The sequence below is a fragment of the Tersicoccus mangrovi genome (genome assembly GCF_036881825.1).
Taxonomy (GTDB): domain Bacteria; phylum Actinomycetota; class Actinomycetes; order Actinomycetales; family Micrococcaceae; genus Tersicoccus; species Tersicoccus mangrovi.
The window spans coordinates 230,687-346,029 of the sequence record NZ_JBAJMW010000005.1; the positions used below are offsets into that span (position 1 = coordinate 230,687).

The 115,343-nt window shown below is 71.3% G+C and carries 95 protein-coding genes, 1 tRNA gene and 1 riboswitch; of the genes, 27 read left to right on the forward strand and 69 right to left on the reverse strand.

What is annotated here, in order from left to right; all coding sequences use genetic code 11:
- Positions 1-142 precede the first annotated feature (142 nt).
- From V6N00_RS11660 to V6N00_RS11670, 3 genes are read right to left on the reverse strand one after another with little or no spacing between them, the layout of a single operon-like run.
- On the reverse strand, positions 143-736 hold the full coding sequence (locus V6N00_RS11660; protein ID WP_334232531.1) for a hypothetical protein: 594 nt from the start codon (positions 734-736) through the stop codon (positions 143-145).
- 31 nt (positions 737-767) lie between these two features.
- A complete protein-coding gene (locus tag V6N00_RS11665) occupies positions 768-5,573 on the reverse strand; it encodes a DEAD/DEAH box helicase (protein ID WP_334232533.1) in 4,806 nt (1,601 codons plus the stop codon).
- 54 nt (positions 5,574-5,627) lie between these two features.
- The gene (locus tag V6N00_RS11670; protein WP_334232535.1) at positions 5,628-6,230 is read right to left on the reverse strand and encodes a TetR/AcrR family transcriptional regulator; all 603 of its coding nucleotides are present in this window, start codon (positions 6,228-6,230) and stop codon (positions 5,628-5,630) included.
- Between the two features lie 112 nt (positions 6,231-6,342).
- On the opposite strand from V6N00_RS11670, the gene V6N00_RS11675 reads away from it, so the two are divergent.
- The gene (locus V6N00_RS11675) at positions 6,343-6,795 is read left to right on the forward strand and encodes a DUF6069 family protein (RefSeq protein ID WP_334232536.1); all 453 of its coding nucleotides are present in this window, start codon (positions 6,343-6,345) and stop codon (positions 6,793-6,795) included.
- Positions 6,796-6,812: 17 nt separating this feature from the next.
- Here V6N00_RS11675 and V6N00_RS11680 read toward each other — a convergent pair.
- The 19 genes from V6N00_RS11680 to V6N00_RS11770 form a co-directional block, all read right to left on the reverse strand.
- Positions 6,813-6,886: transfer RNA gene (locus tag V6N00_RS11680), tRNA-Leu, on the reverse strand.
- A 260-nt stretch (positions 6,887-7,146) separates the two neighbouring features.
- Positions 7,147-8,661 (reverse strand): NAD(P)/FAD-dependent oxidoreductase, encoded by a 1,515-nt coding sequence (locus V6N00_RS11685; protein WP_334232537.1) that lies wholly within the window; start codon positions 8,659-8,661, stop codon positions 7,147-7,149.
- A 114-nt stretch (positions 8,662-8,775) separates the two neighbouring features.
- Positions 8,776-10,275: a S8 family serine peptidase gene (locus V6N00_RS11690; RefSeq protein ID WP_334232539.1), complete on the reverse strand. Its 1,500-nt coding sequence runs from the start codon at positions 10,273-10,275 to the stop codon at positions 8,776-8,778.
- A gap of 2 nt (positions 10,276-10,277) precedes the next feature.
- Positions 10,278-11,279: a Ppx/GppA phosphatase family protein gene (locus V6N00_RS11695; RefSeq protein WP_334232740.1), complete on the reverse strand. Its 1,002-nt coding sequence runs from the start codon at positions 11,277-11,279 to the stop codon at positions 10,278-10,280.
- A gap of 64 nt (positions 11,280-11,343) precedes the next feature.
- The gene (locus tag V6N00_RS11700) at positions 11,344-11,928 is read right to left on the reverse strand and encodes a DUF501 domain-containing protein (RefSeq protein WP_334232741.1); all 585 of its coding nucleotides are present in this window, start codon (positions 11,926-11,928) and stop codon (positions 11,344-11,346) included.
- 109 nt (positions 11,929-12,037) lie between these two features.
- The gene (locus tag V6N00_RS11705; protein ID WP_334232540.1) at positions 12,038-12,976 is read right to left on the reverse strand and encodes a septum formation initiator family protein; all 939 of its coding nucleotides are present in this window, start codon (positions 12,974-12,976) and stop codon (positions 12,038-12,040) included.
- A 139-nt stretch (positions 12,977-13,115) separates the two neighbouring features.
- Positions 13,116-14,396, reverse strand: coding sequence for a phosphopyruvate hydratase (eno, locus tag V6N00_RS11710; protein ID WP_334232542.1), 1,281 nt, complete (start codon positions 14,394-14,396; stop codon positions 13,116-13,118).
- Positions 14,397-14,516: 120 nt separating this feature from the next.
- Complete coding sequence (locus tag V6N00_RS11715) at positions 14,517-15,467, reverse strand: MazG family protein (protein ID WP_334232543.1); 951 nt, start codon at positions 15,465-15,467, stop codon at positions 14,517-14,519.
- Positions 15,448-16,578: an adenosine deaminase gene (locus V6N00_RS11720; RefSeq protein ID WP_334232545.1), complete on the reverse strand. Its 1,131-nt coding sequence runs from the start codon at positions 16,576-16,578 to the stop codon at positions 15,448-15,450. Before V6N00_RS11720 ends, V6N00_RS11715 begins: the two co-directional genes overlap by 20 nt.
- A 56-nt stretch (positions 16,579-16,634) precedes the next feature.
- Positions 16,635-17,369: a DedA family protein gene (locus V6N00_RS11725; protein WP_334232547.1), complete on the reverse strand. Its 735-nt coding sequence runs from the start codon at positions 17,367-17,369 to the stop codon at positions 16,635-16,637.
- Between the two features lie 3 nt (positions 17,370-17,372).
- Complete coding sequence (locus V6N00_RS11730) at positions 17,373-18,074, reverse strand: DedA family protein (protein ID WP_334232549.1); 702 nt, start codon at positions 18,072-18,074, stop codon at positions 17,373-17,375.
- An 82-nt stretch (positions 18,075-18,156) separates the two neighbouring features.
- A complete protein-coding gene (locus V6N00_RS11735; RefSeq protein WP_334232550.1) occupies positions 18,157-19,506 on the reverse strand; it encodes a thymidine phosphorylase in 1,350 nt (449 codons plus the stop codon).
- Between the two features lie 3 nt (positions 19,507-19,509).
- Complete coding sequence (locus tag V6N00_RS11740; RefSeq protein WP_334232551.1) at positions 19,510-19,929, reverse strand: cytidine deaminase; 420 nt, start codon at positions 19,927-19,929, stop codon at positions 19,510-19,512.
- Between the two features lie 2 nt (positions 19,930-19,931).
- A complete protein-coding gene (locus V6N00_RS11745) occupies positions 19,932-21,227 on the reverse strand; it encodes an ABC transporter permease (protein ID WP_334232552.1) in 1,296 nt (431 codons plus the stop codon).
- The gene (locus V6N00_RS11750; RefSeq protein WP_416385080.1) at positions 21,224-22,744 is read right to left on the reverse strand and encodes an ABC transporter permease; all 1,521 of its coding nucleotides are present in this window, start codon (positions 22,742-22,744) and stop codon (positions 21,224-21,226) included. The genes V6N00_RS11745 and V6N00_RS11750 overlap by 4 nt, the downstream gene beginning before the upstream one ends.
- Positions 22,741-24,312: an ABC transporter ATP-binding protein gene (locus tag V6N00_RS11755; protein ID WP_334232553.1), complete on the reverse strand. Its 1,572-nt coding sequence runs from the start codon at positions 24,310-24,312 to the stop codon at positions 22,741-22,743. Before V6N00_RS11755 ends, V6N00_RS11750 begins: the two co-directional genes overlap by 4 nt.
- A 198-nt stretch (positions 24,313-24,510) precedes the next feature.
- On the reverse strand, positions 24,511-25,626 hold the full coding sequence (locus V6N00_RS11760; RefSeq protein ID WP_334232743.1) for a BMP family lipoprotein: 1,116 nt from the start codon (positions 25,624-25,626) through the stop codon (positions 24,511-24,513).
- A 221-nt stretch (positions 25,627-25,847) separates the two neighbouring features.
- Positions 25,848-27,176, reverse strand: coding sequence for an amidohydrolase (locus V6N00_RS11765; protein ID WP_334232554.1), 1,329 nt, complete (start codon positions 27,174-27,176; stop codon positions 25,848-25,850).
- Between the two features lie 66 nt (positions 27,177-27,242).
- Positions 27,243-28,376, reverse strand: coding sequence for a mannose-1-phosphate guanylyltransferase (locus tag V6N00_RS11770; RefSeq protein ID WP_334232555.1), 1,134 nt, complete (start codon positions 28,374-28,376; stop codon positions 27,243-27,245).
- Positions 28,377-28,731: 355 nt separating this feature from the next.
- Between V6N00_RS11770 and sdhC the strand changes: the two genes are divergently transcribed.
- The 4 genes from sdhC (at position 28,732) to V6N00_RS11790 (ending at position 32,254) form a co-directional block, all read left to right on the forward strand.
- Positions 28,732-29,124, forward strand: a complete 393-nt coding sequence (gene sdhC, locus V6N00_RS11775) for a succinate dehydrogenase, cytochrome b556 subunit (RefSeq protein WP_416385081.1) — start codon at positions 28,732-28,734, stop codon at positions 29,122-29,124.
- A gap of 1 nt (position 29,125) precedes the next feature.
- Positions 29,126-29,605, forward strand: a complete 480-nt coding sequence (locus V6N00_RS11780; protein ID WP_334232557.1) for a succinate dehydrogenase hydrophobic membrane anchor subunit — start codon at positions 29,126-29,128, stop codon at positions 29,603-29,605.
- Between the two features lie 88 nt (positions 29,606-29,693).
- Positions 29,694-31,472 (forward strand): succinate dehydrogenase flavoprotein subunit, encoded by a 1,779-nt coding sequence (gene sdhA / locus V6N00_RS11785; protein ID WP_334232559.1) that lies wholly within the window; start codon positions 29,694-29,696, stop codon positions 31,470-31,472.
- Positions 31,472-32,254: a succinate dehydrogenase iron-sulfur subunit gene (locus V6N00_RS11790; protein WP_334232561.1), complete on the forward strand. Its 783-nt coding sequence runs from the start codon at positions 31,472-31,474 to the stop codon at positions 32,252-32,254. The genes sdhA and V6N00_RS11790 overlap by 1 nt, the downstream gene beginning before the upstream one ends.
- 110 nt (positions 32,255-32,364) lie before the next feature.
- Here V6N00_RS11790 and V6N00_RS11795 read toward each other — a convergent pair whose 3' ends face one another.
- The 7 genes from V6N00_RS11795 to V6N00_RS11825 all read right to left on the reverse strand — a co-directional run bounded on the left by V6N00_RS11795 (position 32,365) and on the right by V6N00_RS11825 (position 38,428).
- Positions 32,365-32,883, reverse strand: a complete 519-nt coding sequence (locus V6N00_RS11795; RefSeq protein WP_334232562.1) for a 2'-5' RNA ligase family protein — start codon at positions 32,881-32,883, stop codon at positions 32,365-32,367.
- A gap of 2 nt (positions 32,884-32,885) precedes the next feature.
- On the reverse strand, positions 32,886-33,938 hold the full coding sequence (gene trpS, locus V6N00_RS11800; protein ID WP_334232563.1) for a tryptophan--tRNA ligase: 1,053 nt from the start codon (positions 33,936-33,938) through the stop codon (positions 32,886-32,888).
- Between the two features lie 38 nt (positions 33,939-33,976).
- Positions 33,977-34,831 carry an exodeoxyribonuclease III gene (locus V6N00_RS11805; RefSeq protein WP_334232744.1) on the reverse strand — a complete coding sequence of 285 codons (855 nt, stop codon included), beginning with the start codon at positions 34,829-34,831 and terminating at the stop codon, positions 33,977-33,979.
- Positions 34,832-34,979: 148 nt separating this feature from the next.
- Positions 34,980-35,669 (reverse strand): hypothetical protein, encoded by a 690-nt coding sequence (locus V6N00_RS11810; protein WP_334232565.1) that lies wholly within the window; start codon positions 35,667-35,669, stop codon positions 34,980-34,982.
- Between the two features lie 76 nt (positions 35,670-35,745).
- Complete coding sequence (locus V6N00_RS11815) at positions 35,746-36,576, reverse strand: ABC transporter permease (protein ID WP_334232567.1); 831 nt, start codon at positions 36,574-36,576, stop codon at positions 35,746-35,748.
- The gene (locus V6N00_RS11820; protein WP_334232569.1) at positions 36,573-37,421 is read right to left on the reverse strand and encodes an ABC transporter permease; all 849 of its coding nucleotides are present in this window, start codon (positions 37,419-37,421) and stop codon (positions 36,573-36,575) included. The genes V6N00_RS11815 and V6N00_RS11820 overlap by 4 nt, the downstream gene beginning before the upstream one ends.
- Positions 37,422-37,453: 32 nt before the next feature.
- On the reverse strand, positions 37,454-38,428 hold the full coding sequence (locus tag V6N00_RS11825; RefSeq protein ID WP_416385085.1) for an ABC transporter ATP-binding protein: 975 nt from the start codon (positions 38,426-38,428) through the stop codon (positions 37,454-37,456).
- Between the two features lie 174 nt (positions 38,429-38,602).
- Between V6N00_RS11825 and V6N00_RS11830 the strand changes: the two genes are divergently transcribed.
- On the forward strand, positions 38,603-40,141 hold the full coding sequence (locus V6N00_RS11830; RefSeq protein ID WP_334232570.1) for an FAD-binding oxidoreductase: 1,539 nt from the start codon (positions 38,603-38,605) through the stop codon (positions 40,139-40,141).
- Between the two features lie 30 nt (positions 40,142-40,171).
- Here the strand turns inward: V6N00_RS11830 and glyA (V6N00_RS11835) are convergent, their stop codons facing one another.
- Positions 40,172-41,458, reverse strand: coding sequence for a serine hydroxymethyltransferase (glyA, locus tag V6N00_RS11835; RefSeq protein WP_334232571.1), 1,287 nt, complete (start codon positions 41,456-41,458; stop codon positions 40,172-40,174).
- Between the two features lie 58 nt (positions 41,459-41,516).
- Positions 41,517-41,604: riboswitch (ZMP/ZTP riboswitch) on the reverse strand.
- A gap of 102 nt (positions 41,605-41,706) precedes the next feature.
- Here glyA (V6N00_RS11835) and purU (V6N00_RS11840) point away from each other — a divergent pair.
- Complete coding sequence (gene purU, locus V6N00_RS11840; protein WP_334232746.1) at positions 41,707-42,567, forward strand: formyltetrahydrofolate deformylase; 861 nt, start codon at positions 41,707-41,709, stop codon at positions 42,565-42,567.
- A gap of 46 nt (positions 42,568-42,613) precedes the next feature.
- On the opposite strand, the gene V6N00_RS11845 is transcribed toward purU (V6N00_RS11840), so the two are convergent.
- A complete protein-coding gene (locus V6N00_RS11845) occupies positions 42,614-44,311 on the reverse strand; it encodes a flavin monoamine oxidase family protein (RefSeq protein ID WP_334232572.1) in 1,698 nt (565 codons plus the stop codon).
- 134 nt (positions 44,312-44,445) lie between these two features.
- Positions 44,446-45,339, reverse strand: a complete 894-nt coding sequence (locus V6N00_RS11850; RefSeq protein ID WP_334232573.1) for a nitrilase-related carbon-nitrogen hydrolase — start codon at positions 45,337-45,339, stop codon at positions 44,446-44,448.
- A gap of 156 nt (positions 45,340-45,495) precedes the next feature.
- Here V6N00_RS11850 and V6N00_RS11855 point away from each other — a divergent pair, with 156 nt between their 5' ends.
- The 6 genes from V6N00_RS11855 to V6N00_RS11880 all read left to right on the forward strand — a co-directional run bounded on the left by V6N00_RS11855 (position 45,496) and on the right by V6N00_RS11880 (position 52,798).
- On the forward strand, positions 45,496-46,011 hold the full coding sequence (locus V6N00_RS11855) for a gamma carbonic anhydrase family protein (protein ID WP_334232575.1): 516 nt from the start codon (positions 45,496-45,498) through the stop codon (positions 46,009-46,011).
- A 93-nt stretch (positions 46,012-46,104) separates the two neighbouring features.
- Positions 46,105-47,364 carry an ROK family transcriptional regulator gene (locus tag V6N00_RS11860; RefSeq protein ID WP_334232577.1) on the forward strand — a complete coding sequence of 420 codons (1,260 nt, stop codon included), beginning with the start codon at positions 46,105-46,107 and terminating at the stop codon, positions 47,362-47,364.
- Between the two features lie 173 nt (positions 47,365-47,537).
- On the forward strand, positions 47,538-49,085 hold the full coding sequence (mmsA, locus tag V6N00_RS11865) for a multiple monosaccharide ABC transporter ATP-binding protein (protein WP_334232579.1): 1,548 nt from the start codon (positions 47,538-47,540) through the stop codon (positions 49,083-49,085).
- Between the two features lie 47 nt (positions 49,086-49,132).
- Positions 49,133-50,407: a multiple monosaccharide ABC transporter permease gene (gene mmsB, locus V6N00_RS11870; protein ID WP_334232580.1), complete on the forward strand. Its 1,275-nt coding sequence runs from the start codon at positions 49,133-49,135 to the stop codon at positions 50,405-50,407.
- A 43-nt stretch (positions 50,408-50,450) separates the two neighbouring features.
- The gene (locus V6N00_RS11875) at positions 50,451-51,554 is read left to right on the forward strand and encodes a sugar-binding protein (RefSeq protein ID WP_334232582.1); all 1,104 of its coding nucleotides are present in this window, start codon (positions 50,451-50,453) and stop codon (positions 51,552-51,554) included.
- Between the two features lie 146 nt (positions 51,555-51,700).
- The gene (locus V6N00_RS11880) at positions 51,701-52,798 is read left to right on the forward strand and encodes a Gfo/Idh/MocA family protein (RefSeq protein WP_334232584.1); all 1,098 of its coding nucleotides are present in this window, start codon (positions 51,701-51,703) and stop codon (positions 52,796-52,798) included.
- Positions 52,799-53,511: 713 nt separating this feature from the next.
- On the opposite strand, the gene V6N00_RS11885 is transcribed toward V6N00_RS11880, so the two are convergent.
- The 8 genes from V6N00_RS11885 to purH form a co-directional block, all read right to left on the reverse strand.
- Positions 53,512-54,225 carry an ABC transporter ATP-binding protein gene (locus V6N00_RS11885; protein WP_334232586.1) on the reverse strand — a complete coding sequence of 238 codons (714 nt, stop codon included), beginning with the start codon at positions 54,223-54,225 and terminating at the stop codon, positions 53,512-53,514.
- Complete coding sequence (locus V6N00_RS11890; RefSeq protein ID WP_416385086.1) at positions 54,212-55,045, reverse strand: ABC transporter ATP-binding protein; 834 nt, start codon at positions 55,043-55,045, stop codon at positions 54,212-54,214. Before V6N00_RS11890 ends, V6N00_RS11885 begins: the two co-directional genes overlap by 14 nt.
- 317 nt (positions 55,046-55,362) lie before the next feature.
- Positions 55,363-56,592 carry a branched-chain amino acid ABC transporter permease gene (locus V6N00_RS11895; protein ID WP_334232589.1) on the reverse strand — a complete coding sequence of 410 codons (1,230 nt, stop codon included), beginning with the start codon at positions 56,590-56,592 and terminating at the stop codon, positions 55,363-55,365.
- Positions 56,589-57,599, reverse strand: coding sequence for a branched-chain amino acid ABC transporter permease (locus tag V6N00_RS11900; RefSeq protein WP_334232591.1), 1,011 nt, complete (start codon positions 57,597-57,599; stop codon positions 56,589-56,591). The genes V6N00_RS11895 and V6N00_RS11900 overlap by 4 nt, the downstream gene beginning before the upstream one ends.
- 160 nt (positions 57,600-57,759) lie before the next feature.
- A complete protein-coding gene (locus V6N00_RS11905) occupies positions 57,760-58,989 on the reverse strand; it encodes a branched-chain amino acid ABC transporter substrate-binding protein (protein WP_334232593.1) in 1,230 nt (409 codons plus the stop codon).
- Positions 58,990-59,177: 188 nt separating this feature from the next.
- The gene (locus V6N00_RS11910) at positions 59,178-59,804 is read right to left on the reverse strand and encodes a histidine phosphatase family protein (RefSeq protein ID WP_334232595.1); all 627 of its coding nucleotides are present in this window, start codon (positions 59,802-59,804) and stop codon (positions 59,178-59,180) included.
- 116 nt (positions 59,805-59,920) lie between these two features.
- On the reverse strand, positions 59,921-62,143 hold the full coding sequence (locus V6N00_RS11915; protein ID WP_334232596.1) for an NADP-dependent isocitrate dehydrogenase: 2,223 nt from the start codon (positions 62,141-62,143) through the stop codon (positions 59,921-59,923).
- Positions 62,144-62,257: 114 nt separating this feature from the next.
- Positions 62,258-63,889 carry a bifunctional phosphoribosylaminoimidazolecarboxamide formyltransferase/IMP cyclohydrolase gene (gene purH / locus V6N00_RS11920; protein WP_334232597.1) on the reverse strand — a complete coding sequence of 544 codons (1,632 nt, stop codon included), beginning with the start codon at positions 63,887-63,889 and terminating at the stop codon, positions 62,258-62,260.
- 270 nt (positions 63,890-64,159) lie between these two features.
- Between purH and V6N00_RS11925 the strand changes: the two genes are divergently transcribed.
- Entirely contained in the window at positions 64,160-65,065 is a 906-nt protein-coding gene (locus V6N00_RS11925; protein ID WP_334232598.1) for a hypothetical protein, read from the forward strand.
- A gap of 9 nt (positions 65,066-65,074) precedes the next feature.
- On the opposite strand, the gene V6N00_RS11930 is transcribed toward V6N00_RS11925, so the two are convergent.
- A complete protein-coding gene (locus V6N00_RS11930; protein WP_334232600.1) occupies positions 65,075-65,779 on the reverse strand; it encodes a hypothetical protein in 705 nt (234 codons plus the stop codon).
- A gap of 147 nt (positions 65,780-65,926) precedes the next feature.
- Between V6N00_RS11930 and V6N00_RS11935 the strand changes: the two genes are divergently transcribed.
- A complete protein-coding gene (locus tag V6N00_RS11935; RefSeq protein ID WP_334232602.1) occupies positions 65,927-67,312 on the forward strand; it encodes an MFS transporter in 1,386 nt (461 codons plus the stop codon).
- A gap of 58 nt (positions 67,313-67,370) precedes the next feature.
- Here V6N00_RS11935 and V6N00_RS11940 read toward each other — a convergent pair whose 3' ends face one another.
- The 4 genes from V6N00_RS11940 to V6N00_RS11955 form a co-directional block, all read right to left on the reverse strand.
- On the reverse strand, positions 67,371-67,916 hold the full coding sequence (locus tag V6N00_RS11940) for a gluconokinase (RefSeq protein WP_334232604.1): 546 nt from the start codon (positions 67,914-67,916) through the stop codon (positions 67,371-67,373).
- A complete protein-coding gene (gene manD, locus V6N00_RS11945; RefSeq protein ID WP_334232606.1) occupies positions 67,913-69,142 on the reverse strand; it encodes a D-mannonate dehydratase ManD in 1,230 nt (409 codons plus the stop codon). The genes V6N00_RS11940 and manD overlap by 4 nt, the downstream gene beginning before the upstream one ends.
- A 102-nt stretch (positions 69,143-69,244) precedes the next feature.
- Complete coding sequence (gene purN, locus V6N00_RS11950; protein WP_334232609.1) at positions 69,245-69,850, reverse strand: phosphoribosylglycinamide formyltransferase; 606 nt, start codon at positions 69,848-69,850, stop codon at positions 69,245-69,247.
- A 72-nt stretch (positions 69,851-69,922) separates the two neighbouring features.
- Positions 69,923-71,254 carry a cell division protein PerM gene (locus tag V6N00_RS11955; RefSeq protein WP_334232611.1) on the reverse strand — a complete coding sequence of 444 codons (1,332 nt, stop codon included), beginning with the start codon at positions 71,252-71,254 and terminating at the stop codon, positions 69,923-69,925.
- 194 nt (positions 71,255-71,448) lie between these two features.
- On the opposite strand from V6N00_RS11955, the gene V6N00_RS11960 reads away from it, so the two are divergent.
- Positions 71,449-72,681 (forward strand): glycosyltransferase family 4 protein, encoded by a 1,233-nt coding sequence (locus V6N00_RS11960; protein WP_334232613.1) that lies wholly within the window; start codon positions 71,449-71,451, stop codon positions 72,679-72,681.
- A gap of 72 nt (positions 72,682-72,753) precedes the next feature.
- Here V6N00_RS11960 and V6N00_RS11965 read toward each other — a convergent pair whose 3' ends face one another.
- From V6N00_RS11965 to V6N00_RS12005, 9 genes are all read right to left on the reverse strand, one after another.
- Positions 72,754-72,996: a hypothetical protein gene (locus V6N00_RS11965; RefSeq protein ID WP_334232614.1), complete on the reverse strand. Its 243-nt coding sequence runs from the start codon at positions 72,994-72,996 to the stop codon at positions 72,754-72,756.
- Between the two features lie 229 nt (positions 72,997-73,225).
- Positions 73,226-74,317 carry a hypothetical protein gene (locus tag V6N00_RS11970; RefSeq protein WP_334232616.1) on the reverse strand — a complete coding sequence of 364 codons (1,092 nt, stop codon included), beginning with the start codon at positions 74,315-74,317 and terminating at the stop codon, positions 73,226-73,228.
- Positions 74,314-74,880: a hypothetical protein gene (locus V6N00_RS11975; protein WP_334232617.1), complete on the reverse strand. Its 567-nt coding sequence runs from the start codon at positions 74,878-74,880 to the stop codon at positions 74,314-74,316. The genes V6N00_RS11970 and V6N00_RS11975 overlap by 4 nt, the downstream gene beginning before the upstream one ends.
- Before the next feature lie 226 nt (positions 74,881-75,106).
- A complete protein-coding gene (locus V6N00_RS11980; RefSeq protein WP_334232618.1) occupies positions 75,107-77,152 on the reverse strand; it encodes a hypothetical protein in 2,046 nt (681 codons plus the stop codon).
- 122 nt (positions 77,153-77,274) lie between these two features.
- Positions 77,275-78,384, reverse strand: coding sequence for a glycoside hydrolase family 130 protein (locus V6N00_RS11985; protein WP_334232620.1), 1,110 nt, complete (start codon positions 78,382-78,384; stop codon positions 77,275-77,277).
- Positions 78,385-78,388: 4 nt separating this feature from the next.
- Positions 78,389-79,144, reverse strand: coding sequence for a carbohydrate ABC transporter permease (locus V6N00_RS11990; protein ID WP_334232748.1), 756 nt, complete (start codon positions 79,142-79,144; stop codon positions 78,389-78,391).
- A 179-nt stretch (positions 79,145-79,323) separates the two neighbouring features.
- Positions 79,324-80,238 carry a carbohydrate ABC transporter permease gene (locus V6N00_RS11995; protein ID WP_334232749.1) on the reverse strand — a complete coding sequence of 305 codons (915 nt, stop codon included), beginning with the start codon at positions 80,236-80,238 and terminating at the stop codon, positions 79,324-79,326.
- Positions 80,239-80,321: 83 nt separating this feature from the next.
- The gene (locus V6N00_RS12000; protein WP_334232622.1) at positions 80,322-81,647 is read right to left on the reverse strand and encodes an extracellular solute-binding protein; all 1,326 of its coding nucleotides are present in this window, start codon (positions 81,645-81,647) and stop codon (positions 80,322-80,324) included.
- Positions 81,648-81,656: 9 nt separating this feature from the next.
- Positions 81,657-82,772, reverse strand: coding sequence for a LacI family DNA-binding transcriptional regulator (locus V6N00_RS12005; RefSeq protein WP_334232624.1), 1,116 nt, complete (start codon positions 82,770-82,772; stop codon positions 81,657-81,659).
- A 230-nt stretch (positions 82,773-83,002) separates the two neighbouring features.
- Between V6N00_RS12005 and V6N00_RS12010 the strand changes: the two genes are divergently transcribed.
- Positions 83,003-83,410 (forward strand): hypothetical protein, encoded by a 408-nt coding sequence (locus V6N00_RS12010; RefSeq protein ID WP_334232626.1) that lies wholly within the window; start codon positions 83,003-83,005, stop codon positions 83,408-83,410.
- Positions 83,411-83,492: 82 nt separating this feature from the next.
- Here V6N00_RS12010 and purU (V6N00_RS12015) read toward each other — a convergent pair whose 3' ends face one another.
- The 7 genes from purU (V6N00_RS12015) to glyA (V6N00_RS12045) are packed head-to-tail and all read right to left on the reverse strand — an operon-like array spanning position 83,493 to position 92,451.
- Entirely contained in the window at positions 83,493-84,404 is a 912-nt protein-coding gene (gene purU / locus V6N00_RS12015; RefSeq protein ID WP_334232627.1) for a formyltetrahydrofolate deformylase, read from the reverse strand.
- Positions 84,405-84,444: 40 nt separating this feature from the next.
- Complete coding sequence (locus V6N00_RS12020) at positions 84,445-85,818, reverse strand: L-serine ammonia-lyase (protein ID WP_334232628.1); 1,374 nt, start codon at positions 85,816-85,818, stop codon at positions 84,445-84,447.
- A gap of 16 nt (positions 85,819-85,834) precedes the next feature.
- Complete coding sequence (locus tag V6N00_RS12025; protein ID WP_334232630.1) at positions 85,835-86,479, reverse strand: sarcosine oxidase subunit gamma; 645 nt, start codon at positions 86,477-86,479, stop codon at positions 85,835-85,837.
- A complete protein-coding gene (locus V6N00_RS12030) occupies positions 86,472-89,426 on the reverse strand; it encodes a 2Fe-2S iron-sulfur cluster-binding protein (RefSeq protein WP_334232632.1) in 2,955 nt (984 codons plus the stop codon). Before V6N00_RS12030 ends, V6N00_RS12025 begins: the two co-directional genes overlap by 8 nt.
- A gap of 3 nt (positions 89,427-89,429) precedes the next feature.
- Complete coding sequence (locus V6N00_RS12035) at positions 89,430-89,816, reverse strand: sarcosine oxidase subunit delta (protein ID WP_334232633.1); 387 nt, start codon at positions 89,814-89,816, stop codon at positions 89,430-89,432.
- A gap of 44 nt (positions 89,817-89,860) precedes the next feature.
- A complete protein-coding gene (locus V6N00_RS12040) occupies positions 89,861-91,081 on the reverse strand; it encodes a sarcosine oxidase subunit beta family protein (RefSeq protein WP_334232635.1) in 1,221 nt (406 codons plus the stop codon).
- Complete coding sequence (gene glyA, locus V6N00_RS12045) at positions 91,078-92,451, reverse strand: serine hydroxymethyltransferase (RefSeq protein WP_334232637.1); 1,374 nt, start codon at positions 92,449-92,451, stop codon at positions 91,078-91,080. The genes V6N00_RS12040 and glyA (V6N00_RS12045) overlap by 4 nt, the downstream gene beginning before the upstream one ends.
- Positions 92,452-92,691: 240 nt before the next feature.
- Here glyA (V6N00_RS12045) and V6N00_RS12050 point away from each other — a divergent pair, with 240 nt between their 5' ends.
- Positions 92,692-93,372: a GntR family transcriptional regulator gene (locus tag V6N00_RS12050; protein WP_334232638.1), complete on the forward strand. Its 681-nt coding sequence runs from the start codon at positions 92,692-92,694 to the stop codon at positions 93,370-93,372.
- Positions 93,373-93,382: 10 nt separating this feature from the next.
- Here the strand turns inward: V6N00_RS12050 and V6N00_RS12055 are convergent, their stop codons facing one another.
- Positions 93,383-95,092, reverse strand: coding sequence for an HNH endonuclease signature motif containing protein (locus tag V6N00_RS12055; RefSeq protein WP_334232640.1), 1,710 nt, complete (start codon positions 95,090-95,092; stop codon positions 93,383-93,385).
- 649 nt (positions 95,093-95,741) lie between these two features.
- On the opposite strand from V6N00_RS12055, the gene V6N00_RS12060 reads away from it, so the two are divergent.
- The 4 genes from V6N00_RS12060 (at position 95,742) to V6N00_RS12075 (ending at position 100,991) form a co-directional block, all read left to right on the forward strand.
- Positions 95,742-97,097 carry an MFS transporter gene (locus V6N00_RS12060; RefSeq protein ID WP_416385082.1) on the forward strand — a complete coding sequence of 452 codons (1,356 nt, stop codon included), beginning with the start codon at positions 95,742-95,744 and terminating at the stop codon, positions 97,095-97,097.
- A gap of 72 nt (positions 97,098-97,169) precedes the next feature.
- Positions 97,170-98,765: a purine-cytosine permease family protein gene (locus V6N00_RS12065; RefSeq protein ID WP_334232642.1), complete on the forward strand. Its 1,596-nt coding sequence runs from the start codon at positions 97,170-97,172 to the stop codon at positions 98,763-98,765.
- A complete protein-coding gene (locus V6N00_RS12070) occupies positions 98,746-99,732 on the forward strand; it encodes a polysaccharide deacetylase family protein (RefSeq protein ID WP_334232644.1) in 987 nt (328 codons plus the stop codon). Before V6N00_RS12065 ends, V6N00_RS12070 begins: the two co-directional genes overlap by 20 nt.
- Positions 99,729-100,991: an aminopeptidase P family protein gene (locus tag V6N00_RS12075; protein WP_334232646.1), complete on the forward strand. Its 1,263-nt coding sequence runs from the start codon at positions 99,729-99,731 to the stop codon at positions 100,989-100,991. The genes V6N00_RS12070 and V6N00_RS12075 overlap by 4 nt, the downstream gene beginning before the upstream one ends.
- A 134-nt stretch (positions 100,992-101,125) precedes the next feature.
- Here the strand turns inward: V6N00_RS12075 and V6N00_RS12080 are convergent, their stop codons facing one another.
- Entirely contained in the window at positions 101,126-102,733 is a 1,608-nt protein-coding gene (locus V6N00_RS12080; protein ID WP_334232647.1) for a phospholipase D family protein, read from the reverse strand.
- A 61-nt stretch (positions 102,734-102,794) separates the two neighbouring features.
- On the opposite strand from V6N00_RS12080, the gene V6N00_RS12085 reads away from it, so the two are divergent.
- Positions 102,795-103,589: an IclR family transcriptional regulator gene (locus V6N00_RS12085; RefSeq protein WP_334232649.1), complete on the forward strand. Its 795-nt coding sequence runs from the start codon at positions 102,795-102,797 to the stop codon at positions 103,587-103,589.
- A gap of 226 nt (positions 103,590-103,815) precedes the next feature.
- On the opposite strand, the gene V6N00_RS12090 is transcribed toward V6N00_RS12085, so the two are convergent.
- The 3 genes from V6N00_RS12090 to V6N00_RS12100 are packed head-to-tail and all read right to left on the reverse strand — an operon-like array spanning position 103,816 to position 106,502.
- A complete protein-coding gene (locus V6N00_RS12090) occupies positions 103,816-104,526 on the reverse strand; it encodes a hypothetical protein (RefSeq protein WP_334232651.1) in 711 nt (236 codons plus the stop codon).
- Positions 104,527-104,586: 60 nt separating this feature from the next.
- Positions 104,587-105,216 (reverse strand): response regulator transcription factor, encoded by a 630-nt coding sequence (locus V6N00_RS12095; protein WP_334232653.1) that lies wholly within the window; start codon positions 105,214-105,216, stop codon positions 104,587-104,589.
- On the reverse strand, positions 105,213-106,502 hold the full coding sequence (locus tag V6N00_RS12100; protein ID WP_334232655.1) for a sensor histidine kinase: 1,290 nt from the start codon (positions 106,500-106,502) through the stop codon (positions 105,213-105,215). The genes V6N00_RS12095 and V6N00_RS12100 overlap by 4 nt, the downstream gene beginning before the upstream one ends.
- Positions 106,503-106,730: 228 nt before the next feature.
- Between V6N00_RS12100 and V6N00_RS12105 the strand changes: the two genes are divergently transcribed.
- The gene (locus V6N00_RS12105) at positions 106,731-107,807 is read left to right on the forward strand and encodes an ABC transporter permease (protein ID WP_334232657.1); all 1,077 of its coding nucleotides are present in this window, start codon (positions 106,731-106,733) and stop codon (positions 107,805-107,807) included.
- On the forward strand, positions 107,804-108,517 hold the full coding sequence (locus V6N00_RS12110; protein ID WP_334232659.1) for an ABC transporter ATP-binding protein: 714 nt from the start codon (positions 107,804-107,806) through the stop codon (positions 108,515-108,517). Before V6N00_RS12105 ends, V6N00_RS12110 begins: the two co-directional genes overlap by 4 nt.
- Positions 108,518-108,552: 35 nt before the next feature.
- Here the strand turns inward: V6N00_RS12110 and V6N00_RS12115 are convergent, their stop codons facing one another.
- Positions 108,553-110,217 (reverse strand): thiamine pyrophosphate-binding protein, encoded by a 1,665-nt coding sequence (locus V6N00_RS12115; RefSeq protein ID WP_334232661.1) that lies wholly within the window; start codon positions 110,215-110,217, stop codon positions 108,553-108,555.
- A complete protein-coding gene (speB, locus tag V6N00_RS12120) occupies positions 110,207-111,235 on the reverse strand; it encodes an agmatinase (protein ID WP_334232663.1) in 1,029 nt (342 codons plus the stop codon). The genes V6N00_RS12115 and speB overlap by 11 nt, the downstream gene beginning before the upstream one ends.
- A gap of 251 nt (positions 111,236-111,486) precedes the next feature.
- Between speB and V6N00_RS12125 the strand changes: the two genes are divergently transcribed.
- On the forward strand, positions 111,487-113,088 hold the full coding sequence (locus V6N00_RS12125; protein ID WP_334232664.1) for a sodium:solute symporter family protein: 1,602 nt from the start codon (positions 111,487-111,489) through the stop codon (positions 113,086-113,088).
- 142 nt (positions 113,089-113,230) lie between these two features.
- On the opposite strand, the gene V6N00_RS12130 is transcribed toward V6N00_RS12125, so the two are convergent.
- The gene (locus V6N00_RS12130) at positions 113,231-113,803 is read right to left on the reverse strand and encodes a helix-turn-helix domain-containing protein (protein WP_334232665.1); all 573 of its coding nucleotides are present in this window, start codon (positions 113,801-113,803) and stop codon (positions 113,231-113,233) included.
- Positions 113,804-113,966: 163 nt separating this feature from the next.
- Here V6N00_RS12130 and V6N00_RS12135 point away from each other — a divergent pair, with 163 nt between their 5' ends.
- Positions 113,967-115,106, forward strand: coding sequence for a VIT1/CCC1 transporter family protein (locus V6N00_RS12135; protein ID WP_416385083.1), 1,140 nt, complete (start codon positions 113,967-113,969; stop codon positions 115,104-115,106).
- The last annotated feature ends 237 nt before the right edge of the window (positions 115,107-115,343 follow it).

The window sequence follows — 115,343 nt, forward strand, 5'->3', positions numbered from 1 at the left end:
GCCGCCTCCGACAGAACTCACGTGCCTTCCTGCCGGATGACTCGATCGACGAAAGGCAGATGTGCACTGCTTGGGTTGCCGGAGAAGCAAGCGAGATGAACTCGTTCCTCACCGTCTCATCCTGCCCAGGTCCGCCTCCGCTTCAGGATCGCCGCCTGAGGCTTCGGAGCCGACTCGCGTTATCCGTGGTCCGCCGTGGCAGAACCCCAGACACTCGCGCCGCATCAGTGGCCAGTGCCGCGACGGTGTCCGCGAAGGACCCGATGGGCGCCTCCCATTGCGATGCAAATTGTGCGTTGCCGATCAGCCGTCCCGTGCGGATGTGGATGCGGATCAGGATCTGCTCCACCTCCCCGACGGTCGGAGCCTCGCCACGCGCCAAGCGCTCGACGACCCCGTCGATCGCCGGTCCGGACCAGCTCTCGGCGATGACGTGATCACGCAGCACAGACGGTTTGAACGCCGCCGGATCGTTTGACAGCGGTTCCTGTTCGGCCTCGTTTTCAGCGACGAGCGCCACGAATCCGCTGACGATGTCCTGCTCGTGGTCAAGCCCGGCAAAACGCTCTTCGTCCCGGTACCTCTTGACTGAGGCGGCTGTGCCGACGTACAAGTCGTGACCTTGCTGGTCGACCCAGACGTACAGATTGGCGCTCTCCCGCGGTGCCCTCACGAGTGTGATCCCTGCGCCGGAAGCGATCGCGACCAACTCATCGATCGTCATCAGCTTGGCCATGTCCGAACCTCTTCCTCGTCTTGCCGCGCCGTCACACCCCGAGGTCCGGCAGGCCGTCCACGATCCGGTTGGTCTCCACGCTGACCGTGACGATCCGCTTGAGCAGGTCGATGATGTAGCGCGGCTGGTGGTGCTCGCGGGACCAGTCGTTGGGGTCGTTGACGATGCCGGACGCCTTGTCCGTCTTGACCTGATACCGCTCGAGGATCCAGTCGATGGCCGACCGCGAGCCGAGCAGGTACCGATGGGCGTCCTCGGGGATGCCCTCGACGGTCAGGTGGCCGTTGTAGATCACACGGGTCCTGTCCCACGCGCCCGACTTGCCTCCGTACTTCATCTTCGTCACGGCGTACTTCGCGTAGGCGTCGGTCTCCAGCCCGAGCCCGGTCTCCCGCTCGGTCAGCGGGTAGGGCTCGACGTCCTCGTAGCCGATGTGCAACTCGGAGAGCGCCCGGCCGGCCTCGGCGAACGCGCGGAAGCGCTCGACACCGTGGACCTGCGGGATCCGCGGCAGCATCTTCTTCAGGTCCGCGGCGAAGCGCTCCCGGTATTCCGGGGAGTGCAGCAGCCCGTAGACGAAGAAGAAGATGTCGTCCTTGGTGACCTGCGGCCCGTAGGCGGCGCGATGGTCGGCCAGGGCGGCGTCGGTGATGTTATCGACCCGGCGGAAGCCTGACGACGACGGCGCGTCGTGGGTGAGCAGGTCGTCGCCGGAGGCCTCGGTGACGTAGGTGTAGCGCGAGAAGAACTGGCCCGTGTCCAGAGCGTGCAAATCGGGGACACTGTCGGTCATGATCGTCGCAAACGTTGGGTAATGCGTCGCTGGCGATGTGAGGTAGAAGCCGGAATTCTCCGCATCTGGCTTGGGAAACAGAGACGGAAGCTTATAGACCGTATTGTTGAGTGCTCGATCGAACAGCACGAGCTGTTTTTGAAACGGGCGGTAGGTCGACGAAAATACCCGCGACGGGTCGACAACGTACGTAAGTCCGCGCGGAAGCCGGTGTCGGTCTGCCCGGTCCCAGCTAAATTTCGAGGGATCGGTATCGATGAAAGTTTCGACGCGACTCGGCTTTCCTGCCGACTCGTAACGACCTACCTCGGCGTTGTAGAAGTCAACCATGCGGTCGACGTTCGCGCGCAGCCGCGTTTCGGAGGAGTTGTACACCCACGCGTCGCGATTCGTCTTGAGACCACCGGAGTGCAGGGCGAAGATGCCGCGGCCGCCGTCCTTGCCACTGATCGGCGTGTACCCCTCGAATGCGTCGTTGCGCTGGTTGATCCAGTCGCCGTCGCGATTCGGGGTGATGATCTTCCAGTCGAGCGTGGCCAGGTTCGCCTGCTCGACGAGGTCCAGCTTGGCTCGGCGGTCGAGATAATCGCCGATGTCCTTGTAATGCAGCACGCACTCATCTACCGGTCCGGGCTTCTTGACGAGGATGAGGATGGCGACCGTGGCCCGGCTGCCCGCATCGAAGATCTTGCCGCCCTCCTTGCGGCTCTGCTCACCGGCCGTGCGCTGGTTTCCCCGAAGGTTGAACACGTAGATGTCGTGGAATTCGTCGCCCAGCGACTTGCGCAGCCCGTCCGCGGTGTTGCCGTCGATGTAGCCGCCGTTGGAGACGTAGCCAACCACACCGCCGCCGTCGGAGGCGAGGATGCGGTTCGAGGCCCACCGGATCGCTCGGATGTACGAGTCGTAGAGGCTGTTCTTCAGCGTCGCCGTCGATCGCGCGGCATAGGTGTCCCGGATCGACGCGTCCAGGTGGGGGTACTTGAGGTTGGCGTTGTTGTCGTTGCCGCTGGTCTGGCCCACCGAGTACGGCGGGTTGCCGATGATCACCCGGATGTCCAGCGCGTTCTGGGCGAGGACCCGCTCGTTGTTGGCGGTGAAGACCCGCTCGTCCAGGGCATCCCCGTGCTCGGACGACTGGAACGTGTCGGTGAGCACGATGCCGTCGAACGGCCGATAATCCCCGGTGCTGTGCCCTGACGTCGCGTCCTGCAGCCCGTGGAACGTGGCTTCGATGTTGATCGCCGCGATGTAGTACGGCAGCAGCAGGATCTCGTTGGCGTGCAGCTCCTGCGTGTACTTGCGCAGCAGGTCCTCCGGCTTTATCCGCCCGGACTGCAGCAACCTCGCGATGAAGGTACCGGTGCCCGTGAACGGGTCGAGCACGTGCACGCCCTCCCCCGACAGGGAGGTGCCGAAGTGCTCGACCAGGACGTCGTCGACGGCGCGGATGATGAAGTCGACGACCTCGGTGGGCGTGTAGACGATGCCGAGCGACTCGGCCACCCGCGGGAACGCCAGCTTGAAGAACCGCTCGTACAGCTCGGTGATGATCTTCTGCTTGCCCGCCGCCGAGTCGATGCCCTCCGCGCGGATCCGCACCGAGCGGTAGAAGTCCTCCAGCGGCGCGATCTCGGCGCCGAGGTGGTAGCCCTCGAGCACCGCGAGCATGCCGTCCATCACCTGGCTCACCGGGTTGTGGGCGGCGAACGAGTAGTCGGCGAACAGTGCCTCGAAGACCGGCTTGGTGATGAGGTGCTGGGACAGCATGTCGATGGCGTTGGCCTCGGTGATGCCGTCGTTGAGGTTGCCCCGCAGACCGGCCAGGAAGTCCGCGAACTCGGCGCGCGCCGCGTCCGACCCGTCGAGGATGGTGCGGATCCGGGTGGTGTGCCGGTCGGCGATGTCCTTGACGTCGGAGGCCCACTGCTCCCAGTACCGCCGGTCGCCGACCTTGCGCACCATGCGGGCGAAGATGGCGTTGCGCCACTCGTCGGCATTGGCGAGGTGGAACATCGACAGCTGATCGCCGTGCCCGGGAGCACCCTCGCCGGCACCGCTCGAGCCACCGTCGTCGCCGTCCCCTGCGCCTCCCCCGCCGACGCCGATCACGTCCACGGTCCGGTTGGCCGCCGGGTCGAGGTCGATCTTGTTGACCATCGCCTCGAACCGGTCGTCGTGCGCGCGCAGCGCCTGCAACACGTCCCAGACGACCTTGTACCGCTTGTTGTCGTCCAGTGCCGTCTCCGGGGTCTCCGACGCGGGCACCGCGATGGGCAGGATGATGTAGCCGTACTCCTTGCCCTCAGCCTTGCGCATCACCCGCCCGACGGACTGGACCACGTCCACCTGGGAGTTGCGCGGGTTGAGGAACAGCACGGCGTCGAGGGTCGGCACGTCGACACCCTCGGAGAGGCACCGCGCGTTGGAGAGGATCCGCACGCGGTTGCCCTCGGTGTCGGCCTTCAGCCAGTCCAGCTTCGCCTGCCGTTCCAGCACGTTGAAGGTGCCGTCGACGTGGGCGCCCTCCATCCGCAGCGCGGTGTCGTCCTCGACCGCCAGCTGGGTGCCGATCAGCGCGAAGTCCTCGGCGAGCTTCTTCGACTCCTTGATGTTCCGGGCGAACGCCACGGCGCGACGCATCGGCGAGTGATCGCTGATGTCCAGGCGCTCCCCGTTGACGCCCCGCTTGGACAGCCCGCTCCAGCAGCCGACGATTCTGGCGGCGTCGTCGAGGCGCAGGTCGTGGGACTCGTCGGCGAGCAGGCCCTGGAAGGAGCGGCTCACCGCGTCCTCGTCGACCGCGAGGACGAGCACCTTGTAGTCGGAGAGGTGGCCCATCTCCACGGCACGGCCGAAGCCGAGCTGGTGGAACTCGGGCCCGTAGGTCGCCTCGTCGTCCATCGAGTAGACGGCGACATCCTCGGCCGCGGCCTTCGCCTTCGACTCCTGGATGTAGATCCGCGGCGTCGCGGTCATGTAGAGCCGTTTCGTGCCGGTCAGGTACGCGTCGTCATGCACCTTCGTGAAGGCCGAGTCGTCGGTCCCGGGCTCGGTGATGCCGGTGGTGCGGTGGGCCTCGTCGCACAGGATGAGGTCGAAATCGGGTAGACCGGCCCGCTGCGCCTGGGCGATGACGTCGATGGACTGGTAGGTGCTGAAGACGACGGTGACGTGGTTCTCGCCGGTCGAGATGCGGGCACGGTTGACCAGCAGCTGCGGGTCGGTGGTGGCGGGGAACCCGAGGTCGTGGACGGAGACGTCCTCGTTCTGCTTGCGCCCGACCTTGGTGTCGGAGCAGACCGCGAGCGGCCGCAGCGGGACCTGCGCCTGCGCCGTCCATTCGTTGAGGGTCTGCTGGAGCAGCGCGATGGACGGGACGAGGAACAGCACGGTCCCGCCGACCGGGACCATCTCCTCGACGATCTTCAGCGAGGTGAAGGTCTTGCCGGTACCGCAGGCCATGATGAGCTTGCCCCGGTCGTGGGTGTCGAACCCGCCGACGACGTCGGCGATCGCCTCGCGCTGGTACTTCCGCGGCTCCTTCGCCGGCGACTTGCGCATCTGCTCGGGCTGCTCGACGTCGAACGCCGACCAGTCGATGGTCGAGTCGGCCAGGTCCTGCAGCCGGAGGCGGCTCATCTGCTTGGACTGGTTCTCGAGGGCGTCCTCGGCGTGCTTGGACCAGTGGTCCGTCGTCGAGACGACCATGCCGTAGGAGAAATCGACCTTGCCGGTGGCGGTGAAGAACGAGTCGATCTGACCCTTCTGCAGCGTGGCGGCAGGATCGTAGAACTTCGCCTGGATCGCCGTCAGCTCGCCCGAGTACCGATCCTTGGCCACGAGGTCGATGCCGGTGTCGACCTGGCCGTTGCGGCCGGGCCACTCATTCCAGAGCCAGACGTCGGAGAACTGGTCCGCGTACTTCGGCTCGAGCTGCAGGTACCGCTTCACCAACCGTTCGAACCTGGTGCCCTTGTCCCGCTCACTCGTGGCGGTGAAGTAGAGCCGATCCAGAACGCTCTCGAACGTGGTTGTCCCCATGGCAGCATTCTGCCGGACGTTCGAAGGTCCATGAGACGAGTACCGGCCCGCGCCTCACCGCTCCGTCGTCGTCGACGCCCCCAGCGCCGGGAGCAGCACGTGGTCCACGAGATCGACGACCGTGGCCTCGTCCAGCGCCCGTCGCTGCAGCGTCACCTGGCCAAAGGCGACCGCCGGGACGATGCCGGCCAGGAGCGGGATCGGGGCCGTGGTCGTCACCGCTCCCCGCTCGACCCAGCGCGTCAGCACCGCCGCGAGCGCCGCCACCGGCGGCTCCCCGATCGACACGCGTGCCGCCTCGTAGAGCTCCGCGTCGCGCCCCAGCTCCCCGAGCAGGCTGGCCAGTACCCGCGCCCCCCGGGCGTCCGGCCGGGCGTAGTGCATCGCGCAGGCGAGCAGGTCGCCCCGGAGCGTCCCCGTGTCCGGGACCTCCCCGGGGGTCGACAGGACGCGGACGGCGGCGACGACGAGGTCCACCTTGCTGGCCCAGCGCCGGTAGACCGCCGCCTTGCCGGTACCCGCGGCACGGGCCACGTCCTCGACCGTCGTGCCGGCGTATCCGCGTTCGATCAGCAGGTCCTGCGTGGCGGTGAGGATCCGGTCGCCGAGGTCGGCATCCCGCGGGCGTCCGACCGAGGCCACCGATGAGTCCGTCATCCGGCCATTGTAAGTTCCGGGACCGGCGAGTACCGTTTCGTATTACGAGACCGCATGGACCCGTAACCAGACCGGCGTCACTCAGAGACGCCGACGACCACGAGGAGTCGTCATGCCCACCACCGCCACCGTCACCGCTCCCCGGCGCACCCATTGCGCCGGTCTGCGATCCGCCGCAGTCCTCGCCGCTGCGGCGGTCGTCGCCGTCACCCTCAACAGCCTCGTCGCCCTGGTGGCGCGGGCTGCTGGCGCTCCGGCCGACTACGGCCCGTTGACGTTGCCCGCGCAGGCCATGCTCACCGTGATCGGGCTGGTCGTCGGCTGGATCGGGTGGCGCCTCGTGCAGCGCCGTGCGCGCGACCCCCGCCGCACCCTGCGGGTGCTGGTCCCGGCCGTCGTGCTGGTCTCGTTCGTGCCGGACGTGCTGCTGCTGGCCCTGCGCTTCATCCCGGGGACGACGACGGTCGGCGTGCTCGCCCTCATGGTGATGCACCTCGTGGTCGCCGCCGTCGCCATCACCGCGTACCGGCTGGCTGCCGGGGACGGCCGCCCGCGCAGCGTCTGACGCGCGGTGAGACGGTGTGCCCCAGGTGGGACTCGAACCCACACTGCGCGGATTTTAAGTCCGCCGCCTCTGCCGATTGGGCTACTGGGGCGCGGGCGCGGGGCCCGGACGCCCCTACGCTACCGGGACGACGACCGACGATCCGACGACGCGAACGGGACCGTTCGTGCTGTTGCGCCGGGAACAACCGCACCAACGGCAAGAACAGTCCCGCGCACAGCCGGCAGGCGCCGGGAGCGTGGCGCAGTCGTGGCCGACGTCGGGCTCGGGCCCCACGCCCGGAGGACCCCGGCACGACGAACGGGCCCGGTCGAGACCGGGCCCGTTCGGTGCCGCAGAAGGGGACGAGCGTCAGCGCGTGGTCGGCGTCTGCTCCGGGGTGGTCTCCCTCGGCCCGGTCTCCAGCGGCATGATCTTCCGGCGGGAGTCGATGCCCTTGCGCTCGCGGCTGGGGTCCGTGCCGACCGGCACCGTCGACGGCGAGGCCATCTTCGGCGTCGGGGACGTGGCCTCGCGGAACGTCCGGGTCGGGTCGTTGAGGTTGAGCACCTGGGTGGTGTCCCGGCCCGCGAGCAGGGAGATCGCCCAGTTGCCGACCACGCGGGCCTTGCGCTCGACCGTCGGCATCGCCATGCCGTGGTACCCGCGGTGCGCGAGCCAGGCGAGGGGGCCGTCCATCTTGATGGTCTTGCCGCCGAGCACGATCTTGGCGACACCCTTCCAGGTGCCGAAGCCGGCCACCGCGCCGAGCGAGGCGTGCTTGTAGTCGACCAGCGGCTGGCCCTCCCGCGCGAGCAGGATGTTCTTCGCCAGGCGCTTGGCCTGACGCAGCGCGTGCTGGGCGTTGGGGACGCAGAATCCTCCGGGGCCCTCGCCGGTCAGGTCCGGCACCGCAGCGACGTCACCGGCGGACCAGGCGCCCGCGATCGGGCCGTCGTCGGTCGTGATCCGCAGGTCCGCCTTGACGCGGACGCGGCCGCGCTCGTCGAGCGGGAACCCGGTGTTCTTGACCATCGGGTTGGCCTGCACTCCGGCCGTCCAGATCAGGGTGTCGGCGTCGAACTCGTCCTTCGGCGCCTTGTCCGGCATTGAGATGAGCTTGAGGTGGCCGCCCTCGGCCGAGGCCAGCGACGTGTTCAGGTGAACCTCGATGCCGCGGCTGCGCAGGTGCTCGACGACCTTGACCGCCTGCTCCTCGGTGACCTCGGGCATGATCCGGCCCATCGCCTCGACCAGGACGAACCGCAGGTCGGACGGCTTCAGGCGCGGGTTGCGCTCGGTGGCGACGCGGGCCATGTCCTCGAGCTCGGCGAGGATCTCGATGCCGGCGAAGCCGCCGCCGACCACGACGAAGGTCAGCGAGCGACGCTTGACCTCCTCGTCCGCGGTCAGGGACGCGGTCTCGATCAGCTCGAGGGTCTGGTTGCGGATGCCGTTGGCCTCCTCGATGGCCTTCAGCCCGACGGCGGCCTCGTCCAGGCCGGGGATCGGGAACGTGCGGGTGATGGAGCCCGCCGCGATCACGATCTCGTCGTAGGAGATCTGGAACGGATCCTCGTTGTCCACCGACTGGATGGTCGCCGTCCTGGCGTCGTGGTCCACCTTGATCACCTTGCCGTTGATCAGCTCGGTGTCCTTCAGGTGCATCCGGTGCGAGACCACGGCGTGCCGCGACTCGATGTTGCCCGCGGCGACCTCCGGCAGGAACGGCTGGTAGGTCATGTAGGGCAGCGGATCGACGAGGGTGACGATGCCGCCCTGTTCCTTGATCTTCTTCTGCAGGCCGAGGGCCGTGTAGAGGCCGACGTAGCCTCCGCCGACGATCAGGATGCGCGGACGGTTCACGACTTGGGGTGTAGGCGCCATAGGGGCCATGCTACCCACTCCCCCGAGCCGTCCACGAGCCCGGGCCCGCGCCGATCTGCGCGGACGCGGTACGGCTCGCGGTAGCCGTCGAGACGCCGGCGCGGGGAGCCTCCGTCAGCGCCGTCGGCGCAGGGCGTTCAGGTGGACGGCCGCGGCACCGGCGATGACGACGAGCAGGGCACCGAAGCCGACGACGATCAGCCCGGGCACGATGCCGCCGTCCCAGACGGGTCGCCGCGGGGTCGGCGCCGCGGGCACGGGCACCGCCTGGGCGGACCGTCGGGTCGCCGCGGCGGCGGGCGCGGTGACCTGCGGATCGCTCGCCCGCCGGTGCACGCGGATCCACTCGCTGATCGAGCCGAGGGGGTCGCCGGAGGACTGCGGCACGTCCGCCGTCAGGGCCTTCGCCGCGTCGACGGCGCCGAAGCCGTAGATCGGGTCGCGGCCCGGAGCGCCCTCGTCGTGCGCGGTGCTGACGATCCGGTTCGCGACCTCGCCCGCGCTCAGTTCGGGCCAGCGGGAGCGGATCAGCGCCGCGAGCCCGGAGATCAGCGGGGTGGCCGCCGACGTGCCGGCCCACGTGCGGTAGCCGCCGCCGGGCAGGCCGCCGACGAGGTTCTCGGACGGCGCGCTGACGCCGATCGAGATGCCCTGCGCGGAGGCGTCCCAGCTGGCCTTTCCCTGCCGGTCCAGCCCGCCGACGGCGAGGACGCCGGGCATCGTGGCGGGAGCGCCCACCTGGGTGATGCCGCCGGCCCGGTTGCCCGCGGCCGCGACGACGAGCACGTCCTTCTGCTCGGCGTAGGCGAACGCCTCGTCCCAGCTGCGGGGCCACGAGGTGCTCGTGCTCGTCAGGGACATGCTGATGACCCTGGCGCCGTGATCCACCGACCACCGCACCGCCGCCGGGATCTGGTCCATGATGTCCCGGCCGCCTGGGTTGCCGTCGCCGACCCAGGCGGAGACGTTGAGCAGCTGCGCCTCGGGTGCGACGCCGAGCATCCCGGCCGTCCTGCCGGAAGCATCGGTGCTGCCGGACCCCGTCGGGGAGCTCTTCGACGACGAGGACGTCGACGAGGCCGCCGACGCCGGCACGTGACCGCGCCCGGCGAGCAGCGTCGCGACCATGGTGGCGTGCTCGGACTCGAAGCCGATCGGCCGGGACCCGTCGGCCGCACCGGTGCCGGAGACGTCGGTGCCCCCGACGACGGCTCCCGCGAGGTCCGGGTGGTCGGTGGCGATACCGGTGTCGATCACGGCGACCTTGACGCCGGCGCCGCGGGAGACCTTCTGCGCCTCGTCGAAGCCGTACTCGTGCATCCAGTACTCGGGCGTGCGCGTGTCGGCCGTCGCGGTGGCGCTCGGAGCGGCCGGCGTCGTCGTGCGGGTCGCGGCCGGCGTGGGGCGCGGCTCGGTCGGCACGGGACCGCCGGCCGCCGCGGCCGGGGTCACGGGCAGCAGCCAGCCGGTGCCCCCGAGGACGGCGGTGAGGAGGCCGGTGACGGCGCCGCGGGCGATGCGGGTGCCCCTGGCTCGGCTCCGACCGGCTCCGGAGAGGCGGGTGTCGGGTGTCTGCGGGCGCGCGGGAGCCACGGTCGGGTTGCGTTCGGTCATGCTCAGCGCTGCTCCGCGCTCTCGGCTGCGCCTCCCGGCACGGGGGCGGCCGCCGGCACGCTCAGGGCGATCCCGTCGAGGATGTCGTGCTCGCTGGTCACGGCGGTGCGGACCGGCTGCGGGCTCGTCCCATCCGCGGACGCGGTGGCCTGTGCGACCCGGTCGAGGATCCGAGACCAGATCAGTGAGCCGCCTCCGATCACGTCGACGCGGCCGGGGTGCATGAAGGGCATCGCCGCCCGCTCGTCCCGCGTCGCGTGCAGCAGCGCGTCCGCGCTCGCGTGGAGCGTCTCGACGGGCAGCTCGGTCCCGTGGATGGTGTCCGCGTCGTAGGCCGTCAGGCCGAGGGCGTGGGCGGTGATGGTCGTGACGGTGCCGGCGACGCCGATCACGGTGGCGGTCCGCTCGAGCGGGACGGCGGAGGCGGCCGCGTCGATCGCCGCGTCGATGTCCGCGGTCGCCGCGGCGATCTGCTCCTCCGACGGCGGGTCGTCGGTCAGGTGGCGCTCGGTCATCCGGACGCAGCCGATGTCGGTGCTCAGGCTCGCCGTCACGCCGTTCCGGTCCCCGAGGACGAACTCGGTGCTCCCGCCGCCGAGGTCGACGACGAGGGCCGGCAGCGGCTGCGCGGGGTCGAGCACGCTCAGGGCGCCGGCGAAGGAGAGAGCGGCCTCCTCGTGCCCGCTGATGACCTCCGGCTCGACGCCGAGGATGTCCCGGACGCCGTCGACGAAGTCCTGGCGGTTCTCGGCGTCCCGGGTGGCCGAGGTGGCGACGAAGCGCACCGCCGTCGCGCCGTGCTCGCGGCACTGCGCGGCGTAGTCGCGGCAGGCGTCGAAGGTGCGCGCGAGGGCATCGTCGGCGAGACGACCGGTCCGGTCCACGCCCTGGCCGAGCCGGACGACGCGCATCGTGCGCACGACGTCGGTGAGGCCGGTGCCGTCCGCCGAGACGTCGGCGATCAGCAGGCGGATCGAGTTGGTGCCGCAGTCGATCGCGGCCACCCGGCGTGAAGCAGAGCCGGCGGATGCAGCGGAGGGGGAAGAGGCAGCGGTGTCGGCGGGGCGGTCAGCGGGTGAGGCGTCGGACATGTCGGCTCAGATCCTTCGTCGGTACGGGGGCGTCGGGGTCCCAGGCGCCGGTACAGGTGCAGCGGTCGGGGGTCCAGTCGTCGGCGACGGCCGCCAGCGTCTCGTCACCGAGGACGTCGACCCCCGGGCCGGCCGCGAGGGCGTGACCGGCCAGGGCGTGCAGGCACTTGACCCGGTCCGGCATGCCGCCGGCCGAGATGCCGGCGATCTCGGGCACCTCCCCCGTGCCGGCCCGCGCCCCGATCCGGTTCCGCTCGGCCAGGTAGTGCTCATGGGCGGCGCGGTGCCGGGCGGCCAGCTCGGGGTCCGCGGCGAGACGCTCGTTCATGGCGGTCATGGTGCCCGTGGCCTCGAGCCGCGAGACGGCGGCCGTGAGGACGGGGTGGGTCAGGTAGAACGTCGTGGGGAACGGGATGCCGTTGCCCAGGCGCGGTGCGGTCGCCGCGACCAGCGGATTGCCGCACACGCAGCGGGCACTGATCTCGACGACGTCGCGCGCGGGACGCCCGAGCTGCAGGCTGATGGTGTCGAGGTCCGCGGGGGTCGGCTCACGGGGATCGATGCCGTCCTGGCCGGTGCCCTCGACGTCGGGGGCGCCCTCGCCGGTGCGCGGTCTCACGAACGTGTCCTCTCCGATCACCGGGGTTCGAGGCCTCCGGTGCCCGGACCCGTCAGTGCCTGGTCTGCTGTTGCTGCTGCGCAGCGGAGCCCTTCACCGAGGTCCACAGGGCGTCCAGCCACGGCTGCGGTCCACTGTCGGACTCGGCCGAGGTGGCGACCGGCGGGACCTCGTCGGTGTTGCCCGCTCCGATCACCAAGTATCCCGTTTCTCCCGGCATGACGTAAAACAGCCGGTCACGGGCCTGCTGCTTGACGTACGCGGGGTCGTTCCAGCGGGCCAGCTGATCCTTCAGCTGCGCCTGCTGGGCCTGCTCCGAGCTGATGCTCTGCTTCAGGTCGTTGATCTCGGCGCGCTGGCCGAGGTAGGTGCGCACCGTGGGCGCCAGCAGGATCGTGATGGTCACCAGGACGAGGGCGAGGGCCAGCAGCCGGCCCGAGAAGGCCTTGGCCGGGACGGGCCGCACGGCGGTCGAGCCCGCGGCGGCCGGGCGGGGACCCGCGTCGGTGAAGGCGTAGTTGACGCGCCCGTCCTCACGGCGGACGGTGTAGCGCGTCGGGGTGGTCGACGTCGCGGACGCCTCCTTGCGGCCCCGTCCGGGGCGGTGCTGGCCGGGCTCGCGCCGGCCGGAGCCCTGGCTCGCGTCACGGTCGCCGCGCAGCCCCCACAGCAGGCGGGCGCCGCCGCGCTCGTGGGCCGGCGCCGGCGCCGCGCTCGAGCCGTGAGGCGCGGGACCGTCGGTCGACGCGGGGTTCGACGCGGGGCGCGTCGACCCGGCGTGCGACGACGGACGGGTGGTGCGGGAGGACGAGGCGCGCGGCGTGACGGGCAGCGCCGACGTCACCGACCGCGGCGGCCGGGCCGCCGTGGACCCGGCACCGGACGCCGCTGCGGACGACCCCGTGCCGGAGGACACGCCGTCGACGTCGCCCGTGCGGCGGGGCTCGGCGGCCGGGCCGGTCCGGGGCACGTTGGGGCGTCGCGTCGACATGGTTCTCCTGCAGCTGGTCCGTTGCGGTCCACCCCGGCGGCGTCGGATCGGTCCCGCAGGACCGGGGACGTCACCGGTGGAGGGACGGCGACCGCGGGTGCGGTGCCGTCCCTCCTACCGTAGCCAGCGCAGCGCCTGATCAGGCCGAGAAACGCGGGAAGGCGCTCGCACCGGCGTACCGGGCCGCGTCGTCCAGCTCCTCCTCGATGCGCAGCAGCTGGTTGTACTTGGCCACGCGCTCGGACCGGGCCGGGGCGCCGGTCTTGATCTGGCCGGCGTTGGTGGCGACCGCGATGTCGGCGATCGTCGTGTCCTCGGTCTCGCCGGAGCGGTGCGACGTGATGGTCGTGAAGCCGGCGCGCTGGGCGAGGCTGACCGCGTCGAGCGTCTCCGTCAGGGAGCCGATCTGGTTGACCTTGACCAGCAGCGAGTTCGCGGCCTTCTCGTCGATGCCGCGCTGCAGCCGCTCGACGTTGGTGACGAACAGGTCGTCGCCCACCAGCTGGACCTTCTCGCCGAGGTTGGCGGCGAGGGTCTGCCAGCCGGACCAGTCGTTCTCGTCCAGCGGGTCCTCGATGGAGACCAGCGGGTAGTTCGCGACGAGGTCCTCGTAGTAGGCGCTCATGTCCTCGGCGGACCGGGACTGCTTCTCGAACTGGTAGGAGCCGTTCTCGAAGAACTCGCTCGAGGCGACGTCGAGGGCGAGGGCGATCTGGCTGCCCGGGGTGTAGCCGGCCTTCTCGATCGCGGTGGTGATGATGTCGAGGGCGTGCCGGTTCGAGGGCAGGTTCGGGGCGAAGCCGCCCTCGTCGCCCAGGCCCGTGCTCAGGCCCTCCTTCTTCAGCACGCTCTTGAGGTTGTGGTAGACCTCCACGCCCCAGCGCAGGCCCTCGGAGAACGTCGACGCGCCCAGCGGCACGATCATGAACTCCTGGATGTCGACGTCGGAGTCGGCGTGCGAACCACCGTTGAGGATGTTCATCAGCGGCACGGGCAGCACGTGCGCGTTCGGGCCGCCGAGGTAGCGGTAGAGCGGCAGGGCGGCCGACTCGGAGGCGGCGCGCGCGACGGCGAGGGAGACGCCGAGGATGGCGTTCGCGCCGAGCTTGCTCTTGTTCTCGGTGCCGTCCAGGTCGATCATCGTCGCGTCGATGAGACGCTGGTCGGTCGCGTCGAAGCCGAGCAGGGCCGGCTGGATGGTCTCGACGACGGCGTTGACGGCCGAGCTGACGCCCTTGCCCTGGTAGATGCCGGCGTCGCCGTCGCGCTTCTCGACGGCCTCGAACTCACCGGTGGACGCGCCCGAGGGCACTGCGGCGCGGCCGAACGAGTCGTCATCGAGCAGCACCTCGACCTCGACGGTCGGGTTGCCGCGGGAGTCGAGGATCTCCCGCGCGTGGATGGCATCGATGCTGGCCATGTGAGCACTCCTGTTCTTCGGGTTGATGCGTGGACTCACGCCGGTTCTCGGGCTCTTCTCGGCGACCCGGGCCGTCTGCGGACACACGCCGTGGGGCGGTCCCGCACATGCGCTCCCAGCCTAGTGCGCGGCCGTCCCGCCCGGGGCGGCGGAGTCGCGCGTGACGGGAGCGACGGGGTCGTCGGTGAGAGTGTCGCGGTACCGGCGCACCGCGCCGCGCAGGGCGGCCTCCGCGTCCAGCCCGGCCGCCTGGCCGCGCCGGACGAGGCCGAGCAGCGCGTCCCCGAGGTCGGCCTCGGTCAACCTGCCGCCTTCGGGGGCCGCACCGTCGCCCGGTGTGGGGTCGGGTGTCGTCGCCTCGTGGGCGGACGCCTCCGCCGGCGCCGACTCGAGGCCGGCCCGCTGGGCGCGGCCGAGCGTCTTCGCCGCGAGCGCGAGGGCCGGCAGGGCGGGCGGGATGCCGTCGAACGGACCCGTGCGCTCGGGCTTCTCGACCCGCTTGATCTCGTCCCACCGCCGGTGCAGGTCGGCGAGCCCGGGCGCGGCGTCCTGCGGTGCGGCCTCGGCGGCCTCCGCGGCAAAGACGTGCGGATGGCGGCGACGGAGTTTCTCCACGAGCGTGCCGATCACGTCGGCGACGTCGAAGGCCGCGCCAGCACCGGACTCCTCGGCCAGCCGGGCGTGGAAGACGACCTGCAGGAGCACGTCGCCCAGTTCCTCGCGCACGTCGGCGGGGCCGCCCGTCTCGACGGCCTCGACCAGCTCGTAGGCCTCCTCGACCAGGTACGGCAGCAGGCTCTCGTGCGTCTGCGCCGCGTCCCACGGGCAGCCGCCGGGCGAGCGCAACCGGTCCATCACGACCACGAGCTCGGCGAATGCCTCCCCCGCGTCCGGCCGGAGACCGTCCGCGGACCCGGCGTCGTCCGCCGGCCCAGTGTCGTCCGCCGGCGCGGTGTCGTCCGCCGGCCCAGTGTCGTCCGCCGGCCCAGTGTCGTCCGCCGGCCCGGTGTCGTCCGCCGGCGCGGTGTCGTCCGCCGGCCCGGCGGGTCGGTCAGTCGGTGAAGCCGTCATAGCTCTCGGTGATGGCCTCCGCCAGCGCCGTGCGCACGCTCAGCGGGGCGAACGCGGCGTCGACGGCGTTGAGCGTGATCGCGAGCAGGTCGTCCAGGTCGTAGCCGAAGGCGTCGACCAGGAGGGCCATCTCGTCGCTGAGCGTCGTGTTGCTCATCAGCCGGTTGTCGGTGTTGACGGTGACCTTGAACCCGGTCTGGAACAGCAGGTCGAAGGGGTGCTGGTCTAGCCGGGTCCCGAACGCGGCCACGGCGCCGGTCTGCAGGTTGGACGACGGGCACAGCTCGAGCGGGATCTGCCGGTCCAGCACCCAGCTGGCGACCGGCCCGCACGTGACGAGGGCGGCACCGTCCTCGAGCCCGGCGTCCCAGTCGACGGTCAGGTCCTCGGCGATGCGCACGCCGTGGCCCAGGCGCAGGGCGTGCCCGGCGGACAGGGCCTCGGTGATGCTCTCCAGGCCGGCCGCCTCCCCCGCGTGCACGGTGGCCGGGAAGAGGTTCTTCGCGAGGAGGTCGAAGGCGTCGGCCAGCCGCGCCGGACCGAAGCCGTCCTCCGGGCCGGCGATGTCGAAGCCGACCACGCCGCGGTCCCGGTGCCGCAGGGCGAGCTCGGCGATCTCCACACCGTTGTCGGCCTGCCGCATCGCGGAGACGAGCTGGCCGACGAGGATGTCACTGCCGTTCGCGCGGGCCGCGGCGGTCGCCTCCTCGATGCCCGCCTGCACGGCCTCGACGGTCTCGTCGAGGGTCAGGCCGCCGCGCAGGTGCTGCTCGGGCGCCCAGCGCACCTCGCCGTAGACGACGCCGTCGGCGACGAGGTCCTCCACGAACTCCCGGGCGACGCGGGCGAGCCCGTCGCGGCTCTGCATCACGGCGATGGTGTGGTCGAACGTCTCTAGATAGCGCACGAGGGAGCCGGAGTCGGCGGACTCGACGAACCAGGCGCGCAGCGCGGTCGGGTCCGTCGTGGGCAGGGTGTGCCCGGCGGCCTCGGCGAGTTCGATGATCGTGGCGGGGCGCAACCCCCCGTCGAGATGGTCGTGGAGGGAGATCTTGGGCAGCACGCGGTAGTCGACCTCGGCTGCGGCGGCGGGGCTCAGGTTCTCGGTCACGGTCTCACTGTAGCGACCGGCCGCGGGCTCGCCGTGCCGTCGGTCACCCCGCGTCCTCAGCCGCGGCGCGGACCGTCCTGCGCCTCGGGCGGGTCCTGCCGCCGCCACCCCTCGGAGACGTGGGGTTCGGGCGCGCGGTCGCGCCGGGCCAGGCGGTGCGTGAGCCGGTCGACGACGATGCCCACCGTCACGGCGATCGCGATGGCGATGGCGGCGGCGAGCACGTGGTTGTTCCGCGCCCACGCACCGGCCAACGCCCCGATGCCCACGGAGTAGACGGACCAGCTGACGCCGGCGATCACGGTGAGCAGCACGAACCGGGGCCGCGCGAACCCTGTGGCGCCGGCGGTCATGTTCACCGCGACGCGGCCGACCGGGATGTAGCGGGCGGTGAGGATGAGCAGGGCGCCCCGCCGGTCCAGCTCACCGCGGGCCCACCGGAACGCCTGCTGCACGCGGCGGCGACGCATCCACCGGAACCGGGTCACGCCCACGGAGCGGCCGATCAGCCAGGCGATGTTGTCCCCGATCACCGCGCCGACGGCGGCGGCGCCGATGATGCCCACCAGCGCCGGAGTGCCGGTCGACACGGCGATCGCCGTCAGGGCGACGACGACGGACTCGCTCGGCAGCGGCGGGAAGAACCCGTCGCACACGCACAGCACGAACAGCACGGGCAGCACCCACGCGGTGCCGGCGAGTGCCGCCACGGCGTCGTTGACGGCCTGCATCGGCCCGACCGCGGCCGGGACCGCCGCGGTCAGTGCCGTGACGAGGGGGGCACCGGCCACCGGTCAGGCGTTCTCGCTGCGCGCGTTCTGCCGCACCGGCTCCGGCGACGGGATCTCCAGTTTCGCCGCCGTCGTGGCCGTGGTCGCGGTCGCGCCGTGGTGACGCTCGGCGCGACGGGCCTTGACCCGGGAGACCCACTGCATCGCGTGGTCGATGACGAAGCCGATGACGATGGCGATCACGATGGCCAGTCCCGCACCGAGCAGCGGGTGCTCGTGCACCCAGGCGCCGGCCACGATGCCGATGCCGATCCCGTAGCCGATCCAGGTGGCGCACGCGACCATGTCGATCACGGTGAACCGCCGCAGCGGGAACCGGGTGGCGCCGGCGGTGAAGTTGACGGCGACACGGCCCACCGGGATGTAGCGGGCCGTCAGGATGAGCATGGCGCCGCGCTTGTCCAGCTCGCGGCGGGCCCACTGCAGCGTCGCCTGCGCCCGGGCGCCCTGCATCCAGCGGAACCCACTGGACCCGGCGGCCCGGCCCATCCGGTACGCCACCTGGTCGCCGGCGACGGCGCCGAGGAACCCGGCGATGGCGACGAAGCCGAGATTGGGCTGGCCCGAGGAGACCGACAGGGCGGAGAGCGCCACGATGAGGGTCTCGGACGGCAGGATGGGCAGGAATCCGTCGATGAAGCAGAACAGCAACAGCAGCGGATGGATCCACCACATCGAGGCGGCGTGCATCACCAGATCACTCACGATGTGCACGTCGTCGTCCCTCTCTCTGCCCCCACGCCCACATCATAGGGTCATCACCGGGGAGGAAACAGGGCGGGTCGCATCACGGCCGCGCCACCCGCTCGAGCACGATGGACCGGTCCAGGCCCGGTTCCCGGTCACCCGACGTCGGGCCGTCGCCGGCCTCGATCGCGACGGCGTCGGCGAGCGCCTCACGGGCCCGGCCGAAGGCGTCCGGCGTGTCGGTGTGCAGGGTCAGCAGCGGCTGCCCCGCCGTGACACGGTCGCCCGGCTTGGCGTGCAGCGTGACGCCCGCCCCGGCCTGCACGGGGTCCTCCTTGCGGGCGCGGCCGGCGCCGAGCCGCCACGCGGCGACGCCGACGGCGAGGGCGTCGAGCCCGGTGAGCACCCCCGTGGCCGGCGCGAGCACGGTGTCGGTCTCGGCCGCGACGGGCAGCGGGGCGTCCGGGTCCCCGCCCTGGCCGGCGATCATGCGCCGCCACACGTCCATGGCCCGCCCGTCGGCCAGGGCCGCCGCGGGGTCCGCGTCGGGCAGGCCGGCCGCGTCGAGCATCTCGCGGGCGAGCGCCAGGGTCAGCTCGACGACGTCGGACGGGCCGCCGCCGGCGAGCACTTCGACCGCCTCGGCCACCTCGAGGGCGTTGCCCGCGGTCAGCCCGAGCGGGGTGTCCATGTCGGTCAGCAGGGCGACGGTCCTCGTGCCGGCGTCGGCGCCGAGGTCGACCATGGTCCGCGCGAGCTCCCGCGCGTCGTCGACGGTCTTCATGAAGGCGCCGGAGCCGACCTTGACGTCGAGCACGAGCGCACCGGTGCCCTCGGCGATCTTCTTGCTCATGATCGAGGAGGCGATCAGCGGGATGGCCTCGACGGTGCCGGTGACGTCCCGCAGCGCGTAGAGCTTCGCGTCGGCCGGGGCGAGGCCCGAGCCCGCGGCGGCGACGACGGCGCCGACGTCGCGCAGCTGGGCCCGCAGCGCGTCGTTGCTCATGCCGGCCCGCCATCCGGGGATGGCCTCGAGCTTGTCCAGGGTGCCGCCGGTGTGGCCGAGCCCGCGACCGGACAGCTGCGGGACGGCGACGCCGAACGCGGCGACCAGCGGGCCGAGCGGCAGGGTGATCTTGTCCCCCACCCCGCCGGTGGAGTGCTTGTCGACGGTGGGCAGCGGCCGCCCGTCGCGGCGCAGATCGGAGAAGTCCAGGCGCTCCCCCGAGGCGACCATCGCGGCCGTCCAGCGGGCGATCTCGGCGCGGTCCATCCCGTTGAGCAGGATGGCCATGGCGAGCGCGGACATCTGCTCGTCCGCCACCGTGCCCCGGGTGTAGGCGTCGATCACCCAGTCGATCGCGGCGTCGGAGAGCCGGCCGCCGTCGCGCTTGGTGCGGATGACGTCGACGGCGTCGAACCCGCCGGTCGTGCTCGTCGTGTCGGCCATGCCTCAGGCCAGGTTCTCGGGACCGAACGCGTCCGGCAGCACCTGGTCCATGGTCCGCAGCCCGCTGACCGTCAGCAGCGTCAGGCCGGGAGCGCGGTGTTCGTACAGCAGCTGCCGGCACCGCCCGCACGGCATCAGCACGGCGCCGTGGCCGTCGACGCACACGAAGGCGCGCAGCCGGCCGCCGCCGGAGGCGATCAGGGCGGAGATCAGGGAGCACTCCGCGCACAGGGTCACCCCGTACGAGGCGTTCTCGACGTTCATCCCGGTCACGGTGCGGCCGTCCTCGGTGAGGGCGGCGGCACCGACGGGGTAGCGCGAGTACGGCGCGTACGCCCGGCCCATCGCCTCGGTCGCGGCGGCGGTGAGGGCGTCCCAGTCGACGTCCTCGGTGGACCGGGGCGCGGTGCCGGTGGTGCTCATGCTCAGCTCTTCAGGTAGGGCACGCCGCTGGCGGCGGGCGACTGGGACCGGCCGACGAGCCCGGCGACGGCGAGGATCGTGACGAGGTACGGCAGCATCGCCAGGAACTGGCTGGGCACCGGGGTGCCGAGGAACGAGAGCACGTACTGCAGGTTGGTGGCGAACCCGAAGAGCAGGGCCGCGAAGAAGGCGCCGATCGGGTTCCAGCGCCCGAAGATCAGCGCGGCGAGGGCGATGAAGCCCTGCCCGCCCGTCATGTCCTTCGTGAACTGGCTGACCGAGACGAGGGTGAAGAACGCCCCGCCGAGGCCCGCGACGACGCCGCCGAGCAGCACGTTGGTGAACCGGGTCCGGTTGACCTTGATGCCCACGGTGTCCGCGGCCTTCGGGTGCTCGCCGACCGCGCGGACACGCAGGCCCCACTTCGTGTGGAACAGGCCGATGTAGACGGCGATCACCGCGACGTACATGAGGTAGCCGACGATGGTCTGCCGGAACAGGATCGGCCCGATCACGGGGATGTCCGCGAGCAGCGGGATGTTCCAGTGCGGCAGCTGAGGCGGCGAGTTGAACAGCTCGGCGTCCCGCGTCAGCACGGTGGAGAACAGGAAGCCGGTCAGCCCGGAGACGAGCACGTTGAGCACGACGCCGACGATGATCTGGTTGACGTAGTACTTGATCGAGAACACCGCGAGCACGAGGGCCACGAGCGCGCCGGCGACGCACGCGGCGAACAGCCCGGCGTAGGAGTTCTGGGTCACCGAGGCGACGACGGCGGCGCTGAACGCCCCGAACAGCAGCTGGCCCTCGATGGCGATGTTGACGACACCGGCCCGCTCGCACAGCACCCCGGAGAGGGAGCCGAAGATCAGCGGCACGGCCAGCGTCACCGAGCCGGCGAGCAGGCCGGCCAGGGACACGTTCGGCGTCTTCGCGCTGCCGACCACCCAGGTGAGGAAGCCGACGAGGAAGGCGACCCAGAACAGGGCGGTGAGCCACCGGTTCAGCGAGCGCCCGCCGCGCACGGCGAGGAACGCGGCGACGGCGACGGCGATGCACGCGAGCGCGCTCACCCAACCGAGCGCGACGGCGGAGAGGGCGAGGTCGGGCAGGCCGACCGCGTCCCCCGTCTCGGAGAAGCGGAACGTGGCGGTCGCGTGCGGGGCACCGATCGCGAAGACGATCAGCGCGATCAGGGCGCCGACCGCGAACACGATGACGGGGCGCCACGAGCGGACGGCACTCGGCTCGGTGGCCTGCGGCGCCTCGGGGGCCGGAGCGGTGACGGTCGTGCTCATGCTGCACCTCCGGTGCTGGCGGTGGCGGCGGCGCGGCGCGTCCGGCGCCGGCTCTTTCCGGGCGAGCCCGGGTCGGGGATCCGGAACAGCGCCCGCACGAGCGGCGGCGCGGCCAGGAACAGGACGATGAGGGACTGGACCACGAGGACGATGTCGATCGGGGTGCCGGTCTGGGTCTGCATCGCGACGCCGCCGGCCCGGAAGGCACCGAACAGCAGGCCCGCGAAGAAGGTGCCCCACGGGGTGGAGCGGCCGAGCAGGGCGACGGTGATCGCGTCGAAGCCGAAGCTCGCGGCGATGTCGCTGGTCAGCGCCCGCTCGGTACCGGAGACCTGCGCGACACCGGCGAGGCCGGCGAGCGCGCCCGCGATGACCATGACGAGGACGGTGGCCCGGGTGGTGTTGATGCCGGCCGTGCGGGCGGCGTGGAGGTTGGCGCCGACGGCGCGGAACTCGAAGCCGATGGTCGAGCGGCTGAGCAGCCACCACACGACGACGACGGCGGCGACGGCGACGAGGAACCCGGCGTGCAGCCGCAGGTCCGGCCCGAGCAGCTGCGGGAACATCGCGGAATCGTCGACGAGCGGGCTGATGGGATTGGAGGACCCGGGCCGCTGGAACGCCGGCTGCGTGAGGAGGTACTGCACGAGGTAGATGGCGACGTAGTTGAGCATGATCGTCACGATCACCTCGTGCGCCCCGGTGCGGGACTTGAGGAACCCGGGGATGCCGCCCCAGATGGCCCCGCCGACGATGGCCGCGAGCACGGCGACGACGATGTGCAGCCCGACGGGCAGGTGCCACGTGAAGCCGACCCACGCGGCGAAGGTCGCGCCGAGGAGGATCTGGCCCTGGGCGCCGATGTTGAACAGCCCGGCGCGGAACGCCAGGGTGACGCCGAGGCCCGCGAGGATCAGCGGCGTCGCCACGGTCAGCGTCTCGCTGATCGGGTAGAGCATGCCGGTCAGGTCCTCGGCCTGCGGGTTGACGATCGCCCCGGTGAACAGCGCCGCGTAGGCGTTCATCGCGGCCGTGAACCCGGCGGAGATCGTGTCCATGGGCCGGGCGAAGAAGTACCCCGCGGCGGTCACGGTGGGCTCGTCGGTCGCGGCGATGAGGATGCCGCCGAGGATGACGGCGAGGACGACGGAGAGGACCGCGACGAGCCCGTTGCCCGAGAAGATGCGGTGCAGCACGGTCGCGGAGGACTCGTCCTTGACCAGTCCCCCGCCCGCGGGTGCGGCTATCGGCGGTGGGGCCGCGCCCTCGCCGCCCTCGGCGGCGGCGACCGGAGCGGTCGCCGTCGTGGCTCCCGTCGCCGTCGACTGGTCACTCGTTGCCCGTTCCGCGCCCGATTCCGGGTGCGAACCGTCGTCTTCCGACCAGTCGGCGCGCGTGGCCGACCGCGCACCGGTGGCGCTGTCGCCGGTCCGGTCGCCGGTCCGGTGGTCGCCGGTCCGGTCGTCGGCCGGGGCGGTCGGCTCCGGGGTGGGATCCGTGGGGTCGTGCGAGGTCACTGCCGGGTTCCTTCGTCGGGGGCGGGAGTGGACGGTGCTGGGGCGTGCGGGCCGACCTGCTCGAGTGCCTCCTCGGCGGTCGAGCCGGCCATCATCAGACCGAGCACGTCGCGCGGGGTGTCGGCGTCGACGATGCCCATGAGCCGCCCGTGGAACAGCACCGCGATCCGGTCGGCCAGCTGGATCACCTCGTCGAGCTCGGTCGAGACGATCAGCACGGGCGTGCCCTGGTCCCGCTCGGCGATGATGCGCCGGTGGACGAACTCGATCGAGCCGACGTCGAGCCCGCGGGTGGGCTGCGAGGCGATGAAGAGTTTGAGCGGCCGGGACAGCTCGCGGGCGAGCACGACCTTCTGCTGGTTGCCGCCCGACAGCGTCGAGACGGCGGCCCCGATGCTGGGCGTGCGCACGTCGAACTCGTCGACCTTCTGCTCGGCCTGGCGGCGGATCGCGGCGGGCTTCATCCCGATGCCGCGGGCGAACGGCGCCCGGTCGTAGAGGTCCAGGACCATGTTCTCGGCGATCGAGAAGGGCCCCACCAGCCCGTCGACGGTGCGGTCCTCGGGCACGAAGCCCACGCCGGCGGCGAGCACGTCCTTCACGGAGCGGCCGAGCAGCTCGGTGCCGTCGAGGGTGACGGCCCCGCTCACGTGCTCCTGGAGGCCGAGGATCGCCTCGGTCAGCTCGGTCTGCCCGTTGCCCTGCACACCGGCGACGGCGAGCACCTCGCCCTGCGCGATGCCGAAGCTCACCCCGTCGAGGGGGCGGGTGCCGTTGGGGGCGGTGACGGTCAGGTCCCGCACGGTGAAGGTGGTCGCTCCCCGCTGCGGGGCGTCCTTCGTCAGGGTCAGCGACACGGAGCGGCCCACCATGAGGGACGCCAGCTCGGTGGTCGAGGCCGAGGGGTCGGCGCTGCCGACGACCCGGCCGCGGCGGATCACGGTGATCCGGTCCGCGACCTCCTTGACCTCGCGCAGCTTGTGGCTGATGAAGACGACGGACGTGCCGTCGGCGGTGAGCTGGTCGATGATGGCGAGCAGCTCGTCGGTCTCCTGCGGGGTGAGCACCGCGGTGGGCTCGTCGAGGATGAGCACCTGCGCGTCGCGCACGAGGGCCTTGATGATCTCGACGCGCTGCTGGACGCCGACGGGCAGGTCCTCGACCTTCGCGTCGGGGTCGACGTCGAAGCCGTACTGCTCGGAGATCGCGCGGATCCGGGTGCGGGTGGCGGCCAGGTCCAGCAGGCCGCCGCGCGTGGACTCGTTGCCCAGGGCCACGTTCTCCGCGACGGTGAACACCGGGATGAGCATGAAGTGCTGGTGCACCATGCCGATGCCGGCGGCCATCGCGTCACCGGGCCCGGAGAAGGTCACGGGCCTGCCGTCGACGAGGATCTGGCCCTCGGTCGGCTCGTAGAGCCCGTAGAGCACGTTCATCAGGGTCGACTTGCCGGCGCCGTTCTCACCGAGCAGGCAGTGCACCTGGCCGGGCTCGACCGTCAGGTCGATGGCGTCGTTGGCGGTGAACGTGCCGAAGCGTTTGGTGATGCCCTTCAGCTCGAGCCTCATGCCTCATCCTGTCCTGCGTCGTCCCGCGTGCGGCGTCGTCGGTCTCTGCCTCGTCGCGGCTCGGGGGTGACGACGTCTCGCGTCGTTCGAGTGCTGCGCTCACGGGTGAGTCTGCCACCGTGAGGGGGCCGGACGCACAGCACCGCCGGTCCGGGTGGGACCGGCGGTGCTCGTGCGGCCGGGTCGGTCGGGACGGACTCAGCTCTGCGGGCTGCCCTTCGAGGTCACCTTGATGGCCCCGGAGACGATGTCCTTCTTGATCTGGTCCAGCTCGGACTTGGTGTCCGCCGAGACGTTCTTGTCCTGGTCGTGGAACGGGGCCAGGGCCACGCCGCCGTTGTCCAGGGTGCCGACGTACGGGGTCTTGCTGAACTTGCCGTCCAGGTCGTCCTTGACCACGGTCTCCACGGCGTCGCCCATCAGCTTCATCACCGAGGAGAGCATCTGGTCCTTGCCCTTGGTGTTCGTCTCGAAGCCGTCCGAGTCGACCCAGATGAGCTTGACGTCCTTGCCCGCGTTCTTCGCGTCCACGGCGGCGTCGATGGTGCCCGCGCCGACGGGACCGGCGACCGGCATGATGACGTCGGCGCCCTCGTTGATGAAGTTGACGGTGTTCTGCTTGCCCTTGCCGGAGTCCTCGAAGTTGCCGACGAAGGTGCCGTTCTGGCTGTCCTTGTTCCAGCCGAGCAGCTGCACGTTCTTGGACTTCTTCTGGTTGTAGTACTTCACGCCGTCCGAGAAGCCGTCCATGAAGATGGTGACGGTCGGGATGTTCATGCCGCCGTAGGTCGCGACCTTCCCGGTCTTCGTCGTCGCGGCGGCCAGGTAGCCGGCCATGAACGCGGCCTGCGCCGTGTCGTAGACGATCGGCTTGACGTTGTCGGTGAACTTCGGGTCCGAGTAGTCGATGATCGCGAAGTGCTTCTTCGGGTTCTTCGCGGCGACGGCCTTGGTGGTGTCGCCGAGGTTGAAGCCGACGGTGACGGTCAGGTTGCAGTTGCCCTGCATCATCGAGTTCAGGTTCGGCCCGAAGTCGGTGGCGGCCTGGGACTCGGCCTGCTTGGTGTTGATGCCGAGGTCCTTCTTGGTCTTCATCAGCCCGTCGTAGGAGGACTGGTTGAAGGACCGGTCATCGAATCCGCCGGAGTCGGAGACGATGCAGCCGGTGTAGCTCTTGGCGGCGGCGTTCTGCGAGCCGCCCGAGGCGGCCGCTCCGCTCGAGCCCGACGACGGGGCCGCGCCGCAGCCGGCGAGCAGCAGGGCCGCGGCACTGAGGGCGGCGGTGCCGGCGGCGAGGCGACGGCCCTTGAGCATGGCGGTGCCCAGATGACGAGTGGTGTTCAACGGTTCCTCCCAGAAGAGTTGCCCCCGCTCTCGCGACCGGCCGGTGAGGGGTCGTCGTGGCGGTCCGTCCGCGATGCCGGACGGATGGGTGCTCGCCGCTGCGCGACGGGCTGTACGCCCCATACGATAACCCGCCGCGCGGGGTGATCTGAGCCACGTCGGGCCGCCACGCCGACGCCGTACCACGATTGTTACCTGCCGGTAGCCTCCGCGGCACGTGACGCCGGTGTGCGGGCGTCGGGACGGTCCGGCGACCGGCGTCCGGGGCCCCCGTTCGACGTACGCGGCGGGAAGTCGGGCAGCTGCTGGCCGGCCTCGGCGAGGGCGTGCAGGGCGGTGGCCGCCATCACCCGGACGCCGACGGCGAGGGCGTCCTCGTCGATCACGTAGTCGCCGCGGTGCAGGTCGTAGGTCTCGCCGCCCGGGGTGCGCGTGCCGAGCCGGAACATCGAGCCGGGCACCTCCTGGAGGAACCAGGCGAAGTCCTCCCCGCCCATGGACTGCGGGGTCAGCACGACGACGTCCTCCCCGAGCTCGGCGCGGGCCGCGGCCTCGATCATCGCCGTCTCCGCCTCGGTGTTGACCACGGGCGGCACGCCGCGGACGTGCTCGAGCTCGACGGCGACGCCGAAGGGCGCGGCGACCTGGTTGACGACGTCGTCGAGCAGCTCGCCGGCGGCCAGCCACGCGTCGCCGTCCAGGCACCGCATCGTGCCGGACATGAACCCGGTGGCCGGGATGGCGTTCGGCGCGGCCCCGGCGTGGATCTGGCCCCACACGACGGAGACGGCGCTGCGCACGTCGATCCGGCGGGACAGCACCGCGGGGACACCGACGGCGATCTCGGCGAGCGCGAAGACGAGGTCCTCGGTCAGGTGCGGGCGGGAGGTGTGCCCGCCGCGGCCGGTCAGCTCGATCCGCACGGTGTCCGAGGCCGAGGTGATGGCCCCGATCCGGGTGCCGATCTGGCCGACGTCGATGCGCGGGTCGCAGTGGAGGGCGAAGATGCGCGGCACGTCCTCGAGCACGCCCTGCTCGATGCAGGACAGGGCGCCTCCGGGCATGGTCTCCTCGGCGGGCTGGAAGACGATGCGGACCGTCCCGGCCAGCGGGCTGGACCGGTTCAGGTCGGCGAGGACGAGCGCGACGCCGACCATGACGGTCGTGTGCATGTCGTGCCCGCATGCGTGGCAGGCGCCCTTGACCGTCGAGGTCCACGGCAGCCCGGTCTCCTCCTGCACGGGCAGCGCGTCGATGTCCCCGCGCAGCGCGGCCGCGATGGGGCCGTGCCCGATGTCGACGTACAGGCCGGTGCCCTCGAAGCGGTGGACGGTCAGCCCGGCGGCGGTCAGCCGGTCGGCGATGCGTTCGGTGGTGCGCACCTCGCGGGTGGACAGCTCGGGGTGGGCGTGCAGGTCACGGCGGAACACGGTCAGTTCGGCCAGGAGCGGTCGCAGGAACGGCCCGACGACGGGCAACTGGTCGGAGTCGGACGAGAAACCGAAGGGAGCGCGATCCACCCCATCCACTCTAGCCAGCCCGGCGGTCCCCGGCGCCGGTTGCTCGCCGGCCGACACGGAGGCGCCTCAGAGCACGTCCTCGGCGCCGGACGCCTTGAGCTGCTCGACGGTCTTCTTGACCGCCTGGGCGTTGTCGGCGGTGGTCACGAGCAGCGCGTCCGGGGTGTCGACGACGACGATGTCCTGCACGCCGATCAGGGCGATCAGCCGGTTGGTGCCCGTGACGACGACGCCGGTCGCGTTGTCGGTCACGACCCGGGCGTGCTCGCCGAGGACCGTGACGCCGGAGCCGGCCGGGTTGAGGCGGCCGATCGCGGCGAAGTCCCCGACGTCGTCCCAGCGGAAGTCGGCGGGGACAACGGCGACGTCCCCGGCCGCGGCGGCGGGCTCGGCGACGGCGTAGTCGATGGCGATCTTCGGCAGTCCCGGCCACACGCGGGCGACGACCGCGTCACGGTCCGGTGTATCCCACGCCCGGGCGATCTCCGTCAGGCCGGCGTACAGCTCGGGCTGGGCCCGCTCGAGGTGGTGGAGCATCAGCGACGTGGGCGCCACGAACATGCCGGCGTTCCAGCAGTACTCCCCCGACGCGACGTACTCGGTGGCGACCTCCTCCGACGGCTTCTCGACGAAGGTGCGCACGGTCAGGGCGTGCGGGGCGCCCTCGACGGTCAGCGGCTCGCCGAGCTGGATGTACCCGAACCCGGTCGAGGGGTAGGTGGGCTTGATGCCGATCGTGACGATCCGGCCGGTGGCCGCGGTGTGCACGGCCTCTCGCACGACGTCCCGGAACAGGGAGTCGGGGCTGATCGCGTGGTCCGCGGCGAACGACCCCATGATCGTCTCCGGGTTGCGCAGGTGCAGGATGGCCGCGGCCAGGCCGATCGCGGCGCCCGAGTCCTTCGGCTCCGTCTCGATCACGACGTCGCTCTCGTCCACCTCGGGCAGCTGGCTGACCACGGCGTCGCGGTGCGCCTGGCCGGTCACGACCATGACGCGGCCCGGTGCGAGCGGCGCCAGCCGGTCGTAGGTGGCACGGATCAGGGTGTGGCCACTGCCGGTGAGGTCGTGCAGGAACTTCGGCGTCGCCGCACGTGAGAGCGGCCAGAGCCGGGTGCCGACGCCGCCGGCGGGGATCACGGCGTGGAACCGGGCCAGCGCGTCACCGGGCACGGAGGAAGGACGGTCCTGCTCACTCATTGTCCCCACGTTAGTGCAGGGGCACCGGACGGGGACGGGATACGGCGCCCCGTGTGGCGTCGGCCACACCCGGCGGTCGCCCGGGCTGTCGCTACCGCGCCGCGGTGCGGGACGAGCCCGTCGTCGCACTGTCACGCGCCCGGGCGCGGTCACGGACGGGCGGGCAAGAGGACTATGGTGGACACGACGGGCCCGGGGTCTGCGACCGCCCGTCGACGCTGCCGCCGCTCGCCCACCCGGACGTCCATGCGCACCGGCAGTTGCTGGGAAAGACGATCGGGTTCGCAGTGCCCGGCCGAGTCGGACGCGACACCGCTGACAGCGTCCGCGCTCGGACCTGCAGGGAGGTTCTTCAGTGCCGAAAACATCCATGGGCACCCTCTACCGCGGCCGTGAAGGCATGTGGTCCTGGGTCGGTCACCGCATCACGGGCGTGGTGATCTTCTTCTTCCTCCTCGTCCACGTGCTGGACACCTCGCTGGTGCGGGTGTCGCCGGACGCGTACAACGCCGTGATCGCCCAGTACAAGAACCCGCTGATGGCCCTCGGTGAGGCCGGCCTGGTCGGCGCCATCGTCTTCCACGCCCTCAACGGCCTGCGGATCATCCTGGTCGACTTCTGGAAGCAGGGCACGAAGTACCAGCGGCAGATGCTCTGGGCCGTCGTCATCGGCTGGTTCGTCATCATGATTCCGTTCCTGGTGCGTCACCTCTCGCTCTCCTTCACGTTCGCCTTCGGAGGTCACTGACATGTCCGGCATCGTCGTCGAATCCCCCCGCTCCCCCGGTGACTCCGGCCGGCTCGCCCCCCAGTACCGCCGCAGCAAGGGCAAGGGCGGCAACTTCGAGATGCTGGCGTGGCTGTTCATGCGCCTGTCCGGCGTCGTCCTGATCGTCCTCGTCTTCGGGCACCTCTTCGTCAACCTCATGGTCGGCGACGGCGTGCACGCCGTGGACTTCGGCTTCGTGGCCGGCAAGTGGGCGAGCCCGTTCTGGCAGGTCTGGGACCTGGCCATGCTGTGGCTGGCCCTGCTGCACGGCACCAACGGCGTGCGCACCATCATCAACGACTACGCCGAGCGCAACGCGACCCGGCTGACGCTCAAGACCGTGCTGTACCTCGCCTCGGGCACCATGATCGTGCTCGGCACCCTGGTCATCTTCACGTTCGATCCCTGCCCGGTGATCGACGGCGTCAAGACCGTCAGCACCTTCTGCCCCGCCCCCTGAGACGCCGTACCGGCACCGGCATCCCGCATGATCGGGGTGGAGCGGCGCCGACGACCTGGCGACCACGAGAGAAAAGAGTCATCGAAGAATGCAGGTCCACAAGTACGACGTCGTGATCGTCGGCGCCGGTGGTGCCGGGATGCGCGCGGCGATCGAGTCCGGCCAGCGTGCCCGCACCGCGGTGCTGACGAAGCTCTACCCGACGCGTTCCCACACCGGTGCGGCCCAGGGCGGTATGTGCGCAGCACTCGCCAACGTCGAAGAGGACAACTGGGAGTGGCACACCTTCGACACGGTCAAGGGCGGGGACTACCTCGTCGACCAGGACGCCGCGGAGGTGATGGCCAAGGAGGCCATCGACGCCGTCCTCGACCTGGAGAAGATGGGCCTGCCGTTCAACCGCACGCCCGAGGGACGCATCGACCAGCGGCGCTTCGGCGGCCACACCCGTGACCACGGCAAGGCGCCCGTGCGCCGCGCCTGCTACGCCGCCGACCGCACCGGCCACATGATCCTGCAGACGCTCTACCAGAACTGCGTCAAGCACAACGTGGAGTTCTACAACGAGTTCTACGTGCTGGACCTGCTGCTCCTGGACGACGGCGTGGACGAGGGCGGAGCCCCCCGCAAGCGCGTGGCCGGCGTCGTCAGCTACGAGCTGGCCACCGGCGAGATCCACGTCTTCCAGGCCAAGAGCGTCGTGTTCGCCTCGGGCGGCGTCGGCAAGGTCTTCAAGACCACGTCCAACGCCCACACCCTGACCGGTGACGGCATGGGCATCGCGTTCCGCCGTGGCCTGCCGCTGGAGGACATGGAGTTCATCCAGTTCCACCCGACGGGCCTCGCGGGCCTGGGCATCCTCCTCTCCGAGGCCGCCCGCGGCGAGGGCGCGATCCTGCGCAACTCCGAGGGCGAGCGGTTCATGGAGCGCTACGCCCCCACCATCAAGGACCTCGCGCCGCGCGACATCGTCGCCCGGTCGATGGCCAACGAGGTGCGCGAGGGCCGCGGCTGCGGCCCGAACAAGGACTACGTGCTCCTGGACCTGACCCACCTGGAGCCGGCCCACATCGACGCGAAGCTGCCGGACATCACCGAGTTCGCGCGCACCTACCTGGGCGTCGAGCCCTACACGGAGCCGGTGCCGGTGTTCCCGACCTGCCACTACGCGATGGGCGGGATCCCCACCAACATCAAGGGTGAGGTCCTGGCGGACAACGAGACCGTGATCCCGGGCCTCTACGCCGCGGGCGAGGTGGCCTGCGTGTCGGTGCACGGCTCCAACCGGCTGGGCACCAACTCGCTGCTCGACATCAATGTGTTCGGCAAGCGGTCGGGCATCAACGCCGCGGAGTACGCCGTCGGCGCGGAGTTCGTGGAGCTGCCGGAGAACCCGGCCGCCTACACGGAGGACCTGCTCGACGTCGTGCGCACCGGTGAGGGCACCGAACGGGTCGCGAAGATCCGCTCGGAGCTGCAGGAGACCATGGACGCGAACATGCAGGTGTTCCGCACCGAGGACTCCATCCGCCAGGCCCTGACCGACATCGAGGCGCTGCGCGAGCGGTACAAGGCGATCTCGGTGCAGGACAAGGGCAAGCGGTTCAACCTGGACCTGCTCGAGGCCGTGGAGCTCGGCTTCCTGCTGGACATGGCCGAGGTCATGACCGTCTCGGCCCTGCACCGCAAGGAGTCCCGTGGTGGGCACTACCGCGAGGACTACCCGAATCGTGACGACGAGAACTGGATGAAGCACACCATGGTGTACCGGGACCCCGACTCCGAGATGGAGGGCGTCAAGGGGATCCGGTTCGACACCAAGCCGGTGATCTTCACCCGTTACGAACCGATGGAGCGCAAGTACTGATGAGCACCCAGACAGCCGAACCGGCATCCAAGGTCGAGCTTCCCGCCTCCGTCGGCGGCGGCGGGGAGATCCCGACGTTCGACGTGACCCTGCGGGTCCGTCGGTACAACCCGGAGGTCTCCGAGGAGCCGAGCTGGGACGAGTTCTCCTTGACCATGTACGGCACGGACCGCGTGCTGGACGCGCTGCACAAGGTCAAGTGGGAGCACGACGGCTCGCTCTCGTTCCGCCGCTCGTGCGCCCACGGCGTGTGCGGCTCGGACGCGATGCGGATCAACGGCCGCAACCGCCTGGCCTGCAAGACGCTGCTCAAGGACCTCGACACGTCCAAGCCCATCACGGTCGAGCCCATCAAGGGCCTGCCGGTGGAGAAGGACCTGATCGTGGACATGGAGCCGTTCTTCCAGTCCTACCGCGAGATCATGCCGTTCCTCATCAACCGGGGCCACGAGCCGACGAAGGAGCGCCTGCAGTCCGCCGAGGAACGCGAGCGCTTCGACGACACCACCAAGTGCATCCTGTGCGCCGCGTGCACGTCGTCCTGCCCGGTGTTCTGGACCGACGGCCAGTACTTCGGCCCCGCCGCGATCGTCAACGCGCACCGGTTCATCTTCGACTCGCGTGACGACGCCGGCGACATGCGCCTGCAGATCCTCAACGACAAGGAGGGCGTGTGGCGCTGCCGCACGACCTTCAACTGCACCGAGGCGTGCCCCCGTGGCATCCAGGTGACCAAGGCGATCGCCGAGGTCAAGCAGGCGGTGCTCGCCAGGGCGGTCTGACCGGGCACACCAGCACGACACGGTCCTCGACAACACGGACGGCCCGGGCGGGAAATCGCCCGGGCCGTCGTCGTCCCTGCTGGTGGAAGGCGGGGGACAGAGCGGCGGCGTCAGCCGCCGAGCGGGACCTCGCCGACCTGCTCCCACTCCGTCTGCCCGGCGCGGAAGACGCCGAGGGTCGTCGCGGGGAACTGCGCCGCGAACCCGGAGAACCGCATCAGGGCCTCGTCGAGGGAGTCCCGGCCCACGCCCTGCGCGAGGGTGACGTGCGGGTGGTAGGGGAAGAGCGCGCCACTGGCGATGCCGGCGGCGACGATGCCCTCGTGCAGGTCGATGCACTCCCCCGCTCCCGCGGCCAGGCGCAGGAACGCGACCGGCGAGTGCGGCAGGAAGCTGCCCGCGCCGCGCAGCACGATCGTGAAGGGGTCAGTGCGGGCCGCCACGTCAGCCACCGCGCCGACCGCGGCGTCGACGTCGTCCGTGACCCCGTTGGTCAGGATGGTCACGTGCGGCGGGACCAGCCCGGTCGCCGCCTCCCCGAACGACGCACGCCACTGGTGCAGCTGCTGCGCGAGGGAACCGGGGACGGCGATGACCACCCCGAGCGAACCCGCCGTCAGCGTCGCCATCGTCAGCTCTCGCCGGCCGCCACGGGCATGCGGACCCAGCCGGTGGAGGGCCGCAGCAGGCCGACCCGGTCGTACACGTCGGCGAGCGTCTGCCCGGCGATCACCCGGGCCTTCTCCGCGCCGCGGGCCAGGATGGCGTCCAGCTCCGCCGGGTCGGCGAGCAGCTCCGTCGTCCGCTCACGGAACGGCACGACGAAGTCGGTCACGAGGTCCGCGACGTCGACCTTGAGGTGGCCGTACATCCGGCCGGCGTAGTCCTGCTCGAGCTCGGGGATGCTGCGGCCGCTGAGCGAGGAGTGGATGGCCAGGAGGTTGGAGACGCCGGGCTTGGCCTCGCGGTCGAAGCGGATCTCGGTGCCGTTGTCGGTCACGGCCGACTTGATCTTCTTCGCGGTGACCTTCGGCTCGTCGAGCAGGTTGATCAGCCCGGCCGGGGACACCGCGGACTTCGACATCTTCGCCGCCGGGTTCGCCAGGTCGTAGATCTTCGCCGACGCCGGCGGGATGAACCCCTCGGGCACCACGAACGTCTCGCCGAAGCGGGTGTTGAACCGCTGGGCGAGGTTGCGGGTCAGCTCGATGTGCTGGCGCTGGTCCTCCCCCACCGGCACGCGGTGGGCCTGGTAGAGCAGGATGTCCGCGGCCATGAGCGTGGGGTAGGCGAACAGGCCCACCGTCGCGGCGTCGACGCCGTAGCGGGCGGTCTTGTCCTTGAACTGCGTCATCCGGGACGCCTCGCCGAACCCGGTGATGCAGTTGAGCACCCAGGCCAGCTCGGCGTGCTCGGGCACGTGGGACTGGACGAACAGGGTGCAGCGGTCCGGGTCCACGCCGCCGGCGATGTACTGGGCGACGGTGCGGCGGGTCCGGTCCGCGAGCGTCGCGGGGTCGTGCTCGACCGTCATCGCGTGCAGATCGGGGATGAAGTAGATCGCGTCGTTGTCGTCCTGCATCTGCACCCAGTTGCGCACGGCCCCGATGTAGTTGCCCAGGTGCAGGCTGTCGGCGGAGGGCTGGGCTCCGGAGAGGACGCGGGGACGTGGCGGGGTGGCCATGGACGGGGCTTCCTTCGAGGTCGGGTGCGTGTGGAGGGTCAGAGGTGGTAGTCGATCACCAGGGGCGCGTGGTCGGACCAGCGGGTGTCCCACGACGCCGCGCGGTCCACGCTCGCGGTCGTCGCCGCCCGCGCGAGTTCCGGGGTGGCGATCTGGTAGTCGATCCGCCACCCGGCGTCGTTGTCGAACGCCGACCCGCGCATCGACCACCACGTGTACGGCCCCTCCACGTCGCCGGCGAGGGCCCGGTGCACGTCGACCCAGCCGTGCACGCCGAAGAAGCGGTCGAAGTACGCGCGCTCCTCGGGCAGGAAGCCGGCCCTGGTCGCGTTGCCCTTCCAGTTCTTGATGTCCCGGGTGGTGTGCCCGACGTTCAGGTCGCCGGTGACGACGGCCAGGTCCGCGCTCTGCCGGATCTCGGGCAGGCGCCGCTCCATCGCGGTGAGGAAGCGGTACTTGTCCTCCTGCCGGGCGGTGCCCGCCTCGCCCGAGTGCACGTAGGCGCTGACCGCGGTGAGCCGGGCGTCGCCGGCGGCGGTGGGGACGGTGACGTCGACCTCGATCCAGCGGCCGGCCGTTGCGAAGTAGTCCTCGCCGATACCGATCCGGGTCGCGGTGGGCTCGAGGCGGGTGGCGATCGCGACACCGGCGCGGCCCTTGGCCCCGGCCTCGGCGTGGGCGATGTACCAGTCCGGTCCGAGCAGCTCGTGGACGACGGCGTCGGGCGCCCGCACCTCCTGCAGGGTCAGCACGTCGACGTCCCGGTCGGCGAGCCACTCGCGCATCCCGTCGCCGTTGCCGGCCCGCACGCCGCTGGTGCGGAAGGCCGCACGGATGCCGTTGACGTTGACGCTGGCCACGCGCAGCCGGCGGGTGGCGCTCGCAGCCTCGATCCCGGTGTCGATCGTGGCGTCGCTCTCGGTGGTCGGGTCCTCGGTGGTCGTCGGCACGGGCAGCGGTGTCACCCGATCAACTGTACCGCCGGGCCGCGGCGCACCTGATTCCGGTGACCGTGAGTGAATCGGGAGCTCGATCGGAAGGTCAGTCGACGATCGTGCCGCTGATCGGCCCGCCGTCGGAGCCGTTCGAGCCGGAGCCGTTCGCGCCGGCACGCCCGGTGTCGCCGCGACGGGGTGCCGCGTCGTCGACGCCGAGCATCCCGAGCGCGTTGTGGGCCGTGATCTGGATGGTCTCGAGCGCCCGGGACACCTGGCCGGCATCCTGGGCGGCGGGCCCCTTGGCCAGTTCCTGCTCGACGACGCGGCCCTGCACCTGGACGATGTGCAGGCTGTGGGCGAGCTTCTCGTCCCGCACCGGGTCCGCGCCGCCGGCGGAGACCACGCGGGTGCTCGCGCTGCCCGACGGCGCGAGGCCGGCGGCCGAGCGCAGGGTGTCGTTGGCGGTGGCGAGCTGGGTCGCACCGAAGCGCGCGGCCCGGCGCACCGCGAGGAAGACGACGACGGCAAGGATCAGCCAGCCGGCCGCGACGATGGCCACGAGCCAGCCGATGACGTCGTTCTGGTTGGCGGCGAACACCACGGCGACGAGGAAGACCACCATGACGACCGCGACCATCAGGCCGCCGCCGCCCAGGGGCGAACGGCGCGCGCCGCTCACGGCGCCGTCGTACGCGCGTCCGGCGAAACCGCCACCGGAGAGGAACCCTCCTGCGGGCGCGGTGGAACCAGCCCGGGAAGCGGAACGGGGATCGGGACGCGTCGAGCCAGCCATGGCCCTATTCTCCCGTACCCGGGTCCGCCCCCGGCGAGGTTCCACCAGAGGCGAACGGGTTACTCGAGGAACAGCGCTATTTGAGGAACAGGGCCCGCAGCCGGCTCGTCGTCAGGGTCAGCCCGATGACGATCATGACGACGTAGTAGAGCAGGTGCAGGGCGGTGTCGCCGGTGAAGACGCCCACGCTGATCTGGCGCATCAGTTCGACCCCGTGCCACAGCGGCAGCGCGCGGACCACCCACTGGATCGGCTCCGGGTAGACCGAGAGGGGGTAGAAGGTGGCGCTGAACAGGAACATCGGCATCATGACGAAGGTGACGAGGTCCATCTGCTGGAACGTCTTCATGTAGCTCGTGATCGCCATCCCGAAGCTCGCGAAGCCGAACGCGACCAGCACCGCGGCCGGGATGAGCAGCAGCGTCCACGCGGACTGGGCCAGCCCGAAGACCACCATCACCCCGGTGAAGCCGACGGCGTAGAGCGCCCCGCGCAGCAGCGCCATGAAGATCTCCCCCACCGCCACGTCGAAGGGGCCGAGCGAGGTGTAGAGCATCCCCTGGTACAGCTTGCCGAAGTTCATCTTGAAGAAGACGTTCCACGTCGAGTCGTACACGGCCCCGTTCATGGCCGAGACCGCGAGCAGGGCCGGCGCGATGTACGCGGCGTAGCTGATCGTCGTCCCACCCGGACCCTCGACCCGGCCCACGAGCGTGCCGAGGCCGACGCCGAGGGAGAGCAGGTAGAAGACCGGCTCGAAGAACCCGGAGACGAGGATGACCCAGTTCTGGCTGCGGATCACCCGCAGTCCGCGCCCGATGACGGCGCGGGCGTTGCGGGAGTAGAGCGCCGCGAGCGGGCGCCGGGACGGCGTCAGCTGCGGCGTCGCCGTGACGGGGGCGGTCATCGGCCGAGCCTGACCGTGAAGAACCGGCGGGCGAGCATCATGCCCCCGACGGCGAGGACGAGCAGCACGGTCACGTGCACGACGAGCAGCCAGGGCGGCACGGACAGCCCGAAGGAGACGACGCGGGCCAGCTGCGTCGTGTGCCACAGCGGGGAGATCCAGCCGATCCACTGCAGGCCGCCCGGCATCGTCTCGAGCGGGTAGAACGTGCCGGAGAACAGGAACAGCGGGGTGATGACGAACCGCTGGACCATGGAGAACTGGAAGCCCTCGCTGTCCAGCGACGCCGAGTATGCCATCACGGGCGCCCCGAACGCGAGCGCGCCGACGACCGTGATGGGCACGATCAGCCAGCCCGTGCCGAGCGACGGGACGGCGCCGAACAGGTAGAGGATCGCGACGTACGCCACCGTCTGGACGGTCAGCCGCACGCTGATGGCCATGAGGTGACCGGCGGCGATCTGCCCGGGCGTCAGCGGGGAGGCATTCGGCCCGTAGTACACGCGGCGCCACTTGAAGCCGTCCATGACGGGGAACATCATCTCGAGCCCCACCGTCATCAGGGCGGCGGAGGTGACGAGCGCGGGCGCGACGAACTGCAGGTAGCTGACGCCGTTCGCGGCGACGCCGTTGCGGTCGACGAGCACGGCGAGGCCGACCCCGAGCGCGTACAGGTAGAGCAGCGGCGAGCCGACGCTCTCGAGCACGATGGTGCCGAGGTACGCGCGCATGGTGCGCAGCGCGTGCTCGGCGTAGTAGAAGGCCCCCCAACGCCGAGCCTTGGCGGCGGAGATCGCGGCACTGTGCGCACGGCCCGAGTACGTCAGGGCGGCGGGAACACTCATTCTGGCTGTCCTGATCATTCTGGCTGTCCTGATCATTCGATCAGGCTCCGCCCCGTCAACCGCAGGAACACGTCCTCGAGCGAGGACCGGCGCACCAGCGACGTGATCGGATGCAGTCCCCGGGCGGTCACCTCGTCGAGCGCCGCCTCGCCGTCCTCGGCGTAGAGCAGCACCCGGTCCGGCAGCACCTCGATCCGCTCCCCCACCCCGGCCAGGGTGTCGGCTGCGGCGGCGTTGCGGTCCGTGCCGAAGCGCACCTCGAGCACCTCGCGGGTCGAGTACTGGCGGATCAGGGCGGCGGGTGAGCCCTCGGCCATGATCCGGCCCTGGTCGACGACGACGAGCCGGTCGCACAGCTGCTCGGCCTCGTCCATGTAGTGGGTGGTCAGCACGAGCGTGACGCCCTGCTCCTTGAGGCGGAACAGGCGGTCCCACAGGATGTGCCGCGCCTGCGGGTCCAGGCCCGTCGTCGGCTCGTCGAGCATGACGATGCGGGGCTCGTTGATCAGCGCTCGCGCGATCGTCAGGCGTCGCTTCATGCCGCCGGACAGGGAATCGACCTTGGCCTTCGCCTTCTCGGTCAGCTGGGCGAACTCGAGCAGCTCGTCGACCTTCGGCTGCAGGTACCGGTACGGCAAGCCGAAGTAGCGGCCGTAGACCAGCAGGTTGTCGCGGACCTTCAGTTCCTCGTCGAGGTTGTCCTGCTGGGGCACGACGCCCAGGTGCGCGCGGACCTCCGGGCCGTGCTTCTCCGGGTCGAGCCCCATGATCGTCAGGTCGCCGCCGGTGCGGCCGGTGACCCCGCCGATCATCCGCATCGTCGTGGACTTGCCGGCGCCGTTGGGGCCGAGCAAGCCGAAGGACTCGCCGGCGGGGATGTCGAAGCTGATGCCGTCGACGGCGCGCGTGTCGCCGTAGACCTTGGTCAGGTCACGAGCGGAGATGACGGCGGGTGGGTGGGCAGGATGCGAGGGATGCACCGGAGCGTCGGGGGCCGCCGAGGTCACGGCGGCACCACGCCCGGCGGGCGAGTCGGTGGACACTCGTGACAGTGTAGGAAATCACACCGGCGAATGCCCAGACCCTCCCGACCTCGCCGGCACGTGTCGCGGACGGTTCCCGTCCGCGGTGCGTGCGCCGGGGCCGCCCTGTCCTCGACCCGCTGCGAAGGAGATCCGACCATGACGTCCTCCGACACGACCGACCAGCGTCCGCACGACCGTTTCGACAAGCGCCCCGACGAGCGCCCCGACAACCGACCCGTCACCGGCACCGGCCGCGGCGCCACCACCCCGGACGGCGCGGCCGCCGACGCCGGCAGCGACGAGCAGACCCCCGAGGTCGTGCGCCTGCTCCTCGAGGCCCTCGGCGCGAAGGTCCGCATCGACGACGCGTCGCTGACCCGGGCCCGGACCGACGAGTCCGGCCACGCGACCGACGCGCCGCCGCTGGCGGTGGTCGAGGCGGAGGACGTCGAGGACGTGCAGGCGGTGTGCCGCATCTGCACGGCGACGGGCACCCCGATCGTCAGCCGCGGCGCGGGCACCGGCCTGGCCGGCGGCGCGATCGGCGGGGCCGGCGAGGTCGTGCTCTCGACCGCCCGGATGAACCGGGTCATCGAGGTCTCCCCCGAGAACCGGCTGGCCGTCGTCCAGCCCGGCGTGCTCAACGGCGCCCTGAACGCCCAGCTCGCGGAGCAGGGCCTGTGGTGGCCCCCGGACCCGGCGAGCAAGGACATCTCCTCGGTCGGCGGCAACATCGCGACCAACGCCGGCGGCCTGCTGTGCGCCAAGTACGGCGTCACGCGCGAGTCCGTGCTCGCCCTGAAGGTCGTGCTCGCGGACGGCACCCTCATCAGCGTCGGTCACCGCACCGTCAAGGGCGTCACCGGACTGGACCTGTGCGCCCTGATGATCGGCTCGGAGGGCGTGCTCGGCGTCATCGTCGAGTGCACCCTGAAGCTGCGGCCGGCCATCACCGGGCCGGTGCCGACCATCGCCGCGTTCTTCGACGACGTCGAGGCGGCCGCGCACGCCTGCTCCGCGATCACGGCCGCGCACCTGGAGCCGGCCATCATGGAGCTGCTCGACGAGCAGATCCTGGCCGCGGTCAGCGCGCACACGGGTGTCGACCTGGTCGGCAGGGGGCGGGCCTACGTGCTCCTGCAGACCGACGGGGCGGGCGCCGAGGCGACCGCCGAGCAGATCCGCGCGGTGCTGGAGGAGAACGGGGCGCGGGCCGAGTTCGCCGACGACCCGGCCGAGGCCGCGCGCCTCGTCGAGGTGCGCCGCCAGGTCCATCCGGCGATGACCCGGCTGGGCACCGCGCTGATCGAGGACGTGGCGGTGCCCCGGGACCGGTTGGCCGCGATGTACCGGAAGATCGCCGAGATCGCGCAGCGCCACGACGTCGTCATCCCAACGAACGCGCACGCCGGCGACGGCAACCTGCACCCGACGTTCATCTTCTCGGGCGACGAGGTGCCGCAACCGGTGTGGGACGCCGCGGACGAGCTGTTCCAGTACGCGATCGAGCTCGGCGGCACCCTGACGGGCGAGCACGGCGTCGGCATCCTCAAGCGCCGGTGGCTCGGCGACGAACTCGGCACCGACCAGCTCGCCCTGCAGCGCCGCATCAAGGCCGCGTTCGACCCGGACGGCCTGCTCAACCCCGGGAAGGTGTTCGCCCCGGCCGAGCAGGCGCCGGCGAACCGGCGCTGACCGACCGGGGCGTGCCGCCTCAGGCGGCGGTCACCACTCCTCGAGGCCCTCGTACAGCGGGAAGTCGGCGGCGAGGTTCTCCACGCGGGCCCGGAGGGCCTCGACGTCGGCGCCGGGCTTGAGCGCCTGGGCGATGACGTCCGCCACCTCACGGAACTCGTCCTCGCCGAAGCCGCGGGTCGCGAGCGCGGGGGTGCCGATGCGCAGACCCGAGGTCACCATCGGCGGCCGCGGGTCGAACGGGATGGCGTTGCGGTTGACCGTGATGCCGGCCCGGTGCAGGAGGTCCTCGGCCTGCTTGCCGTCCAGCGCGGAGTCCTTCAGCGACACCAGCACGAGGTGGACGTCGGTGCCCCCGGTCAGCACGGACACCCCGTGCTCGGCGACGTCGGCGGCCGAGAGCCGCTCGGCGAGGATCTGCGCACCGGCGACGGTGCGGCGCTGCCGCTCGGCGAACTCCTCGCCCGCGGCGATCTTGAAGGCGACGGCCTTGGCCGCGATCGCATGCATGAGCGGGCCGCCCTGCTGGCCCGGGAACACCGCGGAGTCGATCTTCTTCGCGTACTCGGCCTTCGAGAGCACGATGCCCGAGCGCGGACCGCCGAGGGTCTTGTGCACGGTCGAGGTCACGACGTCGGAGTGCGGCACCGGGTTCGGGTGCAGACCCGCCGCGACCAGGCCGGCGAAGTGCGCCATGTCGGTCCACAGCAGGGCACCGACCTCGTCGGCGATCGAACGGAACGCGGCGAAGTCGAGCTGCCGCGGGTAAGCGGACCAGCCCGCGATGATGACCTGCGGCCGCTCGGCGAGCGCCTGCTCGCGGACATGGTCCATGTCGATCCGGTAGGTGTCCGGGTTCACGCCGTACGCGGCGACCTCGTAGAGCTTGCCGGAGAAGTTCAGCTTCATGCCGTGGGTCAGGTGCCCGCCGTGCGCGAGGGTGAGACCGAGCAGCTTGTCGCCGGGCTGGATCATCGCGGCGAGGGCGGCGGCGTTGGCCTGGGCGCCCGCGTGGGGCTGGACGTTGGCGTGCTCGGCGCCGAACAGGGCCTTCGCCCGGTCGCGGGCGAGGTTCTCCGCGACGTCGACGTACTCGCAGCCACCGTAGTAGCGCCGGCCCGGGTAGCCCTCGGCGTACTTGTTGGTCAGCACGGAGCCCTGCGCCTGGAGCACGGCACGCGGCACGAAGTTCTCGGAGGCGATCATCTCGAGCGTGCCGCGCTGGCGGCCGAGCTCGTCGGCCAGGACCTGGGCGATCTCGGGATCGACCTCGGCCAGGGGCTGGGTGTTCAGGGCGGTGGCGGTGGAAGGACTCACGGTGGTCTCCTGCGGGGGCGGATGTGGCGGACGGGTCACGCGGCAGCGCGGTCGTCGTGGACTCCACCCAGGCGTACGGTGGCCGGTCCCCTCACCGGGCGCGCTCCCCGGTGGTCGTCCACCTCACGCCAGTCACGCGTCCCGTCGTGGCTCACGGTACACCGAAGGCACCCTCGTCCGCGGGCGTGAAACGGACCGTGACGACGACCGTGCGGGACGGCGACGGCGCCGCCGATATCCTCGGGACCGTGCTCGCCGACTCCTCCGCCACCGCTGTCACCCTCACGCTCTCGTGCCCGGACCGGCCGGGCATCGTCCACGCCGTCACCGGCGCTCTCGCGGCGGCCGACGGCAACATCGACGAGTCCGCGCAGTACGGCAGCGAGGTGACCGGCCGGTTCTTCATGCGGGTCGACGCACACGTGGGTGCGGGCCTGGACGCCCTGCGCGACCGGCTGGCGCCCGTCGTCGAGCAGTTCGCCATGGACCTGGAGCTCTTCCCCACCGGCTCCCCCACCCGGACCCTCATCATGGTCTCGACCGAGGCGCACTGCCTCAACGACCTGCTGTTCCGCCAGCGGGCCGGGCTGCTGCCGATCGAGATCCCGGTCATCGTGTCCAACCACACGGACCTAGCGCCGCTGGCCGCGTTCTACGGTGTCGACTTCGTGCACGTCCCGGTCACCGCGGCCACGAAGGACGCCGCCGAGGACCGGCTGCGCGAGCTCGTCGCCGAGCACGACGTCGACCTCGTGGTCCTCGCCCGGTACATGCAGATCCTCTCCGACCGGCTGTGCGCGGACCTGGCCGGCCGGGCCATCAACATCCACCACTCGTTCCTGCCCTCGTTCAAGGGCGCCCGGCCCTACGCGCAGGCGCACCAGCGCGGCGTCAAACTGATCGGGGCGACCGCGCACTACGTGACCGCGGACCTGGACGAGGGGCCGATCATCGAGCAGGACGTCGTCCGGGTGCAGCACCACCACGCGGCCGCGGACCTGGTGGCCATGGGCCGGGACGTCGAGACGCGGACCCTGCGCCAGGCGGTCGCGTGGCACGCCGAGCACCGGGTGCTGCTCGACAGCCACCGCACGATCGTCTTCCCCTGAGGGCGTCGAACCCTGAGCGGGCCCGCCGCCGGGTCCGGTCAGCCGTTCACGGTCGATCGAGGTCGACCGGGCCGAACTCGTCGAGCAGGTCGCCCGGCCCGGGGTTGCCCGGCGCGGAGGACCCTCCCAGGTGGTGCATGACGCCCCACACGGCGTTCAGGGCGGTGGTCACCGCGCCCTCGGCCCACCCGGCCGTGAAGGAGATGTCGTCCCCGGCCAGGAAGATGCCGCGCTGGTGCTCGGGCAGCCCGTCCTGCGCGAAGTGGGTGAACAGCCGCCGCTGGTACCGGTAGTGGCCGGGCAGGTTCGCCTTGAATGCGCCCATGAAGTTGGGGTCCGCCTCCCACGAGACCGTGATCGGCTCCCCGATGATGTGGCTGGCGATGTCGGTGGTCGGGTAGATCTGCCGCAGCGAGTGCAGCATCAGCTCGACCCGCTCGTGGCCCGTGAGGGCGAGCCACTTCAGCGCGTCGTCGTTCCACGTGTAGGAGAGCAGGATGACGGCGGGCTTGTCCGGCCCGTCGTCGAGCAGGTACGTGGCCCGGTTGAGCCGGTCGGTCAGCGTCATCGACAGCGGCTCCCGGCCCGTGGCGGGGTCGACGTCGCGCCAGAACGGGCGGTCCACCAGGACGAAGGTCTTGGACGACTGCATGTAGTGGGACCGCTCCATGGCCGACCACATCCGCGCGTCGAACAGGCTCTCCTGCGTGTGGATCCGGGTCGAGAGCAGCCAGGACTGGCACGTGGTCACGACGGCCGGGTACTCCGTGGTGCGACCCCAACGCTCCGTCACCTGCAGGTTCCCGTCACCCTCCCGCAGGATCGAGGCCACGGCACCGCGCGGCGCGCCGCCGTGCAGGGAGGCCAGCGACGTCCCGGCCGGCCAGTGCGCCAGGTCCTCGGGTTCGTGCTCCCACAGCGCCTCGGCCAGGCGCTGCGCCCCGCCGACGATGCGGCGGTGCCCGTCGTCGGCGTCGGTGTACACGACCCGCAGGATCTCGAGGATCGAGTTGGGGAAGTCCGTGTCCCAGCCGCCGGTGCCGAAGCCGACCTGCCCGAACGCCTCCCGGTGGTCGAACCCGGCCTGCTGGAACGCCTCGCTCGCGGCGATGAACCCGTAGAACGTCTGCTCGTCCAGCCGCGGCAGCAGCGCGTTCCAGAGCTCCTTGATCCGCGCCGTGTCCCGCGCGCGGATGGCTTCCTGCATCGCGACGAAGTCGGCGCCGTCGTCGATCGCGGACCTCCAGGCCGCGGCGACCTCGTGGAAGAACGGCGGCAGGTCCTCGGCCGTGCGCGCGTAGTACGACCGGCCGCCGAGCTCGATCACCGTGCTCGGGGTGACCTCCGCCAGCGGGTTGGGGAACGCCTCGGTCCGCAGGCCGAGCCGGTCGAGGTAGTGGTAGAAGGTGCGCCCCGACACCGGGAAGCGCATGCCGCCGAGATCGGCGACGACGCCGGGAGCGGCGCGGAACGCCTCGGTGCGCAGCCGGCCCCCGATGCGGTCCGACTCGTAGACCACCGGGCGCAGGCCGAGCTTCATCAGCTCGTACGCGGTGACGAGCCCGGAGGCGCCGGCGCCGATGACGGCGACCTCGGTGCCGTAGCGGTCCGCCGGGACGGAGCCGAGCCCGGCTTCGTGGGCGACGTAGCGGTCGTAGCTGAACGGGAAGTCCGGGTTCAGCATCGTGATGCGATCCCGGGCGTGCCCCTGGTCCTCGTGCGTCGTGTCGCTCGCGACGGTCATCGCCGGGCCACCTCTTCCTCTTCCTCGACGACCCCGGTCGTGGGGTCGGCCTCGTCGCCGGCATCGACCAGCCGGCGGTACTCCCTCGTGATCACCCGCGCAGGCCCGCGCCCACCCGCACCGGCTCCGGGCGCTCAGGCGCCCGGTGCTGTCCCGTTCGCTGCTGTCCGGTCCGCTGCTGTCCCGTTCGCTGCTGTCCGGTCCGCTGCCGTCCGGTCCGCTGCCGTCCGGTCCTCGTGCCACTGCCGGTACAGGTCGGTCCTGCGCTCGACCAGGTAGGGCACGGCTCCGCGAGCGAGGCCGACCCCGTCCTCGGGCAGGTCGGCGATCAGCAGCCGCGGCCCCGCACCGGCCTCGGCGAGCACGGTGCCGTCGGCGCCGACGACGACGCTGCCGCCGAGGAAGTCGAGGCCGTCCTCGGTGCCGCTGTGGTTCGCGTACACGATGGCGACCTGACTCTCCAGGGCCCGGGCGCGCAGCAGGATCCGGGGCACCGTGTCGAAACCGGTTGACAGCGCCGTGGGAACGAGCACCAGCTCGGCACCGGCGTCGACGGCGGCGCGGACGGACTCGGGGAACTCGACGTCGTAGCAGATCAACAGGGACACGGGCACGCCGTCGAGGTCGACGACGCGGGGCGCCGCGAAGGACGCGGTGAAGGCGGCCGACTCGTCCGGCCCGAAGAGGTGCACCTTCGCGTAGGACAGGACGGCCTCACCCGTGCGGTCGAACAGCGTCGCCGTGATCATCAGCGGGCCGGTGCCGGCGTCGGTGTTCGGCAGGCTCACCACCAGGGCGATGCCGGCCTCGCGGGCCACGCCCGCGGCGGCCTCGAGCAGGGCGGGGACGGTGGCCGGGTCGAAGCCCGAGCCGATCCGAACCGGCGCGTACCCCGTGACGAACAGCTCCGGTGTCACGAGGACCGCCGCGCCGTCGGCGGCGGCTCGGTGCGCGGCCTCGGCGATGGTCGCGAGGTTGGCCTCGGGGTCCGCGGTCTCGGCCTGTGCCTGCAGTGCGGCAACGCGCATTCGTCCTCCCGGTCGGGGCGTCGTGGTGGTGTCGGACGTGGCCGTCTCGTGGCGGCCCGGCTCCTGGCACGGAGCCGGCCCCAGGCCGCTGGACCAGCGTAGGGCCGCGACGGTCGAACGGGCGGGAGCGGCGGTGCGGCTGGCTAGGATCGGCCCATGGCGACCATCCTCCCCCACGGCGACCACTCCCCGCAGATCGACCCCTCGGCGTTCGTCGCGCCCACCGCGACCCTGATCGGGGACGTGAGCATCGGCGACGGCGCCGGCGTCTTCTACGGCGCCGTCGTGCGGGCCGACACCGCACGCATCTCGCTCGGCGCGGGCAGCAACCTGCAGGACAACGTCGTCGTCCACGCCGACCCCGACTTCCCGGCGACGATCGGCAGCGGCGTGAGCGTCGGCCACAACGCCGTCGTGCACGGCTGCACCGTCGAGGACGACTGCCTCATCGGCATGAACGCCACCGTCCTCAACGGCGCCGTGATCGGCACCGGATCCCTCGTGGCGGCCGGCGCCGTCGTGCTCGAGGGAACCGTGGTGCCACCGGGATCGCTCGTCGCGGGCGTCCCGGCGAAGGTGCGGCGCGAGCTGAACGAGGCGGAGCGGGACGCGGTGCGCGAGAACGCGTCGCGCTACCGTGAGCTGTCGCAGCGCCACGCGAACGGCGGCTGACGGGCGATCGCGGGCCGCGCTGTCACCGCTGCGTTCATTTCTCATGCATTAACTTCTTGACGACAACCGGCTCCGTGCGGCACGATGTGCGGCATGCCAGTCGATGACGACGTCCGTCCTGCCCGCCGGCCCGGCATCGACCACGCCCTCCCCACGCCGCTGACCTCCCCCTCCGCGCTGGGCCCGGGTTCGCGCAACACCGGCTCCCAGCGTGCGCTGCGCGACTTCAACCAGCAGCGCATCCGCGAGGTCCTCGCCGGCTCGGGGCCCGCGACGCAGGCCGACCTGGCCCGCCGCACCGGTCTGTCGACGGCCACCATCTCCAACATCGTCAAACGGATGGCCGCGGCGTCCCTCGTCACGACCGCGCCGACCACCAGTTCGGGCCGCAAGGCCACGCTGGTCAGCCTCAACGAGGACGGCAGCTTCGCCGCCGGCATCGACTTCGGGCGCCGGCACATCCGGATCATCCTGGCCACCCCGGGGCACACCATCCTGGCCGAGCGGTTCCAGGACGTGCCGCCCGGCCTGAGCGCCACCGAGGTGATCGACGAGGCCGGCCGGCTGCTGGAACGCATGCTGGAGGAGACCGGCCGGCGGCGCGAGGACCTGCTCGGCTGCGGCGTCGGCGTGCCGGGGCCCGTGGACCGTCGCACCGGCGAGATCGTCTACGGCGCGATCCTGCCCGAATGGGTCGGGATCCACGTGCTGGACCGGCTGCGCAGCACCCTGCGCACCCCGGTCCACCTGGACAACGACGCCAATCTGGGCGCCCTCGCCGAGACGACGTGGGGCCCCTACACGGACGCCCACGACCTCGCCTTCGTCAAGGTCGGCTCCGGCATCGGCATGGGCCTGATCCTGCGCGGCGAGCTGTACTACGGCAACGTGGGGCTGACCGGGGAACTAGGCCACACGACCGTCGTCGAGCAGGGGCAGATCTGCCGGTGCGGCAGCCGCGGCTGCCTCGAGACGGTGGCCTCGACCTCGTACATGCTCGACCTGCTGGCCCGCACGCGGCGCACCGACCGGCCGCTCACGACGGCGGACCTGGTCGCCGACGCGTCCGCGGGGGATCCGGCCGCGCGCCGCGTCGTCGCCGACGCCGGCCAGGCACTCGGCCGCGCCCTCGCCTCGATGGCCAACATCCTCAACCCTGAGCTGATCATCATCGGCGGGCCGCTGGCCGCGCTCGACGGCATCCTGCTCGACCCCGTTCGGCAGGGCATGCACCGCCACGCCATCCCCGCGGTCAGCGCGACCACCGAGCTCGCGATGGCGTCGCTCGGCGACCGCGCCGAGGCCCTCGGCGCCTGCACGCTGGCCTTCCAGCAGGCCGCCGTGCCCGTCTGAGCCCCCGAGCCGTCCATTCACCCACTGGCGTGTTACCCGCCGGTATGCGTTCATTACTTGACGACAGGGACGTGATGCAGTTAACTCATCTCTCGAACCTGCTGTGCGTCCCGGGTCGGACGCGCCGGGGGGTCGCCGTTCGACAACGAGGTCATTCGAGGTAAGGCCGGAGCATGTCCGAGAACCACACCATCCTGCAGATGCAGAACATCACCAAGGTCTTCCCTGGGGTCAAAGCCCTCTCGGACGTCTCCATGGACGTCACCGCGGGCAGCGTCCACGCCATCTGCGGGGAGAACGGGGCGGGCAAGTCCACCCTCATGAAGATCCTCTCGGGCGTCTACCCGCACGGGACCTACGAGGGCACGATCGTCTTCCAGGGCGAGGAGGTCCAGTTCAAGGACATCCGCTCCTCCGAGGCCGCGGGCATCGTGATCATCCACCAGGAGCTCGCGCTCATCCCCGAGCTGTCGATCGCGGAGAACATCTTCCTCGGCAACGAGATGACGCGCGGCGGTCGCATCGACTGGGTCGCCACGAACCGCAAGGCCATCGAGCTGCTCGCCCGGGTCGGCCTCAAGGAGGACCCCGAGACGCCCATCAAGAACATCGGCGTCGGCAAGCAGCAGCTGGTGGAGATCGCCAAGGCGCTGAACAAGGACGTCAAGCTGCTCATCCTCGACGAGCCGACCGCGGCCCTGAACGAGGAGGACTCGGCGCACCTGCTCGACCTGATCCGAGGCCTGCAGGCCCGCGGCATCACGTCGATCATCATCTCCCACAAGCTCAACGAGATCGAGCAGATCGCCGACGCGATCACGATCATCCGGGACGGCAAGACGGTCGAGACGCTCGACGTCGGCGCCGGCGGCGTCGACGAGGACCGGATCATCAAGGGCATGGTCGGCCGCTCGCTCGAGTCCCGCTTCCCCGACCACACGCCCGACATCGGCCCCACCTTCTTCGAGGTGCGGGACTGGACGGTGGCCCACCCGACCGTGCCGGAACGGCTCGTCGCCAAGGGCTCGAACTTCTTCGTCCGCCGCGGCGAGATCGTCGGCTTCGCGGGCCTGATGGGCGCCGGCCGCACCGAGCTGATGCGCTCGATCTTCGGCCGGTCCTACGGCACGTACCAACACGGCGAGATCATCATGAACGGCAAGCCGGTCACGCTGAAGAACGTGCACCAGGCGATCGACGCCGGCATCGGCTACGTCACCGAGGACCGCAAGGTGCTCGGCCTGAACCTGCTCGACGACATCAAGACGACCACGGTCTCCGCGGAGCTGCAGAAGATCGCCAGGCTCTCCGTGGTGGACCGCAACGCCGAGTTCAACGCGGCGGAGCAGTACCGCAAGTCGCTGCGCACCAAGGCGCCGACCGTCAACGAGGGTGTCTCCAAGCTCTCCGGCGGCAACCAGCAGAAGGTCGTGCTCGCCAAGTGGCTGTTCACCGACCCGGAGCTGCTCATCCTCGACGAGCCCACCCGCGGCATCGACGTCGGGGCCAAGTACGAGATCTACGGGATCATCCAGGCGCTGGCCGACGCCGGCAAGGGCGTCATCGTCGTCTCCTCCGAACTGCCCGAGCTGCTCGGTCTCTCCGACCGGGTCTACACGATCTTCGAGGGCGCCATCACCGGTGTGCTCGACCGCCAGGACGCGAGTCAGGAGTCGCTGATGCGCCTCATGACGTCGAACCGCGCCCCGCTGGCCTCCTGACGGCCGACCGCTCTCCCCCGCTGTACAGCCTCACGCAAGGATTCTCGATGAAACACCTCAAGGACATCTTCGGCGGCGATCTCCGCCAGTTCGGCATGATCTTCGCGCTCGTCGTGCTGATCCTGTTCTTCCAGTTCACGACCGGCGGACTGGTGCTCACGCCCGAGAACGTGATCAACCTGTTCAACGGCAACGCCTACATCCTGGTCCTCGCCGTCGGCATGGTCCTCGTCATCATCGCCGGCCACATCGACCTCTCCGTCGGCTCGGTGGCCGCGTTCGTCGGCATCGTCGCCGCGAAGGCCATGAACGACTGGCAGCTGACCGGCTTCGGCGGTGCGCTCGTGGGCGTGCTGATCGGCCTCGCGGTCGGGGTGCTGATCGGCGCGTGGCAAGGTTTCTGGGTCGCCTACGTCGGGATCCCCGCGTTCATCGTGACGCTGGCCGGCATGCTGCTCTTCCGCGGCGCCAACCAGTTCGTGGGCAAGTCGAACACCATCCCGGTCTCGGACCAGTTCCAGTTCCTCGGCGCCGGGTACCTGCCCGAGATCGGCCCCAGCACGGGCTACAACAACCTGACCCTGCTGATCGGCATCGTGCTCGCGGCCCTCATCGTCTTCGGCGAACTGCGCACCCGCCGCAACCAGATCCGCATCCACGCCGACCTGCAGCCGCTGTGGGTGGTCGTCGTCCGCCTGGTCCTGATCTGCGCGGCCATCCTCTACGCCACGTACCTCTTCGCCACCGGCCGGCCGGGCACCTCGTTCCCGATCTCGGGTGTCATCCTCGGCGTCCTCGTGCTCGTCTACGGCTTCCTGTCGACCCGCACCATCATCGGCCGTCACGTCTACGCCGTCGGTGGCAACCGGCACGCCGCCGAGCTGTCGGGTGTGAAGGCGAAGCAGGTCAACTTCCTCGTCATGATGAACATGTCCGTCCTCGCCGCCGTGGCCGGCATGATGTTCGTCGCCCGTTCCAGCGCCTCCGGCCCGTTCGACGGCGTCGGCTGGGAGCTGGACGCCATCGCCGCCGTGTTCATCGGTGGCGCGGCCGTCTCGGGCGGTGTCGGCACCGTCGTCGGGTCCATCATCGGTGGCCTCGTGATGGCGGTCCTGAACAACGGTCTGCAGCTGCTCAGCGTCGGGGCCGACGCCACGCAGATGATCAAGGGCCTCGTCCTGCTCATCGCGGTCGCCTTCGACGTGTACAACAAGTCTCAGGGCAAGCGCTCGATCACGGGGCTGCTCTTCAAGAACTTCGGGGGGACCAACGCGAAGCGGGAGACCACCGAAACCTCTCAGGTCGTCGGCGCCGACGCCTGAGAATCACACCGTCCACTGCGGACACCAACAGAAAGAGAAAGCCATGCGCTATGTCGTCAAGACGATGGCCGCCGCGGCGGCCATCGCCACCCTTGCGCTGACCGGTTGCGGTCGCAGTGACTCGGGTTCCTCCTCCGCCAGCGGCGGGGCCTCGGGCGGGTCCGGCGGGTTCGCGAAGGACTCCCTCATCGGGGTCGCGCTCCCGCAGAAGACCTCCGAGAACTGGGTCCTCGCCGAGAACCTGTTCAACACCGACCTCAAGGACGCCGGCTACAAGGCCGACGTCGAGTTCGCCAACGGTGGCGTGTCGGAGCAGCAGAACCAGATCCAGTCCATGGTCACCAAGGGCGCCAAGGTCATCGTCGTCGGTGCCATCGACGGCTCGCAGCTCTCGACCCAGGTCAAGGCCGCGAAGGACGCCGGCGTCACCGTCATCGCCTACGACCGCCTGCTGAAGAACACCAACGCGGTGGACTACTACATCGCGTACGACAACTTCAAGGTCGGCCAGCTGCAGGGCCAGGCCCTGCTCGACGGCATGAAGGCCAAGAAGCCGAGCGGCCCGTACAACATCGAGCTGTTCGCCGGTTCGCCCGACGACGCCAACGCCAAGGTGTTCTTCGACGGCGCCATGTCCGTCCTGCAGCCGAAGATCGACGACGGCACGCTGAAGATCGCCTCCGGCCAGAAGTCCTACGAGCAGGCCGTGACCCAGGGCTGGAAGGCCGAGAACGCCCAGAAGCGCATGGATACGCTGCTGTCGGCGAACTACGGCTCCGCCACCCTGGACGGTGTCCTCTCCCCGAACGACACCCTGGCCCGCGCGATCCTGACCTCGGTCAAGGGCGCCGGCAAGCCGACCCCGGTCGTCACCGGCCAGGACTCCGAGGTGGAGTCGGTCAAGTCGATCATGGCCGGTCAGCAGTACTCGACCATCAACAAGGACACCCGCAACCTGGTCAAGGACACGATCAAGATGATCAACAGTGTCCAGCAGGGCCAGAAGCCGGAGATCAACGACGAGAAGTCGTACAACAACGGTGTCAAGGTCGTCCCGGCCTACCTGCTGCCGCCGCAGATCGTCACCAAGGCGAACGCCAAGGAGGCGTACGCCAACGACCCGACGCTGTCCAAGCTGACCCAGTGATGCTCCTCCCCTGATCGGGGAGCACACTGATCGGCTGACGACGTCAGCAATCCCCGGAGGGTCCCGCCGCACGGTCCAGTACCGCGCGACGGGGCCCTCCGTCGTTCCGCGGCCCTCTCTGCGTCGCGACCGGGCATGATGGGCAGATGAGCCGACACTTCCCCGCCCCTCCGTCCCTGGCCCCCGGCGCCCCGGCCCCCGCGGCCGCGACGGGCCGCCCCCTGCGCTGGGGCATCGTCTCGACGGGCGCCATCGCGGCCACCATGGCCGGCGAGATCGCCCTGCTCGAGGACGCGCAGCTGCAGGCGGTCTCCTCCCGCTCGCAGGAGTCCGCCGACGCCTTCGCCGCCGAGCACGGGATCGCCCGCGGCTACGGTGGCGCGGACGACCTGAGCGGCCTGCAGCGGATGGCCGCGGACCCCGACGTCGACGTCGCCTACATCGGCTCCCCGCACAGCGAGCACGCCGCCGACGCCGAGGTGCTCCTCGAGGCCGGCAAGCACGTCCTGTGCGAGAAGGCGTTCACCGTGACGGCGGCGCAGGCACGACGCCTCGCCGACGTCGCCCGCGCGAACGACCGCTTCCTCATGGAGGCCGTCTGGACCCGCTTCCAGCCCGGCTCGAACCGGGTGTGGGACCTCGTCGCGGACGGCGCCGTCGGCGACGTGCGCTGGATGAGCAGCGACATGGGCTTCGTGGCCGACGCGCCGCCCGAGCACCGGCTCTGGAAGCGTGAGCTCGCCGGCGGCGCCCTGCTCGACCTCGGTCCCTACAGCACCCTGTGGCCGCTGACCGTGCTGGGACGGCCAGAGCACGTGACGGCGTCGGGCCTGCTCACCGAGGGCGGCGTCGACGCCCAGGAGGCGATCACCCTCGAGTTCTCCGGCGGGCGGCACGCCCACGTGACCAACGCGCTGAACGCGTTCGGGCCGCGTGCCCTGCACGTGGCCGGCACCGAGGGCTGGCTGCGCGCGGGCCCCAACCTGCACCGGGTCACCGAGGTGACCGTGCAGCGGCCCGGCGAGGACCCGCACACCGAGCTGTTCGACGACCGACCCACCGGCGATGCCACCGCGCAGGGCCGCGGCTACGTCTGGCAGCTGCGCGAGGTCACCCGCTGCATCCAGGAGGGGCTGACCGAGTCCCCGACGATGCCGCTGGCCGACTCGATCGCGAGCATGGAGCTCTTCGACGCCGTCCGCGAGCAGCTCGGCCTGCGCTACCCCGCCGACGACGACGCCTGAGTCGTCTCACCGGCAACGGACGACGTCGAATCCGGAGATCAGGGAACGGGAAATCATCGGAAAGCCGGACAGCGGAAAATGCGCCCGTTGACAATGTTTCTCGGCGGGGTGAAGATCACTTCACCGTCGTGACGACATCAACGTCAAATTCTCGGGTGACGACCGCCGGCGGCATCATGATCTCAAGGACCATCGGCGAAAGTAGTGATTTCTATGTCCAGATCCACTAGTCTCCGTGTTCTGTCTGCGATTTCCGCCTGCTGCGTCACCGCGGCATTTCTTTCTGCCCAGTCGAGCTCAGCGGCACCGGTGAAGCCCCAGGCGGTCGCACCCGCCAGCATCGTGAAGCCTGCAGCGTCTCGATACCTCGATTGCAACGGGCAAGCAGTCTTCCGCAACCTGCGCAACAGCGTCTGCCATGTCTATTACCAGGTGGACCAGTACTACACCTACTGCGTCCAGGATCTTACGGCCGTCCGCAGAATGCCTGGAATCCGGGTGTATCAGGCCTGCAACGTGCAGAATTACCCCACTGCGTGGTACGTCCTGGAATACACCACGACGACCTGCGGTGGTGCGTCCACCCCTCTTCTACGGACCAAGGAGCTGACATCGACGACTCCTATGTGTTGATCCCTGCATAGAAAGAAGCCGCCCGACAGTCTGCCGAGCGGCTTCTTTCTACGACGGATTCTTGCCCGGCGGGCACCGCCTCAGGCCGTGCCCAGGTAGGCCTCCTTGATCGCCGAGTCGGCGAGCAGTTCCTTGCCGGTGCCGGTGCGGGTGATCGCCCCGGTCTCGAGCACGTAGGCGCGGTGCGACCGGGACAGCGCCTGGTTCGCGTTCTGCTCCACGAGCAGCACCGTGGTGCCCTGCTCGTTGATCTCGGTGACGATGCGGAAGATCTGGCGGATGAACTGCGGGGCCAGCCCCATCGAGGGCTCGTCCAGCAGCAGCAGCCGCGGCCGTGACATCAGGGCGCGGCCGATGGCGAGCATCTGCTGCTCACCGCCGCTCATCGTGCCGCCGATCTGCTTGCGCCGCTCCTTCAGCCGCGGGAACAGGTCGAACACGCGCTCCATCTCGGACGCGATGCCGGCCCGGTCCTTGCGCGCGTAGGCGCCCATCTCGAGGTTCTCGATCACCGTCATGCCCGGGAACACGCCCCGGCCCTCGGGTGACTGGGAGATCCCGCGGACCACCCGCAGGTGCGCCTTGGTGCGGGTGATGTCGTCCCCGTCGAACGTGATGGAACCACCCGACGGGTTGAGCAGACCGGAGATGGTCTTCATCGTGGTGGTCTTGCCGGCGCCGTTGGCCCCGATCAGGGACACCACCTCCCCCTCCTCGACCGAGAAGGAGAGGTTCTCGACCGCACGGATCCGGCCGTAGTGGACGCTGACGTCCTTCAACTCAAGCAACGTCATCGTCGGGCTCCCCGAGGTAGGCCGAGATGACGCGCGGGTCCGAGGTGACCTCGGCCGGCGTCCCGTCGGCGATCTTCTTGCCGAACTCGAGGACGACGATCCGGTCGGTCACTCCGGTGACCAGCTTCATGTCGTGCTCGATGAGCAGCACCGTGTAGCCGCCCGCGGCGATCACCCGGATGAGCTCCATCAGTTCTTCCTTCTCCGCCGGGTTGAAGCCCGCAGCGGGCTCGTCCAGGCAGAGCAGCTTCGGCTCGGTGGCCAGGGCCCGGGCGATCTCCAGGCGGCGTTGGTAACCGTACGGCAGGTGCCGCGACAGCCGGCCCGCCTGGTCGGCGATGCCCACGAAATCGAGCAGCGCCATGCCGTGGTCGACGGCGCTCTTCTCCTCGCGGAAGTGCCGCGGCAGCCGGGTCAGGGCACCGAACACGCTGGTCCGGTGCCGCGCGTCGAGGCCGACGACGACGTTCTCGAGCGCCGTCATCTCCCCGAACAGGCGGATGTTCTGGAACGTCCGCGCGATCCCGGCCCGGGTGATCTTGTGCTGCGCCATGCCGTTGAGCCGCTTGCCCTCGAGCAGGACGTCGCCGCCACTGGGCTTGTAGACGCCGGTCATCGCGTTGAAGCACGTCGTCTTGCCGGCACCGTTCGGGCCGATCAGGCCGAGGATCTCGCCACGCTTGATGTCGAACGAGACGTTGTCCACGGCGGTCAGACCGCCGAAGGTCATCGTCAGGTTCCGCAGCTCGACGAGAGTCTCGCCGATGCGGGCGTCGATGTCGCGGTCGGGGACGACGGCCTCGACCACCTGCGGGTCCAGGTCCGCCTCCCGCAGGACGCTCGTGTCGACCGCCGGGTTGGCCCGCAGCGCCCGGACGGCGTCCTGACGCGCGGTGTCGCCGGTGATGGGCGGCTCCGCCGTCGCGGCCTGCTGATCGCCGGGCTCGGTGCCGGGCACCGTCTTGGCGCGCCGGTCACCGGCCGGGGCGTGCGCCCCGGCTGCCGGGGGCACCGCCGTCGAGGCGGTCGCGCCGTCGGCCGCGGGCGTGGCGCCCTCGGCAGTACGGTGCCCGGACTCGTGCGGCGGCTCGGACCCGTGCGTCGGCTCGTGCGGCGGTTCCCCGCCGGCCACGTGGCTCATGCCCGGTCTCCCTTCTGTGTGGTCCGGCCGGCCGTGCCCACCGCGGGGATCACGCCGGTGTCGCTGCGGCGTGGCGGCAGGACGCCGCTCTTGCGCGCCGCGGCGACGACCCTGCCGTAGGCCTGCCGACCGTAGGTCAGCAGGTGCTGACGCGCCCCGAGCAGGCCCTGGGACCGGAAGATCATGATGACCACGAGCAGAGCGCCGAAGATGAAGAACTTGTAGTTGGCGATCTCGACGAAGCGCAGCGGCAGGTAGGCCACCAGCGCGCCGCCGATGATGGCGCCCACCTTGTTGCCGGTGCCGCCGATCACGACGGCGGCGAGGAACAGCATCGACGTCTGCACGTCGAACCGCTGGTTGTTGACGAACCCGTTCTGGCCGGCGAACAGCGCACCCGAGAGGCCGCCGACACCGGCGCCGAGGGCGAACGAGTACACCTTGTACTTGAAGGTGGGCACGCCCATCGCTTCGGCCGCGTCCTCGTCCTCGCGGATGGCCACCCACGCACGGCCGACGCGGGACCGTTCGAGGTTGCCGGCCAGGATCATGATGACGATGAGCACGGTGAGGATCAGCCAGTACCAGGGCACGCCGTTCGAGTTGGAGAACACCGGGGTCCCGTCCGCCTGGCTGCCCGGAGGCGCCCCGACGTTCTGGAAGCCGACCTGGCCCTTGGCGGCCGGGATGATGGTCGCGAGGATGCGGATGATCTCGCCGAAGCCGAGCGTCACGATCGCGAGATAGTCACCACGCAGCCGCAGGGTCGGCACGCCGAGGATGACCCCGGCGCACATGGCGACGGCGATCGCCACGGGCAGCGTCCACAGGTACGGGATCTTGATGTACGGCGAGTCAGGGCTCGTGAGCATCGCCGCCACGTAGGCGCCGACCGCGAAGAATGCGACGTAGCCGAGGTCCAGCAGGCCGGCGTAGCCCACCACGATGTTCAGGCCCACGGCGACGAGAGCGTAGCGGGCCATCTCACAGCAGACGAGCGCGAAGTTGGTACCCGGCTCCGTCGTGATGAGGACGGGGTTGATGACGGGCAGCGCGTACGCGGCCACGACGACGACGAGCAGCCACGCCCACTGCTGCTGCCGCGAGAGCTGCGCCCAGCGGCGACGCAGCGGCGCGAACAGGTCACCGCGGCGGCCGGTTTCCCGGTCGACGGCGTCCTTGGCGGCCTCCGCCGAGGGCATCGGGGTCTTGCTGGCCATGCTCATGCCTTGCTCCTTCCGAGGGTCTGGCCGAGGATGCCCGACGGCCGGACCAGCAGCACGAGGACGAGGACGACGAACGCGACGACGTCGGTCCACTGCGAGTCGCCCAGCAGCAGCTGGCCGTAGTTGCCGATCAGGCCCAGCAGCAGGCCGCCGACAAGGGCGCCGCGCACGTTGCCGATGCCGCCGAGCACCGCGGCGGCGAAGGCCTTGATGCCGAGGATGAACCCGCCGTTGTACTGCACGCCGGAGGGCACCTTCATGACGTAGAAGAGGGCGGCGGCGCCGGCGAGGACACCACCGATGATGAACGTCGTGACGATGATCCGCTCCCGATTCACGCCCATCAGGGTCGCCGTGTCCGGGCTCTGGGCGACGGCACGGATGCCGCGGCCGGTCTTGGACCGGGAGATGAACTGGTCGACGACCACCATCATGAGCACGGCGGCCACGATGATGACGATCTGCTGGCTGTCGATGATGGTGCCGAACACGTCGAACACCGGCGTCGGCCGGAACATGATCACCGCCGGCTCGGCCGAGGGGCCGCGCCAGATGAAGAAGATGTTCTGGATGACGAACGACATGCCGATCGCGGTGATCAGGAAGACCAGGCGCGGGGCGTTGCGCTTGCGCAGGGGCCGGTAGGCGATGCGTTCGAGCAGGAACGCGGTCACGGCGGAGGCCACCATGGCGACGAGCATCGCGATCACGAGATTGATGACGATCGGCCAGAAGCCCAGCCGTGGGATGGACGGGCCGAAACCGAAGCCGATGCTCAGGGTGAACACGATGGCGTAGCAGCCGACGATGAACACCTCGGAGTGGGCGAAGTTGATGAGGTTGAGCACACCGTAGACGAGCGTGTACCCGAGCGCCACGAGGGCGTAGATGGCACCGAAGGTGAGGCCGTCGAACGTGGCGGGCCAGAAGTTCTGCACCAGCGAGTCGACGTCGAAATTGATCCAGTCGCTGGCCATGGGCAGCACAGCGGTCAGGGTGGCGAGCATGGACATCCTTTGGGGAGGACGGGAACGGTCAGCGGAACAGCGGTCCGCACGCAACGGTGCCGGGGGGGGGNGGGAACGGTCAGCGGAACAGCGGTCCGCACGCAACGGTGCCGCGGGGCCAGCGCCAGGCGCTGCCCCCGCGGCACCACGGTCACGGGTGTCAGCCGATCTTGCCGACCGGGACGATCTTGCCGCCCTCGACCTTGTAGCCGTAGACGTCCGGCTTGGCGAGTTCGCCCTTGTCATCCCACTTGTAGTGCTTGGACAGGCCGTCCTTGTCGTAGGACTTCACCCAGTCCAGCAGCGCCGGGCGGGTGGTCTTGCCCGCGTCGATGCCCGAGAGCAGCACGGTCGCGGCGTCGTAGCCCTCGATCGAGTAGGTACCGGGGGCGGCACCGTTGCTGACCTTCTTGTATCCGTCGGAGAAGCTGGGGATCAGCTCGCCGGGGATGCAGGGGCAGGTGAAGTAGGCGCCGTCGGAGGCGTCACCGGCCAGCTTGATGAACTGGTCGTCCTTCAGGCCGTCCGGCCCGAGGAACACGCCGGTGTAGCCCTTGCCGGCCAGCTGCTGCTGGAACGGGGCGCCCTCGGCGTAGTAGCCCGAGTAGAACACCGCGTCCGGCTTCGCGTTGACGATCTTGGAGATCACGGCCGAGAAGTCCTTCTGGCCGGTGGTCACCTTGTCGGTGCCGGCGACGGCACTGCCGAGCGCCTTGGTGGTGGACTCGCCCAGACCGATGCCGTAGTCCGAGTCGTCCTGGACGACGTAGACCTTCTTGGCCTGCAGCTTGCCGGTCAGGAAGGACGCCGCCGCCGGGCCCTGGACGGCGTCGTTGCCGAGGCCACGGAAGAAGGTCTTCCAGCCGTTGGTGGTCAGCGTCGGGTTGGTGGCCGCGGGCGTGATGTGCACGAGGCCCTTCTGCTCGAAGATGTTGCCCGTCGCCTTGGACTCGCCGGAGAACGGCAGGCCGACGACGCCGACGATGCTGCTCTCGCTCACGGCCTGGGTGACCGGGCCGGTGGCCTTGTTGGGGTCGCCCTCGGTGTCGAACTTCTTGAACTGCACCTGGCAGTTCGGGTTCGCCGCGTTGTGCTCGTTGATGGCCAGCTGCACACCGTTGTAGATGTTGACGCCGAGCTGGGCGTTGGGGCCGGTCTGTGCGCCCACGTACGCCAGCGTCGTGCCGGCGTCACAGGTCGCCTTGCCGTCACCCTTGGGAAGGACGGCGTCCTTCGGGGTGTCGATGGAGCTGATGGCGGGCAGGTTGACCCGCCCGCTTCCGCCGCCGGCGTCGCTGGATCCGCCCGAAGCGCTCCCGCTTCCGGCCCCAGGGTTGGCGCAGCTGGCGAGTGCCAGCGCAATGGCTGCCCCCGCAGCCAGAGTGGTCAAGGTCTTCCTCGACGCCATGGTGATTCCGCCTCTCGCGACGAATCGGCAGCCCGTCCGAACGGTGGCTGCCCCCGATATGTGTGGTTGAGACTACACATAAATCGGTGCCGCGGTGGTGAACCTCACATTTCCGTGATGTTGCGTGGCGGACGACCGGTGTTGCCTTGCTCACACCGGATGTCGAGGCCTCATCCAGCGGCCGGAGGCACCACGTTCAGGTCGAGCAGTTCGGCGCGGTGGCCCTCGATCCGCACGGTCGTGACGGACCCGTTGGCGATCGCGGGGAACACGGTGCGGTACCGGTCGATGTCGATCCACAGCAGCGCGCACAGCAGCAGCCGGATCAGCGTGCCGTGGCTGACGACGAGCACGTGGCCGTCCGGGAAGGCGGCCTCGATCTCGCGCAGGGCGTCCGAGCCGCGGGCGATGGCCGTCGAGCCCGGCTCCCCGCCGGGCAGAGGGATGACGCCGGGGTGGGAGAAGTGCGCCGCGGCCTCCTCGGGGAACCGCTCGTCCATCTCGGCGCGCGTCATGCCCTCCCCCTGCCCGAAGTCGACCTCACCGAGCCGGGCGTCCGTCGCCAGGGTCAGGCCGAGCGTCTCGGCGGCGGGCGCGGCGGTGTCCACGGCCCGCTGCAGCGTCGAGGACCAGATGCCGGCGAAGGCCTCCTCCGCGGGGCGGCTCGCCGCCCACGCCGCGAGGGAACGGGCCTGCGCCCGTCCCGTGTCGGTGAGCGCGATGTCGGAGACGCCCGCATAGCGGTTCTCGTCCTGCCAGGGCGTGCGGCCGTGCCGCACGAGGGAGAAGGTGGTCACGTCCTCACGCTACTCGTCGGCCGCTGTCCGGGCGGACACGGGGCACCTCGCACCCCCGCGACGCGAGCGGGCCCCGTCCGAGGTGGACGGGGCCCGCAGGCGTGGGGCGCGGCCGGTCAGCGCGTGGTGAGCGCCTCGAGGATCCCGTTCAGGGTCGCGGAGGGCCGCATCACGGAGAAGGCCTTCTGCTCGTCCGGCCGGTAGTAGCCGCCCAGGTCCACCGGGCTGCCCTGGACCGCGAGCAGCTCCTCGCCGATGGTCTGCTCGTTCTCCTTCAGCGCGGCGGCGACGTCGGCGAACGCGGCGGCCAGCTCGGCGTCGGCGTCCTGCTGCGCCAGCTCCTGGGCCCAGTACAGGGCGAGGTAGAAGTGGCTGCCGCGGTTGTCGATCTCGTTGACCTTGCGACTCGGGGACTTGTTCTCGAGCAGGAACGTGCCGGTGGCCCGGTCCAGGGTGTCCGCGAGGACCTGCGCCCGCGCGTTGCCGGTGGTCGTGGCCAGGTGCTCGAAGCTGACCGCCAGGGCGAGGAACTCACCGAGGCTGTCCCAGCGCAGGTGGTTCTCCTTGACCAGCTGCTGCACGTGCTTCGGGGCGGACCCGCCGGCACCGGTCTCGAACAGACCGCCGCCGTTGATCAGCGGGACGATCGAGAGCATCTTGGCGCTGGTGCCGAGCTCGAGGATCGGGAACAGGTCGGTCAGGTAGTCGCGCAGCACGTTGCCGGTCACCGAGATGGTGTCCTCACCCTTCCGGATGCGCTGCACCGTGTAGGTGGTGGCCTCGACCGGGGGCATGATCTCCAGGGTCAGGCCCTCGGTGTCGTGGTCCGCGAGGTACTGCTCGACCTTGGCGATCAGGTTGGCGTCGTGCGCGCGGGACTCGTCGAGCCAGAACACGGCCGGCGTCTCGGAGGCGCGGGCGCGGGTGACGGCGAGCTTGACCCAGTCCTGGATCGGCACGTCCTTGGTCTGGCAGGCGCGCCACACGTCGCCGGGCTCGACGGCGTGCTCGATCAGCGCGGTGCCGGCCGAGTCGACGACCTTCATGGTGCCGGGCTCTGTGATCTCGAACGTCTTGTCGTGGCTGCCGTACTCCTCGGCGGCCTGCGCCATCAGGCCGACGTTCGGGACGGTGCCCATGGTGACCGGGTCGTAGGCCCCGTTGGCGCGGCAGTCGTCGATCACGGCCTGGTAGACGCCGGAGTAGGAGCTGTCCGGCAGCACCGCGAGAGTGTCCGCCTCCTCGCCGTCCGGGCCCCACATGTGGCCGGAGGTGCGGATCATGGCCGGCATCGACGCGTCGACGATGACGTCGGAGGGCACGTGCAGGTTGGTGATGCCGCGGTCCGAGTCGACCATGGCCAGCCTCGGGCCCTCCTCGAGGCCCTTCTGGATGAGCGCCTCGACGCCCTCCTTGACGTCGTCGGGCAGGTCGTCCAGGCCCGAGAGGATCGAGGCGAGACCGTTGTTGGCGCTCAAGCCCGCCGCGGCGAGGTCCTGGCCGTAGGTCTCGAACAGCTCGGAGAAGTACGCGCGCACCGTGTGACCGAACAGGATGGGGTCGGAGACCTTCATCATCGTGGCCTTCAGGTGCACGGAGAACAGCACGCCCTCGTCCTTGGCGCGCTGCACCTGGGCGGCGAGGAAGGCGTCCAGCGCGGCGGCCCGCATGACGGTGCCGTCGACGACCTCACCGGCGAGGACGGGCACCTCCTTGAGCACGCGCTCGGTGCCGTCGGCGGCGGCGAAGACGATGGAAAGGGTGTCCGCGTCGTCCACCACGACGGACTGCTCGTTGGAGCGGAAGTCGTTCTCGCCCATGGTCGCGACGTTGGTCTTCGACTCGGAGCTCCACACGCCCATGCGGTGCGGGTTCTTGCGGGCGTAGTTCTTCACGGAGGCGGGGGCACGCCGGTCGGAGTTGCCCTCGCGCAGCACGGGGTTGACCGCGGAGCCCTTGATCTTGTCGTACCGGGCGCGGATCTCCCGCTCCTCGTCCGACGCCGGCTCGTCCGGGTAGCCCGGGACCGCGTAGCCCTGGCTGTGCAGCTCGGCGATCGCGGCCTTCAGCTGCGGCACGGAGGCACTGATGTTCGGCAGCTTGATGATGTTGGCCTCGGGCGTCTTCGCCAGGTCACCGAGCTCGGCGAGCGCGTCCGCGGTCCGCTGGTCCTCGGTCAGGTGGTCGCCGAAGGCGGCGATGATGCGACCGGACAGGGAGATGTCCCGGGTCTCCACGTCCACCCCCACCGTGGAGGCGAAGGCCTCGATGATCGGCAGGAACGAGTGCGTGGCGAGCATCGGCGCCTCGTCCGTGTGGGTGTAGATGATCGTGGACATGAAGAGGCATCTCCCTCGCGTGGATGGGCGGTGGATGGGTGGCTTGGCAGCCTGTTCGATGCTACCCGAACGGTGTCGAGGCAGGTCGCGGACGGCTGTCCGGCCGGTGGACGGTCAGTGGAAGAAGTGGCGGGCGCCGGTGACGTACATGGTCACGCCGGCGGCGTTCGCGGCGGCGATCACCTCGTCGTCGCGGATGGACCCGCCGGGCTGGACGACGGCGGAGACTCCGGCGTCGAAGAGGATCTGGGCGCCGTCGGCGAACGGGAAGAACGCGTCCGAGGCGGCGACCGAGCCGGTCACCCGGTCGACGCGGGTGCCGTCGGGCCCCTCGGGGGCGAGCTCGCGGGCCCGCTCGACGGCCAGCCGGCACGAGTCGACGCGGTTGACCTGGCCCATGCCGACGCCGATGCTGGCGCCGTCCCGGGCGAGCAGGATCGCGTTGGACTTCGCGGCCCGGCAGGCCCGCCAGGCGAAGGCGAGGTCGGCGAGGGTCTTCTCGTCGGCCGGCTCCCCCGCGACGAGGGTCCAGGTGGCGGGGTCGTCGCCCTCGGCGTCGAGCCGGTCGGTCACCTGCACGAGGACGCCGCCGGAGACCTGACGGATCTCGGCCGGGTAGCGGCCGAATCCCTCGGGCAGGGCCAGGAGGCGGATGTTCTTCTTCGCGGTGAGGATCGTCAGGGCCCCGGGCTCGAAGCCGGGGGCGATGACGACCTCGGTGAAGATGTCCTTCAGCGTGGTGGCCATGCCCGCCGTGACGACCCGGTTGGCGGCGACGACGCCGCCGTAGGCGGAGACGGGGTCGCAGGCGTGGGCCTTGCGGTGGGCGTCGGCGATCGGGTCCTCGGCGTCGGGGCTGCCGACGGCGATGCCGCACGGGTTGGCGTGCTTGATGATGGCGACGGCCGGTGAGTCGAAGTCGAAGGCGGCGCGCAGGGCCGCGTCGGCGTCGACGAAGTTGTTGTAGCTCATCGCCTTGCCGTGCAGCTGGTCGGCCTGGGCGATGCCGGCGGGAGCGGCCTTGTCCGCGTACAGGGCGGCCTGCTGGTGCGGGTTCTCCCCGTAGCGCAGCACCTCGGAACGCTCGAGGGCGAGCCCCGCGTAGGCGGGCCAGCTGACCGTCCCGTTCTCGTCCTCGTCGAGGAACTGCCCGGCGGTCCAGGTGGCGACGGCGTTGTCGTAGCTGGCGGTGTGTGCGAAGGCGCGAGCGGCGAGGCGGCGGCGGGCGGCGAGATCGAAGCCGCCGGCCTCGGCGGCGTGGACCACCTCGGGGTAGCCGGACGGGTCGACGACGACGGCGACGCTCGCGTGGTTCTTCGCCGCGGCGCGCACCATCGAGGGGCCGCCGATGTCGATCTGCTCGACGATCTCGTCCGCCGCGGCGCCCGAGGCGACGGTGTCGACGAACGGGTAGAGATTGACGATCACGAGATCGAACGGCTCGACCTCGAGCTCGTGCAGCTGGGCGACGTGCTCGGGCTTGCGCCGGTCGGCGAGGATGCCGGCGTGCACGCGCGGATGCAGCGTCTTGACCCGGCCGTCGAGGGTCTCAGGGAAGCCGGTGACGTCGGCGACCTCGGTGACCGGCACGCCGGCCGCGGCGATGGCCTTCGCCGTCGAGCCGGTCGAGACGATGCTGACGCCCGCGGCGTGCAGCCCGACGGCCAGCTCGGTGAGCCCGGTCTTGTCGTAGACGGAGATGAGGGCGCGGTGGAGGGGGACGCGGTCGAGCTGCTGCAGGCTCACGGGAGTGGACTCCGGTCGGTCGGGAGTGGGTTTCCCCTCAGCCTACGCAGGCAGCCGGGGTCGGGGCACGTCGATGACGACGCCGCAGAGCCCTCCGTGAGTCCGCCTCCGCGTGTGCTGGTGACCGGGCGCCACACCCGGTGTGATGCGTGGGGCGGATGAGGCCGACGCGCCGGAGGCACGCGTCCCATCTGCCCCGCTCACCGTGGCGGTTGGTCGACATCGTCGTGGTCGGGACGCGGTGGCCACCGGTCGTGGGAGCCTGTGCGCATGGAATGGACGGACGACGTCGCCCGCGGGGCATGGATCGGCGAGCGGACTCATTGGGGGTCGACGGTGACCGGCACGGTGCCGGCCGGCTACGACCGCTACGCGCGAGTGTTCCACCCGGTGCCGGTGTCCCGGCTGGTCACGGACCCGGACGAGCTCGCGGCGATGCCAGTGCCGTCCGGGTGCCCCGAGGACCTGCGGGACGCCCCGCGGTATGCCGAGGAGCAGTGGACATGGGCCCGGACGGCCGAGGCGCTCGGCGGGACGATGCACGCCACCGCCCAGTGGCAGTCGATCACCGGCAATGCCGACGGCTTCGCGACGCTGCCCGACGGACGGAACGTGGGTCAGACCCGCGAGGGCCGGCTGCCGCCCGACCAACTCGCCGCGCTGGTGCGGCTGCTGCCGACCACGACGCCGGACGACCTGACCGTCGGTGTCTGGGTCGGCTGGGGCGAGCTGAACGCGGGAAGCAGTGGCGCTGCCCTCTTCTTCCCTGCGAGCGCTTCCCGCCGCGAACGGCTCCGCGCCGAGGAGCAGTGGCGCCGTGAGCGCGAGGAGGCGCTCGACCCGGCTGTTGCGAGCGCCGTCCACCGTCGTCGGGGTCTGCTGGAGCTGCCGAACCGGGAGTATGTGCTGCTGAGCACGACGGTCACGGAACTGACGGACCCGACGTGGCCGGAGCGGGCGGGGATCGGCTGGATGAATGGCGACGGCCCGATGCCGGCACTGGTGTGGCCCTCGGACCGGGCGTGGTGCATCGGCAGCGAGATCGACTTCGACAGCACTCTCGTCGGCGGCACGGCGGAGGCGATCGCCGCGGTAACGCGATCCGACGCCGTCGAGGCCCTGATCGTCCGGCCCGACGACGACCTCGGCGCGTTCGCCGACCACGTCAACGGCTGAGGGGACGCCTCAGAATGCGGTGCCGGGCAGGCCGTGAGGCGTGAAGCGCCGGCGGCCGCCCGGCCAGCGCCCCATCAGCCAGCCGGCCACGGCGACCAGGACCAGCACCCCGAGCAGGACCAGGAGCGAGCCGACCACCATCGTCGGCTGCACCGGGGTCGGGACCATCATGGTGTTCGACAGGGGCGCGTAGGCGAACCACCCGAAGGTCACGGGCGGCGTCGTGGCCGTCGTGATCAGGCCGGCCACGACCGAGCCGAGTCCCAGCACCGTCATCACGGCCGGCACCACCCCGAATCGCCGTCGGCCGGACCCGCCGTCGCGAATCGCCCGGTCACGTCGGCGGGCGCCGGCCCACCAGGCGAGGGCGAAGACGAGCACGGCGACACCGGCCGCGGCCAGGATCAGGCCGGTGATCACGCCGGGGTCCGGCAGCAGCCAGATGTCGCCCTCCGTCGAGGGTTCGTAGGAGCCCGTGTAGAACGTCCCGGGCTCGTCGGCCACCGTGTACTCGGCGTACCCCCGCGGAAGGCCGGTCGCGGCGTCGGCCTCCGTGTTCGCCATGGTCACCGTCACCACCCCTCCGACGAGCAGCGCCAGCCCGACCAGGGCCGAGGCCAGGCGCGCCCACGGCAGGCGTCGCCGGGATCGGTGCTGTGACGGGTGTGCCGGCTCGCCCGCCGGCCGATCGGCGTTCCCCGCGTCGTCGGTCATGAGGGGATCGTAACCGCAGGTGGCGCGGGACACGCGGCCTTGCGCTACAGTGATGTCCACCTCCGGCGCCCCGTGGTGACGCAGCAAGCTATCCCGGTCGGAGGTCGCCCGCCCGTCGCGGGACTCACGCCCGGAAAGAGGTCCCTCGTGACCAGCCAGACCCCTACCCAGAATCCCCCGCTGCCCACCGGCGACGCCGTGGTCCAGGACCTGCCCTGGCGCTGGGGCGTGCAGGGGAAGATCTTCCTCATCGGCGGTCTCGGCTTCATGTTCGACGCCTGGGACGTCACCCTCAACGGCTTCCTCATCCCCCTGCTCTCCGCCGACTGGCACCTGAGCCCGGGTGAGGCCGCGTGGGTCGGCACCGCCAACCTGATCGGCATGGCCGTGGGCGCGTTCGCGTGGGGCGGCATCGCCGACGCCGTCGGCCGCAAGGTGGCCTTCACCCTGACGCTGCTGATCTTCTCCGTGTTCACCCTGCTCGGGGCTCTCTCCCCGGACCTGCTCTGGTTCTGCGTCTTCCGGTTCGTCGCCGGCTTCGGCCTCGGCGGCTGCATCCCGGTGGACTACGCCCTGGTCGGCGAGTTCACGCCGCGGAAGCACCGGGGCCGGGTGCTGACGGCGATGGACGGCTGGTGGCCGATCGGCGCCACCCTGTGCGGCGTCGTCTCGGCCGCCCTGGTCGCGGCCTTCGCCGACTGGCGGCCGCTGATGCTGGTGATGATCGTCCCGGCGCTGCTCGTCTTCTGGGTGCGCACCGGGGTGCCCGAGTCGCCCCTGTTCCTCGTCGGCAAGGGCCGGCGGGAGGAGGCCGCCCGCGTCATCGACGGCCTGATCGCCCGCACCGGGGCGACCGTGGGACCGTGGCGGCTGCCCGAGCCCGAGGCGGCCCCGAGGCTGGCGATCGGCTCCCTGACGAAGCAGGTCGCGCTGCTCTGGCGGTTCGACGCGAAGGTCACCCTGACCGCGTGGAGCCTGTTCGTCACCATCCTGCTCGTCTACTACGGCGCCCTGACCTGGATGCCCTCGATCCTGGTCAAGGCCGGCTACCCCGAATCCAGCGCCTTCCTGCGCACGGCGGGCATGACGGCGATCGGCCTGGTCGGCGCGCTCGTCGCCGCGGCGCTGGTGGAGCGGCTGGGCCGCAAGTGGCTGCTCGCCGTCACCGGTCCCCTCGCGGCGCTGAGCCTGGTGGTGTTCGCCCTGTTCCTGGACGCGGGGGCGCCCGTGGCGGCGAATGCGCTGCTGCTCTTCTTCGGCTTCGTCGTCCAGGTGGCCATCCCGGTGCTGTACACCTACGTCTCCGAGCTCTACCCGACACAGTTGCGCGGCTCCGGCTTCGGCTGGGCGTCGACGGCGTCCCGGGTCGGCGCGGGCCTGGTGCCGCTGATCTTCGGCTCGCTGCTCTGGCCGGTCCTCGGCCTGCCGCTGACGTTCGCCGTCACGGGCGCGCTCGTGGTCGTCGCCGTCGTCATCATGGCGGTGTGGGCGCCCGAGACCCGCGGCCGGGAGCTGGCGACGCTGGAGCACTGAACGTCCGCTCCACGACGACGGCCCCGGGAATCGCATGATTCCCGGGGCCGTCGTCGTCTCAGGCGCGGGTGCGCAGGCCGTCGAGGGCCTGCCGGACCAGGTCGTCGACCGGCTGGGCGATGTCGAGCACGAACCCGGGCTCGTCGGTGGCGAGCGGCTCGAGCGTCGCCAGCTGGGAGCGGAGCAGGCCGGCCGGCATGAAGTGGTCGCTGCGGCCCTCCATGCGCGCCTGCAGCACCTCGACCGAGCCGGCCAGGTGCACGAACACCGTGTCGGGCGCCTCGGCGAGTATGGCGTCCCGGTAGGCCCGCTTGAGCGCGGAGCAGGCGACCACGAGGCCCCGGCCGGAGGTCCCCGCCTCGGCCAGGTGCTCCCCCACCCGGCGCAGCCACGGCCAGCGGTCCTCGTCGGTCAGCGGGGTGCCGGCCGCCATCCTGCGGACGTTCTCGATCGGGTGCAGCGCGTCCCCGTCCACGAACGGGACGCCGAGCTCGTCGGCGATCAGGGCGCCGATGGTCGTCTTGCCGGACCCGGACACTCCCATCACCACGACGAGGGGCGCGTGCGGTGCCGAGGTGTCCTGCGGGGCGATTGCGCCGCTCACCAGTCGTGCACCGTGCCGTCGGCGAGCCGGTTGTAGGGCAGATAGGCCGGCTGGTACTCATACTTCGCGGCCTCCTCCTCGTTCAGCTCGACGCCGAGGCCCGGGTTGTCCCCCGGGTGCAGCAGCCCGTCGACGAAGGTCAGGGACTGCTCGAAGACGGCGTTCGTCCTCTCCGAGTGCTCCATGTACTCCTGCAGCCCGAAGTTGTGGATCGCCATGCCGACGTGCATCTGCGCGGCCAGGCCCACCGGGGAGACGTCGGTCGGGCCGTGGAAGCCCGACTTGACCTGGTAGACCGCGGCGAAGTCCATGACCTTCTTCAGGGGGCTGATGCCGCCGAAGTGGGTCGACGCGCACCGGACGTAGTCGATCAGCTGCTCACTGATCAGGTCCTTGATGTCGTAGATCGAGTTGAACACCTCGCCGATGGCGAGCGGCGTCGTCGTGTGCTGCCGGACCAGCCGCAGCGCCTCCTGGTTCTCGGCCGGGGTGCAGTCCTCGAGCCAGAACAGGTCGTAGGGCTCCAGGTCCTTGCCGAGCCTCGCGGCCTGCAGCGGCGTCATCCGGTGGTGGCCGTCGTGCAGCAGCGCCAGATCCGGGCCGAACTCGTTGCGCACCGCCTCGAACACGCCGGGCAGGTGCCGCAGGTAGGCGCGGGTGTCCCAGTCCTCCTCGACGGGCAGGGCGGTGCGCTGGGCCGGCTCGTAGTCGTAGCGCTCTCCCGAGGCCTGCGCCTGCGCGGCCACGCCGTAGAGCGCCTTGATGCCGGGCACCGAGGTCTGCACGCGGATCGCCGAGAAGCCGTGCTCCTTCTCGTGCCGGATGGAGTCGAACAGCTCCGGAAGGTCCCGGCCGGAGGCATGGCCGTAGGTGGACAGGCCGCGCCGGGAGGCGCCGCCGAGCAACTGGTAGACCGGCATCCCGGCCACCTTGCCCTTGATGTCCCACAGCGCCATGTCGACGGCGGCGATCGCGGCCATCGTCACCGGCCCGCGCCGCCAGTAGCCGGACCGGTAGAGGAATTGCCAGGTGTCCTCGATGTTCGCCGGGTCGCGGCCCAGCAGCAGCGGGACGACGTGCTCCTTCAGGTACGCGGCGACGGAGAGCTCGCGGCCGTTCAGGGTCGCGTCGCCGAGGCCGGTCACCCCCTCGTCCGTCGTCACCTTGAGGGTGACGAAGTTGCGGGTCGGGCTGGTGACGACGACGTCGGCCGCGACGATCTTCATGACGTTCTCCTTCGGGGGCGCGCGGGTGCGGCCCGTCTCAGCGGTGGTGCCGGTACTGGCGCGGTCCGATCGGCCGGCCCGTCACCGTTCGCGGTCGCCGCCTCAGCGGGCGGTCTCGGGTTCGGCGGTCTCGGTGCCGGCCGGGGCTTCGGGCCGGCGCGCCAGGTCGGCGAGAACCTCCACGAGCAACCCGTGCTCGACGACCTTGAGCCGGGCGTGCAGGGATTCCTCGCCCTCGCCCGGGCGGATGTCGAGGGCCCGTTGGGCCAGGATCGGGCCGGTATCGACGCCGTCGTCGACGAGGTGCACCGTGACCCCGGTGACCTTCGCCCCGTACGCGAGCGCATCCCGCACGCCGTGGGCGCCCGGGAACGCCGGCAACAGCGCGGGGTGGGTGTTGATGATGCGGAAGCGGCGCACCACGCCGGGGCCGACGATGCGCATGAACCCGGCGAACAGCACGAGGTCCGGCTCGTGCTCGGCGATGGCGGCCTCGAGGGCGTCGTTCCAGGCGGTCCGGTCGGCGAAGGCGGCCCGCGCGACGGTGAAGGTGGGCACACCGGCCCGGGCGGCCCGGTCCAGGCCCGTACAGCCTGGCACGTCGCTGCCGACGGCGACGACGTCGAGCGGCAGCGTGCCGGCGGCCACCGCGTCGAGGACGGACTGCAGACCGGTGCCGGACCCGGAGACCATGACGAGCAGACGCATGCCGTCAGTCTAGGAGTTCGCCCGGAGGCTTCCCCGGCCGGCACTGTTCCCTGCTCGCCGCACGGCGAGCGGTCAGGAGGTGGGCTGCAGGTCCTCGACGTCGACGGTCGCGGAGACCGGTTCGCGGGACGGCAGGTCCTCCAGCGGCGGCTGGCGCTCGAGCCAGGGGCCGACGACGTAGCCGAGGACGACGCCGATGGCCACCTCCGCCGCTGTCAGGGCGGCCGTGAGAGCGACGTGGGGGCCGAGGTCGGTGAGCCGGCCGAGGCCGATCCCGCCGCCGGAGAGCCAGGCGCTCACGCCCATGAGCAGGCCGGCGACGACGCCGGCGGCCAGCCCGAGGGCGAGGGTGGAGAGGGTCGCCGAGAGCCACCGCACGCGGATCCGCAGGGCGAGCCAGTCGTCGAAGTGATTCTCCGCCTCGCGCAGGAACCACCAGCCGGCGAGCATCCCGGCGACCACGGGGATGAGCAGGGTCAACAGCGCGAACACGGGCGTCGACGTCGGGACGGCGCCGAGGACGGGCACCGCGGGCAGCGCGCCGAGGTCCGTGGCGAACGGGCTGACCGTCGTCCCGGTGCCGAGCGCGAAGCCGGCGCCCGACGTGTACGAGGCCGTCCACAGCACGAGGTTCGGCATCACCGCGAGCTGCCCGACGGTGAGGGCCGCGGCCCCGACGGCTCCGGGGTGCAGGGCCTCGACGATGGTGATGATGTCCGCCCAGTGCACCGCGAGCATGACGGTCAGCAGGACGGCGGACGCCGCGACGGTGGCCAGGACGGCCAGCGTGCCGGCGCGGAGCACGGACCACAGGTAGGAGCCGGCCCAGCGCGACCGCTGGCTGCGGCGTGCCAGCCACTCGGCCGCGTCGACGCCCACGAGGCGGGTCCACGAACCCGCCTCCTGGCGGGCTCCGGCGACCAGGCCGATCGCGATCGGCAGGAGCGGGACGAGCGCCCCGAGCGGGGTCGGCACCGACACCTCGGGCGTCGAGCAGATGTAGGCGGTGCCCATCCCGGCGAGCGCGTACACACCGAGGGCGCCGACCGCGCCCTGCCACAGCTGGTCCGTGTAGGAGGCGCGCGCCAGCCGGCGGCCGCCGCGCCAGGCGAGCAGCAGCGGGATGAGGGTACCGCCCAGCGGGATGAGGGAGAAGACGCCGGGCAGGCCACCGTCGGAGACCGTCAGCGGGGTCCCGTGCAGCAGCAGCCACACCTGGCCGGCGAGCCGGGCGGCGGAGGCCGCGGACCGGTCCGCGAAACCGCCCGCGAGCCAGGCGCCGAACACCGGCACGAGCACGAGCACGGCGGTGACCAGGGCGACCTGGAGGAACACGATGGCGCCCTGCAGCCACAGGGGCATCGGGAGGTGGCGGTGGCCGCGCGGACCGAGTGTCATCTTCATCGAGATCATGGTCCCACCGGGCGGCGCCGCGGACCGGCAGGCAACGCCGCCGACCCGCCGAAACGCGGCGCCGACGCCCACGTTCCGGCGCCCCGTGCGACGCGGCGGCGCCATCGATCCGGGTTCACGGGACGTTCACGCCGGCGTTGCCGACACCTGCCCGGCCCGTCGCCTCGGCCGGTGACGCTGAGTCCGTGCGCATCGCGATCGTGGCCGAATCCTTCCTGCCCCACATGAACGGCGTCACCAATTCCCTCCTCCACGTGCTCGAGCATCTCGCCCGGCGCGGCGACGACGTGCTCGTCGTGGCGCCGTCGGGAGCGACCGTGGCTCCCTACATCCCTGACCAGCTGGCCGGGTTCCTGCCCGCACCGCTCTCGTCGGTGGTGATGGAGGACGAGGGCCCCACCGAGGTGCACGGCTTCCCCGTGCACCGGCTGCCGTCGTTCGCTCTCGCGGGGTATCCGAACGTGCGGGTCGCGGCCGGCACGGTGGGACGGGTGCGGCGACTGCTGGCCGACTTCGCGCCCGACGTCGTGCACCTGGCCTCCCCGTTCGTCCTCGGCTGGCGCGCCGTGCAGGCGGCCAACCAGCTCGGCATCCCGACCGCCGCCGTCTACCAGACGGAGGTGCCGGCGTACGCCGCGCGGTACGGGGTGCCCTGGCTGGAGCCGCGGCTGTGGCAGCGGGTGCAGGACATTCACCGGGCCTCCACCGTGACACTCGTGCCCTCCTCGTTCGCGCACGACCAGCTCGTCGAGCACGGCGTCCCCCGCCTGCAGCTGTGGCGGCGCGGCGTGGACACGACCGGGTTCAGCCCCCACCGGCGGGACGACGCGCTGCGCGCGGAACTCGCCCCGAACGGCGAGAAGCTCGTGGGCTACGTCGGGCGGCTGGCCGCGGAGAAGCAGGTGGAGGACCTCGCGGTGCTCGCCGACGCCCCCGGGGTGCGGCTCGTCGTCGTCGGCTCCGGGCCGTTGAAGGAGGCCCTGCAGGCGCGGCTCCCCCACGCCTGGTTCGCGGGGTTCCGCTCGGGTGCCGACCTCGGCCGGATCGTCGCCTCACTCGACGTCTTCGTCCACCCCGGGGAGTCCGAGACGTTCTGCCAGACCATCCAGGAGGCGATGGCCTCCGGTGTGCCGGTCGTCGCGACGGGTCGCGGGGGCCCGCTGGACCTGGTCGACTCGTCCCGGACCGGGTGGCTCTACCGCCCCGGCGACCTGGACGGGCTGCGGGACCGCGTGCTCGACCTCGTGGGCGACGACGCGAAGCGGGCCGCATTCGCCCGCGCCGCCCACGCCTCGGTGCAGGGTCGCACCTGGCCGGTGCTGTCCGATCAGTTGATCGGCCACTACGAGGACGCCATCGTGGCCCATCACGAGGTGCGCCCGACGGGCCGCTCCGCCCTCCGCCTGCGCCGAGGCTGACGGCACCCCCGCGACAGAGCCCTGCATCCAGGCGCCGCAGACGGGTGCGGACGGTCCGGAGGGGCCGCCCGGTCAGTCGTCGAGCGCGTCGGGCCCGTCGTCGGTGCGCCGGGCCCGGTCCGCTTCGCGGCCGGTCTCCTGGGCCGCGGCCTCGGCGGCCTCGCGGTCGTCCTCCGGCTCGTGGGTGTTCGCCTCCGACGTCGCGCCGATGCCGACGCCGTCCTCGTGACCGGGGATGTTCGACGGATCCGGGTCGCGCGGGGCCGACCCGCCCGCGTCGGACCGGTTCTGGCCAGCATTCTGGGTCTCGCTCATGGCTCGCTCCCTTCTCCGGCACGCCGGCCGTCTGCCGGGCGCCACTGCCGCGGTGGGACGCCCACGACAGGCACCCCACGGGTTCAGCGTAGTGCGACGGCGCTCCGGCGTCTGCCCTGTCGTCTGCGCTGTCGAGTGCCCTGTCGAGTGCCCTGTGGAGTGCCCTCACGATTGCCTGACGGGCGCCCTGACCGCGGCCCGTCCCGCGGTCTCCCTGCTCGTCAGCGTCTCAGTCCGCCACCCGGTGCTTCGTCCCCGCCTCGTAGCGGCGGTCCGTCAGGTCCGAACGGAGCAGGTCGTCGGCCAGCAGCTTGACGATGAGGAACCGGGTCTGCGGGCCCGACTCGTAGACCAGCCGCCGATCCTCCCCCTCCCCCGCGGTGCCCACCCCGAACTGGGGATTCCGGTCGACGAAGGAGACGAGGTTCGGGGTGGTCAGCGCTCCCGCGTACTCGGGATCGGCCGCGAGCAGCCGCGCGAGCTGCGCCATCTTCGCGATCATCGCCGGTTCGGTGGCGACGGCCTCGCCGAGCTGCTCGCCCCCGTCGATCGCGACCGTGGCGGTGGCCGTCGCGAAGGTGGTGCGGGCCATCTCCCGGGCCCGGTCCGGCGCCTGCAGCTGCTGCGCCAGCGTCGTCACGGCGGTGAACAGGACGTGCTCGCCGATCACCGCCGCGTCGAAGCGCGGCGAGTAGTAGAGCAGCTGTTCGGTGGGCACCGGCTCCCAGTACCCGTCGCGCGGCAGGAGCGCCCGCACACCGCGCACCCGCCGCGTCGCGATGCCCTCTCCCTTGAGCCGGTACACCGCGACCCGGTCACCGTCCGCCCCGGTGAGCACGTGCGCCATCGCGACGACCGGTTCGGCGGCCTCGCCGCGGTCGAGCGGCAGGTCGTCGGTGAACAGCCGCTCGTGCAGCCGCGCCAGGGCGGGGACGTTGGCGAGCTCGTCGACGAGAACCTCGTGGCTGCCCGGGCGGTAGGACGGGTCGTAGGGCACCAGTTCCTTCTCGAGCAGACCGAGCAGGTGCGCCTGGACGTCGGTGATCACCTCGGCGGCCAGGCCCGCGGTGAAGTCGACGGCGCTCAGCACGGCATCGGTGAGGCTGTTCCGGACCAGGGCGGTGCTCAGGGTCGGATCCACGAACAGGGCTTCCAGCCCTGCCCGCGCGCCCGCGAGCGCCACCGGCTGCCCGTCGCCGATGGCGTCGGCGGCAACGTCGGTGGCGGCACCGACGGGTACGACGGCGTCGGTGGCGCCGCCGGGCACGGGGACGCCGGCACCGGTACGGGTGGTGGGCGACGTGGTCGGAAGGCTGGTCACGGTCGGTCCTCCTGGGTGACGGTCGAGCGGACGGGACGGTCCCGACGCGCGGCGATGAAGACCCCCGGTGCGAGCCGGTGAGCCCGCACCACCCCGTGCTGCGGCAGGAACTCGGCTCGGCTGAGCATCCGCACGGCGGCGCCGTTCTCCAGTTCCAGCTCCCAGATGCGGAAGCCCACCAGGGCGAGCACGGGGTTGAGGTAGTAGAGCCGGCCGCGCACGTACACGACGGCGAAGATGAGCAGGTACAGCACCATCGCGAGCTGTCGGGCGGGATCGGACCCTGCGAACACGGCGAGCACGACCGGCACCATCTGCGCGCCGAGCAGGCTGAGCAGGTCGCTGTCCCGCTGCCGCACCTCCGCACAGCGCAGGGGAACGGCCTGACTGCCGCGTGCGGCGCGCACCACGAGGCCCGCCAGGCCGGTGACGGCGAGCATCAGCACCGCACCGGCGACGTTCCAGGACGCGACCGGCAACGGCGATCCGGCCAGCAGCACGATCGCCGCCAGCGGACCGAACGCGGACAGCAGCAGCCCTCCACCCACCATCGAGGCGCGCATCGGAACTCACCTCCTCCGGCCCCCACCGTGTTTCCCGCCCTGATCTGATTCCTGCTCTGATTCGTGTCTGGTTCCTGGTCTGGTTCGTGCCCCGTCCCCGGGGTCTGTCCTCAGCATCCCGCCCACCACCGACAGAACTCGCCGGCCGGGAACGGCCGGACGCGGACACAGCGACGCACCGCCGACAGGGGGAAGTCGGCGGTGCGTCGGTCGGTGGGGCCGGATGTCAGCGGGTGGGCGACCAGACCGCCGTCATGCCGCCGGCCGGGACCGTGACGGTGCGTGAGCCGGCTGGGAACCCGGCACCCACGAATCGCCCGTGGTCGTCGAAGCGGGCGGCCACCGTCCGGCCGGTCCCCGGCACGACGACCGTCCGCGCCATCGACGCCGCGCTGATGAAGAGCCGCAGGGTGCCGGCCGGACCGCTGAGGGTCACCGTCGACACGAGCGGTTGCAGCAGCAGGGCGTCGAGCCGGGCCTCGCCGGTGGACGTCGCCGTCACTGTCGTGTCGGTGGCGCGCAGGGTCGTGGGCACCGCCCACGGGGCGAGGATGCCCGGGACGGCGCTGACGCCCTGGGCACCCGCTCCCCCGTTCGCGACGGTCCCGAGCAGCCGGTCGCCCGTGCGCAGCGTCAGCGCACCGGCGGGGCCCTCCCGTCGTTCGGTGACCGCGTACACGCGACGCTCCCCGCCGGTGCCGGCCGCCGCTCCGACGGGGATGCTCACCGATCCGCCGGTGACGAGCCGGACCCACGCGTCGCCGGACCAGTTCGCCTCCCCGGTCCACTGCGACGGCGGGACGACGACCGTCGCGGTGCCGGTCAGCGTGCCGGACTCGGCCTCGACGACCCTCAGCCCGTCGGTGCTGTGGGGCCCGCCCAGGGACACGGCGAGCGCCTTGACCGCCGGGTGGGCGTCGAGGGCGAGCATCGACAGCTGCGTGTGGATGACGGACTCGGCGCCGCAGTTGCGGTTGAGCCGGCCGTCGGTCTCGATGCCGTCGACGCAGACGCCCGTCGCCCGGTCGTACACGGGCACGCCCGCCTTGTTGGCGCCGAAGTACCAGGCGCCGTAGGCGGCGGCCAGCACGTCCAGCCCCGCCGCCCGGGTCCGGTCCGCGGTGTCCAGCAGCGACTCGATCCGGGAGTCCACCCCGTAGGCGATCTGCGCCTCCGCGGGCAGGGGGCTCCACGCGTTGTCGGCGCCGCCTGCGGCGAGCAGCTGGGCGGTGAAGTCGGCGCCGTCGGCCACGGCCGTCGCGAGCAGGTCGCCCCGGTGCAGGATCGTCGACGCGCGGGCGAGCGCCGCCGGGGCCATGCCGCCCCAGGCGTGCCAGAGGCTGCGGGTGGTGACGCTGGGCAGGATGGCGCCGAACGGCCACCGCCCGAGCCCGCCCTCGGCCATCGCCGCGATGCCCTCGCTGTATCGGGCGAGGTCGCGGGCCGCGCGGGTGTCCGCGGGGGCCGCGGCCGCGTAGGCGCTCAGGCCGAGCACGGCCTCGGCCGTCGCGTCGGCCCCGCCGGTGATCAGCCATGCCGGCACCCGCTCCCCGTCGGACACGTTCCACGTGCCGTACCGGGCGAGCGACTGCCGCTCCAGCGCCCCGAGCGCCAGGTGGAGCCGGTCGCGCAGGAAGGACGCGAACGCCGGGTCGGACGACGCGAACGCGGCGTACCCCTCACCGAGGGCCCACACGGTGCGCGCCAGCCAGTAGGACTCCGCGGAGTCCGAGGGGTCGGGCAGCTCGACCGGTTCCGCGCTCGGGGTCAGCGTCCCGTCGGCCTGCTGCCACAGCACGACGTTGCCCGCGTTCGGGCCCGAGCTGGTCTGCAGGTAGGTGAGGGTGCGCAGCAGCTGGAGCGCCCGCTCGCGACTGGACGCCCGGTGGTTCTGTTGCCAGTCCCGCACGTACACGACGGCGGAGCGGGAGATGTCGTCGGCGTTGAAGGCGCCCTGGCTCCAGTACCCGGTGACGGGGACGATCGTGCCGCCGCCGACGCGCTCGAAGCTGCCGTCGTCCTTCCGATTCGCGTAGGTCCACGGGGCCTGCCCGGTCGGCTGCTGCGCGATCCGCCAGGTGGTGTGGCCGGCGACCGGACGCAGCGGGACGCCCGCGAGGAGGAAGTCCAGGTGGGCGAGGTTGGTCAGCGGTGCCGTCGTCGGCAGGACGGCACCGGGGATGAGCGGCGCGGAGGACGTGGCGGGTGCGGCGGTGGCCGTCCCCGTGGGCAGGAGCAGGAACAGGCAGACGAGCGGCACGAGCAGGCGCATCAGCCGGTGACGAGTGGAGGGCCGGTGGCGAGTGGACGGACGGGACAGGACACGGGTTGGGGCACGATTCATCGCGAGAACCTCTCGAGGTCGAGGCCGAGCAGGGGACCCTGAGCGGGCCGTCAGACCGTGGGCGCGGGCGCCGTGCGGTCGAGTCGGGCGACGCCGATGCGGGCGTCGGCCATGCCGTAGAACACGTAGAGCGTGCCGTCGATCTGCTCGATCGCGGTCGGGAAGACGACGTTCGGCACGGTGCCGGACCGCTCGTCGTCGGTGTCGGGGGTCAGCAGCGGCTCGGTGGTCCGGGCGAGCACCCGGGACGGGTCGTCCGCGTCGAGGATCATCGCCCCGGCGGCGTACCGCACCCCCTGCTGCGGGGTGAACGCGGAGCCGTCGATGTGCCCGGACACCCCGTGGTGCAGCAGCAGCCACCCCTCGGGCGTGCGGATGGGCGCGGGACCGGCCCCGATCTTCAGGCTCTCCCACGCGTACTCGCTCATCGCGACCAGGCGGTGCTGGCCGAGCCGGACGAGGTGGCGCAGGTCCTGCTGCACCTCGTCGACGGGCACGTAGGAGATCCAGATGCCCGGCCGGGGATCGGTGACGCCGGCGGGCAGGTGCTCCCCCTCGCCGTCCCGGATCCAGCCGAGGTCCCACATCGGCCGGTGCAGCAGCGCGAAGGAGGGCACACCGTCGGGCGCGGGCACCGGCTCGGGGAAGAACACGGCGTCCTTGTTGGGGAAGAGGTTCAGGTCCGTGTCCAGGTCCGGCTGGTAGTCCAGCAGCAGCGGGCCGAGCCGCTCCCAGTGCCGCAGGTCCCTCGAGATCGCGAGCGCGAGCCGCGGCCCGAGCGGCCCGTACGCGACGTAGGTCATCACATGGCGGCCGAGCGCGGGGATCCAGGTGACGCGAGGGTCCTCCGTCCCGGCGTTGGCCAGCCCGCGCTCGAACCCGGCGTCGGGCGCGAGCACGACGCCCTCGCGTCGCACCCCGGTGGGCACCCCGTCGGTCGTCTCGACCTCCGCCAGCCCCACCCGGGACACGTTCCCCGCCGCGACCAGCCGGGGCAGCAGGAACAGCCGGCCGTCCGGGTCGCGCCCGCTCGCGGGGTTGAGCACGCCCTCGGCCTCCATCGGGTCGCCCGGGTCGGGCACCATGACGGTGCCGCAGCGGACCAGCGTCCAGGGCACGGCCGTGCTCACGGCCCGGCCGGCGGGATCGGTCGTGGTCATGGCCTCATCCCTTCACGCTCGACCCGACGTCGGTCGAGACGAAGTAGCGCTGGAAGGCGACGAACAGGGCGATGGCGGGTGCGGCGAGCACGCAGGCGCCGGCGAGGATCGCCCCGAACGGATTGGCGGTGGCGGAGGAGATGTTGGAGATGTAGTTCGCCAGGGACACCGCGAGCGGCTGCATCGAGGCGTCCTTCGTGACGAGGAACGGCCAGAGGAACTCGTTCCACGGGCCGATGAACGTGACGAGGACGGCCGTGACGAGGGCGGGCCGGACCATCGGCAGGGCGATGGTCCACAGGATCCGCAGCTCCCCGGCCCCGTCCATCCGCGCCGCCTCGAACAGGGAGGAGGGCAACTGGAGGAAGTACTGCCGGAAGATGAACACCGCGGTCGAGTTGATGGCGAAGGGCGCGATCATGCCGATGTAGGTGTCGCCGAGCCGGTAGTCCCGCACGATCATCACGTACAGCGGGATGAGCAGCAGCTGGAACGGGATCATCTGGACGAGCAGCATCATCCCGAACACGACGCCGCGGCCCCGGAACCGGATGAGGGCGAGCGCGTACCCGGCCAGGACCCCGAAGATCACGGTGCACAGGATCACCCCGCCCGTGAAGATGCCCGAGTTGACGACGCCGCGCAGCAGGTCGATGGACCCGTTGATCGCGCCGTAGTTCTCCCCCGTCAGGTTGCCCGGCTCGGGGAACGCGCCGCCCGGGGAGGTGTCCGGGTCGCGCTGCAGCGAGCCGACCACCATGTAGTAGAAGGGGAAGAGGAAGATGACGGCGCCGATGGCCAGCAGCACGACGCTGCCGGGCCGCAGGCCGCCGGCCCCGGACCGCCGTCGTGCCGCGGTGTCCTGACCGGTGGGCCCGGGCCCGGTGGCGCCGTCGCCGGTCGGTGGGACGGGTGCGGCCAGGGGCTGCTGCTGGATGCTCATGACTCCTCCTCGCGGCCGAGGAACCGGCGCTGGATCAGGGCGAGCACGAGCACGCCGAGGACGAGGACGACGCCGAGCGCGGCCGCCACGTCGGGCCGCTGCTGCAGGATGCCCTTCTGGTAGATGATGAACACCGGCGACGACGACGCCCCGTCCGGCCCGCCGCCGCCCGTGAGCAGGTACGGCTCGGTGAAGAGGTTGGCCCCGGCGATCGTCGCCAGCAGGGTCACGAGGAACGTCGCCGGCCGCACCCCGGGCACCGTCACGTGCCAGAACTGCCGCCACCGGGACGCCCCGTCGACCGCCGCCGACTCGTACAGCTCCCCCGGGATGTTCTGCAGCGCGGCCAGGTAGAGCAGGATGAAGAAGCCCAGCTGCTTCCACGTCACATACAGGGCCACCGTCGGCATCGCCAGCCAGGAGTTGACCAGCCAGCTCGGGTCCGGCGCGAGCGGCCCGAGCAGCCGGTTGACGAGGCCGTCCTGCTGGAACAGGAACAGCCAGACGCCGACGACGGCGACGGACGCGGTCACGTACGGGACGTAGAAGCTGACCCGGAAGAACGTGCGCATCCGCACGACCCGGTTCAGCGCGTTGGCGAGCACGAGGGACAGCACCACGGTCAGCGGCACGTTGATGACGAGGAACACCCCGATGTTCGCGAAGGACCGGATGACCGCCGGGTCGCTCAGCGCCGTGACGTAGTTCTGCAGCCCCACGAAGGGCTTGGGCACCGAGACGCCCGGCGCGGTGAAGAAGAACTTGTGGAACGAGATGTACACCGCGTAGCCGAGCGGATAGGCGAACACGGCCAGCAGGAACACGACGTACGGCGCGGTGAACAGCCACCCCGCCAGCTGCCGTTTGACCGGGTGCGCCGTGCTCCGGCCGCCCGGACGGGACCGCCGCAGCCGCCCGCCCGGACCTCCCGTGCCCGGCGTCCTCCTCCTCGTGTCCTTCCCCGGGTTCCCCGGGGCCGTCACCGTCGCCACGGTCAGCTGCCGGCGAGCTGGTTGACCTTGTCGGCGGCGCCCTTGACGGCGTCGTCGACGCTCTGGTTGCCGAAGATCACCGACTTGCTCCACGCGTCGCGGAACGTCTGCCAGATCTCGACGGCGTTCGTCACGTTCGGCACCTCGACGGTGCGGGTCGCCTCGTCGGCGAACTGCTTGTAGGCCGGGTGCTTGGTGAAGTAGTCGGCGTAGTCCGTCGTCAGGGTCCTGCGCATCGGCATCTGGCCCGTCATCTCCAGCAGCTTGCCGTCCTGCTCCTTGCTGGTGGCGAACTTGATGACGTCCCACGCGGTGCCCGGGTTCTTGCAGGCGCTGTAGACGGCCATGTTCTTCGCGTCCGAGAACGTGTAGGTGGCGTCCTTGGCCGTCGAGCCCGGTACCGGCACGGTGCCCCACTTGACCTTGGACCCGTAGAAGTCGATCGCCCAGGGGCCCGACATCGCCATCGCGGCCTTGCCGTCGGCGAAGGAGTCACCCTTGTAGGCCTCCTTGGAGGAGAGGCCCTCCTGGTACATGGTCCGCCAGAAGGTCGCGACGTCCTTGCCCTCGGTCGAGTCGAAGGTCGCCTTGCCGTCCTTGACGAGCTGACGGCCGTCGGTGGCCGCTGCGTAGAACGGGTAGAAGTCGAACCACGACTGGAAGAAGTCGCTCGCCGGGGACGGCCAGATCGCGGTCTTGGCGGCCCCGGACTTGACCACCTTGCGCGCGGCCGCGAGCACCTCGTCGCGGGTCGCCAACGGCGGCTTGTTCGCGTCGATGCCCGCCTTGGCGAAGATGTCCTTGTTGTAGAACAGCACCACGGGGTTGGACTTCCACGGCACCTGGTAGAACTTGCCGTCCGAGGACGTGTACTGGCCCGCGATGTCGCCCGTGCGGTCCTTGATGTACTGGGCGCCGTCGGAGAACGAGTCGATGGCCACGAGGCCGCCCTGCTGCTGGAACTGCGGGACGGCGACGGGCGCGGTGTTCAGCACGATGCACGGGGCGTTGCCCGCCGTGATCGCGGCGCCGATCACCTCCTCGGAGCTCTTGCCGGCGGGGATCTCCTGGGCGGTGATCTTCTGGTCGCTGTGTGCCGCGTTCCAGGCGGCGACCATCTGCTTGCCCCACTTCACCTCGGCCTCGTTGTTCGAGTACCAGACGGTGATGGGGCCCTTCGCGCTGGTGTTGCCGCCGCCGGCGCTCTGGTCGCCGCCCGACCCGCCGCAGCCGGCGAGGGCGGCGACGAGTCCGGTGACGGCGAGCCCGGCGCCGAGCCGGGTGGCCAGCGGGTGCTTCGTGACGGCGTTCTTCACTGCTCTCTTCATGACGAGTCCTCACTCTCGAGCGGTGCTGGATGATGAACGACTGCTGGATGATGAACGACTGCTGGATGGTGCGGTACTGGATGGTGCGGTAAGGCGGGAATGCGCGGTGGGTCCCGGCGGCGGGGCGGTGGAGCCGCGGACGACGAGGGACGCCGGGGCCATGGTCACGTCCGGCAGCCGGGGGCCGTGCTCGATGGCCCGCATCAGGACGCGGGCGGTCAACTCGCCCCAGCGCATCGGCGACGTGGCGACCGTCGTCAGCCCCGGGGTGAGGTGCCCGGCGATGGGCGCGTCGTCGTAGCCGACGACCGAGACGTCGCCCGGCACGGACCGGCCTCCGGCGGCGATCGCGGACATGCCGGCGATCGCCATCACGTCGTTCGCGTACACCAGGGCGGTGGGCGGGTCCCCGCGGCCGAGCAGCTCCTCCGTCGCCGCCACGCCGCTGCCGGCACCGAAGTCCGTGACGGCCACCAAGTCGGCCTCGAGGCCGTGCGCGGTCATCGTGTCCCGCCAGGCGCGCAGCCGACTGCGGCCGTGGATGAGGTCCTGCGGCCCCGCGACGTGCCCGATGCGGCGGTGCCCGAGCGCGATGAGATGCTCGACGGCGTCGCGCACCCCTGCGGTGTCGTCGACGAGCACCGCGGGGAACGAGGACGGGCCGTCGGGCCGGTTGAGCGTGACGACGGGCAGCCCGGTCTCCTCGAGCAGGGCGATCCGGTTGTCGGTGCACCGCAGGTCGCTGAGCACGAAACCGTCGACGCGGCCGCCGTCGGCGAGCCGCCGGTAGGCGCGCTCCTCGGCGCCCGGCCGGGTCGCGACGGTGAGCACTAGCGTGACGTCCTCGTCCGCGAGGACCGTCTCCAGGCCCGCGATGAACGCCGGGAAGAAGGGATCGGACCCGAGCAGGCCCGGGTCCCGGGCGATGACGAGGCCCACCGCGAAGGCGCGGGAGGAGGAGAGGGAACGGGCCTGCACGTTGGGGCTGAAGCCCAGCTCGTGCGCATGGTGGAGGATGCGGCTGCGGGTGGCCTCGCTGACGCCGGGCCGGTTGTTCAGGGCGTAGGACACCGCGCCCTTGCTCACCCCTGCCGCCCGTGCGACGTCGGCGATGGTCACGCCCATGCGCGCTCCCTCCGGTGATGCACCGGCCGCGGGATCCACCCGGTGCGCCGGTACCCTGCCGGGCGGCCCGCCGTCGGACCGTCCGTGATGTAGATCACTTAACCGGTTCAGTGCTCGGTGTGTCAAGAGCGTGCCGTGAGCTGGGGGTCCGCCGCGGACGTGGGTCGTTATGCTGGGTCAGGGGCCCACGGGCTTCCCACGACCACGCACGACGAGACCGGGAGACGGCCATGAAACTGAGCAACATTCCGCTGCGACTGGTGACCGGCGCCTTCATCCTGAACTCGGGCATCGGCAAGCTGGACCTGGACGGCAACTCCGCGGCCGGCCTGCAGGGCATGGCCTCCAACGCCATCCCCGAGTTCAAGGACATGAAGCCGGAGACCTTCGGCAAGTTCATCAGCTACTCGGAGATCGCCGTCGGCTCGGCGCTCCTGTTCCCGGCCGTTCCGGCCCGACTGGCCGGTCTCGCGCTCGGCGCGTTCTCCGCGGGCCTGCTCACGATGTACTTCCGCACCGAGGGCATGACCCAGTCCGACGGTATCCGGCCGAGCCAGCAGGGCACGGCGGTCGCCAAGGACGTGTGGATGGCGGGCATCGCCGCGTCGCTGCTCATCGGCGGCGGCAAGCGCAGGTAGTCGCACCGGGTACCACCCGGCAGTGACGAGGTCCCGGCCGCCGCGAGCGGCCGGGACCTCTGTCGTCGGTGAAGACGTCCGGTCAGCGCAGGACGACGGTGCGCTGACCGCGCAGGATCACGCGCCGCTCGGCGTGCCACCGCACGGCCCGGGTGAGCGCGGCGACCTCCGCGTCCCGTCCGACGGCCACGAGGTCCTCGGGCGCGTGCGTGTGGTCCACGTCGATCACCTGCTGGGCGATGATCGGTCCCTCGTCCAGCTCGGCGTTGACGTAGTGCGCCGTGGCGCCGACCATCTTCACGCCCCGCTCCCAGGCCTGGTGGTACGGCTTGGCGCCCTTGAACGAGGGCAGGAACGAGTGGTGGATGTTGATGCACCGGCCCGTCAGCGCCGCGGAGAGGTCGTCGCTGAGCACCTGCATGTAGCGGGCCAGCACCACCAGTTCGGCGTCGAACCGGTCCACGAGGTCGAGCAGCCGCGCCTCCGCCGCGGGCTTGCCCGCCGCCGTCACCGGGACGTGGAAGAACGGGATGGAGTGCCAGCCCACGAGGCCGGCATGGTCCTCGTGGTTGGAGACGACGGCCACGATCTCGATCGGCAGCTCCCCGGTGCGGGTGCGGTAGAGCAGGTCGTTGAGGCAGTGCCCGAACCGCGAGACCATGATCAGCACCCGGGTGCGGGTGCCCCTCGGCACCAGCGTCCACGTCATGCCGAACTCCTCGACGATCGGCGCGAAGTGCTCGCGCAGGCGGGCCAGCTCGGCGGCGTCACCGGCGTCCCTGTCGCCGGCCTCCCTGTCGCAGGCCTCCCCGGCGGTGTCGTCCCCGGCATTCGCCGGGCCGGCCACCTCCAGCCGCAGGCAGAAGTGCCCGTCGCGCCGGTCGTCGAACTGCTTGCTGTCGACGATGTCGCAGCCGTGCTCGAGCAGGAAGCCCGTCACCGCGTGGACGATGCCGAGCCGCTCGGGGCAGTCCAGCGTCAGCACGTACTCCATCGATCGTCCTCCTGAGGGTTCGTGACCGGACTCGCCGGCGTCAGCACTCGATGACGTTGACGGCGAGGCCGCCGCGGCTGGTCTCCTTGTACTTGATCTTCATGTCGCGCCCGGTGTCCCGCATCGTCTTGATCACCTTGTCGAGGGACACCTTGTGGGTGCCGTCGCCCTGCCGGGCCATGCGGGCCGCGTTGATCGCCTTGACGCTCGCGATGGCGTTGCGCTCGATGCACGGGATCTGCACGAGGCCACCCACGGGGTCGCAGGTCAGGCCCAGGTTGTGCTCCATGCCGATCTCCGCGGCGTTCTCCACCTGGCGCGGGGTGCCGCCGATCACCGCGCACAGCGCACCGGCCGCCATCGAGCACGCGGAGCCCACCTCGCCCTGGCAGCCGACCTCGGCGCCGGAGATCGAGGCGTTCTCCTTGTAGAGGATGCCGATGGCCGCCGCGGTGAGCAGGAACGTCACCACGCCGTCCTCGTCGGCGCCCGGGATGAACGCGTCGTAGTAGTGCAGCACGGCCGGGATGATGCCGGCCGCCCCGTTGGTGGGGGCGGTGACGATGCGGCCGCCCGAGGCGTTCTCCTCGTTGACCGCGAGCGCGTACAGGTTGACCCAGTCCATCGCCCGCATCGGATCCGACTCGTCCGTCCGCGCGCTCAGCTCGGCGAACAGGCGCGGCGCCCGCCGGGTGACCTTCAGGCCGCCGGGCAGCACGCCGTCGCGACCGCAGCCGTTGGTGACGCACTCGCGCATCACCGCCCAGATCTTCAGCAGCTCCGCCCGCAGTTCGTCCTCGCTGCGCCAGGACAGCTCGTTCGCGAGCATCACCTCGGCGATCGACAGGCCCTCGGCCTCGCAGATCTCCAGCAGCCGCGCCCCCGTCGTGAAGGGGTACGGCAGCGGCGTCTCGTCCGCCACGATCCGATCGGCGCCGGCGGCCTGCTCGTCGACGACGAAGCCGCCGCCCACCGAGTAGTAGGTGCGCTCGGCGATCAGCTCACCGGCGGCGTCAAACGCGGCGAAGCTCATCCCGTTCGGGTGAGCCGGCAACGACTTGCGCCGGTGCATGATGAGGTCCTCGTCCGGGTCGAAGCCGATCGCGTGGCGGCCCGCCAGGGTGAGCGTGCGCGCCTCCCTGATCGCGGCGACCCGCTCGTCGGCCCCGTCGGTGTCGACCGTCTCGGGGTCCTCCCCCTCCAGGCCCAGGATCACGGCCTTGGGCGAACCGTGCCCGTGGCCGGTGACGCCGAGGGAGCCGAACAGCTGGACGAAGAGGCGCGCGACGTCGTCGAGCCGGCCGGCCTTCTCGAGTCCGGAGGCGAACCGGCGGGCGGCGCGCATCGGACCCACCGTGTGCGACGACGAGGGGCCGATGCCGATCGAGAACAGGTCGAGGGCGCTCAGAGCCATGGGGACAGAGCCTTTCTCAGGAGAATTCGGCCATCGAGTCGAGGAGCAGGGCCACGGTGTACTCGGTGAAGGAACCGCGCGGCAGGATGCGGAACTCGGGCTCGTCCCGAGTCTTCCACAGCACCACCTGCACCGGACCGAGCAGGGTCGCGAACGCCCGGCCCGCCGGGAGGGCCCGCGGATGCAGGTCCAGCACGACGGCCTTCTCGAGCACGTCGCGGGCCGCCGTCCCGGCCAGTTCGAGGGTGGTCCGGTTGGCCGAGACGTCGACCGCCTGGCCCCGGGCCGCCCCGATCGCCTCCCCGAGCTGCGCCGTCAGCTCCGCCGGTGAGGGCAGTTCCTCGTCGGGGCCGACGACGAGGAACTCGTCCGGTCCCTGCCACAGCACGGCGACGCCACTGCCGTCGGTGCTGCCGGTGACCTCACCGCACGAGGCCGGCAAGGGCAGCCCGAGGGCGGCCTCGACCCGGCCGGCGGCCTCGGTGCCCGGCTCCACGCGCAGGGCGACCATGGTCTGGAACGGGAGTTCCCGCAGCCGGACCGCCGTGCCGGAACCGGCCGCCATCGTCTCGGCCAGGTGGGCGCCCGGGCTGCGCCGGTACCGCGCAGCCGCGTCCACGCCCTTCTCCTCTGCCGTCGTCATCGTGCTCATCTCAGCCATCCCTCCGCGCTCCCTCGGGGTCGTACACGACGGTGTCGCCGACCTCCACCTCGATCAGTTCCGCGCCGACCGGCGCGAGCAGCCGGGTGCCGATGCGCTCGCGACCGCCCTTGATCAGGGCGAGGCCGAAGGGGCGCTCCAGCGTCTGGCTGCGATAACTCGACGTCACGTGTCCCACCATGGGGACCGGGATCGTCTCCGTCGGGGTGCCCGGCTCGATCAGCTGCGTGCCCTCGGGCAGCAGCGTCGACCGGTCCACCGGCAGCACGGAGACCAGATGCTTGCGCGTGGTCTCGGCGTTGTGCAGCCGGCTGTAGGACCGCTTGCCGATGAAGTCCTTGAACTTCGAGATGATCCAGTCCATCCCGAGGTCCTGCGGGCTCACGGTGCCGTCGGTGTCCTGCCCGACGATCGGGAATCCCTTCTCGGCGCGCAGCACGTGCATCGTCTCGGTGCCGTACGGCGTGATGCCGAACTCGGCGCCGGCCTCGGCCACCTGCTCCCAGACGGCAAGGCCGTACCAGGCGGGCACGTTGACCTCGAAGGCCAGCTCGCCGGAGAAGGAGATCCGGCAGATCCGCGCCCACAGGCCCGAGGCCAGGGTGGTCTCCCGGAACGCCATGAACGGGAACGCCTCGGCCGAGACGTCGAGCGCCGGTGCCAACGTCTGCAGCACCTCGCGGGACCTCGGGCCGACGACGGCGACGGTGGCCCACTGCTCGGTGACCGACGTGAACGTCACATCGAGCTCCGGCCACTCCGTCTGGGACCACTCCTCGAGCCAGTCCAGCACCTTCGCGGCGCCGCCGGTCGTCGTCGTCATGACGAACCGGTCCTCGCTCAGGCGCAGGGTCACGCCGTCGTCGAAGACCATGCCGTCCGGCTTGCACATCACGCCGTAGCGGGCGTTGCCGGGCTTGAGCTTGGCGAACCCGTTCGTGTAGACGCGGTTGAGGAACTCCCCCGCGTCCGCGCCGCGGATCTCGATCTTGCCGAGCGTGCTCGCGTCCTGGAAGCCGACGCCCGTGCGGGCGGCCCGGCACTCGCGGGCGACGGCGGCCTCCATGTCCTCCCCAGCCTGCGGGTAGTACCAGGGCCGCTTCCACTGGCCGACGTCCTCGAACTCCGCGCCGTGGGCGACGTGCCACGGCTGGATCGCGGTGACGCGGGCCGGGTCGTAGAGATCCCCTCGACCGCGGCCCGCGAGCGCCGCGAAGGCGATCGGGGTGAACGGGGCCCGGTACGTCGTGGTACCGATCTCGCCGACGGTCGGGGCGGAGCCGTCGCCGCCCAGTTCGGCCTTGAGCGCCTCTGCGATGATCCCGATGGTGTTGACGCCGCTGGTCTTGCCCTGGTCCGCGGCGGTGCTGATCGAGGTGTAGCGCTTGACGTGCTCGACGGCCCGCATCCCGGCGCCGGTCGCGCGCAGCACGTCCCGCACCGTGTTGTCACGCTGCAGGTCGACGACGTGGTCGACCAGCTCGGCGTCCGGGTCCTGACCGGGCACGAGCCACACCTGCCGGACCGGACCGGCCGCGGCGAAGCGCTCGGCGTCGGTCGGGACGGTCACGCTCTGTTCCTCGGGCGTGCCCGTCCCGAATCCGGCGGCGGTGGCCGCGGCGGCACCGGCGGCGGTGCCCTCGGCCACGGCGTGCACGGTGTCGTAGGTGCCGTTCAGGGCACCGACCACGTGCTGGTTCTTCACCGGGCCGGCCGGGACGAAGCCGGCGATGTCGTCGCGCCAGGTCAGCTTCCCCTGTCGCTGGCTGTGCAGGTGGACGGTGGGTGTCCAGCCACCCGAGACGGCGAGCACGTCCGCCTCGACGGTCTGCGCCTCACCCGTCAGGGTGCCGTCCTCGGCGAGGCCGCGGACGGTGACGGAGGCCAGACGGGAACCGTCGGCGTCGGGCGTGGTGTCCACGACGGCCGAACCGAGGCGCACGTCGACGCCCTGCGCCGACGCGGCGGCGGCGCGCTCGCTCGCGTCGGTGCGGGCGTCGATCACGGCGGCGATCGTCACGCCCGCGGCGAGCAGCTCGTCGACCGCGTCGTAGGCGCTGTCGTTCGTGGTGAAGACCGCGACCTTCCGCCCCGGGACGGCGGCCCAGCGGCCGACGTAGGAACGGACCGCGGAGGCGAGCATGACGCCGGGCCGGTCGTTGTTCGCGAAGATCAGCGGCCGTTCCATGGCGCCGGTCGCGAGGACGACCTGCTGCGCGGTGATGTGCCACAGGCGCTGCCGCGGCACCGCGGAGTTCTCGACCTCGGCGGTGCGGGTCGGCCCGGGCGTGACCGTCTCGAGGGCGAGCACGTAGTTGTTGTCGTAGCTGCCGAAGACGACGGTGCGCGGCAGCAGGGTCGTCTCGGGGGCATGCTCCAGCTCCGCGACCGCCTGCGCCACCCACTGCGGGGCGGGGGTGCCGTCGATCTCGGTGCGCGGCTGGGCGAGCAGCGACCCGCCGAACTCGGCGTCCTGGTCGGTGAGGATCACGCGGGCGCCGGTGGCGGCCGCGATGCGGGCGGCGGCCAGACCGGCCGGTCCGGACCCGATGACGACGACGTCGGCGTGCACGTGCTTCTTGTCGTACCGGGCGGTGTCGTCCCGCGGGTCGAGGATGCCGATGCCGTCGAGCAGGTCGATCTCCATGCCGTCGGTCAGCTCGACCGCGGTGGCCTGGAGCATCGACTCGTTGACGTCGCCGCGGACCCGGATCAGGGCGTTGGGCTCGTCGACGCCGGCGGCCAGGATGCCGCGGGGGCGTCCCTTGTAGATGGAGTCGCCGACGCGCAGGGCACCGGCCGCGACGAGGGCGGAGGCGACCGTGTCCCCGGGGTGGCCCGTGTAGGTCGTGCCGTCGACGGTGAAGGTCAGCGTGGTGTCCCGGTCGATCCGGCCGCCGCTGTCGAGGCGGTGAGACTGGGCCGGCTGGGAGGCAGGGGTGCTCATGGTCTACTTCCCCGTTCCGTGGGTGGTCGGTGCGGCGGCCTCCGAGGCGCCGCCCGGCGTACCGGGCACCACGGAGGACTGGACGAGTTCGGAATCCTGCGGGCCGTGCGGGCTCACGGCATCGGGCCGCGGCTCGCCCATCCGGTAGATCGCGACGATGTCGTAGGTGTGGGTGTCACGCAGGGCGTTGAACCACCGCCGGCAGCCGACGGAGTGCACCCAGCGCTCGGCGTAGATGCCCTTCGGGTTGTCGCGGTAGAAGAGGTACTCGGCCCAGGCGGCGTCGTCGAGGGCGTGCGGGTCCTCGGGGTAGGCGACGTGCGCCTGTCCCCCGTACCCGAACTCGATCTCCTGCCGGGGACCGCACCAGGGGCAGTCGATGATCAGCATGTCGGTCCTCTCGCGATGTTCTCGGTGCGCTCAGTGGCTGTCGTCTAGTGAGCCACGGCGGCGGCGCCGTGCTCGTCGATCAGGGCGCCGGAGACGAAGCGGTCCAGCGCGAACGGGGCGTTCAGCGGGTGGGGCGTGCCGGTGGCGATGGTGTGGGCGAAGGTCGACCCGGCGGCCGGGACCGCCTTGAACCCGCCGGTCCCCCAGCCGCAGTTGACGTACATGTTCTCCACCGGCGTCGTGCTGACGATCGGGGAGGCGTCCAGGGTGACGTCGACGATGCCGCCCCAGGTGCGCAGCAGGTGGGCCCGGGCGAAGATCGGGAACAGCTCGACCGCGGCGGCCATCTGGTGCTCGATCACGTGGAAGGAGCCGCGCTGGCCGTACCCGTTGTAGGCGTCCACACCCGCGCCCATCACCAGTTCGCCCTTGTGGGCCTGGGAGACGTAGACGTGCACGTGGTTGGACATCACCACGGTCGGGTGGACCAGCTCGTGCAGCTCCGAGACGAGGGCCTGCAGGGGGTGGGACTGGATCGGCAGCCGGAACCCGGCGAGCTCCGCCAGGACGCTGGAGTGGCCGGCGGCGGCCAGGCCCACGGCGCCGGCGTTGATCCGGCCGCGGGTGGTCTCGACGCCGACGACGCGCTCGCCGTCCTTGATGAAGCCGGTGACCTCGCAGTTCTGGATGATGTGCACGCCGAGCTCGCTGGCCCGGCGGGCGTAGGCCCAGGCGACCCAGTCGTGCTTGGCGATGCCGGCACGCGGCTGGTAGGTCGCGCCCATCACGGGGTAGCGGATGTCGTCGTTGATGTTGATGATCGGGCAGAGGTCCTTGACCTGCTGCGGGTCGATCCACTCGGCGTCGACGCCGTTGAGCTTGTTGGCCTCGACCCGGCGCACGCTGTCCCGCACGTCCTGCAGGGTGTGGGCCAGGTTCATCACGCCGCGCTGGCTGAAGAAGATGTCGTAGTCGAGCTCCTCCTCCAGTCCTTCCCAGAGCTTGAGGGCGTGCTCGTAGATGCCCGCGCTCTCGTCCCAGAGGTAGTTGGAGCGGATGATCGTCGTGTTGCGGGCCATGTTTCCGCCGGCCAGCCACCCGCGCTCGAGGACCGCGACATTGGTGATGCCGTGATTCTTGGCGAGGTAGTACGCGGTGGCCAGGCCGTGCCCGCCGCCGCCGACGATGACGACGTCGTAGCCGGACTTCGGCTCCGGGTTGTCCCAGAGGTGGGCCGGGTGCTCCGGCAGTTCACGGACGCTCATCGGTCGCCTTTCGACAGGAGCGGGAGGTGGGGGTAGAGCGGGAAGCGATCGGCGAGGGCGGAGACCCGATCCCGCAGCGGGGCGAGGGCGTCCTCGCTGCCGTCCCCGGTGAGGGCGGTGGCGATGATGTCGGCGACCTCGGTGAAGGCCTGGGCGTCGAAGCCGCGGCTGGCCAGCGCCGGGGTGCCGATCCGCAGGCCGGAGGAGACCATCGGGGGCCGCGGGTCGAAGGGGACGGCGTTGCGGTTGACGGTGATGCCGATGGAGTGGAGCAGGTCCTCGCCCTGCTGCCCGTCCAGGTCGGAGTTCCGCAGGTCGACCAGGACCAGGTGCACGTCGGTGCCGCCGGTGAGGATGGTGATGCCGCGGGCGGCGACGTCGTCGGCGGTCAGGCGGTCGGCGAGGATGGACGCGCCAGCGAGGGTGCGGCGCTGCCGGTCGGCGAACTGCTCGCTGGCGGCCACCTTGAAGGCGACGGCCTTGGCGGCGATCACGTGTTCGAGGGGTCCGCCCTGCTGGCCGGGGAAGACCGCCGAGTTGACCTTCTTGGCGATGGCCGCGTCATTCGTCATGATGACGCCGCCGCGGGGGCCGCCGAGGGTCTTGTGGGTGGTGGAGGTGACGACGTGGGCGTGGGGCACCGGGGAGGGATGCAGGCCCGCGGCGACGAGGCCGGCGAAGTGGGCCATGTCGACCATCAGGAGGGCGCCGACCTCGTCGGCGATCTCACGGAAGCGGGCGAAGTCGAGCTGGCGCGGGTAGGCGGACCAGCCGGCGATGATCAGAGACGGACCGTGTTCCCGCGCGAGTGCGGCGACCTGGTCCATGTCCACCCGGTGGGTGTGCTCGTCCACGCCGTAGGCGACGACGTTGTAGAGCTTGCCCGAGTAGTTCAGCTTCATGCCGTGGGTCAGGTGCCCGCCGTGCGCGAGGTTCAGGCCGAGGATGGTGTCGCCCGGCGTGATGAGCGCGTGCATCGCGGACGCATTCGCCTGGGCGCCGGAGTGCGGCTGGACGTTGGCGTGGGCGACGTCGAAGAGGGCCTTGAGCCGCTCGATGGCGAGGGTCTCGATGACGTCGACGTTCTCGCAGCCACCGTAGTAACGGCGCCCCGGGTAGCCCTCGGCGTACTTGTTGGTGAGGACCGAGCCCTGAGCGGCCATCACGGCGGCGGGGGCGAAGTTCTCGGAGGCGATCATCTCGAGGGTCGACTGCTGGCGCACCAGCTCGTCGTCGATGGCCGAGGCCACCTCGGGGTCGAGGGTCGCGAGGTCCTCGTCCAGAACCGTGAGGGCATCGATGACGGCAATGCTGCTGCTCGTGCTGCCGATGGTGGTGCTCGTGCTGCCGGGGGCGGAGAGCGAAGTCATGGGACCTCCTGACGGGCGGCTGAACGCGCCTTGTCGGTAACTGATATATCAAGCGTGTACCGATAGTATGTTGCTTCACGGTGACGGTCAACACCCTTTTTCGTCCTCGGGTGGCCGGTGCGCACAGCCGTCCGTCGGCGGGCACTGACGCTGTCCTCACCGCTCGTTGCCACGCGGCTGAGCGCCGTCCCGCTGTTGTCCCACCCGTCGTCCCCGTCCCCCCTGTCAGGAGGAGCACCGATGAGCGTTGCCGAGTCCGAGCCTGTGACCGGGGCTCCGCCCTACACCTCGCTGGCCGATGAGGCCTACCACGTGCTGCGCAACCGGCTGGTGATGCTCGACATCCCCCCGGGAGCGGCCATCAACGAGGCGGCGCTCGCGGCCGAACTGGGGATCGGGCGCACGCCGGTGCGGGAGAGCCTGAAGAACCTGGAGACCGATCACCTGGTGGTCTCCTATCCGCGCCGTGGCACGTTCGCGACGCGGGTGGACATCACCGATCTGGCGTCGATCTCGGACCTGCGGCGGGTGCTCGAGCCCCTGGCTGCGGAGCGGGCGGCGTCCAACGCGGCCGACGACCAGCGGGCGGCCATCGCCGCGAAGGCCCGGCAGATCGAGTCGATGACCGAGGCGGACACGGCCAAGGACAATCGCGCGCTGATGGAGTACGACGTCGACGTCCACCGCCTGATCTACCGGGCCGCCGACAACCCTCACCTCGAGGAGACCCTGGTGCGGCTGGACAACCTCGTCACCAGGATCTGGTGCCTGGTGCTGCACCGGATGCCGTCGGTCGCCGAGCACATCCGCGAACACGTGGCCCTGCTGGACGCCATCGCCACCGGCGACGGCGCCCGCGCGGCCTCCCTGGCGGGCGAGCACGTCGAGCACTTCGAGGCCTCGATCCGCGCGGTGCTCTGAGGCCCTCGCCTCAGAAGGGTGGCGGGTCGTCGGGCTCGGCCAGGTACCGGCGGCCGGCCGGTGAGGTCCAGATCAGCGCGTCCGGTCCCGGTGGCGGGTGATGGTCGGCTCGACCTCCGCCTCCGTGCGACTCAGCGGCGTCACGACCGTCCGACGGCGATGCTGCGGTGACGGTCCAGCCGGAGTGGTGTTTGAGCACGTGGTGCTTGCGGCACAGGTGTGCCAGATTGCCCCCTTCGCTGGTTCCCCCGTCGGTCCAGGCGGTCACGTGGTCCAGGTCGCAGGCGGTGGCGTTGCGGCGACAGCCCGGGAATCGGCACGTCCCGTCCCGGACCTGCAGCGCCCTCCGGACCGCCGCCCGAATGCGGTAGAGCTGCCCGGTCGTCACCAGCACCGGCACCACGCGGCCGTCGAAGTCGCACTCCGATGAGCCGGAGCCTCCAGTCGGGACACCGGCGGATGACGACGGGAGTCCACCCGTGACTCCCAGAAGGAAGGAGCCGGCTCGGGCGCCCAGGTCGCGGGCGTCGGCGGCCGGGATCTGGCCGAACTCGCCCAGCTCACCAGGCACGTCCCCGCCCAACATCGTCGAGGCCGGGACGGTCAGCAGCACCCGCGGCACCGGCCCCCCGTCCGGCTCGAGGTGGGGGTCGCCGCGGGAGCCAGCTGCGAGCCGACCCGACGCGCCGGACACGGTGCCGTCGAAGACTTCCGCAGACCGGGGGATCCCGAGGCCGACAAGCAGGTCAGCCAGGACGTCGGCGCGCAGTTGGCCGATCGTCGGACGATCAGCATCCGGACCCGACGCCGTCGACGGCGGAGCAGCGGCGGGAGCCCCTGTTCCGGGCGCAACGTTGCGGGTGGCCGTGTCGCCGACCATGGCGGCGGACTCTCGCATCAGGGCTTCCTGCAGACCTCGAGCCAGGGAGGAGAGGCGCCCGTCGATCCGGTACACGACGGCGGCCGGCAGCAGGGCGCTGAGTCGGGCCATGCCGTCGCGATCCGAGCTGATCCGCACGAACCGGTCCGCCCGCGCACACCGCTCCCGCTCCCGGAACGAGCGCGGATGCAGACGGTCCCGGACCCGACGTGCGCGGGAGCGCAACTGGGCCGGGGTCCGCCCCCGGACCGCGGCCTCCAGCAGGCACGCCTCTGTCGCGGCGATCGCCTCCGACCACGCCGCCCCGCTCACCTGCTTGATCCCGGTGGCGGTCAGCGCGTCCGCGTACTCGGTGATTGCGTCCAGGATCACCGACCCGGCCCCCGACGTGATGATCCCCGCCGCCAACGCCGACGCAGTCGCCGGCAGCTGGCCGGTCAACCGATCCGCCCGGCGCAGCAACCCGTGCACCTCGCCCTCACCGGAGTGCAGGGCACACGCCACTTCAGCGACCCCGGCCCGCTCCCCCACACCCAGCCGCTCAGCCCGGGAAAGCCCTCGACCACCCGGCAACCCGTCGGACTCCTCGTCTCCATCACCCAGACCGAGAGGGTGGTCCCGCACCCACCGGGCCTGCTCCCGTGCCGCCGCCTCAGCCGTATCGGCGACCAGCCGGTGCTTGGTCCAGACCAGCCACGCCTCCAACCGGCGAAGGTCCTCCAGTGCGGCGACACCCGACTCCAGGCTCAGGCCACCCTGAACCGCTCGGGTGAGCCGCGCCGCCACCTCACCGGCCGGCAACTCGCCGAGCGTCGGCCGCTCCGCCGGCGCGGTGCTCACGACCTCAGCGTCGTCCAGCCTCGGCAGCACTCCGTCGCCGACCGGCATGCAGGCCGGTGAGCGGCGAGTCGACGAAACCGAAGGGGCTTTCATGACCCCACTCAACCAGCCAGCACCGACAGAACTCGTGCCAGCACCCGGCGGACGCATCGAACCCTTCTCCGCAGAACCGGCGCCACGACGTCAGCGGCCCGCCGACCCCGACAGACAGACACCGGTGGGAGCGTCGCTCCCCGAATCAGCGCCGCGGATGCGCCCAGCAGTGCCGGGCAGCACCGATGCCGACGGGCCGGAAGGCGATGGGGCCGCAGGGGCCTTAACGAACACGCCGGTACCGCCGCCATCGACGGAACGCAGCGCAAAGGGATGTCGGGGAAACAGGACGGGTGCACCCACACGGAGACCGAAGCCGCCGCGTGAGCCGCGCGTGTTGCCGCGACGTTTCCGATTGGCCATCTGACATATCAGTGATGTGAAATGTGGCGACCAGTCGCAGAAAACCCACGGGTAGCCCTTGTCGACGGCGCTGACGTATGCCTAGTGTGTGACGCATCACTGTTGCGTTGTTCGCAACAAACCCGAATCGGCGACCGATCGGCTCCTTCGATCCGACCCTTTCGGGACCATCCAGGACGGAAGGCGGTACGACGTGAGCACGTCGCCCACCACCCCCAGCCATACGGCCCCGGCCGCTCACGGTCCCGGCCCGCAGACGGCCGCCGTCATGACCGTGGACGCCGGCGTGCGGCGCCGCGTCGTCGGTGCGAGCTTCATCGGCAACTTCGTCGAGTGGTTCGACTACGCTGTGTACGGCTACCTGGCAGCCGTCATCGGCTCCGTGTTCTTCCCCGAGTCGGATCGGCAGACGCAGCTGCTGTCCACCTTCGCGATCTTCGCCATCTCGTTCATCGTCCGCCCGCTCGGCGGCTTCTTCTGGGGCAGCATCGGCGACAAGATCGGCCGCCGCGCCGCTCTCTCCTGGTCCATCCTGATCATGTCGGTGGCGACCTTCTGCATCGGACTGCTGCCCTCCTACGCGCTGGTCGGGGTGCTCGCACCCCTCCTCCTCCTGCTGGTCAGGGTGATCCAGGGCTTCTCCGCTTCGGGTGAGTACGCGGGCGCCTCGGCCTTCCTCGTCGAGTACGCCCCGGCCAACCGGCGTGGCCTGTACGCGGCCGTCGTTCCCGCCTCCACGGCGGCCGGCCTGCTGCTCGGTTCCCTGCTCGCTGCCCTGCTGACGACGGCCCTGTCCGGCCAGCAGCTGACGGACTGGGGCTGGCGACTCCCGTTCCTGCTGGCCGCCCCCATGGGGATGATCGGCCGGTACATCCGCACCCGACTCGAGGACACCCCCGCGTTCCGGCACCTCGCCGAGAAGGACGAGGCCGTCAAGGCCCCCGCCCGCGACATGTTCCGCAGCCACTGGCGCACCCTGCTGCTCGCCGCCGGCGCCGTGCTGCTCAACGCGGTCGGCTTCTATGTGATCCTCAGCTACATGCCGACCTACCTGGCCGCGGAGATCGGCCTCGACGAGACCGCGTCCTTCCTGGCCACGAGCATCGCGCTGCTGACCTACATCGGCTTCATCTTCCTCACGGGCGCCCTGTCCGACCGGTTCGGCCGGAAGCGTGTCCTGATCGCCGCGAGCGTGTGCTTCGTCGTCTTCACCGTGCCGGCCTTCCTGCTGCTGGGCTCCGGCAACTTCGTCGCCGTTCTCGCCGTCGAGGTTTTCCTCGGGGCGATGCTGACGCTGAACGACGGGACCCTGCCGAGTTTCCTCGCCGAGCTGTTCCCGACGACCATCCGCTACAGCGGCTTCGCGGTCAGCTTCAACCTGTCCAACGCCCTCTTCGGAGGCACCGCGCCGTTCGTCGCCACCTGGCTGATCGGGGCGACCCACAACGATCTGGCGCCCGGCTTCTACCTGATGGCCGCCGCCGTGATCTCTCTCGTCGCGGTGCTCTGCGCGCGGGAGACCTCGCGCACTCCCCTGCGCGAGTCCTGACGTTCCACCGTTCCGTCCGTTCACCCCCACCCCACCCCGATGCGTCCACCGCAACCTCACGAAGGGTCGATCATGAAGGAAGCACCCTCCAGCTCGGAGACCGCCACGCAGGAGGTCGAGGACACCCTGCAACCCGTCCCCGAGCACGCCCGCACCACCAAGCTGTCCGGCCAGTTCTGGATCTGGGCGGGCGCCAACGTCGCCCCCATCAACTGGATCCTCGGTGCCCTGGGCGTCCAGCTCGGGCTCGGCCTGGCCGACACGATGATCGTGCTCGTCGTCGGCAACCTGATCGGCATGGCCGGGTTCGGCTTCTTCGTGCTGCTCGGCCAGAAGACCGGCGCCACCGGCATGCTGCTCGCCCGCGGGGCGTTCGGCCGGCGCGGCGCCTACCTGCCCGCCGCCATCCAGGCACTCGTGGCCATCGGCTGGGCCGCGGTGAACACGTGGATCATCCTCGACCTCGTCATGGCCCTGTTCGGCCTCATCGGCTGGGTCGACCCGAGCCAGCAGAACCTGGGCTGGCGCCTCGGCGTCGCCGCCGTCATCATGACCGTCCAGGTCATCATCTGCTACCGCGGCTACAAGGCCATCGCCCGCTTCGAGCGCTGGACGATGCCTCCCACCCTGGTCGTCCTCGTCGCCATGTCGCTCATCGCCTGGACCACCCTGCACATCGACTGGGGCTACCAGGGCCCTCCGGGTGCGGTGCTGGAGGGCGGCGCCCGCTTCGCCACGATGTCCGGCATCATGACGGCGATCGGCATCGGGTGGGGCATCGGCTGGTTCACCTACGCGCCGGACTACTCCCGCTTCGTCAGCACCTCCGTCAAGCCCGCCAGGCTGTTCGCCGCCAGCGCCCTCGGCCAGTTCCTGCCCGTCGTGTGGTTGGGCCTGCTCGGCGCGAGCCTGGCGACGAAGAACGGCCAGGCCGACCCCGGCGAGCTGATCGTCTCCAACTTCGGGGTCATGGCGATCCCCGTGATCCTGCTCGTGATCCACGGCCCCATCGCCACGAACATCATCAACATGTACACGTTCTCGGTGGCGGTGCAGGCCCTCGACGTGAAGATCTCCCGCAAGGTGCTCTCGATCGTCGTCGGCGTCCTCGCGATGGTCGGCGTGTACCTCTTCACCCTCGCCCCGGACTTCGGGCAGACCCTCGACAGCTGGCTCTCGGCCATCGTCGCCTGGGTCGCCACCTGGGGCGGCATCATGGCCGTCCACTACTACGTGTTCGAGCGCAAGCACCGGGACTTCAGCTACCTCTTCCTCGCGCCCACGGACACCCACCTGAAGGCCTTCAACCCGATCGCGTTCATCTCCTTCATCGCCGGCATGATCGCCACCTGGCTGTTCATGTACGGGGCCATCCCCGCCTTCCAGGGCCCCATCGCCACGGCCATGGGCGGCGTCGACCTCTCCTGGCTGGCCGGCACCGTCGTCGCCGGCGGGCTCTACCTGGTGCTGGGCTGGCCCCGGTTCAAGTCCCGGATCCACGAGGGCGTGCCGCTGGGCATCCGGCAGGACCTGACCGACCGCGAGGTGCTCGACACCCGCGGCAACGCGGTGATCCCCCGCCCGGACCAGGTTCCGGTCGCCGCCGGTTCCGTCGAAGGCGCGACCCCCGACGCGGAAGGATCCGGCAATGCCCCTGTCCACGCCTGAGTGGCCCGGCGCCCACCGCAGCGCCGCCGCCTTCACCTTCGACGTCGACGCCGAGGCCGGCGCCATCGCCTTCGACCACACCTACGTCGACCGGATGTCGCTGATGACCCATCAGCAGTACGGGCCCACGGTGGCGGTGCCGAAGCTGCTGGCGATGCTGCGCCGGCAGGACGTCAAGGCCACGTTCTTCGTGCCGGGCTACACCGCCGAGCTGCACCCCGACATCGTCAAGGCCCTGATCGACGACGGCCACGAGATCGGCCACCACGGCTACCTGCACGAGAACACGAAGGGCATGTCCGAGGCCGACGAGGCGGACATGATCGACCGCGGATCGGAGGCGCTCGACGCCGTCGCCGGCGTCCGGCCCGTCGGCTACCGGGCCCCGTGGTGGGAGTACAACTGGCACACCACGAAGCTGCTCGCCGATCGCGGGTTCCGCTACGACTCGAGCCTGCTCGACGGCGACGCCCCCTACCTGTTCGCCGGCGACGGCATGACCGACGCGCAGTCCCTCGTCGAGGTGCCCATCGACTGGGCCCTGGACGACTGGGAGCAGTACGCCTTCTACCCCGGCTGGACCGGCTCGGGCGTCATCGAGTCCCCGAACAAGGCGCTCGAGCTGTGGACGCTGGAGGCCGAGGCCTCCAACGCCGCGGGCGGCTGCTTCGTCCTCACCAACCACCCGTTCATCTCGGGTCGCCCCTCCCGCCTGACCGCCCTCGAGTCGCTCGTCGAGCGGGTCAAGAGCCTGGACGGCGTGTGGATCACGACCCTCGAGCAGATCGCGGAGCACGCGCGCACCGTCCTGACCGACGTGCACCGGCACCAGCGGCTGCCCGACCCCGGACCGCTGCCGGGCCAGCCCGGCAGCACCACGACCGGCGCGGTCGCGCCGGCAGCGCAGGAGCTGCCGGTCACCGACAACGACCCCCGGTTCGTCAGCACCACGACAGGAGAGAAATGAGCACCACCACGAACGCCCCGAGCAACGTCAGCGACGTCAGCGAGCTGGAGCGCCTCAAGGTCCTGCACAACGGCAGCAAGGAGCCCCTGACCTTCTCGGACGCCGAGTTCGAGCGGCGCCTCGCCGGGCTTCGGCGGATCATGGCCGAGAAGGACCTCGACGCCGTCATCCTCAACAGCTATCAGGGCATCAAGTACTACAGCGACTTCCTGTTCACCTACTTCGGCCGCTCCTACGCGCTCGTCGTGACCCCCACCGACCAGGTGACCGTGACGGCGAACATCGACGCCGGCATGCCGTGGCGGCGCAGCTACGGCGAGAACGTCGTCTACACCGACTGGCGGCGGGACAACTTCCAGTTCGCCCTGCAGGAGGTGCTGCGCACCCGCGGCATCGCCGCCCGCCGCATCGGCGTCGAGGACGACACCCTCGCCGTCCTGCACCGGCAGCGCCTGCAGGATGCGTTCGCCGACGCGGAGCTGGTCGACATCTCGCAGGCCGCCATGCGGCAGCGCATGATCAAGTCCGCCGAGGAGATCGAGGTCATCAAGCACGGCGCCCGCATCGGCGACCTCGGCGGCGAGGCCATCAAGGCCGCGCTGCGCGAGGGCATCTCCGAGTACGAGGTGGCCCTCATCGGCGTCGAGGCGATGACCCACGAGATCGCCCGGACCTTCCCCGACTCGGAGATCCGGGACACCTGGGTGTGGTTCCAGTCCGGCATCAACACCGACGGCGCCCACAACTGGAACACCACCCGGAAGCTGCGGCGCGGGGAGATCCTGTCCCTGAACTGCTTCCCGATGACCAGCGGCTACTACACCGCCCTGGAGCGGACGATGTTCCTCGGCCAGCCGGATCCGAAGTCGCTCGAGCTGTGGAAGATCAACGTCGAGGTGCATGAGGCGGGGCTCGAGCTGATCAAGCCCGGCGCCGTGTGCAAGGACATCGCCGCCGAGCTGAACAAGATCTACACCGGGTACGGCCTGCTGCCCAACCGCACCTTCGGGTACGGCCACTCCTTCGGCGTGCTCTCGCACTACTACGGCCGCGAGGCCGGCCTGGAGCTGCGCGAGGACATCGACACCGTGCTCGAGCCGGGCATGGTCGTCTCGATGGAGCCGATGATCACCGTTCCCGACGGCGAGCCCGGTGCCGGCGGCTACCGCGAGCACGACATCCTCGTGGTCGGCGAGGACGGCGCCGAGAACATCACGAAGTTCGGCTACGGCCCGGACCACAACATCGTCGACGCCTGAGCCGGATGCCGGAAGCCCCCGGCACCGCAACGCACGACGCCCCGGGCCGAACGGCCCGGGGCGTCGTCGTATGCGGTCGTGTGCAGCCGTGCGCAGGGAGCGCGCGTCAGGGAGCTCGCGTCAGCGAGGGCGCGTCAGAACCGGCCGCGGATCTTCAGGCCGCGCGGGCGACCGTCCGGATCGTGCACCGTCCGGTACAGCACCTCGGCCCAGGCCTTCGTCACCGGGCCGAGCTGCGGCGTGCTCAGGCGTCGCAGGTGGCCCGGGGGACGCCGGCCGCGTTGACCGCCGTCGTGCCAGTCCTCGAGCGCCTCGACGGCCTCCCGGTAAGCGGTGAACATGCCGTGCTCGTCCACGCAGTCGGCCATGATCTCGGCGATCCCGTCGTCGTCGACGCCGTCGGGCAGCTCGCGGCCCAGGTGTTCCGCGGCCAGGCGCAGGCGCAGGCGGCGCGCGTACGCCGAGTGGTCCTCCCCCGCGTCGTCGATCACCGCGGCGGAGAGCTCCGAGTCGTGGGTCCACGAACGGCGGTTGAAGTTGTCGGAGCCGACCGAGGCCCAGACGTCGTCCATGATGCAGACCTTCGCGTGGACGTAGATCGGCCGGCCGGCGTGATTCTCCAGACCGTAGAAGGCGACCCGCTCGGGCGCCGAGGCGGACATCGCCCGCAGCGCCCGCTCCCGGCCCACCAGCTGGGGCAGTCGGCCCGTCGCACCGGCCTGGTCGGTGAAGCGGGGCAGCACCCCGAGCACGTGCAGGTCCTTGCTCGTGTTCAGGGCGTGGTCGAACCGTTCGGCGACGTCGGTGGACCACAGGTACTGGTCCTCGATGTAGACGAGCTTGCGGGCGTGGTCCAGGGCCTTGGTGTAGCCGCGCGCCACCGAACGCTCGCCGCCGACGGCGAACGGGTAGTCCATGCCCCAGCGCAGATCGGGGTAGGTGCGCAGCAGCTGCACGTGCTGGGTGGCGTCCTCGATCGGCTCCGGCGCCGGGGTCCGGTCGGGCAACGGGTCCGGGGACGTGTCGTCGTGGGCCAGCGCGTCCCGGAGGCGCCGCCACGGCGAGCGGGTCAGCGGGGTCGGGTCCTCCCAGCGCTCGCGGAACACGGTCTCGACGTCGTACACGGCCGGTCCCTGGATGGCCAGCTGCACGTCGTGCCACGGCGGGGTGTCCCCGTACTCGTCGGCCATGTCCTGCGGCTGGGGGTCCCCGCCGTGCCGGGCGTCGTCCCGCCGGGAGTGGCACAGGTCGATGCCGCCGACGAAGGCGATGTCCTCATCCGGCCGGTCGCGATGGCGCAGCACGACGAACTTCTGGTGGTGGGACCCCATGGTGCGCACGCGCATGTCCAGGAGGGTCTCGGCGCCATGGTCCTGCAGCGCCTCGATGAGGTGGCGGTTCTGCTCCGCGGAGAAGTGCAGTTTGTCCCAGTGGGACCGCCACACGAGGCCCCGCACGTCGACGCCGCGCTCGTCCGCCCGTCCGAGCACCTGCGAGACCTCGCTACCGGGCTCGCCGGTCAGCCGCTCGTCCGGGTCGCCTCGCCAGTCGGTGAACAGGAGCAGGTCGCCGGGCCGCATGGCCTCGATGCGCCGGTAGAGCTCCGCGAAGTAGACGGCGCCGTGGATCAGCGGACGCACCACGTTGCCGGAGGAGTGGGCCTGCTGGCCCGGATGCGGGTCGTCCAGCAGGGTGTGCCGGTTGTCGCGCTCATGAGCAGTGAGATACCAGGACGTCGACACGGGACCATGCTAAGCCCCTCCCACCTGCGGTTCCTGGACATGGGGACAGCAGAATGGACGGATGAGCATGGGCAGCGACGACGATCTGGGTGGCCGGGGACCCTCGGCGATCACGAATGCGGTGGCCATCCTGCGGTGCTTCACCGTGGACGAACCGAATCTCGGGGTGACGGAGATCGCCGCCCGGATCGGGGTGCACAAGAGCACCGTCTCCCGTGTGCTCGCCAATCTCGAGGCCGAGGACCTCGTCGAACGGGACGCGGCGACGCGCCGGTTCCGGCTGGGGCTCGGCATCATCGCCGTCGCCGGGCCGCTGCTGGCCCGCCTCGAGGTGCGGCAGGTGGCCTATCCCGTGCTCACCGAGCTGGCCGAGCGGACCCGCGAGACGGCGGCGCTGATGGTCTGGGACGGCCACGGCTCGGTGTCGGTCGAACAGATCCCGAGCACCCGGCTGATCAAGCACACGGCGGCGCTCGGCAGCCGGTACGCGACGACCGGCAGCGCGAGCGTCCAGGTGTTCCTCGCGGCGATGTCCGACGACGAGGTGCGGGCCCTGCTCGCGAACGGCTCGGTGACCGGGCCGCGGCACGACGATACGGCGCTCGGCGACCTCCTCGGCCTGCTGGCCGCGGTGCGGACGGACGGCTACGCCGTCAACTACGGCATGACCTCGGACGACGAGGTGGGCGTCGCCTCCGCGGTGCAGGACCACCGGGGCACCGTGGTGGCTGCCGTGCTGGTGTCCGCTCCGCGCTACCGCACGCCGCGGGAGGCCATCCCGGCCCTCGGCGCGACGTGCCGGGAGGCGGCCGACGCGGTGTCGGGGCGCCTCGGCGGCCGGCCGTGGCGGCCGTAGCGCGAGATGTCAGGCGGAGCCGTCGGGCCGCTGCAGGCCCGAGACCGGCTACGTGGCGGCGGCCGCTGCAGGCCCAGCACTGCTGACCCAGTCCCAGGACACGCCGGCCGTCCTCCGGGATATGACGCCATATCCCGGACGACTGGGGTGTGTCGCGGGACCGGGCTCGCCGTTGCCCGCTGCGTTGCCCGCTGCTCGACCCGCCGGCGCTGCGGCCGTGGCCGGGTCATGCCGCGCCGTCGGTCGGGCGGCGGGCGTCCGAGCCGGCGGGCAGACCGAGGACGACGCGGCGCTCCAGCGCCGCGACCGCCTCGACGGGCAGCACGATGATGCCCTCGAGCTCCCGCCGCACCCGGGTGTAGGCCAACTGACGCTCGTTGGCGGTCGCGGCGGGGTCGACCGCGACCCGCAGCAGCTGCCGGGCCTGGGCGAGGCGGCGCTGTTCGAGCTGGGAGTAGTGCGCGTCCCGCAGCCGCAAGGCCTCGCGTTCGGCCAGGTCGAAGGCCACCTCGTACCGGCGCACCGCCTCGCGGTACTCCCCCACGCCGTCGTCCTGCAGGAGCGCCTCGGGGCTGCCCGGCCGGAGCCCGTCCGCGGCCCGCTTGGCCCGGATGAAGTCCACGGTCAGCGGTTCGCGCACGTCGGTCATCATCGGGAAGTCGATGAGCTTGGCGACATCGAGCTCGTACGCGAGCCAGCGCCCGTTGACGGCGTCGTGGTCGGCGATCAGCTGACGGGCCGAGGCGACCTGCCGTTCCCACTGCGCGCGCTGCTCGGCGCGGGCCTCGGCCGCCGACGGGCGGTGCGGCGCCTCGGCCTGCGGCAGCCCCTGCATCCGGCGGCGGCCCCGTCGGCGCGCCGCGAAACGACCGCCGAACACCGCCCAGACCGGGAAGATGAGCCACCAGGGGAAACTCGCCCAGGTGCTGTGATCCATGCCGACCATCGTGCTACGCCGCGGCACCGGCCACCAGTGGGCGCGGCTGGCAATACGCCGTCAGCCGCGCCGCAGGTAGCCGGCCTGCCGGGCGGCAGCCACCGCGGCCGTCCGCGAGTTGACGCCCAGCTTCGGGTAGATGTGCGCGAGGTGGGACTTGACCGTCGTCTCGCTCACGTGCAGCGCCCGGGCGATCTCGGTGTTGCTGCGGCCACCGGCGACGAGGTCGAGCACCTCCAGTTCCCGGGCGCTCAGCGCGGTCGGCCGCTGCCGCATCCGGGTCAGCAACCGGGAGGCGACCGCCGGGGCGAGCGCGGTCTGCCCGACGGCGGCCGCACGGACCGCGGCGACGATCTCCGCGGGCGGCGCGTCCTTGAGCAGATACCCGGCCGCACCGGCCTCGATCGCCGAGACGATGTCGCTGTCCGTGTCGAAGTTGGTCAGCACGAGCACGGCCGGCGGCTCGGGCAGCGCGCGCAGCTCCCGCGTGGCGTCGGCGCCCTCGAAGCGGTGGTCGAACTGCAGGTCCATCAGCACGACGTCGGGAGCGAGCTCGCGGGCAGTGTCCAGCGCCGCCGCGGTGGTCCCGACGGCTGCGGCCACCGTGATGTCCGGCTCCGAGTCGAAGAGGGCCGCCAGTCCGGCGCGGATCACCGGGTGATCGTCCGCGATCAGCACGCGCAGGCTCATGACGGCACCTCCTCCGACGGGCTGTCGACGTCGAACACCGCCACCACGCTGGTTCCCTGCCCGGGTTCGCTCTCGACGACGAACTCCCCGCCGAGCGTACCCACCCGGTCCCGGACCCCGCGCAGCCCGAAGGACACGCGTTCACCGGGCTCACCGGCGGCGCCGGTGTCCGCCCCGAGGACCGCCTCCACGTCGAACCCGACCCCGTCGTCCACGACGTCGAGCACGATCTGCCCCTCCAGCGCGCTCAGGGTGATGTCGAGCCGGCTCGCGTGCGCGTGCTGGACGACGTTGGCGACGGCGTTCTGGGCGACCCGCAGCAGGCCCACCTCGACGGGCGTCGGCACCCCGCCCAGCTCGGCCAGGTCCGGCGGCAGGGTCAGCGTCACGGCGAGGCCGGTCTCCGCCCGCGTCCGCTCGGCGAGCCGCGTCAGCGCCGAGGCCACCCCACGGCCGTGCAGCGCGGCCGGCTGCAGCGCGGCGATGAACTGCCGGGTCTCGGCCAGCGCGTCCTGCGCCGCCTCCCGCGCCTGCGCCACGCGCTCGGCGCGGGCCGGCTCCGGCGCCCGGTCGGCCGCGTGCAGCAGCAGGATGATGCTCGAGAGGGACTGCGAGACGGTGTCGTGGATCTCCCGGGCGAGCCGGGCACGCTCCTCCGAAGCCCCCGCGTCCCGCTCGGCGGTGGCGAGCGCGCTCCGGGTGGCCGTCAGGTCGTCGATGAGCCGCTGGCGCTCGCGGATCTCGGCCGTCAGGGCGCGGTAGGCGTGGGCGATGACGACGGCGAGGGCCGCCCCGATCAGCGGCCCGAGCACCCCGGCGAAGCCCGCGTCCGGCCGGCGCACGGCGAACACGACGATCGCGACGACCGTGGCCGCGGCGACCGCGAGGACCCCGCGCACCCCGGGCAGCAGGTGCAGCATGACGAAGAACAGGGGGAAGACGAGGTACAGCGCCGCGTCGCTGACCACGATCAGCAGCAGCCACACGACCACCAGGGCGGCCAGCCAGATCAGCGCGGCAGCACCCGGGCGCAGGCCCCGCCGAGTACCGGACGCGAGGACGGCATCGGGTGCGGCACCCCACGCGCGCCCGATCGAGGCGCCGGTGAACCACAGCCCGAGGAAGACGACGGTCAGGCACAGCACGACGATCGCGAGCGGGAACCCGGACGCCCGGGCGTTGACCGCGACGACCGCGCACAGCACGGCGACGAGCACGTGCAGGGCGACGGTCACGGCCACGGAGACGCCCGTCAGGGACAGACCGGTGTGTGCGCGGGACGTCATCGATCGATCACGGATCCGTCCATATCGACCGAACCTACCCGCCCGGGGGCATCGCGGGCATCGTCCGAAAGGTGGAGTCGTGCCTCCTCCGAAGGGCCTCCGCGAAGCGCCCGTCCGCACGATGTCCAGGACCCCCTCCGAGCGGGAGGCTGGAAGCACCTCACCACCGCGGTGTCCGGCACGGACGCCGCACCACCCGTCCGGCACCGCCGGACCGAAAGGATCCTCATGTTCGTCGCGTGGCGCGACCTCAGAGCCGCCCGAGGACGCTTCCTGCTCATCGGCGCAGTGGTCACCCTCATCACCGTGCTCGTCACCTTCCTCAGCGGCCTGACCGGCGGCCTGGTCCAGCAGAACATCTCCGCGATCACCGCGCTGTCCGCCGACCGCGTCGTCTTCACGCCCGACGCCGACGGGAGGGCGAGCTACTCCGACTCGACCGTGACGGCCGCCCAGGCCGACACCTGGCGGAACCGGCCCGGCGTCACCGCCGTCGAGCCGCTGGGCATCTCCGCGGCCCGGGCGGCTGCCGGGGACCGGACCGAGGCGGTCGCCCTCTTCGGCGGCACCGACACCGGCCTCACCCCCGGCCACGTCGCGCTCCCCGCGCAGACCGCGCAGAAGCTCGACGTCGCCGCCGGGGACGCCGTGACCATCGCGGGCCGCTCCTTCACCGTGGCGACGGTCGGGCCCGAGCGCTGGTACTCGCACCAGCCCGTCGTCTCCCTCGCCGCCTCGGACTGGCGGGGCCTGGCCGCGGCCGGCACCGGGAACCGCCCCGGCGCGGGCGGCACGACGAATGCCCTCGGCACCGTCCTGCTCGTGCACGGCACGGGCATCGACGCGACCGCCGCCGACGCGGCCGCGGGCACCACCTCGACCACGGTGCTCGGCTCGCTGACCGCTCTGTCGACGTTCCGCTCCGAGGTGGGCTCGCTGCTGCTCATGGTGAGCCTGCTGTTCGGCATCTCCGCCCTGGTGGTCGGCGCCTTCTTCACGGTGTGGTCGATCCAGCGGCGCGGCGACGTCGCCGTCCTCACCGCGCTCGGCGCCAGCCCGCGGATGCTCGTCACCGACGCCCTCGGCCAGGCGCTGCTGGTGCTTCTCGTCAGCATCGGCCTCGGCCTCGGCATCACCGTCCTCGGCGGGATCGCCGCCGGCTCGGCCCTGCCGTTCCTGCTCAGCCCGGTCACGACCGTGCTGCCCGCCCTCGCGATGACGGTGCTCGGCCTCGCCGGCGCCGCCGTCGCCACCCGTTCCGTCACCCGAACCGACCCGCTGATCGCCCTGGGGAGTGCCCGATGATCGACCTGACCCACCTGACCCTGACCTTCCCCGACGGCGACGGCGTCGTCACCGCCGTCGACGACGTGAGCCTGACCGTCGCGGCCGGCACCGCCGCCGGGATCACCGGCCCGTCCGGCTCCGGCAAGTCGAGCCTGCTCGCCCTCGCCTCGACGCTCATCGCCCCCGACACGGGCACCGTGTCCATCGACGGCGTCGACGCGACCGGGCTCGACCTGGCTGCCCGCACCGAGCTGCGGCGCTCGCGGATCGGCCTGGTGTTCCAGCAGGCCAACCTGCTGCCGTCCCTGACCGCGGTCGAGCAGCTCCAGGTGATGAACGAGCTGACGACGTCGCGGTCCCGCCGCCCGGCCCGGGCCGCGGTCCGGACCCGGGCGATGGACCTGCTCGACGCGGTCGGCCTCGCCGAGCACGCCGGCAAGCGGCCGGCGCAGCTCTCGGGTGGTCAGCGGCAGCGGGTCAACGTGGCCCGCGCCCTGATGAACGACCCGGCCGTCCTCGTCGTCGACGAGCCGACCAGCGCCCTGGACCGCGAGCGCAGCGCCCAGATCATCGACCTCATCCTCGAGCTGACCGCCCGGTACGACACGGCGACACTGCTCGTCACGCACGAGACCCGCATCCTGCCGCGGATGGACAGCGCGTGGCAGATGGTCGACGGGCGGCTCGGCGCGATGACGCCGGCGCAACTGGCCGACGTCGCGGCCTGAGCCGGCGTCGCCGGCACGTCAGCTCGTCGGTCCCCTCAGTCGCCGTCCTCGGGCAGGTGCGTCGGGGCGAACATGCGCAGCAGCGTCTCGACCACGACGACGTTCGGGCCCTCGGCCTGCCAGGCCCGGCGCAGCGCGTCGCCCACCTGGTCCGGCGACACCCGCTCGGCGGGCACCCCGAACGCCTCCGCGAGCGCGACGAAGTCCGGGCGGGCCAGCTCGGTGGCGGTGGCCTTGCCGAACGCGTCCTGCATGTACTCGCGCAGGATGCCGTACCCGCCGTCGTCGACGATCAGCCAGGTGACGGGCGCGCGGTGCTGCACCGCGGTGGCGAGCTCGGCGATCGAGTACATCGCCGAGCCGTCGCCCGAGACGGCGAGCACGCGCCGGCCGGTGCCGATCGCCCCGCCGATGCCGGCCGGGAAGCCGTAGCCCAGGCCCCCGGCGCCCTGCGCGGAGTGGAACTGCCCGGCGCGGGCGTCCCAGCAGGACCACGCCCAGTAGGCGGCGATCGTCATGTCCCAGAAGGTCTGCGCGTCGTCCGGGACGGCGTCCCGGATCCCGGCCATGAAGCCCTGCTCGAGGTCGAGGTCCTGCGCGTCGAGCCGCTGCCCGACCGCTTCCAGGGTGCGGCGCACGGTCTCCTCGGCACGGCCGTCCGGTTGCCGGGCCGGGAGCTGGCCGGCCAGCTGCGCGAGCGCGAGCCGGGCGTCGGCCCGTACGCCCAGGGCCGGCCGGTTGGACTCGAGCACCCGCGGCTCGGCGTCGACCTGGATGAGCCGGCCCCGCGGTTCGAGCGAGAAGTAGTTGCTCGTCACCTCGCCGAGCGACGAGCCGACGACGAGCAGCACGTCGGCGTCCTCGAGCACCTCGGTGACGTGCCGGTCCTCCACCCAGGACTGCAGGGACAGCGCGTGGTCCCACGGGAAGGCGCCCTTGCCGCCCGGAGCGCACACCACGGGCGCGCGCAGCGCCTCGGCGACGGCCAGCAGCTCCGCCTCCGCGCCGGCCCGGCGCACCCCGCCACCGGCGACGATCACCGGCCGCTGCGCGTCCGTGAGCCAGTGCACGGCCTCGTCCACCAGTTCGGTGCGGGCGGGCTGTTCGAGCACCTCGGCGAGCGCGTCGTGCACGGGAGGGACGAACACCTCGTTGAGCAGCACGTCCTGCGGGATCTCGACCCACACCGGCCCGTGCGGCACGGTCAGCGCGTCGCTGAAGGCGTCCTGGATGGCCGAGGGGATGCCCGAGGCGTGGTGGACGGTGCGCTGGCTCTTGGTGACGTTCGCGGCCGAGGCCTTCTGGTCGTCGAGCTGGTGCAGCATGCCCTTGCGTCGTGCGCCGAGCCCCGCGAGCGGGATCTGACTCGCGACGACGATCATCGGCACGCCCGTCGCGTACGCCTCCTGCAGGCCCGCGAGGGAGGTCAACGCGCCGGGACCGGTCGAGAGGAACAGGACGCCGACCTCTCCGGTGGCCCGGGCGTAGCCGTCCGCGGCGAAGGCGGCGTTGTTCTCCACGCGCGAGGAGACGAAGCTCAGGTCCGATCGGCTCAGGGCGTCGAAGAGGCCGAGGGCGTGCTGGCCGGGGATGCCGAACACCGTGCGCGCGCCGAGAGCGGCGAGGGTCTCGACGACGAGGTCGCCGCCGTTGCGACGCGGCCTCGATCCGGTGGTGGTTCCGAGGGTCTCAGTCGCCATAGCTGGTGCCCGACTCCCCGTACGCCGGGCCGCCCGGGGCCGCACCGGCACCGAGGGCCATCACGCTGATCAGGTCGTAGACGACGTGCGCGGCGGCGACACCGGTCAGCTCCGCGTGGTCGTAGGGCGGGCTGACCTCGACGACGTCGGCGCCGACGAGGTTCATGCCCCGCAGGCCGCGGATGATCTCGAGCAGTTCGCGGCTGGTCATGCCGCCGGCCTCGGGGGTGCCGGTGCCGGGCGCGTGCGCCGGGTCGAGGACGTCGATGTCGACGGAGACGTACAGCGGGCGGTCGCCGACCCGCTCGCGCAGCAGGGCGACGACGGCGTCGACGCCGAGCCGGAACACGTCGGCGCTCGTGACAATGCCGAAGCCGAAGCGCGCGTCGTCGTCGAGGTCCGCCGTCCCGTACAGCGGGCCGCGGGTGCCCACGTGGCAGAGCGCATCGGTGTCGATGATGCCCTCCTCGAACGCGCGCCGGAACGGGGTGCCGTGCGTGTAGGCCGCCCCGAAGTAGGTGTCCCACGTGTCCAGGTGCGCGTCGAAGTGCAGCAGGGCCACGGGACCGTGGCGGCGCGCGTTGGCCCGCAGCAGCGGCAGGGCGACGGTGTGGTCCCCGCCGATCGTGACGACGCGGGCGCCGTCCTCCATCAGCGCGGTGACGCCCTCGTCCACCGTCTGCAGGGCGGCCTCGATGTCGAACGGGTTGACCGCGAGGTCACCGGCGTCGGCCACCTGCGTCGCGGCGAACGGCGAGACGTTCTGCGCCGGGTTGAAGGGCCGCAGCAGCCGGGAGGACTCCCGCACGTGGTTCGCGCCGAAGCGGGCCCCGGGCCGGTAGGAGACGCCCGTGTCGAAGGGGATGCCGGTGACGACGATGTCGGCGCTTCCCGTCCCGCCGGGCAGCTCGTCCAGGCGCGGCAACCGCGCGAACGTGGCGGGCCCGGCGTACCGGGGCACGAGGGCCGCGTTCACCGGCCCGACGTTGCCGTTCTCGATCACGCGTTCCGGGTTCATGGCATGCCTCCTGGACGTCCGTCGCCTCCGCCGCGGCCGGGTGAATCACCCGCAGCAGTGGACGAAGAGTTGTGTGCTGGGTAACAATCGTTGCACCAAGAGCGAATTTACACGAGCGACACGACGCGGAAACCCCCGCAGTGTCATCGTGGGGTCACCTCGATCGTGGTCGCATCCTCGCACCCTCCGACCCCCTCGACCCCCGCACGATCCCTCGGGCCGTCGTCCGGCCCCCGTCCTCCGGAGCCTTCATGAACATCGCCATCGTCGTCCTCTACCTGATCGCCATGCTGGCGTTCGGGTTCTGGGGCCGCCGCCGCACCCGCACCAGCTCGGACTTCCTCGTCGCCGGCCGGCGCCTGGGCCCCTTCCTCTACACCGGCACCATGGCCGCCGTCGTCCTCGGCGGCGCCTCGACCGTCGGCGGCGTGGGCCTGGGCTACAAGTACGGCATCTCGGGCATGTGGCTCGTCGTCGCCATCGGCACCGGCGTCATCCTGCTCAGCCTGCTGTTCGCCCCCGCGATCCAGCGGCTGCGCGTCTACACCGTCTCCCAGATGCTCGAGCTGCGCTACGGCTCCCGCGTCGCCACGCAGACGTCCTCGATCGTCATGCTCGCCTACACCGTGATGCTCTGCGCCACGTCCACGAGCGCCTACGCCACGATCTTCGTCGTGCTGTTCGGCTGGGACCGCTGGCTCGCGATCGCCGTCGGCGGCGTCGTCGTGCTGATCTACTCGACGATCGGCGGCATGTGGTCGATCACCCTGGCCGACCAGGTGCAGTTCGTCATCAAGACCATCGGCGTCTTCTTCCTCATGCTGCCGTTCGCTCTCAACGCCGCGGGCGGGTTCAGTGGGATGTCGGCCCGCCTCGAGGCGTCCTTCTTCTCCTGGGACGGCGCGGGCGTGCAATGGATCATCACCCAGTTCGTCGTCTACACGTTCGGCCTGCTCATCGGCCAGGACATCTGGCAGCGCGTCTTCACCGCCCGCACCCCGGTCGTCGCCCGCTGGGGCGGCACGACCGCCGGCATCTACTGCGTGCTCTACGGCGTCGCCGGCGCTCTGATCGGCATGGCCGCCAAGGTCGCGCTCGGGCCGATCAAGGTCCGTGACGACGTGTACGCCGAGGTCGCGCAGAACATCCTGCCCATCGGCATCGGCGGCATCGTGCTCGCCGCGGCCGTCGCCGCGATGATGTCCACCGCGTCCGGCGCCCTCATCGCCGCCGCGACGGTGGCCCGAACCGACGTCGTCCCGTTCGTGGCCAGCTGGTTCGGCAAGCGCGTCGAGGTGGACGCGACGGCGGACCCGGAGCACGACGTGCGCGGCAACCGGATGTGGATACTCGTGATCGGGGTGGTCGTCATCACGATCTCGTGCCTGCTGTCGCTCGGTGAGAGCACGACGGGCGTCGTGGTCGCCCTGCTGACCATCGCCTACGACATCCTCGTCGGCGGCCTGCTCGTCGCGATCCTCGGCGGCCTCGTGTTCCGCCGCGGCACCGGCACGGGTGCGGCCGTCTCGATGGTCGTCGGCACCGTGGTCACGCTCGGCACCATGACGATCCTCGAGATCAACGCCGCGGTGCCGCTGGACGGCGTCTACGCGAACGAGCCGATCTACTACGGCCTGATCGCCTCGGCGGTCAGCTACGTCGTGGTGTCCCTGCTCAGCCGGGCGACGGCGGCACCGGTGCTCGCGGCATGGGACGAGCGCCGCGCGGGCCGCGGCTTCTTCGACGCCGCGGCGGATCCGCGCACCGCGACGCTGCGGACGACGGCGCCGGCCGGGTCGGACACCGTCGCCGGCTCCTCCTCGGTCGACGCCGCGGACCGGCCGACGCACTGACGTCCGGCACCCGCACGATCACGACCCCTCACGATCAGGACCCCGCCGGGTCCGCGGCCGTTCTCCGGCCACGGACCCGGCGGGGTCCGTCGTTGCGAAAGGTCTCCCGCCGTCAGGAGGCGGCGGCTCAGGTGGCGGCGGCTCAGGTGGCGGCAGGGACCAGGGTGAAGGTGACGACGGCCTCGGCCGGGTCCGGGTTGTACCAGCTGTGCGGTTCCCGGCCCGGGAAGGAATAGGTGTCGCCCTCGTCGAGCTCCACCTGCCGGTCCGTCAGCACGAGCACGAGCCGCCCGCGGACGACGTGGATGACGTCGAGGTCGCAGTCCACCGCGTAGAGCTCCGCCTCGCCGCGGCCGTGCCCGACGATGGTCGCGTGCAGGATCTGCACCCTCCGTTCGGCGCGGTCGGTCAGCAGCCGCTCGGCGATGCCCTCACCGCCCAGCGAGATGCGCGGCGCGTCGGCGAGCCGCACGTGATGGGTCCGCGGCGTCGTGAAGAGGTCGCCGACGGGGATGGAGAGCACCTGGCAGACGGTGACCAGGGAGCTGACGCTGGGCGAGGTCAGGTCGCGCTCGACCCGGCTGAGGAACCCCTTCGTCAGGCCCGTCGCCGCGGCGACCTCCTCGATGGTGAGTCGCTGCCGCTGCCGCACCGCCCGCAACCGTGCCCCGATCAGCACGGGTGCGCTGCTCGGCGCCACCGGCAGTTTCTTCATCTCATCGATCCCTTCGACGCACCCGTCGGCGTGACGGATCCCGGCTCGTCCCGGGAATGGCCTCAAGGTACACGCCGGGCGCGGAAGCACCCAGCTGCCCCACCGGCCATGACGTCGCCCACAGACCCGACCGCCGCCGCCGGAGCCCGCGTAGAATTCTGCGGTGCCGAACCGAGCCTCCCACCCGTCCGACCACGTCTCCCGCAGCGACCGTCTCCCCACCGCCGGGGCGACCGCGCAGGACGTGCGGCGGTGGCGCCGCTACCTCGCCGAGGAGCGTGCCGAGGGGGCGCTCTACCGCGACCTCGCGGCGCGCCGGCAGGGTGAGGAGCGGGACATCCTCCTCGGCCTGTCCACCGCCGAACAACGGCACGCCGACCACTGGGCCGGATTGCTGGGCGACCGGGCAGGACGCACGGTGCGGCCCTCGCTGCGGTCCCGGCTGCTCGGCTTCCTGGCCCGCCACCTCGGGTTGGTCTTCGTCCTCGCCCTCGTCCAGAACGCCGAGGCCCGCTCCCCCTACGAGTCGGACAAGCACGCGACGGACACGATGGCCGCGGACGAGAAGGTGCACGGCGAGGTGGTCCGGGCGCTCGCGACCCGCGGCCGCGCCAAGCTCTCCGGCTCGTTCCGGGCCGCCGTCTTCGGGATGAACGACGGGCTCGTCTCCAACCTCGCCCTCATCATGGGCATCGGGGCCACCGGCGTCGAGAACGGCGTCGTGCTCGCCACCGGTGTCGCGGGCCTGCTCGCCGGCGCGCTGTCCATGGCCGCGGGCGAGTACGTCTCCGTCAAGTCCCAGCGCGAACTGCTCCTGGCCTCCCGGCCCACCCAGGTCACCCTCGAGGCCGCCCCCTACCTCGACATCGACGCCAACGAGCTCGAGCTCGTCTACCGGGCGCGCGGGATGAGCGCCGAGGACGCCCAGCACCGGGCGGCCGAGCGGCTCGGGGCCCACGCCTGCGACTGCGACCCGTCGCGGTCCGCCCATCCGGCCCACCTGCCGACCGAGGACCTGCAGGCCCTGGGCTCGGCCTGGTCGGCGGCCACGTCGTCGTTCTTCCTCTTCGCCACGGGCGCCCTCATCCCGATCCTGCCCTACCTGATCGGCCTGACCGGCCTCGCCGCCCTCGTCAGCGCGGCCGTCCTCGTCGGCCTCGCCCTGCTGGTCACCGGCAGCATCACGGGCCTGCTCTCGGGCGCCTCCCCGCTGCTGCGCGGCCTGCGCCAGCTGGCCATCGGCTACGGGGCGGCCCTGGTCACGTACGTGCTCGGCCTGCTCTTCGGCGCCGCCGGCATCTGACGCCTCGTTCGCTCGGGGGATCGTGCTGTGGATCGCCGAGTGGACGGACGATGTGCCGTCACCGGCCCCGCGAACGCATCTACCGCCCACTCGACGTGACCGTGACGCCGAGTGGACGGACGATGTTCCGTCACCGGCCCCGCGAACGCATCTACCGCCCACTCGACGCGACCGTGACGCCGAGTGGACGGACGACGTGCCGTCACCGGCCCCGCAAGCGCATCTGCCGTCCACTCG

Bases quoted from the DNA above. Each gene is read 5' to 3' on its own strand.
- V6N00_RS11660 (WP_334232531.1), bottom strand. From the start codon at position 736: ATGGCCAAGCTGATGACGATCGATGAGTTGGTCGCGATCGCTTCCGGC.
- V6N00_RS11665 (WP_334232533.1), bottom strand. From the start codon at position 5,573: ATGGGGACAACCACGTTCGAGAGCGTTCTGGATCGGCTCTACTTCACC.
- V6N00_RS11670 (WP_334232535.1), bottom strand. From the start codon at position 6,230: ATGACGGACTCATCGGTGGCCTCGGTCGGACGCCCGCGGGATGCCGAC.
- V6N00_RS11675 (WP_334232536.1), top strand. From the start codon at position 6,343: ATGCCCACCACCGCCACCGTCACCGCTCCCCGGCGCACCCATTGCGCC.
- V6N00_RS11685 (WP_334232537.1), bottom strand. From the start codon at position 8,661: ATGGCGCCTACACCCCAAGTCGTGAACCGTCCGCGCATCCTGATCGTC.
- V6N00_RS11690 (WP_334232539.1), bottom strand. From the start codon at position 10,275: ATGACCGAACGCAACCCGACCGTGGCTCCCGCGCGCCCGCAGACACCC.
- V6N00_RS11705 (WP_334232540.1), bottom strand. From the start codon at position 12,976: ATGTCGACGCGACGCCCCAACGTGCCCCGGACCGGCCCGGCCGCCGAG.
- eno (WP_334232542.1), bottom strand. From the start codon at position 14,396: ATGGCCAGCATCGATGCCATCCACGCGCGGGAGATCCTCGACTCCCGC.
- V6N00_RS11715 (WP_334232543.1), bottom strand. From the start codon at position 15,467: ATGACGGCTTCACCGACTGACCGACCCGCCGGGCCGGCGGACGACACC.
- V6N00_RS11735 (WP_334232550.1), bottom strand. From the start codon at position 19,506: ATGGCCGACACGACGAGCACGACCGGCGGGTTCGACGCCGTCGACGTC.
- V6N00_RS11740 (WP_334232551.1), bottom strand. From the start codon at position 19,929: ATGAGCACCACCGGCACCGCGCCCCGGTCCACCGAGGACGTCGACTGG.
- V6N00_RS11745 (WP_334232552.1), bottom strand. From the start codon at position 21,227: ATGAGCACGACCGTCACCGCTCCGGCCCCCGAGGCGCCGCAGGCCACC.
- V6N00_RS11755 (WP_334232553.1), bottom strand. From the start codon at position 24,312: ATGAGGCTCGAGCTGAAGGGCATCACCAAACGCTTCGGCACGTTCACC.
- V6N00_RS11760 (WP_334232743.1), bottom strand. From the start codon at position 25,626: ATGCTCAAGGGCCGTCGCCTCGCCGCCGGCACCGCCGCCCTCAGTGCC.
- V6N00_RS11770 (WP_334232555.1), bottom strand. From the start codon at position 28,376: ATGAGTGAGCAGGACCGTCCTTCCTCCGTGCCCGGTGACGCGCTGGCC.
- V6N00_RS11780 (WP_334232557.1), top strand. From the start codon at position 29,126: ATGTCCGGCATCGTCGTCGAATCCCCCCGCTCCCCCGGTGACTCCGGC.
- sdhA (WP_334232559.1), top strand. From the start codon at position 29,694: ATGCAGGTCCACAAGTACGACGTCGTGATCGTCGGCGCCGGTGGTGCC.
- V6N00_RS11790 (WP_334232561.1), top strand. From the start codon at position 31,472: ATGAGCACCCAGACAGCCGAACCGGCATCCAAGGTCGAGCTTCCCGCC.
- V6N00_RS11795 (WP_334232562.1), bottom strand. From the start codon at position 32,883: ATGGCGACGCTGACGGCGGGTTCGCTCGGGGTGGTCATCGCCGTCCCC.
- trpS (WP_334232563.1), bottom strand. From the start codon at position 33,938: ATGGCCACCCCGCCACGTCCCCGCGTCCTCTCCGGAGCCCAGCCCTCC.
- V6N00_RS11810 (WP_334232565.1), bottom strand. From the start codon at position 35,669: ATGGCTGGCTCGACGCGTCCCGATCCCCGTTCCGCTTCCCGGGCTGGT.
- V6N00_RS11815 (WP_334232567.1), bottom strand. From the start codon at position 36,576: ATGACCGCCCCCGTCACGGCGACGCCGCAGCTGACGCCGTCCCGGCGC.
- V6N00_RS11820 (WP_334232569.1), bottom strand. From the start codon at position 37,421: ATGAGTGTTCCCGCCGCCCTGACGTACTCGGGCCGTGCGCACAGTGCC.
- V6N00_RS11830 (WP_334232570.1), top strand. From the start codon at position 38,603: ATGACGTCCTCCGACACGACCGACCAGCGTCCGCACGACCGTTTCGAC.
- V6N00_RS11845 (WP_334232572.1), bottom strand. From the start codon at position 44,311: ATGACCGTCGCGAGCGACACGACGCACGAGGACCAGGGGCACGCCCGG.
- V6N00_RS11850 (WP_334232573.1), bottom strand. From the start codon at position 45,339: ATGCGCGTTGCCGCACTGCAGGCACAGGCCGAGACCGCGGACCCCGAG.
- V6N00_RS11855 (WP_334232575.1), top strand. From the start codon at position 45,496: ATGGCGACCATCCTCCCCCACGGCGACCACTCCCCGCAGATCGACCCC.
- V6N00_RS11860 (WP_334232577.1), top strand. From the start codon at position 46,105: ATGCCAGTCGATGACGACGTCCGTCCTGCCCGCCGGCCCGGCATCGAC.
- mmsA (WP_334232579.1), top strand. From the start codon at position 47,538: ATGTCCGAGAACCACACCATCCTGCAGATGCAGAACATCACCAAGGTC.
- mmsB (WP_334232580.1), top strand. From the start codon at position 49,133: ATGAAACACCTCAAGGACATCTTCGGCGGCGATCTCCGCCAGTTCGGC.
- V6N00_RS11875 (WP_334232582.1), top strand. From the start codon at position 50,451: ATGCGCTATGTCGTCAAGACGATGGCCGCCGCGGCGGCCATCGCCACC.
- V6N00_RS11880 (WP_334232584.1), top strand. From the start codon at position 51,701: ATGAGCCGACACTTCCCCGCCCCTCCGTCCCTGGCCCCCGGCGCCCCG.
- V6N00_RS11885 (WP_334232586.1), bottom strand. From the start codon at position 54,225: ATGACGTTGCTTGAGTTGAAGGACGTCAGCGTCCACTACGGCCGGATC.
- V6N00_RS11895 (WP_334232589.1), bottom strand. From the start codon at position 56,592: ATGAGCATGGCCAGCAAGACCCCGATGCCCTCGGCGGAGGCCGCCAAG.
- V6N00_RS11900 (WP_334232591.1), bottom strand. From the start codon at position 57,599: ATGCTCGCCACCCTGACCGCTGTGCTGCCCATGGCCAGCGACTGGATC.
- V6N00_RS11915 (WP_334232596.1), bottom strand. From the start codon at position 62,143: ATGTCCACGATCATCTACACCCACACGGACGAGGCGCCGATGCTCGCC.
- V6N00_RS11925 (WP_334232598.1), top strand. From the start codon at position 64,160: ATGGAATGGACGGACGACGTCGCCCGCGGGGCATGGATCGGCGAGCGG.
- V6N00_RS11930 (WP_334232600.1), bottom strand. From the start codon at position 65,779: ATGACCGACGACGCGGGGAACGCCGATCGGCCGGCGGGCGAGCCGGCA.
- manD (WP_334232606.1), bottom strand. From the start codon at position 69,142: ATGAAGATCGTCGCGGCCGACGTCGTCGTCACCAGCCCGACCCGCAAC.
- purN (WP_334232609.1), bottom strand. From the start codon at position 69,850: ATGCGTCTGCTCGTCATGGTCTCCGGGTCCGGCACCGGTCTGCAGTCC.
- V6N00_RS11955 (WP_334232611.1), bottom strand. From the start codon at position 71,254: ATGAAGATGACACTCGGTCCGCGCGGCCACCGCCACCTCCCGATGCCC.
- V6N00_RS11965 (WP_334232614.1), bottom strand. From the start codon at position 72,996: ATGAGCGAGACCCAGAATGCTGGCCAGAACCGGTCCGACGCGGGCGGG.
- V6N00_RS11975 (WP_334232617.1), bottom strand. From the start codon at position 74,880: ATGCGCGCCTCGATGGTGGGTGGAGGGCTGCTGCTGTCCGCGTTCGGT.
- V6N00_RS11980 (WP_334232618.1), bottom strand. From the start codon at position 77,152: ATGCGCCTGCTCGTGCCGCTCGTCTGCCTGTTCCTGCTCCTGCCCACG.
- V6N00_RS11985 (WP_334232620.1), bottom strand. From the start codon at position 78,384: ATGACCACGACCGATCCCGCCGGCCGGGCCGTGAGCACGGCCGTGCCC.
- V6N00_RS11990 (WP_334232748.1), bottom strand. From the start codon at position 79,144: ATGGTGGTCGGCTCGCTGCAGCGCGACCCGGACACCTCCCCGGGCGGC.
- V6N00_RS12000 (WP_334232622.1), bottom strand. From the start codon at position 81,647: ATGAAGAGAGCAGTGAAGAACGCCGTCACGAAGCACCCGCTGGCCACC.
- V6N00_RS12005 (WP_334232624.1), bottom strand. From the start codon at position 82,772: ATGGGCGTGACCATCGCCGACGTCGCACGGGCGGCAGGGGTGAGCAAG.
- V6N00_RS12010 (WP_334232626.1), top strand. From the start codon at position 83,003: ATGAAACTGAGCAACATTCCGCTGCGACTGGTGACCGGCGCCTTCATC.
- purU (WP_334232627.1), bottom strand. From the start codon at position 84,404: ATGGAGTACGTGCTGACGCTGGACTGCCCCGAGCGGCTCGGCATCGTC.
- V6N00_RS12020 (WP_334232628.1), bottom strand. From the start codon at position 85,818: ATGGCTCTGAGCGCCCTCGACCTGTTCTCGATCGGCATCGGCCCCTCG.
- V6N00_RS12025 (WP_334232630.1), bottom strand. From the start codon at position 86,479: ATGGCTGAGATGAGCACGATGACGACGGCAGAGGAGAAGGGCGTGGAC.
- V6N00_RS12030 (WP_334232632.1), bottom strand. From the start codon at position 89,426: ATGAGCACCCCTGCCTCCCAGCCGGCCCAGTCTCACCGCCTCGACAGC.
- V6N00_RS12035 (WP_334232633.1), bottom strand. From the start codon at position 89,816: ATGCTGATCATCGACTGCCCCTGGTGCGGTCCCCGGCAGGAGATCGAG.
- V6N00_RS12040 (WP_334232635.1), bottom strand. From the start codon at position 91,081: ATGAGCGTCCGTGAACTGCCGGAGCACCCGGCCCACCTCTGGGACAAC.
- glyA (WP_334232637.1), bottom strand. From the start codon at position 92,451: ATGACTTCGCTCTCCGCCCCCGGCAGCACGAGCACCACCATCGGCAGC.
- V6N00_RS12050 (WP_334232638.1), top strand. From the start codon at position 92,692: ATGAGCGTTGCCGAGTCCGAGCCTGTGACCGGGGCTCCGCCCTACACC.
- V6N00_RS12065 (WP_334232642.1), top strand. From the start codon at position 97,170: ATGAAGGAAGCACCCTCCAGCTCGGAGACCGCCACGCAGGAGGTCGAG.
- V6N00_RS12070 (WP_334232644.1), top strand. From the start codon at position 98,746: ATGCCCCTGTCCACGCCTGAGTGGCCCGGCGCCCACCGCAGCGCCGCC.
- V6N00_RS12075 (WP_334232646.1), top strand. From the start codon at position 99,729: ATGAGCACCACCACGAACGCCCCGAGCAACGTCAGCGACGTCAGCGAG.
- V6N00_RS12085 (WP_334232649.1), top strand. From the start codon at position 102,795: ATGAGCATGGGCAGCGACGACGATCTGGGTGGCCGGGGACCCTCGGCG.
- V6N00_RS12090 (WP_334232651.1), bottom strand. From the start codon at position 104,526: ATGGATCACAGCACCTGGGCGAGTTTCCCCTGGTGGCTCATCTTCCCG.
- V6N00_RS12095 (WP_334232653.1), bottom strand. From the start codon at position 105,216: ATGAGCCTGCGCGTGCTGATCGCGGACGATCACCCGGTGATCCGCGCC.
- V6N00_RS12100 (WP_334232655.1), bottom strand. From the start codon at position 106,502: ATGACGTCCCGCGCACACACCGGTCTGTCCCTGACGGGCGTCTCCGTG.
- V6N00_RS12105 (WP_334232657.1), top strand. From the start codon at position 106,731: ATGTTCGTCGCGTGGCGCGACCTCAGAGCCGCCCGAGGACGCTTCCTG.
- V6N00_RS12110 (WP_334232659.1), top strand. From the start codon at position 107,804: ATGATCGACCTGACCCACCTGACCCTGACCTTCCCCGACGGCGACGGC.
- V6N00_RS12115 (WP_334232661.1), bottom strand. From the start codon at position 110,217: ATGGCGACTGAGACCCTCGGAACCACCACCGGATCGAGGCCGCGTCGC.
- speB (WP_334232663.1), bottom strand. From the start codon at position 111,235: ATGAACCCGGAACGCGTGATCGAGAACGGCAACGTCGGGCCGGTGAAC.
- V6N00_RS12125 (WP_334232664.1), top strand. From the start codon at position 111,487: ATGAACATCGCCATCGTCGTCCTCTACCTGATCGCCATGCTGGCGTTC.
- V6N00_RS12130 (WP_334232665.1), bottom strand. From the start codon at position 113,803: ATGAAGAAACTGCCGGTGGCGCCGAGCAGCGCACCCGTGCTGATCGGG.